General features: G+C 64.5%; 110 protein-coding genes, 1 tRNA gene, 2 pseudogenes and 1 riboswitch (1 of these 114 running past the window's edge). Of the genes and pseudogenes, 52 read left to right on the top strand and 61 right to left on the bottom strand.

Features of this window, described 5'->3' with window-relative positions:
- Both EN853_RS01675 and EN853_RS01670 read left to right on the top strand, forming a co-directional pair.
- On the top strand, window positions 1-1808 hold the 3' portion of the coding sequence (locus tag EN853_RS01675; protein ID WP_127857535.1) for a TIGR02302 family protein. Its footprint begins 784 nt before the window's first position; 1808 of the gene's 2592 nt are visible here — the last part of the coding sequence; its start codon lies off the left edge, out of view; the stop codon is at window positions 1806-1808.
- Between the two features lie 23 nt (window positions 1809-1831).
- Entirely contained in the window at window positions 1832-2203 is a 372-nt protein-coding gene (locus EN853_RS01670; protein ID WP_127857534.1) for a glyoxalase superfamily protein, read from the top strand.
- A gap of 37 nt (window positions 2204-2240) precedes the next feature.
- Here EN853_RS01670 and EN853_RS01665 read toward each other — a convergent pair whose 3' ends face one another.
- Window positions 2241-3125, bottom strand: coding sequence for a LysR substrate-binding domain-containing protein (locus tag EN853_RS01665; protein ID WP_127857533.1), 885 nt, complete (start codon window positions 3123-3125; stop codon window positions 2241-2243).
- Window positions 3126-3313: 188 nt separating this feature from the next.
- On the opposite strand from EN853_RS01665, the gene EN853_RS01660 reads away from it, so the two are divergent.
- Window positions 3314-4264, top strand: coding sequence for a DMT family transporter (locus tag EN853_RS01660; RefSeq protein WP_127857532.1), 951 nt, complete (start codon window positions 3314-3316; stop codon window positions 4262-4264).
- Window positions 4265-4268: 4 nt separating this feature from the next.
- Here EN853_RS01660 and EN853_RS01655 read toward each other — a convergent pair whose 3' ends face one another.
- The 3 genes from EN853_RS01655 to EN853_RS01645 all read right to left on the bottom strand — a co-directional run bounded on the left by EN853_RS01655 (window position 4269) and on the right by EN853_RS01645 (window position 5922).
- A complete protein-coding gene (locus EN853_RS01655) occupies window positions 4269-4640 on the bottom strand; it encodes a response regulator (RefSeq protein WP_127857531.1) in 372 nt (123 codons plus the stop codon).
- A gap of 67 nt (window positions 4641-4707) precedes the next feature.
- Entirely contained in the window at window positions 4708-5250 is a 543-nt protein-coding gene (gene hpt, locus EN853_RS01650; RefSeq protein ID WP_127857530.1) for a hypoxanthine phosphoribosyltransferase, read from the bottom strand.
- 24 nt (window positions 5251-5274) lie between these two features.
- A complete protein-coding gene (locus EN853_RS01645) occupies window positions 5275-5922 on the bottom strand; it encodes a hypothetical protein (protein ID WP_127857529.1) in 648 nt (215 codons plus the stop codon).
- 181 nt (window positions 5923-6103) lie between these two features.
- Here EN853_RS01645 and ftsE point away from each other — a divergent pair, with 181 nt between their 5' ends.
- The 3 genes from ftsE to EN853_RS01630 all read left to right on the top strand — a co-directional run bounded on the left by ftsE (window position 6104) and on the right by EN853_RS01630 (window position 8650).
- Window positions 6104-6763: a cell division ATP-binding protein FtsE gene (gene ftsE / locus EN853_RS01640; protein WP_127857528.1), complete on the top strand. Its 660-nt coding sequence runs from the start codon at window positions 6104-6106 to the stop codon at window positions 6761-6763.
- A complete protein-coding gene (locus EN853_RS01635; protein WP_127857527.1) occupies window positions 6756-7745 on the top strand; it encodes an ABC transporter permease in 990 nt (329 codons plus the stop codon). The genes ftsE and EN853_RS01635 overlap by 8 nt, the downstream gene beginning before the upstream one ends.
- Before the next feature lie 179 nt (window positions 7746-7924).
- Window positions 7925-8650: a YdcF family protein gene (locus EN853_RS01630; protein WP_127857526.1), complete on the top strand. Its 726-nt coding sequence runs from the start codon at window positions 7925-7927 to the stop codon at window positions 8648-8650.
- Window positions 8651-8755: 105 nt separating this feature from the next.
- Here EN853_RS01630 and EN853_RS01625 read toward each other — a convergent pair whose 3' ends face one another.
- Window positions 8756-9367: a pyridoxamine 5'-phosphate oxidase family protein gene (locus tag EN853_RS01625; RefSeq protein WP_127857525.1), complete on the bottom strand. Its 612-nt coding sequence runs from the start codon at window positions 9365-9367 to the stop codon at window positions 8756-8758.
- A 102-nt stretch (window positions 9368-9469) separates the two neighbouring features.
- On the opposite strand from EN853_RS01625, the gene EN853_RS01620 reads away from it, so the two are divergent.
- Both EN853_RS01620 and EN853_RS01615 read left to right on the top strand, forming a co-directional pair.
- A complete protein-coding gene (locus EN853_RS01620) occupies window positions 9470-10372 on the top strand; it encodes a LysR family transcriptional regulator (RefSeq protein WP_127857524.1) in 903 nt (300 codons plus the stop codon).
- Between the two features lie 82 nt (window positions 10373-10454).
- Complete coding sequence (locus tag EN853_RS01615; protein ID WP_127857523.1) at window positions 10455-11255, top strand: 1-acyl-sn-glycerol-3-phosphate acyltransferase; 801 nt, start codon at window positions 10455-10457, stop codon at window positions 11253-11255.
- A gap of 7 nt (window positions 11256-11262) precedes the next feature.
- Here EN853_RS01615 and EN853_RS01610 read toward each other — a convergent pair whose 3' ends face one another.
- The 3 genes from EN853_RS01610 to EN853_RS01600 form a co-directional block, all read right to left on the bottom strand.
- Window positions 11263-11883, bottom strand: a complete 621-nt coding sequence (locus EN853_RS01610; protein ID WP_127857522.1) for a LysE family transporter — start codon at window positions 11881-11883, stop codon at window positions 11263-11265.
- Window positions 11884-11979: 96 nt separating this feature from the next.
- Window positions 11980-12927, bottom strand: a complete 948-nt coding sequence (locus EN853_RS01605) for an aldo/keto reductase (RefSeq protein WP_127857521.1) — start codon at window positions 12925-12927, stop codon at window positions 11980-11982.
- Window positions 12928-13165: 238 nt separating this feature from the next.
- Complete coding sequence (locus EN853_RS01600) at window positions 13166-13702, bottom strand: gamma-glutamylcyclotransferase (protein ID WP_127857520.1); 537 nt, start codon at window positions 13700-13702, stop codon at window positions 13166-13168.
- Window positions 13703-13816: 114 nt separating this feature from the next.
- Here EN853_RS01600 and EN853_RS01595 point away from each other — a divergent pair, with 114 nt between their 5' ends.
- Together EN853_RS01595 and EN853_RS01590 are read left to right on the top strand one after the other, a co-directional pair.
- Window positions 13817-14815: a DUF2125 domain-containing protein gene (locus tag EN853_RS01595; RefSeq protein ID WP_127857519.1), complete on the top strand. Its 999-nt coding sequence runs from the start codon at window positions 13817-13819 to the stop codon at window positions 14813-14815.
- An 8-nt stretch (window positions 14816-14823) separates the two neighbouring features.
- A complete protein-coding gene (locus EN853_RS01590) occupies window positions 14824-15753 on the top strand; it encodes a sugar kinase (RefSeq protein ID WP_127857518.1) in 930 nt (309 codons plus the stop codon).
- Window positions 15754-15869: 116 nt separating this feature from the next.
- Here EN853_RS01590 and EN853_RS01585 read toward each other — a convergent pair whose 3' ends face one another.
- Both EN853_RS01585 and hisC read right to left on the bottom strand, forming a co-directional pair.
- On the bottom strand, window positions 15870-16808 hold the full coding sequence (locus tag EN853_RS01585; protein ID WP_189343848.1) for a prephenate/arogenate dehydrogenase family protein: 939 nt from the start codon (window positions 16806-16808) through the stop codon (window positions 15870-15872).
- Window positions 16809-16813: 5 nt separating this feature from the next.
- Entirely contained in the window at window positions 16814-17917 is a 1104-nt protein-coding gene (gene hisC / locus EN853_RS01580) for a histidinol-phosphate transaminase (protein WP_127857516.1), read from the bottom strand.
- A gap of 137 nt (window positions 17918-18054) precedes the next feature.
- Window positions 18055-18132: riboswitch (SAM riboswitch) on the top strand.
- Between the two features lie 93 nt (window positions 18133-18225).
- Between hisC and EN853_RS01575 the strand changes: the two genes are divergently transcribed.
- The 4 genes from EN853_RS01575 to EN853_RS01560 all read left to right on the top strand — a co-directional run bounded on the left by EN853_RS01575 (window position 18226) and on the right by EN853_RS01560 (window position 22288).
- Window positions 18226-19395 carry a homoserine O-acetyltransferase gene (locus EN853_RS01575; protein WP_127857515.1) on the top strand — a complete coding sequence of 390 codons (1170 nt, stop codon included), beginning with the start codon at window positions 18226-18228 and terminating at the stop codon, window positions 19393-19395.
- A gap of 91 nt (window positions 19396-19486) precedes the next feature.
- Window positions 19487-20101 (top strand): methionine biosynthesis protein MetW, encoded by a 615-nt coding sequence (metW, locus tag EN853_RS01570; protein ID WP_127857514.1) that lies wholly within the window; start codon window positions 19487-19489, stop codon window positions 20099-20101.
- A 55-nt stretch (window positions 20102-20156) separates the two neighbouring features.
- A complete protein-coding gene (locus tag EN853_RS01565) occupies window positions 20157-21149 on the top strand; it encodes a glycosyltransferase (RefSeq protein WP_127857513.1) in 993 nt (330 codons plus the stop codon).
- A gap of 203 nt (window positions 21150-21352) precedes the next feature.
- Window positions 21353-22288 (top strand): glycosyltransferase family 2 protein, encoded by a 936-nt coding sequence (locus EN853_RS01560; protein WP_127857512.1) that lies wholly within the window; start codon window positions 21353-21355, stop codon window positions 22286-22288.
- Between the two features lie 63 nt (window positions 22289-22351).
- Here the strand turns inward: EN853_RS01560 and EN853_RS01555 are convergent, their stop codons facing one another.
- From EN853_RS01555 to EN853_RS01545, 3 genes are all read right to left on the bottom strand, one after another.
- Complete coding sequence (locus EN853_RS01555) at window positions 22352-23152, bottom strand: DUF1194 domain-containing protein (protein WP_127857511.1); 801 nt, start codon at window positions 23150-23152, stop codon at window positions 22352-22354.
- A 52-nt stretch (window positions 23153-23204) separates the two neighbouring features.
- Window positions 23205-25028: an ABC transporter ATP-binding protein/permease gene (locus tag EN853_RS01550; RefSeq protein WP_127857510.1), complete on the bottom strand. Its 1824-nt coding sequence runs from the start codon at window positions 25026-25028 to the stop codon at window positions 23205-23207.
- 107 nt (window positions 25029-25135) lie between these two features.
- Window positions 25136-25918: a methyltransferase domain-containing protein gene (locus EN853_RS01545; RefSeq protein ID WP_127857509.1), complete on the bottom strand. Its 783-nt coding sequence runs from the start codon at window positions 25916-25918 to the stop codon at window positions 25136-25138.
- A 99-nt stretch (window positions 25919-26017) separates the two neighbouring features.
- Here EN853_RS01545 and gloB point away from each other — a divergent pair, with 99 nt between their 5' ends.
- Both gloB and EN853_RS01535 read left to right on the top strand, forming a co-directional pair.
- Window positions 26018-26785 (top strand): hydroxyacylglutathione hydrolase, encoded by a 768-nt coding sequence (gene gloB, locus EN853_RS01540; RefSeq protein WP_127857508.1) that lies wholly within the window; start codon window positions 26018-26020, stop codon window positions 26783-26785.
- A 64-nt stretch (window positions 26786-26849) separates the two neighbouring features.
- Window positions 26850-27278 carry a cupin domain-containing protein gene (locus EN853_RS01535; protein ID WP_127857627.1) on the top strand — a complete coding sequence of 143 codons (429 nt, stop codon included), beginning with the start codon at window positions 26850-26852 and terminating at the stop codon, window positions 27276-27278.
- Here the strand turns inward: EN853_RS01535 and EN853_RS01530 are convergent.
- From EN853_RS01530 to EN853_RS01520, 3 genes are all read right to left on the bottom strand, one after another.
- A complete protein-coding gene (locus EN853_RS01530) occupies window positions 27275-27946 on the bottom strand; it encodes a lysoplasmalogenase family protein (RefSeq protein ID WP_127857507.1) in 672 nt (223 codons plus the stop codon). The genes EN853_RS01535 and EN853_RS01530 overlap by 4 nt on opposite strands.
- Complete coding sequence (locus tag EN853_RS01525) at window positions 27943-28830, bottom strand: EamA family transporter (RefSeq protein WP_127857506.1); 888 nt, start codon at window positions 28828-28830, stop codon at window positions 27943-27945. Before EN853_RS01525 ends, EN853_RS01530 begins: the two co-directional genes overlap by 4 nt.
- A gap of 91 nt (window positions 28831-28921) precedes the next feature.
- A complete protein-coding gene (locus EN853_RS01520; RefSeq protein ID WP_127857505.1) occupies window positions 28922-29713 on the bottom strand; it encodes a DUF3108 domain-containing protein in 792 nt (263 codons plus the stop codon).
- Window positions 29714-29969: 256 nt separating this feature from the next.
- On the opposite strand from EN853_RS01520, the gene rpmB reads away from it, so the two are divergent.
- The 4 genes from rpmB to EN853_RS01500 all read left to right on the top strand — a co-directional run bounded on the left by rpmB (window position 29970) and on the right by EN853_RS01500 (window position 33692).
- A complete protein-coding gene (rpmB, locus tag EN853_RS01515; protein ID WP_059187982.1) occupies window positions 29970-30266 on the top strand; it encodes a 50S ribosomal protein L28 in 297 nt (98 codons plus the stop codon).
- Between the two features lie 94 nt (window positions 30267-30360).
- Entirely contained in the window at window positions 30361-31041 is a 681-nt protein-coding gene (locus EN853_RS01510) for a queuosine precursor transporter (protein ID WP_127857504.1), read from the top strand.
- A 65-nt stretch (window positions 31042-31106) separates the two neighbouring features.
- A complete protein-coding gene (locus EN853_RS01505; protein WP_127857503.1) occupies window positions 31107-31781 on the top strand; it encodes a hypothetical protein in 675 nt (224 codons plus the stop codon).
- A 132-nt stretch (window positions 31782-31913) separates the two neighbouring features.
- Window positions 31914-33692: a GtrA family protein gene (locus tag EN853_RS01500; RefSeq protein WP_127857502.1), complete on the top strand. Its 1779-nt coding sequence runs from the start codon at window positions 31914-31916 to the stop codon at window positions 33690-33692.
- 57 nt (window positions 33693-33749) lie between these two features.
- Here EN853_RS01500 and EN853_RS01495 read toward each other — a convergent pair whose 3' ends face one another.
- The 4 genes from EN853_RS01495 to EN853_RS01480 all read right to left on the bottom strand — a co-directional run bounded on the left by EN853_RS01495 (window position 33750) and on the right by EN853_RS01480 (window position 38457).
- Window positions 33750-34772: an esterase-like activity of phytase family protein gene (locus EN853_RS01495; protein WP_127857501.1), complete on the bottom strand. Its 1023-nt coding sequence runs from the start codon at window positions 34770-34772 to the stop codon at window positions 33750-33752.
- The gene (gene cobT / locus EN853_RS01490) at window positions 34769-36667 is read right to left on the bottom strand and encodes a cobaltochelatase subunit CobT (RefSeq protein WP_127857500.1); all 1899 of its coding nucleotides are present in this window, start codon (window positions 36665-36667) and stop codon (window positions 34769-34771) included. The genes EN853_RS01495 and cobT overlap by 4 nt, the downstream gene beginning before the upstream one ends.
- Before the next feature lie 56 nt (window positions 36668-36723).
- Window positions 36724-37710, bottom strand: a complete 987-nt coding sequence (gene cobS / locus EN853_RS01485) for a cobaltochelatase subunit CobS (RefSeq protein ID WP_127857499.1) — start codon at window positions 37708-37710, stop codon at window positions 36724-36726.
- A 123-nt stretch (window positions 37711-37833) separates the two neighbouring features.
- Complete coding sequence (locus EN853_RS01480; RefSeq protein ID WP_127857498.1) at window positions 37834-38457, bottom strand: J domain-containing protein; 624 nt, start codon at window positions 38455-38457, stop codon at window positions 37834-37836.
- A 157-nt stretch (window positions 38458-38614) separates the two neighbouring features.
- Here EN853_RS01480 and EN853_RS01475 point away from each other — a divergent pair, with 157 nt between their 5' ends.
- The gene (locus tag EN853_RS01475) at window positions 38615-38917 is read left to right on the top strand and encodes a BolA family protein (protein ID WP_127857497.1); all 303 of its coding nucleotides are present in this window, start codon (window positions 38615-38617) and stop codon (window positions 38915-38917) included.
- Between the two features lie 3 nt (window positions 38918-38920).
- Here EN853_RS01475 and EN853_RS01470 read toward each other — a convergent pair whose 3' ends face one another.
- Window positions 38921-39733, bottom strand: coding sequence for an alpha/beta hydrolase (locus tag EN853_RS01470; protein WP_127857496.1), 813 nt, complete (start codon window positions 39731-39733; stop codon window positions 38921-38923).
- A gap of 325 nt (window positions 39734-40058) precedes the next feature.
- On the opposite strand from EN853_RS01470, the gene EN853_RS01465 reads away from it, so the two are divergent.
- The 4 genes from EN853_RS01465 to EN853_RS01450 all read left to right on the top strand — a co-directional run bounded on the left by EN853_RS01465 (window position 40059) and on the right by EN853_RS01450 (window position 45492).
- The gene (locus EN853_RS01465; RefSeq protein WP_245516789.1) at window positions 40059-40424 is read left to right on the top strand and encodes a hypothetical protein; all 366 of its coding nucleotides are present in this window, start codon (window positions 40059-40061) and stop codon (window positions 40422-40424) included.
- Between the two features lie 217 nt (window positions 40425-40641).
- A complete protein-coding gene (locus tag EN853_RS01460; RefSeq protein WP_127857495.1) occupies window positions 40642-42591 on the top strand; it encodes a PrkA family serine protein kinase in 1950 nt (649 codons plus the stop codon).
- Between the two features lie 19 nt (window positions 42592-42610).
- Window positions 42611-43921: a YeaH/YhbH family protein gene (locus EN853_RS01455; RefSeq protein WP_127857494.1), complete on the top strand. Its 1311-nt coding sequence runs from the start codon at window positions 42611-42613 to the stop codon at window positions 43919-43921.
- A gap of 26 nt (window positions 43922-43947) precedes the next feature.
- Complete coding sequence (locus EN853_RS01450) at window positions 43948-45492, top strand: SpoVR family protein (protein ID WP_127857493.1); 1545 nt, start codon at window positions 43948-43950, stop codon at window positions 45490-45492.
- Between the two features lie 28 nt (window positions 45493-45520).
- On the opposite strand, the gene EN853_RS01445 is transcribed toward EN853_RS01450, so the two are convergent.
- Genes EN853_RS01445 through EN853_RS01435 form a run of 3 tightly spaced genes read right to left on the bottom strand, consistent with a single transcriptional unit; the run spans window position 45521 to window position 48161 of the window.
- A complete protein-coding gene (locus EN853_RS01445; RefSeq protein ID WP_127857492.1) occupies window positions 45521-46411 on the bottom strand; it encodes a transporter associated domain-containing protein in 891 nt (296 codons plus the stop codon).
- On the bottom strand, window positions 46408-47553 hold the full coding sequence (aroB, locus tag EN853_RS01440; protein WP_127857491.1) for a 3-dehydroquinate synthase: 1146 nt from the start codon (window positions 47551-47553) through the stop codon (window positions 46408-46410). Before aroB ends, EN853_RS01445 begins: the two co-directional genes overlap by 4 nt.
- The gene (locus EN853_RS01435; RefSeq protein WP_127857490.1) at window positions 47550-48161 is read right to left on the bottom strand and encodes a shikimate kinase; all 612 of its coding nucleotides are present in this window, start codon (window positions 48159-48161) and stop codon (window positions 47550-47552) included. Before EN853_RS01435 ends, aroB begins: the two co-directional genes overlap by 4 nt.
- Before the next feature lie 194 nt (window positions 48162-48355).
- Here EN853_RS01435 and EN853_RS01430 point away from each other — a divergent pair, with 194 nt between their 5' ends.
- From EN853_RS01430 to EN853_RS01410, 5 genes are all read left to right on the top strand, one after another.
- On the top strand, window positions 48356-48508 hold the full coding sequence (locus EN853_RS01430; protein ID WP_127857489.1) for a histidine kinase: 153 nt from the start codon (window positions 48356-48358) through the stop codon (window positions 48506-48508).
- Between the two features lie 10 nt (window positions 48509-48518).
- A complete protein-coding gene (locus EN853_RS01425; protein WP_127857488.1) occupies window positions 48519-49433 on the top strand; it encodes a site-specific tyrosine recombinase XerD in 915 nt (304 codons plus the stop codon).
- 99 nt (window positions 49434-49532) lie between these two features.
- Window positions 49533-50483 (top strand): acetyl-CoA carboxylase carboxyltransferase subunit alpha, encoded by a 951-nt coding sequence (locus tag EN853_RS01420; RefSeq protein ID WP_059187997.1) that lies wholly within the window; start codon window positions 49533-49535, stop codon window positions 50481-50483.
- Window positions 50484-50693: 210 nt separating this feature from the next.
- Window positions 50694-51989, top strand: coding sequence for a murein L,D-transpeptidase family protein (locus EN853_RS01415; protein WP_127857625.1), 1296 nt, complete (start codon window positions 50694-50696; stop codon window positions 51987-51989).
- A 10-nt stretch (window positions 51990-51999) separates the two neighbouring features.
- On the top strand, window positions 52000-52239 hold the full coding sequence (locus EN853_RS01410) for a sulfurtransferase TusA family protein (RefSeq protein ID WP_167524342.1): 240 nt from the start codon (window positions 52000-52002) through the stop codon (window positions 52237-52239).
- 17 nt (window positions 52240-52256) lie between these two features.
- On the opposite strand, the gene EN853_RS01405 is transcribed toward EN853_RS01410, so the two are convergent.
- Both EN853_RS01405 and EN853_RS01400 read right to left on the bottom strand, forming a co-directional pair.
- A complete protein-coding gene (locus EN853_RS01405; RefSeq protein WP_127857486.1) occupies window positions 52257-53363 on the bottom strand; it encodes a GTP-binding protein in 1107 nt (368 codons plus the stop codon).
- Between the two features lie 14 nt (window positions 53364-53377).
- Window positions 53378-54544 carry a D-alanyl-D-alanine carboxypeptidase family protein gene (locus EN853_RS01400; RefSeq protein WP_127857485.1) on the bottom strand — a complete coding sequence of 389 codons (1167 nt, stop codon included), beginning with the start codon at window positions 54542-54544 and terminating at the stop codon, window positions 53378-53380.
- A 206-nt stretch (window positions 54545-54750) separates the two neighbouring features.
- Here EN853_RS01400 and EN853_RS01395 point away from each other — a divergent pair, with 206 nt between their 5' ends.
- Together EN853_RS01395 and EN853_RS01390 are read left to right on the top strand one after the other, a co-directional pair.
- Window positions 54751-55914 (top strand): M20 aminoacylase family protein, encoded by a 1164-nt coding sequence (locus EN853_RS01395; RefSeq protein ID WP_127857484.1) that lies wholly within the window; start codon window positions 54751-54753, stop codon window positions 55912-55914.
- Between the two features lie 90 nt (window positions 55915-56004).
- Window positions 56005-56081, top strand: a tRNA-Arg gene (locus EN853_RS01390).
- Window positions 56082-56118: 37 nt separating this feature from the next.
- Here the strand turns inward: EN853_RS01390 and EN853_RS01385 are convergent.
- The 14 genes from EN853_RS01385 to EN853_RS01325 all read right to left on the bottom strand — a co-directional run bounded on the left by EN853_RS01385 (window position 56119) and on the right by EN853_RS01325 (window position 69635).
- On the bottom strand, window positions 56119-57039 hold the full coding sequence (locus tag EN853_RS01385; protein WP_127857483.1) for an anti-sigma factor: 921 nt from the start codon (window positions 57037-57039) through the stop codon (window positions 56119-56121).
- Window positions 57026-57568 carry a sigma-70 family RNA polymerase sigma factor gene (locus tag EN853_RS01380; protein ID WP_245516788.1) on the bottom strand — a complete coding sequence of 181 codons (543 nt, stop codon included), beginning with the start codon at window positions 57566-57568 and terminating at the stop codon, window positions 57026-57028. The genes EN853_RS01385 and EN853_RS01380 overlap by 14 nt, the downstream gene beginning before the upstream one ends.
- Window positions 57569-57614: 46 nt before the next feature.
- Complete coding sequence (locus EN853_RS33830) at window positions 57615-57812, bottom strand: hypothetical protein (protein ID WP_150852108.1); 198 nt, start codon at window positions 57810-57812, stop codon at window positions 57615-57617.
- A gap of 266 nt (window positions 57813-58078) precedes the next feature.
- Complete coding sequence (ugpC, locus tag EN853_RS01375) at window positions 58079-59137, bottom strand: sn-glycerol-3-phosphate ABC transporter ATP-binding protein UgpC (RefSeq protein ID WP_127857481.1); 1059 nt, start codon at window positions 59135-59137, stop codon at window positions 58079-58081.
- A gap of 35 nt (window positions 59138-59172) precedes the next feature.
- On the bottom strand, window positions 59173-59994 hold the full coding sequence (locus tag EN853_RS01370; protein ID WP_127857480.1) for a carbohydrate ABC transporter permease: 822 nt from the start codon (window positions 59992-59994) through the stop codon (window positions 59173-59175).
- Window positions 59995-60933, bottom strand: a complete 939-nt coding sequence (locus EN853_RS01365; RefSeq protein WP_127857479.1) for a sugar ABC transporter permease — start codon at window positions 60931-60933, stop codon at window positions 59995-59997.
- Window positions 60933-62270 (bottom strand): sugar ABC transporter substrate-binding protein, encoded by a 1338-nt coding sequence (locus tag EN853_RS01360; RefSeq protein ID WP_127857478.1) that lies wholly within the window; start codon window positions 62268-62270, stop codon window positions 60933-60935. The genes EN853_RS01365 and EN853_RS01360 overlap by 1 nt, the downstream gene beginning before the upstream one ends.
- A gap of 64 nt (window positions 62271-62334) precedes the next feature.
- Window positions 62335-62994, bottom strand: coding sequence for a GntR family transcriptional regulator (locus EN853_RS01355; protein WP_127857477.1), 660 nt, complete (start codon window positions 62992-62994; stop codon window positions 62335-62337).
- 22 nt (window positions 62995-63016) lie between these two features.
- A complete protein-coding gene (locus EN853_RS01350; RefSeq protein ID WP_127857476.1) occupies window positions 63017-63901 on the bottom strand; it encodes a dihydrodipicolinate synthase family protein in 885 nt (294 codons plus the stop codon).
- Window positions 63902-64002: 101 nt separating this feature from the next.
- Window positions 64003-65391, bottom strand: coding sequence for a chromate efflux transporter (gene chrA / locus EN853_RS01345; RefSeq protein ID WP_127857475.1), 1389 nt, complete (start codon window positions 65389-65391; stop codon window positions 64003-64005).
- Window positions 65388-66206: a sulfurtransferase/chromate resistance protein gene (locus EN853_RS01340; RefSeq protein ID WP_127857474.1), complete on the bottom strand. Its 819-nt coding sequence runs from the start codon at window positions 66204-66206 to the stop codon at window positions 65388-65390. The genes chrA and EN853_RS01340 overlap by 4 nt, the downstream gene beginning before the upstream one ends.
- 164 nt (window positions 66207-66370) lie before the next feature.
- The gene (locus EN853_RS01335; RefSeq protein WP_127857473.1) at window positions 66371-67159 is read right to left on the bottom strand and encodes a 3-hydroxybutyrate dehydrogenase; all 789 of its coding nucleotides are present in this window, start codon (window positions 67157-67159) and stop codon (window positions 66371-66373) included.
- A 266-nt stretch (window positions 67160-67425) separates the two neighbouring features.
- A complete protein-coding gene (locus EN853_RS01330) occupies window positions 67426-69027 on the bottom strand; it encodes an inorganic phosphate transporter (RefSeq protein ID WP_127857472.1) in 1602 nt (533 codons plus the stop codon).
- A 74-nt stretch (window positions 69028-69101) separates the two neighbouring features.
- Window positions 69102-69635: a TetR/AcrR family transcriptional regulator gene (locus EN853_RS01325; protein ID WP_127857471.1), complete on the bottom strand. Its 534-nt coding sequence runs from the start codon at window positions 69633-69635 to the stop codon at window positions 69102-69104.
- A gap of 147 nt (window positions 69636-69782) precedes the next feature.
- On the opposite strand from EN853_RS01325, the gene EN853_RS01320 reads away from it, so the two are divergent.
- Together EN853_RS01320 and EN853_RS01315 are read left to right on the top strand one after the other, a co-directional pair.
- Window positions 69783-71078 carry an efflux RND transporter periplasmic adaptor subunit gene (locus EN853_RS01320; RefSeq protein ID WP_245516787.1) on the top strand — a complete coding sequence of 432 codons (1296 nt, stop codon included), beginning with the start codon at window positions 69783-69785 and terminating at the stop codon, window positions 71076-71078.
- Window positions 71075-74158 carry an efflux RND transporter permease subunit gene (locus EN853_RS01315; RefSeq protein WP_127857470.1) on the top strand — a complete coding sequence of 1028 codons (3084 nt, stop codon included), beginning with the start codon at window positions 71075-71077 and terminating at the stop codon, window positions 74156-74158. The genes EN853_RS01320 and EN853_RS01315 overlap by 4 nt, the downstream gene beginning before the upstream one ends.
- Before the next feature lie 121 nt (window positions 74159-74279).
- Here EN853_RS01315 and EN853_RS01310 read toward each other — a convergent pair whose 3' ends face one another.
- Together EN853_RS01310 and EN853_RS33825 are read right to left on the bottom strand one after the other, a co-directional pair.
- Complete coding sequence (locus tag EN853_RS01310; RefSeq protein WP_127857469.1) at window positions 74280-74732, bottom strand: L,D-transpeptidase; 453 nt, start codon at window positions 74730-74732, stop codon at window positions 74280-74282.
- Window positions 74733-74999: 267 nt separating this feature from the next.
- Window positions 75000-75233 (bottom strand): hypothetical protein, encoded by a 234-nt coding sequence (locus EN853_RS33825; protein ID WP_168247741.1) that lies wholly within the window; start codon window positions 75231-75233, stop codon window positions 75000-75002.
- A 207-nt stretch (window positions 75234-75440) separates the two neighbouring features.
- On the opposite strand from EN853_RS33825, the gene EN853_RS33820 reads away from it, so the two are divergent.
- The gene (locus EN853_RS33820; protein WP_167524340.1) at window positions 75441-75605 is read left to right on the top strand and encodes a hypothetical protein; all 165 of its coding nucleotides are present in this window, start codon (window positions 75441-75443) and stop codon (window positions 75603-75605) included.
- Between the two features lie 83 nt (window positions 75606-75688).
- Here the strand turns inward: EN853_RS33820 and EN853_RS01300 are convergent, their stop codons facing one another.
- Window positions 75689-76375, bottom strand: coding sequence for a response regulator transcription factor (locus EN853_RS01300; protein WP_127857468.1), 687 nt, complete (start codon window positions 76373-76375; stop codon window positions 75689-75691).
- A gap of 45 nt (window positions 76376-76420) precedes the next feature.
- On the opposite strand from EN853_RS01300, the gene EN853_RS01295 reads away from it, so the two are divergent.
- Together EN853_RS01295 and EN853_RS01290 are read left to right on the top strand one after the other, a co-directional pair.
- Window positions 76421-77197, top strand: a complete 777-nt coding sequence (locus tag EN853_RS01295) for a response regulator transcription factor (RefSeq protein WP_189343847.1) — start codon at window positions 76421-76423, stop codon at window positions 77195-77197.
- A 137-nt stretch (window positions 77198-77334) separates the two neighbouring features.
- Window positions 77335-79422 (top strand): sensor histidine kinase, encoded by a 2088-nt coding sequence (locus EN853_RS01290; RefSeq protein WP_167524338.1) that lies wholly within the window; start codon window positions 77335-77337, stop codon window positions 79420-79422.
- Between the two features lie 230 nt (window positions 79423-79652).
- Here the strand turns inward: EN853_RS01290 and EN853_RS01285 are convergent, their stop codons facing one another.
- Window positions 79653-80063 (bottom strand): hypothetical protein, encoded by a 411-nt coding sequence (locus EN853_RS01285; protein ID WP_127857466.1) that lies wholly within the window; start codon window positions 80061-80063, stop codon window positions 79653-79655.
- Window positions 80064-80529: 466 nt separating this feature from the next.
- Here EN853_RS01285 and EN853_RS01280 point away from each other — a divergent pair, with 466 nt between their 5' ends.
- Window positions 80530-81732, top strand: coding sequence for an aromatic ring-hydroxylating dioxygenase subunit alpha (locus tag EN853_RS01280; RefSeq protein ID WP_127857465.1), 1203 nt, complete (start codon window positions 80530-80532; stop codon window positions 81730-81732).
- Window positions 81733-81738: 6 nt separating this feature from the next.
- Here EN853_RS01280 and EN853_RS01275 read toward each other — a convergent pair whose 3' ends face one another.
- Window positions 81739-83154, bottom strand: a complete 1416-nt coding sequence (locus EN853_RS01275) for an aminotransferase (protein ID WP_127857464.1) — start codon at window positions 83152-83154, stop codon at window positions 81739-81741.
- A 287-nt stretch (window positions 83155-83441) separates the two neighbouring features.
- Here EN853_RS01275 and EN853_RS01270 point away from each other — a divergent pair, with 287 nt between their 5' ends.
- The 3 genes and pseudogenes from EN853_RS01270 to EN853_RS01260 all read left to right on the top strand — a co-directional run bounded on the left by EN853_RS01270 (window position 83442) and on the right by EN853_RS01260 (window position 86289).
- Window positions 83442-84359: an ABC transporter permease gene (locus EN853_RS01270; RefSeq protein WP_127857463.1), complete on the top strand. Its 918-nt coding sequence runs from the start codon at window positions 83442-83444 to the stop codon at window positions 84357-84359.
- A pseudogene (locus EN853_RS01265) lies at window positions 84356-85178 on the top strand (ABC transporter permease). The gene EN853_RS01270 and the pseudogene EN853_RS01265 overlap by 4 nt, the downstream one beginning before the upstream one ends.
- 37 nt (window positions 85179-85215) lie before the next feature.
- On the top strand, window positions 85216-86289 hold the full coding sequence (locus EN853_RS01260; protein WP_127857622.1) for an ABC transporter ATP-binding protein: 1074 nt from the start codon (window positions 85216-85218) through the stop codon (window positions 86287-86289).
- On the opposite strand, the gene EN853_RS01255 is transcribed toward EN853_RS01260, so the two are convergent.
- The 5 genes and pseudogenes from EN853_RS01255 to EN853_RS01235 form a co-directional block, all read right to left on the bottom strand.
- Window positions 86253-87563 carry a flavin monoamine oxidase family protein gene (locus tag EN853_RS01255; protein ID WP_127857462.1) on the bottom strand — a complete coding sequence of 437 codons (1311 nt, stop codon included), beginning with the start codon at window positions 87561-87563 and terminating at the stop codon, window positions 86253-86255. The genes EN853_RS01260 and EN853_RS01255 overlap by 37 nt on opposite strands.
- Entirely contained in the window at window positions 87560-88636 is a 1077-nt protein-coding gene (locus EN853_RS01250; protein ID WP_127857461.1) for an extracellular solute-binding protein, read from the bottom strand. Before EN853_RS01250 ends, EN853_RS01255 begins: the two co-directional genes overlap by 4 nt.
- Window positions 88637-88752: 116 nt before the next feature.
- Window positions 88753-89179: pseudogene (locus tag EN853_RS35260) on the bottom strand (hypothetical protein).
- A gap of 50 nt (window positions 89180-89229) precedes the next feature.
- Window positions 89230-89916 carry a transcriptional regulator BetI gene (gene betI / locus EN853_RS01240; RefSeq protein ID WP_127857460.1) on the bottom strand — a complete coding sequence of 229 codons (687 nt, stop codon included), beginning with the start codon at window positions 89914-89916 and terminating at the stop codon, window positions 89230-89232.
- Between the two features lie 6 nt (window positions 89917-89922).
- Complete coding sequence (locus EN853_RS01235) at window positions 89923-90717, bottom strand: methyltransferase domain-containing protein (RefSeq protein ID WP_127857459.1); 795 nt, start codon at window positions 90715-90717, stop codon at window positions 89923-89925.
- Between the two features lie 270 nt (window positions 90718-90987).
- Between EN853_RS01235 and EN853_RS01230 the strand changes: the two genes are divergently transcribed.
- Genes EN853_RS01230 through EN853_RS01215 form a run of 4 tightly spaced genes read left to right on the top strand, consistent with a single transcriptional unit; the run spans window position 90988 to window position 95683 of the window.
- The gene (locus tag EN853_RS01230) at window positions 90988-92607 is read left to right on the top strand and encodes an NAD(P)/FAD-dependent oxidoreductase (RefSeq protein WP_127857458.1); all 1620 of its coding nucleotides are present in this window, start codon (window positions 90988-90990) and stop codon (window positions 92605-92607) included.
- On the top strand, window positions 92594-94168 hold the full coding sequence (locus EN853_RS01225) for an NAD(P)/FAD-dependent oxidoreductase (RefSeq protein ID WP_127857457.1): 1575 nt from the start codon (window positions 92594-92596) through the stop codon (window positions 94166-94168). The genes EN853_RS01230 and EN853_RS01225 overlap by 14 nt, the downstream gene beginning before the upstream one ends.
- A gap of 2 nt (window positions 94169-94170) precedes the next feature.
- Complete coding sequence (locus tag EN853_RS01220) at window positions 94171-95430, top strand: aminomethyltransferase family protein (protein ID WP_127857456.1); 1260 nt, start codon at window positions 94171-94173, stop codon at window positions 95428-95430.
- A gap of 1 nt (window position 95431) precedes the next feature.
- On the top strand, window positions 95432-95683 hold the full coding sequence (locus EN853_RS01215; RefSeq protein ID WP_127857455.1) for a hypothetical protein: 252 nt from the start codon (window positions 95432-95434) through the stop codon (window positions 95681-95683).
- Window positions 95684-95854: 171 nt separating this feature from the next.
- Here EN853_RS01215 and EN853_RS01210 read toward each other — a convergent pair whose 3' ends face one another.
- The 4 genes from EN853_RS01210 to EN853_RS01195 all read right to left on the bottom strand — a co-directional run bounded on the left by EN853_RS01210 (window position 95855) and on the right by EN853_RS01195 (window position 98955).
- Complete coding sequence (locus tag EN853_RS01210; protein ID WP_127857454.1) at window positions 95855-96913, bottom strand: dipeptidase; 1059 nt, start codon at window positions 96911-96913, stop codon at window positions 95855-95857.
- A 174-nt stretch (window positions 96914-97087) separates the two neighbouring features.
- Window positions 97088-97387 (bottom strand): GNAT family N-acetyltransferase, encoded by a 300-nt coding sequence (locus tag EN853_RS01205; protein WP_095767389.1) that lies wholly within the window; start codon window positions 97385-97387, stop codon window positions 97088-97090.
- Window positions 97380-98018 carry an alpha/beta hydrolase gene (locus tag EN853_RS01200; protein ID WP_127857453.1) on the bottom strand — a complete coding sequence of 213 codons (639 nt, stop codon included), beginning with the start codon at window positions 98016-98018 and terminating at the stop codon, window positions 97380-97382. The genes EN853_RS01205 and EN853_RS01200 overlap by 8 nt, the downstream gene beginning before the upstream one ends.
- 4 nt (window positions 98019-98022) lie before the next feature.
- Window positions 98023-98955 (bottom strand): VOC family protein, encoded by a 933-nt coding sequence (locus EN853_RS01195; protein ID WP_127857452.1) that lies wholly within the window; start codon window positions 98953-98955, stop codon window positions 98023-98025.
- A gap of 217 nt (window positions 98956-99172) precedes the next feature.
- On the opposite strand from EN853_RS01195, the gene EN853_RS01190 reads away from it, so the two are divergent.
- Window positions 99173-100741: an alkaline phosphatase family protein gene (locus tag EN853_RS01190; RefSeq protein WP_189343846.1), complete on the top strand. Its 1569-nt coding sequence runs from the start codon at window positions 99173-99175 to the stop codon at window positions 100739-100741.
- 73 nt (window positions 100742-100814) lie between these two features.
- Here EN853_RS01190 and EN853_RS01185 read toward each other — a convergent pair whose 3' ends face one another.
- On the bottom strand, window positions 100815-102182 hold the full coding sequence (locus tag EN853_RS01185; RefSeq protein ID WP_127857451.1) for a PRC-barrel domain-containing protein: 1368 nt from the start codon (window positions 102180-102182) through the stop codon (window positions 100815-100817).
- A gap of 222 nt (window positions 102183-102404) precedes the next feature.
- Here EN853_RS01185 and EN853_RS01180 point away from each other — a divergent pair, with 222 nt between their 5' ends.
- Window positions 102405-103325 (top strand): diacylglycerol kinase family protein, encoded by a 921-nt coding sequence (locus EN853_RS01180; RefSeq protein WP_127857450.1) that lies wholly within the window; start codon window positions 102405-102407, stop codon window positions 103323-103325.
- Window positions 103326-103331: 6 nt separating this feature from the next.
- Here the strand turns inward: EN853_RS01180 and EN853_RS01175 are convergent, their stop codons facing one another.
- The 4 genes from EN853_RS01175 to EN853_RS01160 all read right to left on the bottom strand — a co-directional run bounded on the left by EN853_RS01175 (window position 103332) and on the right by EN853_RS01160 (window position 105350).
- A complete protein-coding gene (locus EN853_RS01175; protein WP_127857449.1) occupies window positions 103332-103535 on the bottom strand; it encodes a hypothetical protein in 204 nt (67 codons plus the stop codon).
- 139 nt (window positions 103536-103674) lie between these two features.
- On the bottom strand, window positions 103675-104139 hold the full coding sequence (locus EN853_RS01170; protein WP_127857448.1) for a hypothetical protein: 465 nt from the start codon (window positions 104137-104139) through the stop codon (window positions 103675-103677).
- 7 nt (window positions 104140-104146) lie between these two features.
- Window positions 104147-104473, bottom strand: coding sequence for a DUF883 family protein (locus EN853_RS01165; RefSeq protein ID WP_127857447.1), 327 nt, complete (start codon window positions 104471-104473; stop codon window positions 104147-104149).
- Between the two features lie 115 nt (window positions 104474-104588).
- Window positions 104589-105350: a Crp/Fnr family transcriptional regulator gene (locus tag EN853_RS01160; protein ID WP_127857446.1), complete on the bottom strand. Its 762-nt coding sequence runs from the start codon at window positions 105348-105350 to the stop codon at window positions 104589-104591.
- 226 nt (window positions 105351-105576) lie between these two features.
- Here EN853_RS01160 and EN853_RS01155 point away from each other — a divergent pair, with 226 nt between their 5' ends.
- Window positions 105577-105897: a response regulator gene (locus EN853_RS01155; protein WP_167524348.1), complete on the top strand. Its 321-nt coding sequence runs from the start codon at window positions 105577-105579 to the stop codon at window positions 105895-105897.
- An 80-nt stretch (window positions 105898-105977) separates the two neighbouring features.
- Here EN853_RS01155 and EN853_RS01150 read toward each other — a convergent pair whose 3' ends face one another.
- Together EN853_RS01150 and EN853_RS01145 are read right to left on the bottom strand one after the other, a co-directional pair.
- Complete coding sequence (locus EN853_RS01150; protein ID WP_040973662.1) at window positions 105978-106529, bottom strand: RNA polymerase sigma factor; 552 nt, start codon at window positions 106527-106529, stop codon at window positions 105978-105980.
- A 2-nt stretch (window positions 106530-106531) separates the two neighbouring features.
- On the bottom strand, window positions 106532-106735 hold the full coding sequence (locus EN853_RS01145; RefSeq protein ID WP_127857444.1) for a NepR family anti-sigma factor: 204 nt from the start codon (window positions 106733-106735) through the stop codon (window positions 106532-106534).
- A 212-nt stretch (window positions 106736-106947) separates the two neighbouring features.
- Here EN853_RS01145 and EN853_RS01140 point away from each other — a divergent pair, with 212 nt between their 5' ends.
- From EN853_RS01140 to EN853_RS33815, 4 genes are all read left to right on the top strand, one after another.
- Window positions 106948-107742, top strand: a complete 795-nt coding sequence (locus EN853_RS01140; protein ID WP_127857443.1) for a response regulator — start codon at window positions 106948-106950, stop codon at window positions 107740-107742.
- A gap of 110 nt (window positions 107743-107852) precedes the next feature.
- Window positions 107853-108017, top strand: a complete 165-nt coding sequence (locus EN853_RS01135; protein ID WP_126091568.1) for a DUF1328 domain-containing protein — start codon at window positions 107853-107855, stop codon at window positions 108015-108017.
- A gap of 177 nt (window positions 108018-108194) precedes the next feature.
- Window positions 108195-109226 carry a sensor histidine kinase gene (locus EN853_RS01130; protein ID WP_127857442.1) on the top strand — a complete coding sequence of 344 codons (1032 nt, stop codon included), beginning with the start codon at window positions 108195-108197 and terminating at the stop codon, window positions 109224-109226.
- Between the two features lie 237 nt (window positions 109227-109463).
- Window positions 109464-109634 (top strand): hypothetical protein, encoded by a 171-nt coding sequence (locus tag EN853_RS33815; protein WP_167524337.1) that lies wholly within the window; start codon window positions 109464-109466, stop codon window positions 109632-109634.
- Window positions 109635-109663 lie beyond the last annotated feature (29 nt).

Genomic DNA, 109663 nt, shown 5'->3' with positions numbered 1-109663 from the left:
CGCCGAAGGGCCTCGCGCCGGCCGCCACCCAGCCGGGACCCAAGGTGCGCCAGTTCTCCGGCAAGCTGAACAGCAACGGCACGCTGACGCTCAAGTCCGGTGAGGACGATCTTGGCCACTGGGCGTTCGCCATCATCCCGGACAAGCCTCCGACGATCCGTTTCGTCGGCGAGCCGAAGCGCGCGGTCAACGGCGCCATCGAGCTCAATTACCAGATCGACGACGACTATGGCGCGGCCTCCGCCAAGGCCGTCTTCGAGCTGTCGGACCCGCCGCAGGCCAATGCGCATCCGCTCTATGGCCAGCCCGACATGCCGCTGACGCTGCCGCGCCGCGGTGGCAAGGCAAACGCAGCCAAGGCGACCAAGGACCTGACCGAGCATGTCTGGGCCGGCAGCACCATCAAGCTGACGCTCAGCGCCACCGACGATGCCGGCCATACCGCCACCAGCGAGACCAAGACGCTGGTGATGCCGGAGCGGCCCTTCTCCAATCCGCTGGCCCGCGCCGTGATCGAGCAGCGCCGGCTGCTGGCGCTCGACACCAACGCCAAGCCGCGGGTGCTCGACCTGATGGACGCCATCACACTCCGCCCCGAGGACACCTTCGACAACATGTCGCATTATCTCGCGATCATGAGCGCGAAGAGCCGGCTGAAGCTCTCAGAGACCGACGACCAGCTGCGCAACGAGGTGGGTTATCTGTGGGAGATCGCGCTCGGCATCGAGGAAGGCAATCTGTCGGCTGCCGAGCGGCGGCTGCGCCAGGCGCAGCAGGCGCTGCAGGATGCCCTCAAGAACGGCGCCAGCGACGAGGAAATCGAAAAGGCGATGAAGGAACTGCGCGAGGCGATGAACCAGTTCCTGCAGGAATTCGCCCAGCGCGCGCAGCAGAACCCGAACGCGCCGCAAATGCAGCAGAACGGCCGGGAATTGCGCCAGAGCGATATCAACCGGATGATGGACGAGATCGAGAACCTGGCCAAGTCCGGTGACCGCGACCGGGCGCAGCAGCTTTTGTCCGAGCTGCAGGACATGATGAACAACCTGCAGGCCGGCCGCCAGCAGCAGGCTGGCGAGCAGGATAGCGAGATGCGCCAGCAGATGGACAAGCTCGGTGAGATCATGCGGCGTCAGCAGGAGATGATGAACGACACCTTCCGTCTCGACCAGATGCAGCGCGGCCAACGGCAACGCGGAGCCAATCGCGACGAGCAGCTCGGCGAGGATGGCGAGCAAGGCCAGGCGGAGGACGGGCAGAAGCCCGGCCCCGGCGACGATCGCGACCCGCTGGGACGGCCGGGGATGTCGCCGAAGGACCTTGCCGACGCGCTCAAGCAGCTGCAGGAAGGCCAGGGCCAGTTGCAGAGCGAGCTCGACAAGTTGAAGAAGGGCCTCGAAGGCATGGGCATGGAGCCCAATGAGGGCTTCGGCGAGGCCGGCAAATCCATGGGCGATGCCGAGCGGGCGCTCGGCGAAGCCGACGGCGACCAGGCGGTCGGCCACCAGGGCCGTGCGCTGGAGGCGCTGCGCCGCGGCGCCAAGGAGATGATGAAACAGATGCAGGCCATGCAGGGCGACCAGGGAGGCAGCGAGCAGGGTGGGCGTCAGCAGGACGCCGACCGCGACCCGCTCGGCCGGCCGCGCGCCACGAAGGGCCCCGACGACGGCAACTCGGTCAAGGTGCCCGACGAGATCGATGTGCAACGCGCCCGACAGATCCTCGAAGCGATCCGCAAGCGGCTGGGCAACGCGCTGAGCCCCGATATCGAGCGCAGCTACCTCGAACGGCTGCTCGAGCTGAAATAGGTCAGCTTCCGAGGGACAACGCGATGCCGAAGCTCGGAACCGTCACCCCGATCCTGCGCATGTTCGACATCGCCAAGGCGCGGGAATTCTATCTCGACTTCCTCGGCTTCGAGGTCGGTTTCGAACATCGCTTCAACGACAATGCCCCGCTCTACATGGGCCTCGTGCGCGACGGCTGCGAACTGCATCTCAGCGAGCATCATGGCGATGGCTCGCCGGGCGCCAATGTCCGCATCGAAGTGACCGACATTATCGGGCTGCATCGCGACCTGATCGGCAAAGAATACCGCTTCAACAGGCCGGGCCTCGAGACTACGCCCTGGGAGACGAGAGAGGTCACGGTCATCGACCCGTTCGGCAACCGCCTGACCTTCTACGAAAAGATTGCCGAATAGGGCGATGGTGCTGCCCGGTTAGGCTGGCGGCGCCTGCTCAAAGATCGGGCGTCGATTGTACCTGCCTGGTCAGCATGAAAGCCTCGCGGATCGCGCTCTCCATGCCGTCGATCGCTTCACCGGTCGCCAGCGGGTTGCGGTGCAGCACCACATTGGAGGAATCGATGTCGCCGAAGCCGTCGGCGGCCGTCAGCTCGCGGCAGTCGGCCGGGATGTTGCTGCGCGAGATCGGCGCGATCGCGAGACCGGAAGTGACCGCAAGCGTCAGGCCGCCATTGGTATCGCTGGTGTAGGCGACGCGGTAGTCGAGTCCGCGCTGCTGCAGCGACTTGATCGCGAAGTCGCGGCACCAGCCGTCGCGGCTGTAGAGCGCGATCGGCACCGGCCGCTCCTCATGCATGTGATGCAGCACCGATGTCACCCACACCGTCGGATCGTGCATCAGCACCTCGCCGCCGGAAAAGCCTTCCCACTCGAACACCACGGCGAGGTCGAGCTCACCCGCCGCCAGCGCCCTCACCTGCGAGGCCGAATGGGCATAGCGCACCGTGACTTCGACGCGCGGGTGGCGTTTGGCGAATTCGCCGAGCGCCCGAGAAAGGATCGAACGGCCGTATTCCGCTGGTATCCCGATGCGCACCAGCCCGCCGAGCGGCGGTGCCACCAGCGAGGCCGCTGTCTCGTCGAGCAGCGAAACTATGCGGCGGGCGTTGGCGATGAGCTCGCCGCCGCGCCGCGTCAGTGCCACGCCGCGCGAGCCACGCTCGAACAGGCTGCAGCCGACCATGTCCTCCAGCTTCTTCATCTGCATGGAGACGGCGGACTGGGTGCGTCCGGCTTTTTCGGCGGCCTTGGTGAAATTGCCCGTCTCGGCCACCGCCACGAAGGTGCGCAGGAGGTCGCTGTCGAGGGTGGGCTTCATGCAAGTCGCCATAAGAAATTTTGATTGCTGGTATCATTCCAATTCGTTTGCAACATGTCAAACGCAGCAGGATAGTCATCGTACCCATTGGATATGCGGCTGCGAAACCGGCCGCGGACCAATTCGAAAAGTCCTCACTCGTGCCCGCTGCCCGAAACGGTGGCGGGCTCTTTTTCGCTGGAACGACGATGCGGAACCGGATGGTGCTTGGCATTCTGAGCCTCTGCCTGGGCGTTCTCGTGTTTTCGTTGCAGGATCCGCTGGTGAAGGCGGTTTCGGGCAGCTACCCGGTGACAGAAGTGATGGCGATCCGCGCCATCGTCGCGCTGCCGATCCTGATCGTCATCGTCCAGGCCGATGTCGGCCTGAAGGCGCTGCTGTCGAAGCGATCCGGCATGCTGACGCTGCGCGCCTTCATCCAGTTCAGCTCCTATACCGCCTACTACCTGGCGATCGCCGCCCTATCGCTGGCCGACGCGATAGCGCTTTATTTCATGGCGCCGCTCTTCATCATGGCGCTTGCCGGGCCCTATCTCGGCGAGCACGTCTCCTGGCGGACGCTGACGACGGTGCTGATCGGCCTGGCCGGGGTGATCGTGATGCTGCGGCCGGGCGCCGGGCTGTTCGACTGGGCAGCGCTGCTGTCGCTTGGCTCGGCATTCCTCTACGGTTTCTCGCAACTGATGGCGCGCCGCATAGGCGACACCGAATCCTCCACCGTCATGGCCTTCTACCAGAACGGCGCCTACCTGACCGGCGCCGTGGCGGTCGCCATCATGTTTCATCTTGCCGGCATCACCCACGCCGGCCATCCGAGCCTCGACTTCCTGGTGCGGCCATGGGTGTGGCCGACCATGCCGGACTTCCTAACGATGGCCGCCTGCGGCTTCGTCGCTTCCGCCGGCATGATCCTGTTGTCGCAGGCCTACCGGATGGCGCCCGCCAACCGCGTCGCCACCTTTGAATACACCGGCATCCTGTGGTCGCCGCTCTGGGGCTTCCTGTTCTTCGCCGAGGTGCCGCGGGCAACGACGGTGCTTGGCGCGGCGCTCATCATCGGCGCCGGCCTGCTGGCGCTCAACGGCGAACGCCGACGCGGTGCGGCGCCAGCAATCGCAGCGACCGGCGAAGCCGTTTAAACAGTCAAGCGAAGCAGCTTAATGCCCGACCGACGCGGGCGCGGATCTCGGCCAGCGTGAAGGGTTTCTGCACCACATCGAGGATGATGCCGTTCAGTTCCTCGGCGCGCTCGCGCTGGTCGGCATAGCCGGTCATCAGCATGATCTTCATCGCCGGGAACTGTCTTGCCGCGGCCATCGCCATCTCGATGCCATCCATCTCGGGCATGCGGATGTCGGACACAACGAGATCGTAGCCGCCGCGCTGCTGCTGGATCAGGGCGAGGCCCTGCGCGCCGTCGGCGGCGATGCTGACACTGTGCCCTTCGCGCTCCAGCGCGCGGGCAGCGAGGGTGCGGACGGACTCATCGTCCTCGACGATCAGAAGCTTTGCCATGCCGAGATAGATGCCGCCGAAATGTTGACGTTTTCTGAAAATTTGAAACGTCGATGCGGCCTGACCTTTACGCGTCGCCCTTCACGATCCCGACAAACGGCAGCTCGCGGAACGCATGGGCGACGTCCATGCCGTAGCCGACGACGAAATAGTCGGGGCAGTCGAAGCCGACATAGTCGGCGTTGAGCGTGGTCTGGCGGCGCATGCGCTTGTCGAGCAGCACGGCAATCGCGCAGCTCTTGGCGCCGCGCGACAGCATGAGGTCGCGGGTGAAGGACAGCGTCTTGCCGGATTCGAGGATGTCGTCGATCAAAAGGACGTCGCGCCCGGCGACCTCGTTGTCGATGTCACGCAGCACCTTGACCTCGCCGCTGGTGGTGCCGGCGCCGTAGCTGGAGATGAAGATGAACTCGACCTCGGGCGACAGGCCGACATCGTGCATGGCGCGGATGAGGTCGGCGGCGAAGACGAACGACCCCTTCAGGATCGAGATCACCAGGAGGTCATGGTAGTCGCGCCCGGCGATTTCCTTGGCGAGCTCGAGATTGCGGCGGGCGATCGCCGACGCCGAAAACAGGACCTCGATGTCCTTGCCACGCACTACTGGCATCGATTGCCTTTCTTGAGAATTCGCCTAGCCGGCGAAGATGACAGAGACGGTTTTCACGCCGTTTCTAGGCACATCGAGACGGCTGGAAAAGCCGAATCTTTCGCCTGGCGCCAGCGAGCGGTCGGATGTCCCCAGCCTGTAGCGGATGACGTTGCTGGCTTTGTCGGTGACGCGGATCTCGAGCGGCGGCAACGGCTCCGATGTTGCGCCGTCATTGGCGGCCTCCCCGTCGACAAACAGAACGGGCTTCAATCCCGAGGCATCGATTCGCGATGTCACGCCGGAAATGCTGAGCGCGCTTGCCGGCTCCGAAGCTGCCCAGAAGGGACTCTGACGCACCAGGGCGTGCCCGCCCGAGACCCAGAAAGCGACGAGCGCAGCGCCCACTCCAGCGGTCCAGAAGATCGGACCGCCGCGCGAGGCCGGCTGCAGGGGCGCGGCCTCCGGTTTGCGCAGCATGCCCATGCCTTCGATGGATGGCGTTGAGGGCATTTGCGGCGGCACCGATGCCGCGATCAGTTCCGAACGGGCAGCGAATCGCGGCAGCACCACATAGTCAGCATCGACGACATCGGCCGGCGCGTCGAACATGACGCGCTCCGGCGCGGCGGTCGCCGCCGTGCCGGTCATGATTTCGCCGGAAACGGGGCGCGCGGTTCTATCCTCAGCCATTACGGCACCAGTGCAATCGTCGTTGCTTTTGGGTAAACGCAAATGGTTAACGCTTCGCCACCGGAACCGCTGTGAAACGTCGAAAACGAGCCGAAATTAACCGACCGTTAACCATGCCGGCCGATGGTCTAGGCAGAGAACAGGCTGGCAGGATGCCGCCTAAGGTTTCAGGTCGCCGAACGTGATCCGCTTCGAAAATGTCGGCCTCCGCTATGGCATGGGTCCGGAGATTCTCCGCGACATTTCCCTGCACATTCCGGAGCGCTCCTTTCAGTTCCTGAGCGGTCCCTCGGGCGCCGGCAAGACGACCTTGCTGCGCCTGCTTTTCATGTCGCTGAAGCCGACGCGCGGGCTGATCACCATTTTCGGCAAGGACCGCTCGCGCATCTCGCGCGGCGAGCTGCCGCTGCTTAGGCGCCGCATCGGCGTGGTGTTCCAGGATTTCCGCCTGCTTGACCACATGACGACCTACGAGAATGTGGCGCTGCCTCTGCGCGTGCGCGGGCGCGAGGAGGCAAGCTATCGCACCGACGTCACCGAACTTCTGAAATGGGTCGGCCTAGGCGATCGCATGCACGTGCTGCCGCCGGTGCTGTCCGGCGGCGAGAAGCAGCGCGCCGCGATCGCCCGCGCCCTGATCGAGCAGCCGGAGATCCTGCTTGCCGACGAACCGACCGGCAATGTCGATCCGCCGCTGGCGCGCCGGCTGCTCAGGCTCTTCATCGAGCTCAACCGGCTTGGCACCGCGGTGGTGATCGCCACCCACGATCTCGGCCTCATGGAGCAGGTCGATGCGCGGCGCATGATCCTCGCCGGCGGAAGGCTGGATATCTATGACTGACCTTCCTGCCGATCACCTCAATGACGAGGCCGCCGAAACGACGGCAACCGTTCGGCGCGTCCAGCGCAGGACGGCGCCGATCGTGCCGGCGCAGAACATCGCGGGCCGCGCGCTGGTGCTGGTCATCGCCATCATGACCTTCCTGTCCTGTCTCACCTTCGGCGCCGTGACGCTGGTGCGTGACACCGCCTCGGTGTGGGAGAACCAGATCTCGCGCGAGGCGACGATCCAGATCAAGCCAGTCGAAGGCCTCGACATGGAAGCGGCCCTTGCGCAGGCCTCGCAGATCGCAAGCGAGTTCCCGGGTGTGAAAGGCACGAAGATCGTCGACCGCGATGCGACGGCGCGGCTTTTGGAGCCGTGGCTGGGCACCGGTCTCAACATCGACGAGTTGCCGGTGCCGCGCCTCATCGTCGTCACCATCGACGAGGCCAGCCCGCCCGACTTTGCCGCCATGCGCGCCGCGATCACGCCCAAGCTGCCGAGCGCGGCGCTCGACGACCATCGCACCTGGGTCGACCGGCTGGTCGCCATGGCCCATACGACGGTGACCATCGGCTTTGCCGTTCTGGCGCTGATATTGTCGGCTACGGTGCTGACCGTGGTGTTCGCCACGCGCGGCGCCATGGCCGGCAACGGCCACATCATCGAGGTGCTGCATTTCGTCGGCGCCGAGGCCCGCTTCATCGCGCGCGAATTCCGCTGGCATTTCCTCGTCACCGGCATGAAGGGCGCCGCCGCCGGCGGCGCGGCAGCCATTGCCGTCTTCATCATCTTTTCCTGGTGGTCGTCGCGCAACATGGCGACGCCTGAGGCGGACCAGGCGACCGCGCTGTTCGGCAATTTCGCCATCGGCTCCAGCGGCTATCTCGGCGTCGGCCTGATGGTGCTGGTGATCGGCGCGCTGACGGCGGCGACCTCGCATGCCACGGTCGTTGCCTATCTCAGCGATATCGACATCCGACAACCGGAGGCGAACTGATCATGATCCGAAACCAGGGGTCCGCGAATGCAAGACGCAGCGACTGGGTTGCCAATGCCATCAGGCTCCAAGTCCATGATCACGCAAGGGAAACTGCCGTAACGCAATGTGCGTCACCCTATCTATCAAAGGGCGCATTTCAGGGTTAACCATAGGATGTTTTCAGGATTAACCTGAGGATGATGGACGCGCGGGACTCGACCGGGACGGTTGGACGGATGCCAGTGGCGCTTGCGCGCGCCGCTGCACCCACCAGGCCCAGTCGTCTCAGATTTGCGCTTCGCATCTGCGGTTTCGTCGTGCTTGCCCTGCTGGCGCTTTTCGCCGGCGGCTTCGGGTGGTTTGCCGACAAGGTCAGCAACATGACGACGCCGGTCAATCCGGCCAAGGCCGATGCCATCATCGTGCTTACCGGGGGCCAGTCGCGGCTCGACGCCGCCATGGATCTCCTGGCGTCGGGCAAGGGCGAACGGCTCTTGATCAGCGGCGTTCACCCCTCGGCCAGCCGCCGCCAATTGCAGATGGCGATGGGCGGCGACAAGCAGTTGTTCTCCTGCTGCGTCGATATCGACCGCGCCGCCCTCGACACCATCGGCAATGCCGAGGAGAGCGCCAAATGGGTCGAAAGCCACGCCTATGGCAGCGTCATCCTCGTCACCAACAACTACCATATGCCGCGCAGCCTGCTGGAGATGAGCCGGCTGCTGCATGGCGCGCGCCTCGAGCCCTATCCAGTGGTCAACACCAAGCTCGGCAATGGCAACTGGCTGACCAAACCGGAAGCGCTGCGGGTGCTGCTCACCGAATACAGCAAATATGTGCTGGCGCTGGCGCGCGGTGTCGTCCCGCTTCGCCCGACCGCCGAGGGCGTCACCCTCGCTGAAGCCTCCACGGTGAAAAACTAGAGCAATTCCAGGAAAAGTGTGTAACGGTTTTCCGTACGGAATTGCGTAAAAACAAATACTTAGAGCGGTTCGGCGATTCCATGAATCGCTGAAGCGCTTTAGGCTTCACTCCGCATGGGCGCGCAACCGCGCGATCTCCTGCTCCAGGTTCTCGATGCGCCGGTCGCGTTCGGCAAGCGCCGCGGCTACGTCCGCCGCCTCGAAGCGCTGCGGAATGTGTTGCGGGCAATTGGCATCCCAGGCCGTGACGGTGAACAGGATCGCCTGCTCCGGCCGCGCCTTGTAGTTCGCCGGCATCAGCCTTGCCGTCAGTTCCGCATCGTCTTCGACCACGCGCGCCCTGCCCCAGATCTTGATGCGTTGCCGCAGCATGTAGTCGATCAGGAACAGGAAGGCCTGGGCATTGTCCGCAAGATTGCCCTGGGTGATGAACTGCCGGTTGCCGGAAAAATCGGCAAAGCCGATCGTGTGCTCGTCAAGCACCTTGAGGAACCCGGCCGGGCCGCCGCGATGCTGGATATAGGGCTGGCCTTCGGCATTGGCCGTCGCCAGGAACACGCTGGTCTGCGCCTCGACGAAGGCGGCAAGATCGGGCGTGACCGTCGCCCGCCAGCTGCCGCGCTGCTCGACGCGGGCATAGGACTCACGCGACCCCTTGCGGGACTGGATGGCCTTGACCGTAGGTGTGAAGGCGACATCGCTGGTGAAGGCGTTCATGGCGGCGTCCCTCGAACGAAGCAGCACGACATGTAGCCTCTTCCGAAATTCGAAGGTAGAAGGCATATTCGCAATCTATCCTTCCATTTTCTGGAAGAATGAATGGACCGCCTTGACGCCATGTCCCTGTTCGTCGCCACGGTGGAGGCCGGCAGCCTCTCTGCCGCCGCGCGGCGCGCCGGCATGCCGCTGGCGACGGTCAGCCGCAAGCTCTCCGAACTGGAGAAGCATTTGAAGACGCGGCTGCTCAACCGCTCGACCAGGCGCCTCACCCTGACAGACGCCGGCCAGTCCTACCTGGCCGCCTGCCGCCGCATCCTGGGCGAGGTGAGCGAAGCCGAACGCACCGCCGCGGGTGAATATTCGAGCCCAACCGGCGAGCTGGTCATCACCGCGCCGGTCGTCTTCGGCCGCCTGCATGTGCTGCCCGTGGTCACCGCCTTCCTCGCCGCCTATCCCGAAGTCGCCATCCGCCTGACGCTGTCCGACCGGATCACCCAGCTGGTCGAGGAGCACATCGATCTCGCCGTGCGCATCGGCGAGCTTCCGGATTCGGCCATGGTGGCGATGCGCGTCGGCGCGATCCGCCGCATCGTCTGCGCAAGCCCGGCCTATCTCGCCGAGCACGGCACGCCGGCGCAACCACAAGACCTCATCGACCACAGCTCCATCACCTTCGAGGGCCTTGCCTCTCCCGCGACATGGAGTTTCCTCACCGGCAGGAGCGACACTGCGGTTCCGGTCCGCTCGCGGTTGCAGGTCAACACCGCCGAGGCGGCGATCGATGCCGCGATCGCCGGTGTCGGCCTGACGAGAGTGCTATCCTACCAGGCAGACGCCGCGGTGCGCGCGGGCACGCTTCGTGTGGTGCTCGAGCCGTTCGAGCCGCCGCCCTGGCCGGTCAGCCTGGTGCATGCCGGCAGGGTCCTGTTGCCAGTTAAACTGCGCGCCTTCCTCGATTTCGCGGCGCCGCGCCTGAAGGAGCGGCTGGCGCGATCATTATGACCGGGCTCGGCCGCCGCGCCGTTTCCTTTTTGCCCGCGCTTGGTGTAACCAACGCACACTTCCACACCGGGCCCTTTCCCGCATGCTCTCTATCCGCTCGCTGGCGTTCAACCTCGCCTTCTATCTCAGCCTGATCGTCCAGATGATCTTCTGGACGCCCTTCTATTTCCTGTCGCCGCGCCACCGCGCCTGGTTCGTGCCGAAATTCTGGTCGCGCACCTCGATGTGGCTCTATGACAAGATCGCCGGCACCAGGAGCGAAATCTCGGGCGTCGAGAACCTCCCTGAAGGGTCCTTCATCCTGGCGCCGAAGCATCAGTCCTTCTGGGACGCGATCGCCTTTTTTCCTTATCTCGACGACGCGTTGTACATCCTGAAGCGGGAGCTGACCTGGATTCCCTTCTTCGGCTGGTACATCATGAAGATGCGCATGATCCCCGTCGACCGCGGCAACCGCTCGAGGGCGCTGAAGGCTGTCGTCGCCGCCACGAAGGCGGAGATGGCGCGCAATCCCCGGCAGCTCATCATCTATCCGGAAGGCACCCGCCGCCCGCCGGGCGCCGAGCCGTCCTACAAATACGGCATCGTCGAGCTTTATACCCAGCTCGGCGTCCCCGTGGTGCCGGTCGCCCATGTCGCCGGCCTCTACTGGCCGCGCCGCAAGTTCATGCGCTATCCCGGCACCATCAAGGCCCGCTTCCTGCCACCGATCCCACCCGGGCTCGACAAGGAGGAATTCATGCAGCGGCTGATCGGCGAGACCGAAACCGCCTGCGACGAGCTGCTGGTCGAGGCCTCGCGCACAGCGAACCCGCCGCCTATGCCGCCGACGGCGGTGAAGCGGTTGGCGGAGCTCGGCGCGACGAAAACGGCGAAGGACTGAGAGCCTCTTACGGCAGCGCTGCCAAAGCTGTCGTCAGCACCAGCGTCGCGGCGAAAGCGAGATTGATGATCCGCGCGGCCCGCGGATTGCGCAGGAGGCGCGCGAAGACAGTACCGGCGAGGAGCCACAGGATGTGGATGGCCACGATCATCCCCGCGAGCACCAGCAGCTTTGTCGAAATGCCGAGACTGTCGGCCTGCGTCGAAGCGCCGGCGAACACCGCGCCGATCGCCACATAGGCTTTCGGATTGGCGACGGCGAGCATGAAGCCGCCGAGAAAAGTGGGCCGCGCCGCCTCGTTTCCGCCTTCGGCAAGCGGCGGCGCCATCGCTATCCTGAAGGCGAGATAGAGGATGTAGGCGGCCGCAGCCGCCGTCAGCAGGGGCGCTAGCCCCGGCATCGAGGCGAGCATGCCGGCCAGGCCGGCGGCCACCACGAGGAGCACGGCGATCGTCCCGAGCACGACGCCCGACGTATAGCGCATTGAAGGACGCAGTCCGAAGGCGGCGCCGATGGCGGTCACGCTGATCGTCGCCGGACCGGGACTGCCCATGACGACGGTGGCCGCCAGCACCAGCGCCAGCAATTGCTGCCAGGGCTCTGCTCCAGACAGAATGTCTCCCATCATTCCGAACCCTAATTCCTGTTGCGATGCGGCAGGAATTATCGCGCGGTTCCGCCCGAGTCTTGGATGATCGTGCGCGACCTCGCGCGGCCGATCCTGTCAGGAGCTCGCCCTGTCGAGAGCGGCAACGTCGTCGGCGGAAAGCTTGAGCGACGCGGCGCGGATCAGGCTGTCCATCTGGGCGGGCGTCGTGGCGCTGGCGATCGGCGCGGTGACGCCCGGCCGCGCCATGATCCAGGCAAGCGCCACTTCCGCCTGCTTGGCCGAATGGCGCCCGGCCGCGGCATCGAGAGCGGAAAGAATGCGCATGCCGCGCTCGTTGAGATACTCTGCCACGTCCTCGCCGCGCTCGCTCTGGCCGAGATCGGCCCTGCCGCGGTATTTGCCGCTCAGGAATCCCTTGGCGAGGCTGAAATAGGTGATGACGCCAAGGCCCTCCGCCTTGCAGAGATCGAGCAGCGGGCCGTCCAGCGAAGCGCGGTCGTACAAATTGTATTCCGGCTGCAGAACCTCATAGCGCGGCAGGCTCCGCAGGCTGGCGACATCGAGGGCCGCGCGCAGTTGCCCGGCATCGAGATTGGAACAGCCCGGATAGCGAATCTTGCCCTTCTCGAGCAGGCGCTGATAGGCGCCGAGCGTTTCCTCGTAAGGCGTGGCCGGATCCGGCCAATGCGACAGATAAAGGTCGATGACGTCGGTCTGCAGCCGCTTCAGCGATTGATCGACCGCCGTTTCGATATAGGCCGCGGAAAGGTCGCGCCTGCCCTGTCCCATGTCGGAGCCGACCTTGGTGATGACGACTATTCTGTCGCGGTTGCCGCGGCTTTTCATCCAGTTGCCGATGATGGTCTCTGATTCGCCGCCCTTGTTGCCCGGAGCCCAGCGCGAATAGGCGTCGGCGGTGTCGATAGCGTTGAAGCCGGCCTCGGCAAACCGGTCGAGCAGATCGAAAGAGGTCTTCTCGTCGGCGGTCCAGCCGAAGACATTGCCCCCCAGAACCAGCGACGCGATGGAAAGGTCGGTGCGACCGAGACGGCGTTTCTGCAAGATTGATCTCCGTGATGCTGGGATGGATCCGGGAAGCCCCGGGCGTCGGGTTGCGCTTAAGCTAGGTCGTGCCTCGCAGAGGTCAAAGGCATGGTTTTGCTTTTTGATCGGGCCAGAGCAATTCCGGCAAGAAGCGCGCAGGCGTCAGGCTCGGCGGCTTCGCCGTTGCGTCCGGGATTGCGAAAAAAGCAGCGAGATAGGGCATTGGAGGCGATCTCGTTTCCGCCGGAAACGCCCTTCACGAAGGCGCGACCTGCCGCCCCACCTCTTCCAGCCAGTGGTCGCGGATGCCGAGCGCCTTCAGGTGCTCCACCGTGCTCAAGACATAGTCCTCGTTCCTGCCCGACTGGCCGACGGCGCCGCGAACAACCGCCGCGGCATGGCCGGCGTCAAGCCCGCCGGCATACTGCTCATGCGCCCGGTCGACGATGTAGGCGACCGCCTCGACCATTTCGCCGCCTGCTGCCCTGTTCCCGTCGAGCCGGACATCGAGCTTGCGTTCGAGATAGACGCTGGTCACCAGTTCGCGCTCGCGCAGATAGGAAAGAACCTCGTCGCGCAAATCTCCGGGAACGCGAAAGGCAAGGCCGATACAGGAACCGCCGCGGTCGAGACCCAGCACCAGTCCCGGCCTTTCGCGTGTGCCGCGATGCACGAAGGAATAGACGCAAAGCGACCGGCGATAGCCGAAGAGACGGGCGCGTCGCGTCTCGACATGTGCGAATCCGGGACGCCAGATCAGCGATCCATAGCCAAAAACCCAAAAATCGCCCATATCGCCAAGCCTGATCGCACTCGAGTCGAGACATCGCACCCGCAAGTTGCTTCTTCTGTCCCTGCTGTTGTGCGTAAGAACTACGCCGCACGAGGGGTTAACGAGAGCCGCAGCATGACGTCAAGTGACGGGCGATCGCCCAAACCGCGCCGCCGGCTGTTCTGGCTTGCCGCGTTCATCCTGGTCCTGTTCGCGCTCTACAGCGGGGGATGGTTCTATCTCGCCGGCAGGGTCAAGACCGAGGCGGAGCGAGCCGTGGTCGAGCTTGGAGGCAAAGGCATCAAGGCCGACTGCGCCAATCTCACCGTCAGCGGTTATCCGCTGAGCTTCGCTGTCTCCTGCGACAGCCTGGCCTATCAGGACGATGCCAAGAATGTCGCGGCATCGATCGGCGATTTCAACGCCGTTGCTCAGATCACCCAGCCTTTGTCGCCAGTGGCGGACCTGCGCGGGCCGTTGCGGACTGTTTCGCCAGGCATGCCGCCGCTGTGGCTCGACTGGGACAAACTGAACGCCACGGTCAAACTGTCATGGCCGCTTCCGCGGCGCGTTTCGCTGCAGGCAGAGGGCCTGTCCGGACAGACCGATCCGGTCGACGATACCGACCCTATGCAGCTGTTCAGCGCCGGCAAGGCGACTGGCCAGTTGCAGCCGAACGGCCAGGACGTCGTTTATGCCGGCAGCTTCGAGGATCTGAAGATCGACGCCGGCGCGATCGGCGGGCGCGAGCTGCCGGAGCTCGACGGCGAGGGCGAGGCGACCGTGAAGAACGGCGTCGCGCTGATCTCCGCGCCGCCTAAGAGCCTGCGCGGCCAGTCAGTCGACATCGCCAAGCTCGATCTGTCGTCGGGAACGGCGCGCGTGAGCCTGTCCGGACCGATCTCGATCGACGCGGACGGCCTGATCGACGCCAATTTGACGATCAAGCTCAAGGATCCGAAGGCCGTGGCGGCCATCCTTGCCGGCGCCATTCCCGAGCATAAAAGCGAGATCGAGCAGGGTTTTGCCGGCCTTGCCATGCTCGGCAACGAGCCGTCCATGCCGCTCAAGATCGTCAAGGGCAAGGCTTCGCTCGGCTTCATCCCGCTCGGCAAGATCAAGCCGGTGGATTGAGAACTGCGATGGCGGGGCCAGTCAGACTGCTCAGCGTCGGCGCATTCACCCTCGACACGATCCTGCGTGTCGAGACGCTTCCCACGCATCAGGGCAAATTCATCGCCACCGACGGTGTCCAGATCGCCTCAGGCATGGCGACGAGCGCCGCCTGCGCCGCGCATCGCCTCGGCGCCAGCGTGTCGCTCTGGGTGAGCGCGGGAGACGATGCGGTCGGCGACCGGCTGATCGCCGAGATCGAGGCGGAAGGCGTCGACTGCGGCCTGGTCCGCCGCGTCGCCGGCGCGCGCTCGGCGCTGGCCGCGATACTGGTGGATGCCCATGGCGAGCGCGTCATCGTGCCGTTCTACGACGGCAAGGCGCAAGCCGACCCCGACACGCTGCCGGTTGCCGATCTTTCCGGCTTCGACGCCGTGCTGGCGGATGTGCGCTGGCCGGGCGCCGCCGCGCTCGCCTTGACGGCGGCGCGGGACGCCGGCCGTCCGGCGATCCTCGACGCCGACACCGCACCGATCGAGGTGCTGGAGCGGTTGCTGCCGCTGGCTTCGCACATCGTCGCATCGGAGCCGGCGGCGCGCATCGTCTGCGGCCACGCGCTCGACCCGGAAAGCGCCTGCGCCGACCTTGCCTCGCGCACCGACGCCTTTGTCGCGGTGACCGGCGGCGCCGCCGGCACCTGGTGGCACGACCGGGCAGCCGGATGCGTGCGCCATGTCGAGGCGCCGAAGATCAAGGCGATTGATACGCTCGCCGCCGGCGACGTCTTCCACGGCGCCTTTGCCGTCGGCCTTGCCGAGGCCATGCCGCCCGAGCAGGCGCTGCGCTTTGCCAGCGCGGCCGCCGCGCTCAAATGCCTGCGCTTCGGCGGCCGGCTCGGCGCACCGGACCGCGCTGAGACGCTGGCGATGATGGCGGCCCACTGGCCGCCGTCACAGTAGCCGCGCGAGTATCCTAAAGCGCGTCGCGATCTTTCAGATCCGCTCCATGCGCTTTAGGTTTTTGATTTTACGCAGGTCTTTGTCCCGAAACCGGCTCCCACTTTCGGGAGACACGCTTAGGATTTGGCTTCTGGATGCTCGACCGCCTGGCGGCCGAAGTCCGGTACGTCGATGTCCTGGCCGGCCTCGATGATCGAGCGGCGGATGGCACGCGTGCGGGTGAAGAGGTCGAACAGCTTTTCGCCGTCGCCCCAGCGGATCGCCCGCTGCAGCGAGGCCAGATCCTCCGAGAAACGCGCCAGCATTTCCAGGATCGCGTCCTTGTTGTGCAGGCACACATCGCGCCACATCGTCGGGTCGGAGGCGGCGAGACGGGTGAAATCGCGAAAGCCGGAGGCGGAGTATTTGATGACTTCCGTCTTGGTCACCGATTCCAAATCGTCGGCGGTGCCGACGATGTTGTAGGCGATGATGTGCGGCAGATGCGAAACGATGGCCAGGGTCATGTCGTGATGCTGCGGGTCCATCGTGTCGATGTTGGAGCCGCAGCGCCGCCAGAATTCGGAAAGCTTCTCCAGCGCGTCCGGGTCCGTGCCCGGCAGCGGCGTGAAGATGCACCAGCGGTTGTCGAAGAGATCGGCGAAGCCTGCATCCGGGCCGGACTTTTCCGTGCCTGCCAGCGGGTGGCCGGGGATGAAATGGACGCCGTCGGGCACGTGCGGCTCGATCTGCGCGATGACCGAGGCCTTGGTCGAGCCGACATCAGTGAGGATCGCGCCTTTCTTCAGCGCCGGCGCGATCTCGGCGGCGACCTCGCCGGACGATCCGACCGGAACCGAGACGATGACCAGCTCCGCGTCGCGCACCGCTTCTTTTGCCTCGGTCGTGTAGGAATCGCCAAGGCCGAGTTCCTCGGTCCGCTTGAGCGTCGATTTGCTCCGCGTCGCGATGGCGATGTGGCGCGCCAGGCCTTCGCGGCGAATGACGCGGGCAAGCGACGAGCCGATCAGGCCGATGCCGACCAGCGCTACTCTTTCGAACATCGGTGCTGCCATGGTCTCTAGCTTTTCAGGAATGTCTTGAGCGCGTCGATGACGCCGCGATTGGCCTCTTCGGTGCCGACGCTCATGCGCAGCGCATTGGGGAAGCCGTAGCCGGTGACGCGGCGAAGAATGTAGCCCTGCGCGCTCAGATAGTCGTCCGCGGCCGCCGCCGAATGCTTCTTGTCGTCCGGGAAATGGATCAGCACGAAATTGCCGACGCTGGGCGTGACGCGCAGCCCGAGCTTCACCAGTTCCTCATTCAGCCAGGCCAGCCATTTCGCGTTATGCTCCACGCTGCGCTCGATATGGGCGCGATCGCGGATGGCCGCGATGCCGGCCTCGATCGCGGTCGCATTGACGTTGAAGGGGCCGCGCACGCGGTTGATCGCATCGACGATATGCGCCGGCCCGTACATCCAGCCGATGCGCGCGCCGCCAAGGCCGAGCTTGGAGAAGGTCCGGGTCATGACCACATTCTGGGAGCTGCCCGCCAGTTCGATGCCGGCTTCGTAGTCGTTGCGCCGCACATATTCGGCATAGGCCGCGTCGAGCACCAGGAGCACGTTCTTCGGGAGTCCGGCATGCAGCCGCCGCACCTCCTGGAAGGGCACGTAGGTGCCGGTCGGATTGTTGGGGTTGGCAAGGAACACGATCCGCGTCGCCGGCGTCACCGCGGCAAGGATTGCGTCGATGTCGGCGCGCTCGTCGGTTTCCTTGACCGCCACCGGCTTGGCGCCGGCGGCCTGGATGTAGATCTTGTAGACCATGAAGGCGTGTTCGGTGAACACGGCCTCGTCGCCGGGCGCAAGATAAGTCTGCGCCAACAGCCCAAGGATCTCGTCGGAGCCGTTGGAGCAGATGATGTTTGCCGGGTTGAGGCCATGCACTTCGGCGATCGCCTCGCGCAGCCGCCTCGCGGAGCCGTCGGGATAGACGTCGAGCTTCGCCGCCACCTCGCGCGCCGCCTCGATCGCCTTCGGCGACGGACCGAGCGGATTTTCGTTGGACGACAGCTTATGGACCTTCGTCACACCGGCGGGCGCGGTGCTCTTGCCCGGCACGTAGGCCTCTATGTCCATGATGCCCGCGCGGGGCGTCGGACGTGGCTGATCCTGCTTCATGTCACAAATCCGTCGAGAGGGCCTCCGTCCGGAGGCAGCAGCGGGAATACAGGCCATGGCCCGCAATGTCGAGTACCGACGCTTGCGCCGGCAGGCTGCCCGTTGACGAAGCGTGGCGCTGGTCCTAGAAGAGCAGCCGGACTTCCCGTGGTGATTTGGCCGGTCGGCTTGCAGCCACGTTAAACAATTCGCTAAAGGGCCGTTTGCAACCTGTAACCGGCTTTGCGAAGGCAAGCCGGTTTTTTGTTGTCCGCTGCCGGCCGGGACACCGTATCGGCGAGATCGATACGGACTGGATGGGGAATGCAATGGCCGTTCAGCGCGCTCTAAGGACCAACAACGAGGCCGACCGTCCGTCGAGCCCGGTTTTGCAGTTCGGTCCCGACAAGCCGCTGAAGCTCGACGCGGGCACGGTGCTGTCGCCGTTCCAGGTCGCATACCAGACCTACGGCACCCTCAACGACGCCCGCTCCAACGCCATCCTCGTCTGCCATGCGCTGACCGGCGACCAGCATGTCGCCAACACCAATCCGGTGACCGGCAAGCCGGGCTGGTGGGAGGTGCTGATCGGCCCCGGCAAGATCATCGACACCAACCGCTTTTTCGTGATCTGCGCGAACGTCATCGGCGGCTGCCTCGGCTCCACAGGCCCTGCCTCGACCAATCCGGCGACAGGCCGCCCCTATGGCCTCGACCTGCCGATCATCACCATCCGCGACATGGTGCGCGCGCAGCTGATGCTGGTCGACCATTTCGGCATCGAGAAGCTGTTTTGCGTGATCGGCGGCTCGATGGGCGGCATGCAGGTGCTGGAGTGGGCCGCCAGCTACTCGGAGCGCGTCTTCTCGGCGCTGCCGATCGCCACCGGCGCCCGCCATTCCTCGCAGAACATCGCCTTCCACGAGGTCGGGCGACAGGCTGTCATGGCCGATCCGGACTGGCATGGCGGCAAATATCTCGATTTCGGCAGGCGTCCGGAAAAGGGGCTCGCCGTGGCGCGCATGGCCGCCCATATCACCTATCTGTCGGAGGCGGCCCTTCACCGCAAGTTCGGCCGCAACCTGCAGGACCGCGAGGCGCTCACCTTCGGTTTCGACGCCGATTTCCAGATCGAGAGCTACCTGCGCCATCAGGGCATGACCTTCGTCGACCGCTTCGACGCCAACTCCTACCTCTATCTGACGCGTGCGATGGACTATTTCGACCTCGCCGCCGACCATGGCGGACGGCTGGCCGACGCCTTCGCCGGAACCAAGACGCGCTTCTGCCTGGTGTCCTTCACATCAGACTGGCTGTTCCCGACCGAGGAGAGTCGCTCGATCGTGCATGCGCTGAACGCCGCCGGCGCCTCCGTCTCCTTCGTCGAGATCGAGACCGATCGCGGCCACGACGCCTTCCTGCTCGACGAGCCGGAACTGTTCGCCGCCATCAACGGCTTTATCGCCTCGGCCGCCCGCGCCCGGGGGCTCAGCCTGTGAGCGGCTTGCGATCCCTTTGTTTCAGCCCGCATTTCTGCAACGCCAGGCGATTGCGCTTGGCCGCAGATGCTCCAAGGCCGGAGATGCGCCCATGAGCGTCAATCGCACCCAGCGTGTCGACCTCGAAGTCGTCACCGATCTCATCCCGGCCCATTCGCGCGTCCTCGATGTCGGCTCGGGCGACGGCCTGCTTTTGGAACTGCTGCAGGAGACCAGGCAGGTCGACGGCCGCGGGCTGGAGCTGTCGCAGCGCGGCGTCAACGAATGCGTGGCGCGCGGCCTTTCCGTCGTCCAGGGCGATGCCGACAAGGACCTCGAATTCTATCCCGACAAGGGCTTCGACTTCGTGGTCTTGTCGCAGACCTTGCAGGCGACCCGAAATCCCAAGCTGGTGCTCGACGAGCTGCTGCGGATCGGCAACCGCGCCATCGTGTCCTTCCCCAATTTCGGCCATTGGCGCGTGCGCTTCTCGCTGCTGATCAAGGGCAGGATGCCGGTCACCAAGGACCTGCCCTATTCCTGGTACGACACGCCGAACATCCACTTCTGCACCATCCGCGACTTCGTCAACCTGTGCGAGGAGCTCGGCGCGACCGTCGAGAAGGCCACCGCGCTCGACGCCAACGGCCAGAAGATCGGCCTGTCGATGCCTTGGTGGTTCTGGAACTTCTTCGGCCAGCAGGCGGTGTTCCTGCTGAAGCGCTGACGGTGGCTTTGGTGCAGGCTTTTACTATGCTTCGATTTGCGGGCGGGGGCAGACGGTGGCAGCGAAACATTCAACCTATTCGGTCGTCGTGGAGATGGACAATGCCAAGTCCATCGACTGGGACGAGATTGGCCTCGGACTGAAGACCCTGGCGCGCGAGATCGCCGCTGTTTCGGCGAAGGGCCATGCACGCCCAAAAGTAGTCATCTCGCATGGCGGGCCGGACGGGGACGCCGCGTCGCTGCGACGCCACATTGAGGCTGAGGCGCCGCAATTGGGCGACGTCGCCGAGATCGGCTTCGCCGCGTGTCCGGATGGCCGGTATTACCAACTCAAGAACAATGGCGTGCGTTTGAGCGAAGGAGACGTCGTCGTCTTCATGGATTCCGACACGGTTCCCGAGCGGAATTGGCTCTCAAGCCTGCTGGCGCCCTTCGAGGTCCCTGAAGCGATCTGCGTGAACGGGCACACCTATCTCTCTCACGATGATTTCTTCTCGAGGACCTTCGCCCTGATCTGGTTCTTCCCGATGGCCCGGGGAGACAGACGATTCGCCGCCAAGCGAGCGATCAATGCCAACAACGTCGCCTTCCGCCGCGACTGGATTTCTAGTCATCCCTTTCCGGAACACAATGGCTTCAAAGTGTCCTGCACGTTGCTGAGGCATCAGTTGCTGCGTGAGGGCCACGAAATCGTCAATGTCGACGCGCGCGCCTTCCACTACTCCCCGCGCGGCTGGCGGTTCTTCTACTGGCGCGCGCTGGTGACCGGCAGGGACGCCGACCGGAAATTCGTCGCGCTTCATGCTCCCAATCGCACCCGGCGGATCATCAAATCGTTCACGCGCTGGGGGACGATGTCGTGGCGCACGACACGCCGCGTGATAGGTCACGCGCCGCAGACAGGCATGCCGCTTTGGCAAATCCCCTTTTCGCTGATCGTCGGCCTGGCATTCTACAGCTTGGCTTTTCTCGGCCATTTCAGCCTCGCTGACGGCCTCGTTCGCGACGAGATCGAGATCGTGCCTGACTATGTCGGCCACAGTTGAGGATGAATCGCCCGCAAAGTGTTGCCTTCAAACCGCATGATTTTGAGTAATTACGCCCTGACCTTGGCCCTGAAGCGACGCTTCAGGTGACATGGGCGCGTCTTTTCTGTAGCGTTTTTGTCGAATCCATCGGGGGCGGTGGACATAAGGGCAGGTGCGGGATCGATCCGGTCGCTGCTTGTCCGCCCGACAACGAAGGTTAGATGCCGACTGCTTCCGACACAGCTCCGCTGATCACCGTGATCACACCGACACACAACCGGCGCAGCCAGGTCGTGCGCGCGGTGGAAAGCGTTCTTGCCCAGACACTTACCCACTTTGAGCACATCGTGGTCGACGATGGTTCGACCGACGGAACCGCTTTGGCCCTGGCCGAAATTCGCGACCCGCGGCTGATCTATGTCGGTGCGAAATGGCGAGGCGCCAATGCTGCGCGCAACGCCGGCATCGAGCGCGCGCGAGCTCCGATCGTGACCTTCCTTGATTCGGACGATGTCTATCTGCCGGACCGTCTGGACCGAACGCTGTCCCACTTCGAGAAGAACCCCTCACTCGAAGTGCTGATCAGCTCCTTCATCTCGGTGAAGGGCAGCCGCAGCACCAAATGCATCAATCGCCAGGCCTTGCTCGACAAGAGCACGCTGCAGCGCGCCCTGGTCTCGCAGACCATCTTCATCGCCGGCTCGGCGATCACCGCCCGGCATGAGTCGCTGCTTGCGATCGGTGGCTTCGACAGCGACATCACCCGCATGCAGGACCGCGAGCTGCTGCTGCGTTTTGCCAACCGCAGCGGCGCACTGCTGGTGGAGGATATCGACTGGAAGAAGTTCAACTCGGAGAACTCGATCTCCGGCCGCCGCGACGGCTATGTCGAGGCCTATGCCAACCTGATCGGCAAGCACCCTTACATCGCCGACCGTTATCCCGACGTTCCGCCCTATATGATCGCGCGCCAGATCATCGCCGACACCCTGAAGGGCAGGCTGCCGCAGGCTTTTTCCGGCTATCTCGCCAACCGGTCGTCCGCGGCGCTCGGCTATTCGCTGCCGCAGCTGCTGCGCGGCTATGTCGTCGGCCGCCGCTGGCGTCGCGACTGCTATGACGAGTTCCGCGCCAAGTATGGCGCCCGGGCGGCCTGAGGGCGTTTGGAGCAATTCCGGGAAGGTGTGCAACGGTTTTCCGCCCGGAATCGTTCGAACCATTCACCGGTCCAGCTCCGGAAAGTACGGATCGGAAAACCGGTGCCGCAGCCGCTCGCCAAGCAGGCAGTCGGTCGGCGCCTCCGCATCGACGCGGATCCGTCTGGCATCGCCGACGCCGCTCACCTCCTGGATCAGCTTGCGGCGGATCGCGGTCGAGAATTCGGACGCCGCATGGATCGGCAGCACGAAGGAGCCGGGGCCGCCGGTGACGCAATCGGCATAGTAGCGATCGAGACTGCTGACGCTCGGCGAGGGACTGATCAGGATCGGCAGGCCGTTGATGATTATGCCCTTGGCCAAAGCGGCATCGCGGGTCATGGCGACAGGCAGCCCGGCATTGTTGGGCCCGTCACCCGATATGTCGATGACCCGGCGCGGCGCCGAAAAGCCGCTTTTCTGCAAAAGCGCGGTGCCGAAGCCGAGCGCACCGGAAATCGAGGTACCGCGAAAGCTCCGGAACGGCCGCCCCGCGATCTTGTAGGCGAAGGCGTTGGCGCTGTCCGCGCCGTCGATGACCTGCCACGCGATCACGCCGTCGTCGCGCACGACGCCCGCCCATTCGAAATAGGCGATCGATATGCGGCCCCTCGAGCCCGAACGCACGGCATTGATGAAATCGGGATGGCGCAGCGCCTCGACATAGCCGGCGCGCTGCAGGGCGAACTCCTCCTCGTCCATCGATTGCGAGATGTCGACGGCCATCACGAGTTCGACGTCGACAAGGGTGCCGTCGCCGATTGCGGGCATTGGCGCTGCCTCGGCGCAGGCAAGGCATGCGAGCAGGCTGAGCAGCTTGAGCATGGCAGGCTCCGACCACGCCGCAATTCTCCCCGGCGATCGCGGCGAAATAAAGCTATTTCCTGGCGCGCGCGGCGATTGGTGGCGGCTCGATCGCCCCGGCGCGAAGGCGGGCTGGCTTGAGCGCCGATCCGCCGCAGTCCTTGATGATCGTCAGCGCGCGCGGGAAGAACTGCTTGTCGTGCAATCCGCGCCCGATATTGAGGATTGCGGCATCCGGCAGCCGGGCCTGCAGCATCGCCAGCACCCGCCGCAGCGTGGCGCCGTCGAACGTATCCAGCGCTTCGTCGATGATCACCCATTTCGGCTTCCTCAGCGCGAGCCGGGCAAAGGCGAGCAGCCGCTGTTCGTCGTCGGCCAGTTCATGCTCCCAGCGCGCCGAGCGATCGAGCCGGGAAGACAGGCGCTCGAGGCCGACTTCGCCGAGCACCGCGGAAATCTCGGCGTCGTCGATCTTGGCGCCTTCGGCATGGTTGAGCACGTCGCGCAGGGTGCCGAGCGGGAAATAGGGCGTGCGCGGCACGAAGAACGGCGTCTCCCCGGCCGGCATGCCGATGCGGCCGCCGCCCCATGGCCAGAGGCCGGCGATGGCACGGAAGAACAGCGTCTTGCCGGCGCGCGGATCGCCGGTGATCATGACGCGCTCGCCGGCCTGGATTTCGACATCCGTCTCGGCAAGCCTGGTGCAGCCGTCGGGCGACGCGACTTCGAGCTTGTCGAATGTCAGCGTGCCATTCGCGTTCTCGCCCAGCTCGATACGCCTTTCCTTGGCATGCAGTATGTCCGTTTCGCCGAGCGCGATGCGGAAGTCGGCGACGCGCATCAGCGTTGCCCGCCAGTCGGCGATGGCCCCGATGTTGTTGATGAACCAGCGCAGCGAGGAATTCACCTGGTTGAAGGCGCCCACCGCCATCATCAATCCGCCGAAGCTGATGTCACCGGCGAAATAGACCGGCGCCGCGACGAGGATGGGCGCTACCACGGTGATCCAGCCATAGGCATCGGTGACCCAGGACAGGTTGATCTGAGCGCTGTAGATGCGCCGCATGGCGCCGAGCACCCCGCCGAGGTCGAGCTCGAGCTGCCGCCGGGCGTCCGCCTCGCCATGGGCGAGCGCGATGGCATCGACATTCTCGTTGACGCGGACCATGGAGAAGCGCAGCTCCGCCTCGCGCGTGTAGCGTTCGCTGTTAAAGCGGATCAGCGGCCGGCCGACCAGCCAGCTCAGCCAGGAGGCGATGCCGGCGTAGAGAATCGCCGCCCAGACCATGTAGCCGGGTATTGCCAGCGAATAGCCGCCGACATGGAAGACGAAGCCGGAAGAGAGCTCCCACAGCACCCCGATGAAGGACACAAGCAGGATGAAGGATTGCAACAGGCCGACGCCGAGATCGGTCGAGAGATCGGAGAGATGCCCGGCGTCCTGCTGCATGCGCTGGTCGGGATTGACGCCGATGGCGCCCGCATGGGTGAGCCGGAAGGCGCGTGCCGGCCGCATCCATTCACCGATCAGGTCGAGCGTCAGCGCCTCGCGCAGTTTCAGCCGGATCATCTGGTTGAGCCAGGTCTGGCCGACATTGAGCACCAGGAGGCTGCCGGCGATTTCGGCAAAGACCATCAGCTGGTGCAGGAAACCTGGCAGGTCGCGCCGCGCCAGGGCATCGTAGAAAGGCTGGTTCCAGCGGTTGAGCAGGACCTGCCCGATCGAAGTGGCGACGATGACGCCGACAATGCCGACCGAGACCCACAGGAGTTGCCTGCGTACCGGCGATGTCTTCAGCGCCAGCCTGATTGTCGCCACCTGATCGGAGAGGCTGCTGGTCTCGACCGAGAACGTTGCCTGCCCGGTGCCGGGCTCGTCATCCGCTTGGTAGTCCATGTCTGGTATCCCTGTTTTCGGGAATGGTCATCGAGGACGGTGCCGCACCCCGAACCTGTCCCTGAGATCGGGTGATGATTGCCATGCAACGCAAGGGCCGGCCCCGATCACGAACGCGTCACCTGCCTTGTCCGGAGCGCCGGATTGGCGGCCCGGCGCCCGAGCCGTGTCGCGCCCTGCGGCGAGAACACAGGCACGAAGACGCGGCGCGAGGCGCGCTGCGCGACAGGCACGCCCTGATAGAGCCGCTTCTGCGCCTCGACGACGATGACGCCGGAAAAGATCGGCCAGAATCGCCGGCCGGCGCGCTCCAGCACGTTGTGGAACTGCATCATAAAGCGCCGCGGCGACGGCGGGAAGAACAACGCGTCCGACCATGCGGCGGGCGTGAAATTCGCCTCGCGCAGAAGTTCGGTTAGCTGGCCCCGCGAGAACGGCCGGCCACTGCCGAAAGGCGTATGCTCGAAACGCGCCCAGACGCCGCGCCGGTTGGGCACGACGATGACGACTCTGCCCGCCGGCGACAGCACGCGCCAGATCTCGTTCAGCGTCTCGCGCGGATTTTCGACATGCTCGAGCGAGTGGACGAGCAGCATGCGGTCGATGCAGGAATCGAGCAGCGGCAGTTCCTCGTCGAAGACCAGCGCCGTCGCGGTCGGTCCCGTCGCCGGCCAGACCACCGCCCCTTGCGTCGCCGGCATGAAGGCAAAGACGCGTTCAGCATCGGTGCCGAACCGCTCCAGCCATGGCAGCGTGTAGCCGAGGCCGACCAGGCGTTCGTTCGGCACGGTTGCCCAAATCGACGACAGCGCCATGGTGATCGCGCGCTCGGCCAGGCGCCCGAGCGTGGTCGAATAAAAGGAGCGGAGATCGACGATATCGGAATGCATGGCCGGGACGGTAGCCGCGATATCCGGCGAGTTCAACAAAGGCGGATGACATCGGCGGTCGGCCGCCCTATGTCTGCGGCGATAACGGAGAGCGACGAGATGCCGGTCGAAATCGAACAGTTCATGTGCCGCACCGACAATTTCGGCGTGCTGGTGCACGACCCCGAAAGCGGCCAGACGGCGATCATCGACGCTCCGGAGGAAGCCTCGATCCTGGCCGCGATCAAGCGCACCGGCTGGACACCGACAATGATCCTGACCACGCATCATCATGGCGACCATGTCGAGGCCAATCTGGCTCTGAAGGAGCGCTTCAAGCTCACCATCATCGGGCCGGAGGCGGAAAAGGCGAAGATCCCCGGCATCGACAAGACGGTCCGGCAAGGCTCCGTCATCCGCCTCGGCGAGGAAAGGATCGAGGTCATCGAAACACCCGGCCACACGGCCGGCCATGTCTCCTACCATCTGCCGGCCGCGAAAGTGGCTTTCACCGCCGACACGCTGTTTGCGCTGGGCTGCGGTCGGCTCTTCGAATGCAAGCCGCCGGTGATGCATGAATCGCTGAGGAAGCTCGCGGCACTTCCGGCCGAGACCGTGGTCTATTGCGGTCACGAATACACTTTGGCCAACGCTCGCTTCGCGCTGACCGTCGACCCCAGCAACTCAGCCCTGAAGGAACGCGCCGCCAGGATCGAGGCGCTGCGCGCCGACAACAAGCCGACACTGCCGACGACGATCGGCGAGGAACTGTCGACCAATCCGTTCCTGCGCTGGCACGACCCGACGATCCGCAAGCATCTCGGCATGGAGAAGGCAAGCGACGTCGAGGTGTTCGCGGAGATCCGCAAGCGCAAGGACAATTTCTGATGCATGCCGCCCAAAGGTGTGTGGCTGTTTTGGGATAACGACATTGCATGAAACAAAGACCGGCATGACCAGCGCCGAAATCATCGCAACGCTGGGCCTCGAGCCGCACCCCGAAGGCGGCTGGTATGCCGAGACCTTTCGCGATGGCGCGGGGGGCGCGCGCGGCCATTCGACCGCGATCTATTTCCTGCTTGAGGAAGGCCAGATTTCGGCCTGGCACCGGGTGAAGGATGCGGTGGAAGTCTGGCACTTCTACGCCGGCGCGCCGCTGGCGCTCGCCATGCATGACGAAGGTTCCGGCACGGTCATCGAACAGGTGCTGGGCACAGCACTTGCCGCCGGCGAGCGGCCGCAGATTGTGGTGCCGGCCGGCTGGTGGCAGTCAGCGCGCAGCCTCGGCGAATGGACGCTGGTCGGCTGCACGGTGGCGCCGGGCTTCGACTTCGCCGCTTACGAACTGGCCGAGCCCGGCTGGCAGCCGAAATGCGTTTAACCCAGCAGGAAACCGAGCGTGATCGCCAGCTGGGCCGCATAGTAGAGCACCCAGACCGCGTAGCGCATCCAGACCCTGTGCGGCGAGATCGCGGGCAGCAGGAAGCGCTCCGCCGCCAGCAGCCCGTCCGAGGCCATGAACAGCACGGCGCCGGCAATCACCCAGGGATAGAAGGTGGTAAGCGCCGAGATACCCATGGCGAGGATCGCCGCGACATAGACGGCGATCGGGATACGCAAGGGTGGACCGACGCGGCGCCACAGCGCGGCGAGCATCACGATAACGAACGCCGCCATCACCAGGGCGATCGCGCCGCGCCAGGATTCGGCCGTGAGCAGCCCGATCCCGCCGCCCGCCTCGAGGAACAGGGCGACATAGGCGACATGCGCGGCAAGAAAGCTCGCCAGCCCGCCAAGGAAGGCCTTTTCGCCGTCGCGCGAGAGGAACGCATCGCCGGCGGCGCTGAGCGCCAATGCCGCAACGAGCAGCAGCGGACCACCTTGCATGACGGCAAGCGCCGCCAGCAAGCCGACGGCCAGCGTCTTCGCGGCGGAGCGGGCGAGCCGCGGCGACAGCTCGAGCGCAAGGACGTAGATCGCGGCGGCGGCTATCGAGAACAGAAGCGTCGCATTGGGGTTGGCCTCGATGCCGCCTGCAAACGGCATCATGCGCGTGCTCCGCCGGTCGCCGGCTTGCGCAGCAAGAGCGACTTGGCCGCGAGCGCCGCGCCACCGGTGATGAGCACGCAGGCCGCGAGGATGCGCAGCGACGGTTCGGCAACGCCGGCCGCGATCAGCACCAGCGTCGAGAGCAGCGGCGCGGCATAGCTTGCTGCCCCCAGCACCTGGATGTTGCCGCGCTTGACGCCGATGTCCCAGGCATAGAAGGCCGCGCCCACCGGCATCAGGCCGAGCCCAACGACGGCCAGCCACTGGCCCGGACCGTCGGGCAGCACGGTCTTCTCGAGCAGCAGGTGGCAGGCCAACGAAAGCACCGATGTCGCCGCGCAGAACCAGGTGACGACGCTGGTCGGCACCGACGGGAAGCGCCGCGACAGCAGCGAATAGGACGACCACAACAGCGCGCAGACGCCCGCCATGGCATAGCCGAAGGTGTAGCGCGCATCGAAGGCCAGCTCGCCGCCCTTGGTGACGATAAGGAAGGTGCCGGCAAGACCGAGCAGCGCTCCGACGACATGATTCCAGGCGAGCCGCTCGCCCGGCATCAGCGCCGAGCCGAGCACGATGAGCAGCGGCCACAGATAGGCGATCAGGCTCGCCTCGACCGCCGGCGCGTTGCGCAGCGCCGTGAAGTAGAAGAAATGGTAGCCGAACAGGCCGGCAATCCCGATCAGCCAGACCTGCGGCGGGATCTTCTGGCTCTTGCCGGCGGAAGGCATCACCAGCCGCGCCGCGAGACCGACGCAGGTGCCGATGGCGAAGGTGATGGCCGACAGCAGGAAAGGCGGCACCTGCCCGGAGGCGTCGGTGAGCAGTGCAAGCAGCGCCCACATGGCGACCGCCGAGAAACCAATCAGTGTTGCGCGCCCCATACCTGCCCCCGGCGGCGCGCCGCGGCGCCTCTAGAGCAATTCCGGGAAAAGTGTGTGACGGTTTTCCGTCCGGAATTGCGCAAAAAACAATTTATTCGACTGCTTCGAACCGTCTCGCGCTGATTGTCAGCGGACCGATCTGGGTCCCCACCGTGGCGCGGATCGGCGCATATACGCCGGATTGGCCGAGCGGCGCAAATGTCACCGTCATGCGGCTCCTGTTCTTGAGGAACTCCAGCGCCTTGCGCCCTTTGCGATAGCCCGCCACCGGCTCGAAGCCCATCTTGCAGGTGACGGTGTCGCCCTTGTAGCCGGGCACCGAGATCGAGCCTTTCGAGGCATAGGTCAGCGACAGGTTGGCGCGCATCTCGCCGTCATAGAATTTGACGGTCCGCCCGCAGACCTTGTCCAGGCTGTCGGCATGGATGACGGTGGCGGCCATCGGATCGAGCACCGACTTCAGGTCGCTGTCGCCGACCGGCACCCAGCTCTTGGGATCGCGCTTGCCGGGCTCCGGAACGACTTTCGTCGAGGCGACCCCGCCATTGGCAAAGCGTATGTCGACCACCGAGGCCTTCTTGCCGGAGGTGTAATCGGCCCGGAAGGCCTGCGGCCGCATCTGCTGGCCCGAAATCGTGCCTTTTGACGAGATCGTGCCCTTCGTGTCGTCGAACAGCTTGGCAATGCCCGCAGCCGAGACAGTGCCGTTGATGGCGTAGTTGTCACCGTCGTAACGGCTCGAAAACGTCGCCCTTGCAACCGAAAGACCGAGGAACGACACCGTGTATTCACCCTTGAAAGCCTGCGGCGAGGCCGCGGCAAAACTTGCCGTCGGCACGGTGACGGCGAGAAGCGTTGCAAATGCATGGGATAAGCGAAGCATGGCGGGCGCAATGTCCTTGATACTGGCTGGAAGCGCAACGGTTCCAGCCTGGCAATCCCTTCGCGAAGGGCTTATAGGGCGAAATCCGGCCTTTATATGGAGTGCGCTTCGTCGCCGTGCACGTGCCGGAGCTTGACGTGGTGGCGAAATGCAACTATGGAACGCCAACTTTTTCCAAAGGCCGCCTGACCGAGACCGCGCGCCGCCTGGCGCGGGCAGAATGGTTTGGCAGGATTAGAACTGAAGGTTAGACAAGATGTCCCGCACCTGCGAGCTCACTGCCAAAGCAGTCCAGACCGGCAACAATGTGAGCCATGCCAACAACAAGACCAAGCGCCGCTTCCTGCCGAACCTGGTCAATGTGACGCTGATTTCCGAAGTGCTGAACCAGAACGTGCGCCTGCGCATTTCGGCCAACGCACTGCGTTCGGTCGAGCATCGCGGCGGTCTCGACGCGTTCCTGGCCAAGGCCGACGCCAAGGATCTGTCGCAGCGCGCACGCCTGCTGAAGAAACAGATCGCCAAGAAGCTGGCCGAGCAGCCGGCCGCCTAAAGCGGCCTTTTTCAGGCGGCGACGACCTCCTTCCAAGGAGTGCCGTGCAGATTCGGCATGACATTCCGCTGGTTCCATTACCCAGGATAAAAAAATGAACTTCCTCACACGATTCCTGCCCTTCGTGGCCGCCATGGCGCTCGTCGTCGTGGCGTCGAACATCCTCGTCCAGTTCCCGATGCAGGGCCAGATCGGCAGCCTGTCGCTGGCCGACCTGCTCACCTGGGGCGCCTTCACCTATCCCTTCTCCTTCCTGGTCACAGACCTTGCCAATCGCCGCTATGGCCCGGCCGTGGCGCGCAAGGTGGTGTTCGTCGGCTTCATGACGGCGGTGATCTGCTCGATCCTCGTTCCGCCCTTCCTGTTTCGCCATGGCCTGATCGAATTCGAGACCGCCGCCGACCGGCTGGTGCGCATCGCCGCCGCTTCAGGCACCGCTTTCCTCACCGCGCAACTGCTCGATGTCACCGTGTTCAACCGGTTGCGCCGGCAGAGCTGGTGGCGCGCGCCGATCGTCGGCACGCTGGTCGGCTCCATCTTCGACACGGTCGTGTTCTTCGGCGTCGCCTTCTCCGCCGCCTTCGCCTTTGTCGGGCCTAACGACAGCTTCGCGCTGGAGACGGCGCCGCCGATGGGCGTGCTGCCTGTCGAAACCATGCGCTGGGTCTCCTGGGCGCTGGGCGATCTCTCGGTCAAGCTGATCATCGCGGTGGTGGCGCTGATCCCCTACCGGCTGCTTGCCGCCCGCTGGAGCCAGCCGGCACTCGCGGTCTAGAACATGATCCCAAAAAGTGGGAACCGGTTTTTGGAAAAGATCATGCTCCAACAAAAAGAGAGAGCATGATCCCCTGGGTTCAGCTTGATTCAGCCCGCACGCCCGACGGTGCTCAGGAACTCCGTCTGAAGCGGCGCGGCGATGAATTCTCGATCATGCTGGGTACCAATGAGCTGATGAACAGCCGCCTCAGCGGCTCCGAGGAGGCACTCGCCAAGCTTTCCTGCGAGCGCGTCGCTGGCCGCAAGCAGCCAAGAATCCTCATCGGCGGGCTCGGCATGGGCTTCACCTTGCGCGCCGCTCTTGCCGCGCTTGACAGTGACGCCGCCGTCACCGTCGCCGAACTTGTCCCCGCGGTCGTAGCCTGGGCGCGCGGCCCGCTGGCCGGGATTTTCGACGGCTGCCTCGACGATCGCCGAGTCACTATCCGCGAGGCTGACGTCGGTCAACTGATAAGGCTGGGGGCCGCCGCTTGGGACGCCATCCTGCTCGACGTCGACAATGGCCCCGAAGGCATCGTCTACAAGGGAAATGACTCGCTCTATGGCGTGGCCGGCCTCGCGGCCGCGCGTGCCGCCTTGAAGCCTGGCGGCGTCCTGGCTGTTTGGTCGCAGGGACCGGACAGCGGCTTCACGCGGCGGCTAAAGCAGGCGGGCTTCATTGTCGAGGAGATCAACGTGCGCGCCCGCGTCAAGCGCGGTGCCCGGCACGTTATCTGGATCGCAGCCAACGGCCGGTGATCCCTGCCGGCCGCTCGCCGCCGATCGACCATCGGCTGGCGCATTCAACCGCCGGAATACCCACGCAGCTTTACGCTTTGTTACGGCCGTTGGTGCAGGATCGCGAAAACGATCCAGGACATCGCCGCCAGCATGACCATCCAGGGCACCGGTTGGAAACATGACCTCCTGCTCGCGCTTTGCGCGACGCTGCTCGTGCTGGCGATCAATGCGATCTCCGGCTTCCCGACGATCGCGGACCTTGGCGCAGACAACGACAGCATGCTGAGGCTGGTCGAGGTTCGCGACCTGCTGGCGGGACAGGGCTGGTTCGATCTTCACCAATACCGGATGGGCTTGACCGGCGGCTTCGTCATGCACTGGTCGCGGCTGGTCGACGTGCCGATCGCGCTGATCATCCTCGCCTTCCATGCGCTGGGCGCCAGCACGGCCGCCGCCGAGCGAGCGGCGCAGATCATCTGGCCGCTTTTCCTTTACGGGCTCACCATATTCGTCATCCTGCGCGCCTCGCGGCGTTTTGCCGGCACGGGCGTGGCGATGCCGTCGCTGGTGCTGGCGACCGCGGCGCTGTTCTTTCTTGGCATTTTCAACCCAGGCACGCTCGACCACCACAATGTCCAGCTCCTGCTGACGGCGGCGAGCCTCTGGCTTTTGATGGAAGCGCCCTTCTGGCGACCCGCCGCCTTTCTGTCCGGCCTGTGCGCGGGCCTGACGCTGGCCGTCGGCATGGAGACAGCGCCTTATGTGGCCGCGCTCGGCGCCTGTGCCGCAGTGCTCTTCATCCTCGACGAAAAGGAGCGCCTGACCGCGCGCGGCTTCGGCATCGGATTTGCCGCGGTGGCGATCGCGGTCTTTGTCGCCACCATACGGCCGGCGGATTGGGGCACGGCCCAGTGCGATGCCTTCTCGGCCTTCCAGTTCGTCATCGCCGCGCTGTCAGGCTTCGGCCTTGCGGCGATTGCCGGCCTGTCCGGGCAGTCGACGGCCAGGACGCGGTTCGTCTCAATGTCGGTATTGGCCCTGGCGGTCGCGGCAGTTGCGATCGTGTTCTTCCCGCAATGCCTGGCGTCGCCCTATGCCGGCATGGACGAGCGCGTTCGCACCTATTGGCTGAACGACGTCGTCGAGGCGCAGCCCTTCCTCAGCGTCGCCGTCAATCAGCCGAAGCTTATGGCGGCGCGCTATGTGACGCCCTTCATCGCAATCCTGCTGATCGGCCTTCAGCTTCGTAGCCGCCGCCTGCGCCGCGAGGAAGGCCTTGCCGCCGTGCTGCTGATCGTCGCTTTCGTCGTTAGCCTCTGGCAAGTGCGCGGCTCGACCTTCTCGATCGCCTTGGCGGTGCTGCCGCTCTCGGCCTGGATCGCCAGGATTCGCCTGCAGGCAAGCGCGGCGCATTCATGGCGCGTCTCCACCCGCATCGCGGCGGCATGGCTGGTGTCGCTCAACGCGACCTGGGCCGGCGTTGCCGTTGCCGCGCAGTCCGTGGTCCACAAGGCGCCCGGGCAGATCAACTCCGATGCCGATCATGCGCTGACCTGCGGCAAGGCGGGCGACTTCAGCGCGCTGGCCGCCATGCCGGCGACGACGGTGCTTGCGTCTTCCAATCTCGGCTCGGCAATAGTCATGTTTACCGGCCACAGGACGTTGGCGGGCCCCTATCATCGCAATGTCGGCGGCAACCTCGCCATGCTCGATGCCTTCATGGGAACGCCGGACGCCGCCCGCGCCATCGTCGAGCGCCAGCATGTCGGGCTGGTCGCGATATGCCGCGGCAATTCGGAAGAGATGTCGCTCGCCGCCGAGGCTCCCACCGGCTTGGCCGCGCGGTTGTTGAAGGCAGACGCGCCCGACTGGCTGGAACTGGACAGCGCGACAGCGAACAAGCCGGTCGAGATCTACAGAGTCCGCTGAACAACTCCGGATAAAGTGCGTAGCAGTTTTCCGTGGAACGGATCGCCGAAGCGCGGCTCAATCCTCGTGCAGGATAAACTCCAGATAGAGGTTGCGCTGCAGGATCGAGTGGTTGTCGTCGGACACCAGCGACACCATCAGCGCGCCGTCGTCGCGGGTCCAGACGTCGAGCCCTTCCATATTGTCGATCTGGTAGCCCATATCTGCTTCCATCAGCACGGGACCATCGGCGACCGCGCCCTTCTCGACGCTCTCGCCATAGATGCGCCGCAGCCGCATCTTCACCCCGCGCGCCATCGAGAAGCTGCGCTCGAGCAGAAGCAGGTCGCCATCCGGCAGGAACGCGCCGTCGGTGATGTCGAAATCGCCGTTGCGCTTGACGGTGAAGACGCCTTTCCTCGGGCCCTCGATGATTGCCGCATAGATGTTGCCGGCCTTGTCGAGGCTCTTTTCCGAAACCACGACAAGGCCGCCTTCGTGCTGGCCGTAGGGGTTGGCATGCGTGACCGTCTCGAAGCCGCGATTCTGGCGCAGCTCGCGGGCCGGGACCAGATAGTCGAGCGCCTTGAAGGGCGCCTTCATATTGTCCGGATCGATCCTGAACTGGACGACACGCTGGTCGCGCTCGAAGCCGACGGTGGCGATGCCGTCCTTTACCGCGAGGCCTTCCGCGTCCACCTCCCACTTCTCGTCGATCGGCTGGCCCGAAGCGTCGACCATCTGCTGCATGCGGAAATTCGACACGCCCGAGGGCCGCTTGTCGGCATCGTGCGTGATGCTGCCGAAGAACCAGAAGCCGGTGTCCGCAACACCAATGAAATCGCCGCCGGCTTTCAGAAAGCGAAAGGCCGACAGCGCGCCGAAGTCGCGCGACGGCGAGGTCATCTCCAGCCCGCCGACGAATTCAAGCGGTCCGAACAGTTTCTCGTCATGGCCGACATGGAACTCAGTGATCGGCCGCGCCGAAACCTCGATCGCCTCGACCGGAGCCCGCTGGGCCGCGATCGCCGCCGAAGCGGTCGCGCAGGCCGCCGCGAAAGCGAAAACCGTCCGCCGGAACCCGCCCCCGGACAAGATCATCCGGCGCGCCGCAGGCCGCCGCGCCGCGTGTCGCGCGCGCTTTCCTCGCCGAACAGCGAAGCGAGCTGCTCGGTCATGGCGCCGGCCAATTCCTCGGCATCGACGATGGTGACGGCGCGGCGGTAGTAGCGCGTGACGTCGTGGCCGATACCGATGGCCAAAAGCTCGACCGGCGAGCGCGTCTCGATGAGGTCGATCACCGCGCGCAGGTGCCGCTCCAGATAGTTGCCCGGATTGACCGAAAGCGTGGAATCATCGACCGGCGCGCCGTCCGAGATCATCATCAGGATCTTGCGCTGCTCCGGCCGGCCGATCAGCCGGTTGTGCGCCCAAAGCAGCGCCTCGCCGTCGATGTTTTCCTTGAGCAAGCCCTCGCGCATCATCAGGCCGAGATTGCGGCGCGCCCGCCGCCACGGATGGTCGGCGGACTTGTAGATGATGTGGCGCAGGTCGTTGAGCCGGCCGGGATTCGGCGGCTTGCCGTCCTTCAGCCATTTCTCGCGCGCCTGGCCGCCTTTCCAGGCGCGGGTGGTGAAGCCGAGGATTTCGACGGAAACGCCGCAGCGCTCCAGGGTGCGCGCCAGGATGTCGGCGCAGGTCGCGGCAACGGTGATCGGCCGCCCGCGCATCGAGCCCGAATTGTCGAGCACCAGCGACACCACAGTGTCGCGGAACTTGGTGTCGCGCTCCTGCTTGAAGGACAGCGGCTGCATTGGATCGATGACGACGCGCACCAGCCGCGCCGGATCGAGATAGCCTTCCTCCAGGTCGAAATCCCAGGAGCGGTTCTGCTGCGCCATCAGGCGGCGCTGCAGCCGGTTGGCCAGCCGGCCGACGACGCCGGAGAGATTGGCGAGCTGCTTGTCGAGGAAGGCGCGCAGCCGGTCGAGCTCCTCTTCCTCGCACAGGTCCTCGGCGCCGACCGTCTCGTCGAAGGCGGTGGTGAAGACCTTGTAGTCGATTTCCTTCGGCAGGTTGAGGAACGGATTGTCGTTGCGGCGCGCTTCGCCCGGCGTCTCTGCGTCGGAATCATCCTCGTCGGAAAGGTCGTCCGATGTGGCGTCTGTCGCCTCCGTCTCGGCCGAGTCCTCCTCGTCGGCGGACGCTTCCGCATCCTCGGACTGCGACTGCTCGGAGCCGGAATCGTCCTCGCCGCCCTCTTCGCTCTGTTCCTCGCCCTGCTGCTCGTTCTCTTCGTTGTCCTCGGTGTCCTCGGTCTCCTGGTCGTCACCGAGCTCCTCGGCCATTTCCATCGAGACCAGCATGTCGCGCACGATGCGGGCGAAAGCCTGCTGGTCGTCGAGCTTGGCCGACAGGCCGTCGAGGTCGGCGCTGGCCTTCTCCTCGACCCAAGGGCGCCACAGATCGACCAGCCGCTCGCCGCTCTTCGGCACAGGACGGCCGGTGAGCTTCTCGCGCACCATCAGCGCCACCGCCTCCTCGAGCGGGGCATCGGCCTTGTCCTTGACGTCGACGAGGTTTGCCTTGGCGTATTTGTCCTCGAGCATCGAGCCGATATTGTCGGCCACGCCCTGCATGGCGCGGCTGCCGATCGCCTCGACGCGTGCCTGCTCGACGGCGTCATAGATGGCGCGGGCGAGCTTGCCTTCCGGCGCCAGCCTTGTGTGGATGCGCTGGTCGTGGCAGGCGCGCTTCAGCGCCATGGAATCGCCGATGCCGCGGGTGATCGCGATGTCGTTGCGGGAAGCCTTCTTCGGCAGCTCAGGCAGGCGGGCGCGGTTTCCCGCCAGCGCCGGCCGGTCCTTGGCGAAGCCGACCTCGAGGTCCTTGTCGCCGGCGACGGCGCGCATGCAAACAGTTACGGCGCGCTTGAAGCTGTCTGCTTCAGACCCGTTCTTCGGCTTGTTGCGCGTGTTGTCGCCCGGACCCGCCATCGATCATTCCCTGCGCGATTTGACCTGAAAGGCGTAAGCGCCTTTCAGCATCGCGCCTAGCCCAGCACCACGTTGGCGGCGCTCTCCGGCAGATCCTCGCCAAAAGCGCGCTGGTAGAATTCGGCGACCACCGAGCGCTCCAGCTCGTCGCACTTGTTGAGGAAGGTCAGCCGGAACGCCATGCCGATATCGCCGAATATCTCGGCGTTCTCGGCCCAGGTAATGACGGTGCGCGGGCTCATCACGGTCGACAAGTCGCCATTGATGAAAGCCGAGCGCGTCATGTCGGCGACGCGCACCATCTTGTTGACGATCTCCTTGCCCTTGTTGTCGCGATAGTGCTTGGCCTTGGCCAGCACGATGTTCACCTCGTTGTCGTGCGGCAGGTAATTGAGCGTGGTGACGATCGACCAGCGGTCCATCTGCGCCTGGTTGATCTGCTGCGTACCGTGATAGAGGCCGGTGGTGTCGCCGAGGCCGACCGTGTTCGCGGTGGCGAACAGGCGGAAGGCGGGATGCGGACGGATGACGCGGCTCTGGTCGAGCAGCGTCAGCCGGCCCGACGATTCCAGCACGCGCTGGATGACGAACATCACGTCGGGGCGGCCGGCATCGTACTCGTCGAAGCAGAGCGCCACATTGTGCTGATAGGCCCAGGGCAGGATACCGTCGCGGAATTCGGTGATCTGCAGGCCTTCCTTGACGACGATGGCGTCCTTGCCGACGAGGTCGATGCGGCTGACATGGCTGTCGAGGTTGACGCGCACGCACGGCCAGTTGAGGCGCGCGGCGACCTGCTCGATATGCGTCGACTTGCCGGTGCCGTGGTAGCCAGACACCATGACGCGGCGGTTGTAGGCGAAGCCGGCAAGGATCGCCAATGTCGTCGCCTTGTCGAAGAGATAGTCCGGGTCGATGTCGGGCACATGCTCGGTCGCTGCCGAATAGGCGGGAACCACCATCTTGGAGTCGAAGCCGAATTTCTCCCTCACCGACACTGTCGTGTCGGGCAGGTTGGCGATGTCGCGATCGACCTTGTTCATCACTATCAACGTCTCCACGGGCGAAACGCCGCGTTTCGCCGGCAATCGATTTTGTTCGGGGGCGGTCTTAGAGCCTTTTCCAACCTTATGAAAGTTGGAAAACGACACCGACCGTAGGGTCGCTCAGCACAATCCTGCTTGCTTGAGCACGCGATAGGCCTGCAGCACATCGCGGAACCGGTCTTCCGAACCCCTGTCGCCGCCATTCGCATCAGGATGGTGACGCTTAACGAGTTCCTTATAGCGCGCCTTGATGTCCTTGCCAGTCGCCTTTGTGTCAAGGCCAAGCGTTTCCAGCGCCTTGGCCTCAAGCGGCTTTGCCTTGCGCTCGCGCACCTCCCGCGTGCCGCCGCCGAACAGGTTGAAGGGGTCGCGCATGCGGTTGTAGTAGCCGGCGCGTCCCGAACGCTGCTGCGCGAAATCGGGTGCTGAACGCATCCCGCCGCCATTGGCGCCCATGCGCCAGGTCGGTCGATGGCCGGTCAGCGCCTCCTTCTGGAAGCGGGCGATCTCGCTGTCCGACACGCCAGAGAAGTAGTTGAAACCCTTGTTGTATTCGCGCACATGCTCGAAGCAGAAGCGGAAGTACTCGCCCTCCTTCAGGCGCCCGACCGGCGCCCGATGCGTGCCGGCCTCCTTGCAACCGTCCCACTGGCAGACCGGCGCGCGCGACTTCAGTTCCGCATCTTTCTCCGGCCGGATGCGGATTTTTTCGAAATATTTGGGATACGGTTTCATCTCACCCATTTATGGGCTGTTCGCTAGTGCGAAACAAGAATTGACATTTCGCCGATGATCGCCCTAACCGCTGAATCGCGGCTTAAAGGCGGTCGAAACTCAAGATTTTGCGGCTGTGCCGTAGATAACATGCGGCTATGCCGTCATGTGGTGAAGGGAAGCTCCGATGTCCATACAGTCGACGATGGAAAGCAAGCTGAAGGCGGCATTTCTGCCGGAGAGGCTCACCGTCATCAACGAAAGCCACCTTCATGCCGGCCATCATCATGTCGAGTCGGGCCACCACGCCACCTTCGACGGCACCGGCGAGACGCATTTCCGCGTCCGCATCGTCTCACCGAATTTTGCCGGCATGAGCCGCATCGAGCGCCACCGCGCCGTCAACGAACTGCTTGCCGACGAACTGAAGGCCGGCGTGCACGCGCTGGCGATCGAGCCGGCCGCGCCCGGCGAAAAGACCCGCTGGTGAGGCTCAGGCGACCGTCGCCTTCAGGAAAGCCATGACCGCTGCGGTCAGCGCGTCGCCGTCCTCGCCGAAGCGGCGGTTGATCGCCATGTGCGAATAGGCGCTGCCGTCGAACAGCGTGACCTTGGTGCCCCCTGCCCGTAGCCGATCCGCCAGACCACGCGCGGCGGCCGCGCGGATCGGAGCGTTCGAATAGGCGACGAACACGGGCGGATGCCTGGCCGTCCCGATATAGGTCGCGGGCGACAGCGCCCGCCACTGGCTTGGATCCGAAAAGGCTTGCGCGTAGATCGGCCGCAGCTTGCCGCCCTGCGCCTTGGCCAGGGCCTCGAGATCATAGGCCTCGGTATCGTCGAGCACCAACGCGGCGACGCCGGGCAAGCCGCCGCGAAACCCGGTCAGCGCCGCGAGATGGCAACCGGCCGAGTGGCCCATCACCACGATGCGGTCGGGATCGCCGCCATATGTGGCGATATTGGCCCGCACATAGCCGTAAGCCTTCTCGACGTCGCTCGCCTGGGTGGCGACGTCGGCCTGGGGCAGCATGCGGTAGTCGATCGAGACGAACAGGAAGCCCCTGGCGAGCAGGAAACCTGGCTTGGCGTTGACGTTGTCGCGGCTGCCGAGCCGCCAGGCGCCGCCATGGATGAAGAAGACGACCGGATCGCCCTTGGCGCCGTCGCGTGCGTAGATGTCCAGCTTGGCCGGCCCGTAGTCGAGCGTCCGTGGCGCCGGCTGGCGCAGGCGCCAGGCTGCCGGCGCCGCGGTCGGCAGCATCGCGGCAGCGGACGCAAGGAGAAAATGTCGCCGATCGATCATTATAACCTCCTGACAGCTCCTCGGCCCAGTCAACTCTCGTCAAAGAGAATATGCGAGCGCGCCGGGCGTCCAGTTAAGGATTGTTCATCGACCGCGTTGGGGGCCAGTCAACGGTAGCCCGCGCACCCGCTCGCGCCAGCAAATGCGCCTGCAAAATGCCCCGGTACGCTAAGCAGCCGCTTGGAGAGGATCATGGAACATTTTCGCTGGTCTGGCAGTTTGATACGTGGCCGGTTCTGGAGAGAGCCCTCGTCCATCCCAGAACGGATTGCTTGTCAGACAGGAGAGCCGATGCCCTCGGCCGGCGCCTCCGACGGTGACCCCGATGACGAAGAGGTATGGAATTCCAGTCGCGCGCGCCAACGAGCGCTTAGCGGGTTTGCAGCCTCCGCGCTTGGTTTCGGCAATTGCCCTGGCCGTGTTCCTTTCGGCTCCGGCCGTCGCGCACCAGGCGCCCAAGGGCTGGCAGTACGATAGCTCATGTTGCTCGGGAATGGACTGCTACCAGGCGCCCACGACCGATGTGAAGGAAACGAAATATGGCTACCAGCTCTCCACCGGAGAGCTCATTCCCTACTCCGATAGTCGGATAAAGCGCTCGGGCGACGAGTTCTTTCACGAATGCAAGCCCGGCGGCGACGCGAACTCGCAGCATTCGTTCTGCCTCTATGTTCCCGATCACGACATGTAGATGGGGAAAAACCAAGATTCTCCTTGAAGCTCTCCCGGCTATCACCACCTAAATAGCATAGGTGAGCATTCCGTCTGAGTCGGGTGCTTTGAGACGTCGATGCCCGATTGCAGACGCTCTCCTTCTTGTGAGGGAACCACAATGCTTTCCGGCAGTTGAATACGAGACGAGCTGACTGGCCGACTGGAAGCCAGAGCGGCTCTGAGGGCAGAATATCATGCGAGAGAACCAATCCGACGTCTTCGATCTGTTTTCGGAGATTTACGCGAACGCGGCCCAGGAAGAGATCAGCCTCCAGCAATATCTTCTAGCCTGTCGCGAGGACAAATCCATGTATGCCTCGGCCCCTGAGCGCATGGTCGAGGCAATAGGCGAGCCGAACCTGATCGACACCAGCAAGGATGAGCGACTCGGGCGGATTTTCTCGAACCGCACTATCAAGGTGTACCCCTCCTTCTCCGACTTCTACGGGATGGAGGACACGATCGAGCGCATCGCCGGATATTTCCGCTACGCCTCGCAGGGGCTCGAGGAGCGCAAGCAGATTCTCTACCTGCTTGGCCCGGTCGGCGGCGGCAAGTCCTCGCTCGCCGAGCGTCTGAAGAAGCTGATGGAGCAGCGACCGATCTACACGCTCAAGGTCGGCAACCAGATCAGTCCGATTTTCGAATCGCCGCTCGGCCTTTTCCATCCCGATCGCATGAGCGATTTGCTGGAAGACAAATACGGAATAGCCCGTCGCCGGCTGAACGGCCTCATCTCGCCCTGGGCGGCCAAGCGCCTGGACGAACTGTCGGGCGACATTTCCAAGTTCAGCGTGGTCAAGCTGGCGCCGTCGCGGCTTCGCCAGATCGCCATCGCCAAGACCGAGCCTGGCGACGAGAACAATCAGGACGTCTCGGCCCTGGTTGGCAAGGTCGACATCAGGCAATTGGAAAACTTCAGCCAGTCGGATCCGGATGCCTACTCCTACAGCGGCGGCTTGAACCGGACCACGCAGGGCCTGCTCGAATTCGTCGAAATGTTCAAGGCGCCCATCAAGGTCCTGCACCCGTTGCTGACGGCAACCCAGGAAGGCAGCTACAACGGCACCGAGAATTTCGGCGCCTTCCCCTATCAGGGCATCGTCGTTGCCCATTCCAACGAGTCGGAATGGCAGCAGTTCAAGAACAACAAGAACAATGAGGCCTTCCTCGACCGCATCCTCGTGGTCAAGGTGCCCTATTGCCTTCGCGTCACCGAAGAGAGGCAGATTTACGAGAAGCTGCTGCGCGAAAGCGAACTGGCGAACAGCCCCTGCGCGCCCGAGGTGCTGGACATTCTCAGCCGGTTCACCGTCTCAACCCGCCTTGCGGAGCATGAAAATTCGCCGCTCTACACCAAGATGCGCGCCTATGACGGCGAGAACCTCAAGGAAGTCGACCCAAAGGCGAAGTCGGTCCAGGAATATCGCGATGCCGCCGGCGTCGACGAAGGCATGACCGGGGTCAGCACGCGCTTCGCCTTCAAGATCCTGTCCCAGACCTTCAACTACGACACCAAGGAGGTGGCCGCCGATCCGGTGCACCTGATGTACATTCTCGAGGAGGCGATCAAGCGCGAGCAATTCCCGAAGGAAACGGAAGCGGCCTATCTCGAATTCATCAAGTCGGAACTCGCGGCGCGCTATGCCGAGTTCATCGGCCACGAGATCCAGAAGGCTTATCTGGAATCCTACAGCGAGTACGGCCAGAACCTTTTCGACCGCTATATCGCCTACGCCGACGCCTGGATCGAGGATCAGGACTACAAGGACCCCGATACCGGCCAGATCCTCAATCGCGAGGTCCTGGACAAGGAATTGTCGCAGGTCGAAAAACCGGCCGGCATCGCCAATCCCAAGGACTTCCGCAACGAAGTGGTCAAATTCACCTTGCGCGCCCGGGCGCGCAATCACGGCCGCAACCCATCCTGGACGAGCTATGAAAAGCTCCGCGAGGTCATCGAGAAGCGCATGTTCGGCCAGGTCGAGGATCTGCTGCCGGTGATCAGTTTCGGCTCGAAGCAGGACAGCGTCACGGAGAGGCGGCACAACGAATTCGTGCAGCGGATGGTGGAGCGCGGCTATACTCAGCGGCAGGTGCGTCGGCTCGTCGACTGGTATATGCGCGTGAACAAGGCGGGTTGAGCAAAACCGGAACGGTTCCATGCCGATCTTCATCGACCGCCGACTGAATCCGAAGGACAAAAGCCTGGGCAATCGCCAGCGCTTCTTGAGGCGCGCGCGGGAAGAGCTAAAGCAGAGCATCCGCGACCACGTCCGCACGGGCCGCATCGCCGAGCTGGACAAGGAGCTCGCCGTGCCGATGCCGCGGAAGGGTACCAGCGAACCGGCCTTCAACGACGCCAAGGACAGCGGGCGGCGTCAGCACATCCTGCCCGGAAACAAGACGTTCAGCCCCGGTGATCTGATCCCCAAGCCCGGCGGCGGGGGCGCCGGCTCTTCGAGTCCAGGGACCACGGAATCCGAAGACGACTTCCGCTTTGTGCTGTCGCGCGAGGAAGTGCTCGACCTCTTCTTCGAGGATCTCGAGCTGCCCGATCTGGTCAAGCTCAATCTCAAGCAGATACTGAGCTTCAAGCCGAGACGGGCAGGCTTCAGGGCAAGCGGGTCGCCGACGAACATCAATGTCGGACGCACGATGCGGAACAGCCACGGCCGCCGCATCGCGCTCAGGCGTCCCAAGCAGGCGGAGGTGAACGCGATCGCCAGCCAGATTGCCGAGCTGACATCGAAGCCGGCAAGCCCAGCAGTGCGCGCACGCCTGGCGGCTCTGCGCGAGCAGCTTGACCGGCTCGAGCGCCGGCGCAAGCGAATTGCCTATGTCGATCCGGTCGACATCCGTTTCAATCGCTTCGACCCGCAGCCGGTGCCGAATGCAAGCGCGGTCATGTTCTGTCTGATGGACGTCTCGGGATCGATGGGAGAGCGCGAGAAGGATCTGGCCAAACGCTTCTTCGTGCTGCTGCACCTTTTCCTGACACGACGTTACGAGCGCATCGATGTCGTCTTCATTCGCCACACCCACGAGGCCAAGGAGGTGGACGAGCATACATTCTTCTACCACACGCAAAGCGGCGGCACCGTCGTCTCCACGGCGCTCGAGGAAATGCACCGCATCATCGAGCAGCGCTATCCGGTCTCCGAATGGAACATCTATGCCGCCCAGGCTTCCGACGGCGACAACTTCGCCACCGATTCCGAGCGCTGCATAGAACTGCTCGACCGCAAGCTCATGCGCCTTTGCCAGTATTTCGCCTATGTGGAGATCATCGACGAACGGGAAAGCCACATTTTCGGCTCGACCGAAAACGGGACATCGCTCTGGCGAGCCTACAACGCCGTCGACGGTAAATGGCCGAATTTCCAAATGAGACGCATCGCTGCCCCGGCCGATATCTATCCGGTCTTTCGCGAGCTTTTCGCCAGGCAGCCTGCCCTGCGCAAGAGTGCGTGAGGGCCTGAGTCGATGGGACAGGGCTGATGGTCGGTCACGCGCGCAAATCCGAGTTGCTGTTTTCCGGATCTGACTGGGATTTTGCGAAACTGTCGCGGGCCTACGAAGAGATCGAGGCGATCGGGACCGAAGAGCTTCGCCTCGATATCTATCCGGTGCAGATGGAGGTCATTTCCTCCGAGCAGATGCTCGACGCCTACTCGTCGGTCGGCATGCCGCTGATGTATCGGCATTGGTCGTTCGGCAAACGTTTCCTCTATGATGAACTTCTCTACCGCAAGGGCGCCCGCGGTCTGGCCTACGAACTGGTCATCAATTCCACCCCCTGCATCGTCTACCTGATGGAGGAGAACACCATGGCCTTGCAGGCCCTGGTGACCGCCCATGCAGCGCTGGGCCACAACCATTTCTTCAAGAACAATCACCTTTTCCGGCAATGGACGGACGCCGGGGGGATCCTGAGCTATCTCGATTTTGCCAAGAGCTACGTGGCCCGGTGCGAGGAACGGCACGGCCTGGCCGCCGTCGAGGCGATCCTCGATTCCGCCCACGCGCTGATGGAACAGGGCGTGTTCCGCTACCGCCGGCCGCCGAAGCTGTCCTCCGAGCAGCAGCGCGAAGGGCTGCGCGAGCGGCTCGAATATGAGGAGCGTTCCTTCAACGATCTCTGGCGGACGTTGCCGCCCTCGCCCGGAAAGAACAAGCCGGAGGCGGGGCACGAAATCCTTGCCGAGCGGAAGAGGTCGCTCAATCTGCCCGAGGAGAACCTGCTCTATTTCCTCGAGAAGAACAGCCTCGTCCTTGAGCCCTGGCAGCGCGAGATCGTCAGGATCGTGCGTGTCATCGCGCAGTATTTTTATCCGCAGCGGCAAACCCAGGTGATGAACGAGGGCTGCGCCACCTTCGTGCACTACACGATCATGAACACGCTTTTCGACCGCGGCCGCATCAGCGAAGGCGCCATGCTCGAGATCTTGCGCAACCATTCGAACGTTGTCTTCCAGCCAGGCTTCGACGACCCGCGCTTTTCCGGCATCAATCCCTACGCGCTGGGTCTCGACATGATGCAGGACATCCAGCGCATCTCGACTGAGCCGACCGCGGAGGACCGCGACTGGTTTCCGGACATCGCCGGCCGCGGCGACTGGCGCGACACCCTGCTCGATGCCTGGGCCAACCACCGTGACGAATCCTTCATTCGCCAGTATCTGAGCCCGGCCCTGATCCGGAAATGGCGGCTCTTCGTGCTGGCCGACGGTGCCGACGAGCCGCATTTCGAAGTCGCCTCGATCCACAACGAGCGCGGCTATGGCAAGATACGGTCCGCGCTGGCCCAACGCTACGACGTGGGGGCGAGCCGGCCCGACATCCAGGTGGTCGACGTGGACCTTCTGGGCGACCGGCAACTGCGGCTGCGGCACAATGTCAAGGACGGCATCCTGCTCGAGGACCAAAGCCGCGACGCGACCCTGCGCCATATCCGAAGCCTGTGGGGCTACGATGTCAGCCTGGCGGCAATGGATGCTGAAACGGGCGCGATGCTCAGCGAGCGCTCGACGAAGGAACTTTGAGAGCGCAGGCCCGCCTCTCCAACCTGAACTAGCCCTCGCCGGCGGGCCGGATCCTCAGCCTTGCAATGCGGTTTTTGTCGCGCTTCATCACGACAAAACGCTTGCCGTGGAAGGTGAATGCCTGCTTCTCCTCGGGGATCGTCTGCGTTTCATGGATGACCAGGCCGGCGATCGTCGTCGCCTCCTCGTCCGGCAGATCCCAGTCGAGCGCGCGGTTGAGATCGCGGATCGGCACTGTTCCCTCGACGACGACCGAGCCGTCCGCCTCCTGCTTGACGCCCTGCATGTCGACATCGTGCTCGTCGGCGATCTCGCCGACGATCTCCTCGATAATGTCTTCCAGTGTCACCAGCCCTTCGACCTCGCCATATTCGTCGACGACGATGGCGAAATGCGCCTTGCGGCGCAGGAAGGCGTTGAGCTGGTCCTGCAAGGTGGTCGTATCCGGCACGAACCACGGCTTCGACGCGATCTTCATCACATCGATCCGGGAAAAATCGTTGCCGACCTCGTTGAGGGCCCTCAAAAGGTCCTTGGCGTGCAGCACGCCGACTATGTTGTCGAGCGAGCCTTTCCAGAGCGGCATCCGGGTGTGCGGGCTCTGCAGGATCTCTCGCACCACTGCTTCCGGCGGATTGTCGGCATTGACCGAACGCATGTTGGTGCGGTGGACCATCACATCCGAAACCTCGAGCTCCTCGAGCTCGAACAGATCGCCCAGCCGGTTGCGGTCCTCTCGCGCCGGCCCTTCGCGGCGGGAATCCTCGTCCTGCTGGTCCGCGTCGCCGTCCTTGGGGCTTTGTGGCTCCATCGCCTCAAGCGTGTAGCCGAAAGCGGCAAGCAGGCGCGTGCGGAATAAGAGCGCCAAGACAACCACGGCGGCAAGGACGGCTGCGGCAATCCAGCCGGCGTCGCTCATCTGGAACGGCTCGTCTTGAGCGATTCGGGATGGCTCGCCTTGAGGAACGACAGCACTTCCGACGGCGGCACGTCCTTGGCGATGAAGGCCTGGCCGACGCCGCGCGTCAGGATGAAGGTGAGCGCGCCGCGCGACACCTTCTTGTCCTGGGTGATGAAGCCAAGCAGCGCCTCTGCGTCCGGCAATTCGCCCGGTATGTCGGCCATCCGCCAGGGCAGGCCGACGGCGCGCAGATGCGCTTCCACGCGCTCTGCATCGTCCGGGCTCGCCAGATTGAGGCGCGCGGAGAAACGGTGCGCCAGCGCCATGCCGATGGCGACGCCCTCGCCATGGACGAGGCGGACCCCGTCATAATTGGTGGCGGCCTCCAACGCGTGGCCGAACGTGTGGCCGAGATTGAGCAGCGCGCGGTCGCCGGTCTCGAACTCGTCGCGGGCCACAACATCGGCCTTGGCGCGGCAGGCTTCGGCGATGGCTTCGGTCCGCTCCTGGCCGCCGGCAAACACTTTTTGCCAGTTCTCCTCCAGCCAGGCGAAGAAGCCGGGGCGATCGATCAATCCGTATTTGGCGAGCTCGGCATAGCCGGCGCGGAACTCGCGGATCGGCAGCGTGTCGAGCACGCCGGTGTCGGCCAGCACCAGCTTAGGCTGGTTGAAGACCCCGACCAGGTTCTTGCCGCGCGCGCTGTTGATACCGGTCTTGCCACCGACGGAAGAATCGACCTGCGCCAGCAACGAGGTCGGCACCTGCACGAAATTCATCCCGCGCCGCACGATGCCGGCGGCGAAGCCGGCAAGGTCGCCGATGACGCCACCACCGAGTGCGATCACCACGTCGCGGCGTTCGAGCTTGGCGGCGAGCACGACGTCGACCACCTCCTCGAGATGGGCAAAACTCTTGGTCTTTTCACCGGCCGGGAGCGTGATGACGGCGGCCTGGATGCCGCCTTTTCCCAGGCCGGTCTTCAGCGTCTCGAGATGCGCGGCGGCGACGTTCTCGTCGGTGATGATGGCCGCGCGCGTGCCGGGAAGGCGGCTCGCAATTTCGGTCCCGGCGCCGGCGAGCAGGCCCGGCCCGATCAAAATGTCATAGGCACGGTCGCCAAGCCCGACCTCGACCTTCACCGCTTCGGTACGGCTCACTTGTCCACCTCGTCGCTGGTGGTGATCGCGGCGACGCCAAGATGGGCGCAAAGCGCGCACACCACCTCGCCGGCAATGACTTCCTTGCGGTCGTCGCGGGTCGGCACCGTGATGTCGGCCGCGGCATAGACCGGATAGCGCTCTCGCATCAGGCGCTCCAATACGCCGCGCGGATCGGGATTCTTCAACAGCGGCCGGTTCTGCTTCTTCGACACGCGCTCCATCAAGAGATCGAGATCGGCTTTCAGCCAGACCGAGACGGCGTGGCCGGCGATCGCTCCGCGCGTCTGCGCGTTCATGAAGGCGCCGCCGCCGGTCGACAGGACCTGCGGGCCGTTCTCGAGCAGACGCAGGATCACCCGCTGCTCCAGCGCCCGGAATTCAGGCTCACCATAGCGCTCGAACAATTCCGGCACGGTCATGCGCGACACGCTCTCGATCTCCTGGTCGCTGTCGATGAAGGGCAGCGACAGCATCGCCGCCACCTTGCGGCCGATCGCAGTCTTGCCGGCGCCCATCAGGCCGACAAAGACGATGGAGCGGCTGCCGAGCCGCTCGAGCAGCGCGACACGGCCTTCGTCCGGCGGATTTGCTGGCGGCGCGTTCATAAGGAACCCTCTTTGCGCCGTATCGACATCAAAAGCCTGTTTGCGTCAAGCGCGGCGCCGCAAGCGGACCGGATCGCGTAGCTTTCCACCCGGAACCTTCGCCGACAGATCCTTCGTCCTTGAATTGGCCGGATTGGCGTCCCATAAGGGCACAGGGTTTGGAATCGCAGATCAAGAAGACGGGCGAAGACTGAATGCCGACATTGTTTCGCTTTGTCGTGACGCTGGCGGTTCTTGCAGGGCTCGCTTATGGCGCGATGTTCGCGCTGGCGATGTTCGTTGAGCCGAAGAAGGCGGAAATGAGCGTGCGCATTCCCACCGAAAAGCTCAACCCGAAGAAGAACTGACCCCGGGCAGATGAACAGCGCGGCCCGCATCGAAGCCTTTCTGGAGATGATGAGCGCCGAGCGGGGCGCGGCCGAAAACACGCTTTCCTCCTACCGCCGCGACCTGGAGGACGCCGCGCAAGCCATCGGCGGCGGACTGGCGGGAGCGGGGGCCGCCGACATCCGCGCCTATCTCGACGACATCGCCGCGCGGGGCTTCGCGCCGACCTCGCAGGCGCGCAAATTGTCGGCGATCCGCCAGTTCTTCAAGTTCCTCTATGCCGAGGGCCTGCGCGGCGACGACCCGACGGGCACGCTGGACAGCCCGAGGAAGGGCCGGCCGCTGCCAAAGACCATGACGGAAGCCGAGACCGGCCGCCTGCTCGACCGCGCGGCCGAGGAGGCGGGCGGCGCCGCGCCGGACGGCGACCGGCTGGCGGCGCTGCGCCTGCATGCGCTGGTCGAGGTGCTCTACGCCACCGGCCTGCGCGTTTCCGAACTGGTCGGCCTGCCGGTGACGGTGGCGCAGCGCGACGACCGTTTCTTCATGGTGCGCGGCAAGGGCGACAAGGAGCGCATGGTGCCGCTGTCGGCCAAGGCGCGCGATGCGATGCGCGCATGGCTTGCGGAACGGGCAGCAAGGCCGGCCCATGCCGAGAGCCCGTTCCTGTTTCCGGCGTCATCCGACAGCGGCCATCTTTCCCGGCAAGTCTTTGCGCGCGACCTCAAGGGCTTGGCGGCAAGGGCCGGCATCGCCTCGGCCAAGATCTCGCCGCATGTGCTTCGCCATGCCTTTGCCAGCCATCTCCTGCAGAACGGCGCCGATCTCAGGGCCGTCCAGCAACTGCTTGGCCATGCCGATATCTCCACCACCCAGATCTACACCCATGTGCTGGAGGAGCGGCTGGTGCGGCTGGTCAACGATCATCATCCGCTTGCCGACTAGGCCTCATATCGCTATGTGAGGGCGACGTTCCACCGCCCGGAGCCAGCATTTCCAGGGTTCCGCCAGCCATTGCCTTCCGACGGATCGGTCCGCCCAAGCATGTACAATTACCTCGATTTCGAAAAGCCGGTGCAGGATCTGGAGCTCAAGATCCTCGAGCTGAAGAAGCTTGCGGAGAACGGCGAGGCGGTCGATGTCGCCGACGAGATCAACCGGCTGGAAAAGCGTTCGCGCGACGCGTTGCGCGACCTCTACAAGGCACTCACCCCTTGGCAGAAGGTGCAGGTCGCGCGCCATCCGGACCGCCCGCACTGTGTCGACTACATCAAGGGCCTGTTCAGCGATTTCACGCCTTTGGCCGGCGACCGCAATTTCGGCGACGACCAGGCGATCGTCGGCGGCTTCGCCCGTTTCCGCGGCGAGCCGGTGGCGGTGATCGGCCAGGAGAAGGGCTCGGACACGGCAAGCCGCATCAAGCACAACTTCGGCTCGGTGCGCCCTGAGGGTTACCGCAAGGCGGTGCGGCTGATGGAGCTTGCCGACCGCTTCAAGATCCCGCTTTTGACGCTGGTGGACACCGCCGGCGCCTATCCCGGCGTCGGTGCCGAGGAGCGCGGCCAGGCCGAGGCCATCGCGCGCTCGACCTCGGCCTGCCTGGCGCTCAAGGTGCCGTCGATCTCCGTCGTCATCGGCGAAGGCGGCTCGGGCGGCGCCATCGCGATCGCCACCGCCAACCGCGTCTACATGCTGGAGCATGCCATCTATTCGGTGATCTCGCCCGAGGGCGCGGCCTCGATCCTTTGGCGTGACACCACCCGCTCCAAGGACGCGGCGACCAACATGAAGATCACCGCCCAGGACCTTCTGGAGATGAAGATCATCGACGCCATCGTCCCCGAGCCGATGGGCGGCGCGCAACGCGCGCCGGAAACGGTGATTGCCGCCACCGGCGACCTGATCGCCAAGACGATGAAGGACTTTGCCGGCGCCAACACCGACTTCCGCGAGCAGCGCCGCGAGAAATACCTGGCGATGGGCCGCAGCCTTTGACCCCTGCCAGGCATTCAACTGTGGCCACGATGACGAATTTCGCCACAAAAATGCCGCCGGATTCGGCTCAATGGAAATCGCCGTGAGGGGTTGGCTGAGGCTTGCGGTAAGGAATTTTCAAGGTTAACGGGCTTACGGTCCATTGGTATACAGCCTGCGGACCTGGCCATGCCGAAGCCATTGGCCAAGAGAAAAGACGTAGCCGTACCGATGTTTGCCAAGCTTGCCCGTGCCGGAGTCCTGATCGCCTCGATAGGGGTTGCCGGCTGCAATGATTCGTCGATGAAGGATTTCGCGCCGGAGGCCAACAAGCCGCTGCCGGACAAGATCCTTGCCGACATGAAGGCCAAGGGCATGGTCCGCACCTCCTCGGTGATGGCGCGCATCTTCAAGGAAGAAGGCAAGCTGGAGATCTGGAAGGCCAAGACCAACGGCCGCTACGATCTCGTCGCCAGCTATGACATCTGCAAATGGTCGGGCAAGCTCGGCCCCAAATACACCGAGGGCGACCGCCAGGCGCCGGAAGGCTTCTACACGGTGCGCCCGTCGCAGATGAATCCGCGCTCGAACTACCATCTGTCCTTCAACATCGGCTATCCCAACGCCTATGACCGCGCCAACGGCCGCACCGGCACCAATCTGATGGTGCACGGCGCCTGCTCTTCGTCCGGCTGCTATTCGATGACCGACGCGCAGATCGAGCAGATCTATGCCTTCGGCCGCGATGCCTTCCAGGGCGGCCAGACCGAGTTCCAGATCCAGGCCTTCCCGTTCCGCATGACCGCCGCCAACATGGCGCGCTACCGCAACGACCCGAACTACGACTTCTGGAAGATGCTGAAGGTCGGCTACGACAATTTCGAGATCACCAAGGTGCCGCCGAAGGTCGACGTCTGCGAGAAGCGCTACGTCTTCAACCAGGTGGCGCCCGAGGGCACGACCTTCGACCCGACCGGCCCTTGCCCGGCAACCAACCAGCCTGACTCGCTGAAGACGGCCTTTGCCGATTACGAGAAGCGTTATGACTCGGCCTACAACGCGGCCGTGAATTCGAGCACCCCGGCGCCGAAGCCGACCATCGCCGGCATCAAGGAAGCCAGCATCGTTTCCGACTGGTCGAAGCGCCGCGCCCGCGGCGAGCGCGTGCCGATCGACCCGCCCTCGATGAACGCTGACGGCTCGGTGACGGAGACGGCGCGCATGGGCCGCATCGATTCGCCGCTCGGCCGCAAGATGGCCGCGCTCGACGCCGAGAAGGAAGCCAAGCGCAAGGCCGAGGAGCAGCGGCTGGCGGCGATCGAGGCGGCCAAGGCCGCCAAGGAAGCGGCCAGGGCGCAAGCTTTGGCCGAGAAGGAAGCCGCCAAGCAGGCAGCCCAGCAGCCGGTCGTCACCGCCGGCGTCGAGACGGCGCCCGCCCAGCCGACGGCTGAGACACAGGCAGCGAGCGCCGACGAAGGCACCGTGTCGAAGCTCAAGAAGAAGCTGCTGGGCATGTTCGGCGGCTGAGATCTTTAGCTTGGCAAACCGCGCCACCATCTACGATCTCAAGGGCCTGAACTGTCCGCTGCCGGTGCTGAAAGCCCGCAAGCGCCTGGCCGCGATGCGGCCCGGCAGCCGCCTGTGGCTGGAAACCACCGACCCGCTGGCCGTGATCGACATCCCGGCTTTCTGCGCCGATGCCGGCCATCAGCTGATCGAGACGGCGGCCGTCGACGGCGGCCATCGCTTCCTGGTCGAGCGCGGCGTCGTGGCCTGACCTGCCTGCTTTTCGGGTTACAGCCCGGCGATCGCCAGCGGATTGGCTTCGAGCGCCGTCCGGTCCGGGGTATCGATCGACGGCCTGTTGGTGAAGGCGGAAAACAGCCGCTGGACATAATCTTGCGGCATATCGAGCGTGATCAGCACCAGCCGGGTGCCGCGCTGGCCGTCCGGCCAGGCCGGCAGCCTTGCCGGCGGATGCAGGATCTTCTGCACGCCGTGGATGACCAGCGGCCTCGACGGATCTTCCGCCAGCTCGATAACGCCCTTCATGCGCAGCAGCTTCTCGCCATGGGTCGAGCGCAGCAGATCGAGGAACATCTCGATGGCCGAGAACGGCACCGGTCCGTCATGGACGAGCGAGTGGGCGTGTACGCGGGCATCGTGGCGGTGGTCGTGATGATGATCGCCGTGATCATCGTCGTGGTTATGATGGTCGCGGTCATGCGCCGCCTCTTCGCCGAGCCAGCGCCGCACATCGGCGCTCTTGGTTTCGGGATTGTAGAGGCCGCAATCGAACAATGACGCGGCGCCCGTGCCGGGATCGTTGACGTCTAGCAGCACGGCGCCCGGGTTTATCTGATGAAGTCGCGCCCGCAGGATCCCGACATCGCCCGCTTCGGCGAGATCGGTCTTGGTCAGCACTATGCGGTCGGCGACGGCCGCCTGCTTCAACGCCTCGACATGGCCATCGAGCGTCGCCCCGCCGTTGACGGCATCGACCAGCGTGATGACGCCGTCCAGCCGAAAGGCCTGCACCAGCGCCGGATGCGCCATGATCGACTGCAGCACCGGCGCGGGGTCGGCAAGTCCCGTGGTCTCGACCACGACACGAGAAAGCCGGGCGATGCGGCCGGTCTGCAGCCGGTCGACGAGGTCGGCCAGCGTATCGACGAGATCGCCGCGCACGGTGCAGCAAAGGCAGCCGTCGGAAAGCTGGATGATGCCGTCCGAGGCCTGCTCGACCAGGAGATGGTCGATCGCCACCTCGCCGAACTCGTTGATGATCACTGCCGTGTCGCTAAGCCGCGGATCCTTGAGCAGCCGGTTGAGCAGCGTCGTCTTGCCGGCGCCGAGAAAGCCGGTGAGCACCGAGACGGGTATGGGAAAAGTGCCGCTCATCTGCCGGGTCACCGCTAGTTCGCGGCCTTGGCCGGCTGATCCCCCTGCGCCGCAGCGGAAGCGGTGGCGGCAGGCGCGGCGCCGGCCGGCAGCGGCTTGTCGGGCCGCCAGGTCGGCAGCGGCACATCGGCATAGTTCTGATCGGCCTGGTCGACGAAGGCCTTGGGCGCCGGGCCGGTGGCGCCGCCGAGCCCGACCGCGATCAGCGTCGGGTGTTCGAGCTTCACCTGATAAGGCGATTTCGGCTTGTCCTTGGCAGCAACGGCGGGCGCTGCTTCGGACTGCTCTCCTTTCGTCTTCTTCTTGCAGATCTCGTCATGCAGGTCGTTGGGCGACAGCGTGTCGCCATAGGGCTTGAGCGCCGCGAGCGTCGTCGAGCCGGCGGCCGGCGTATCAAAACCCTGGTCGAGCAGCCTCGCCGCCGTTTCGGCGCGGCTGATGGCGGATTTTTCGCCAAGCACCACGGCGACCAGCGTGCGGCCATTGCGCGTCGCCGAGCCGATCATGTTGAAGCCCGACGAGCAGACGAAGCCGGTCTTCATGCCGTCGGCGCCCGGATAGCGGCCGATCAGCAGATTGTAGTTCGGCAGCGCCTTCTTGCCGACGGCAAGTCCCTCGATGGAGAACCACGGCGCATATTCCGGAAAGTCGTTGCGGAGCGCCGTCACCAGGACGGCCAGGTCGCGGGCGGTCGTGTACTGGTCCGGCGAATAGAGCCCGTTAGGATTGACGAAATGCGTTCCGACCATGCCGAGCCTGGCTGCCTCGGCATTCATGCGGTCGGCGAAGGCCGCCTGCGATCCGCCGATATTCTCGCCGACCGCCATGGCGATGTCGTTGGCCGACTTGACCAGCATCATCTTCAGCGCATTGTCGAGCCGCATCACCGAACCCGGCTTGAAGCCCATCTTGCTCGGCGGCTCGCCGGCCGAATGTTTCGTCACCGTGATCGGCGAATCGAGCGCCACCTCGCCTGCGGCGATCGCCCGGAACGCGACATAGGCCGTCATCAGCTTGCTGAGCGAGGCCGGATACCAGCGCTTGAAGGCGTCCTGATGCTCCAGCACCTTGCCGCTCTTGAGGTCGAAAAGCACCACCGGATTGGCGCGCGCGGCGCCGGAAAGCACCGGCAGCGCCAGCGCGCCCGCAAGCAATAGGTTGAGGAAATGCCCTTGCCGCATGATCAATTCCGAAATCGCCTCTTGCCGTAATTGCCGCTGGCTCCGTAAGATTTCGTTACGCGACGGCCAGCATGATGCGGACCGTCCCTCGACCCGGCCGCGTTATGCGGTGCTATTTACCCTATGTGACGCCAAAATGGCAAAGCGCCACAATCACAATTGAGCAGCGGCCTCAACCGTCTGCCTAACAAAGAAATGGACCGATTATGCCGATTCTCAACCGTGCTGCGGAAATGCAGGAAGAAGTTGCCGGCTGGCGACGCCATCTGCACCAGATGCCGGAATTGAATTTCGACGTCTTCCAGACCGCCGCCTTCGTCACCGACAAGCTGAAGGCTTTCGGCTGCGACGAGGTTGTGACCGGGCTCGGCAAGACCGGTGTCGTCGGCATCATTCGCGGCCGCAAGGGCGAGGGTTCGACCATCGGGCTGCGCGCCGACATGGACGCGCTGCCCATCAACGAGGTCACCGGCAAGCCCTATGCCTCGACCGTTCCCGGCAAGATGCATGCCTGCGGCCATGACGGCCACACCGCCATGCTGCTCGGCGCCGCGAAATATCTCGCCGAGACGCGCAATTTCGCCGGTTCGGTGGCGGTGATCTTCCAGCCGGCCGAGGAAGGCGGCGGCGGCGGCAACGAAATGGTCAAGGAGGGGATGATGGAGCGCTTCGGCATCTCGAAGGTGTTCGGCATGCACAACATGCCGGGCCTTCCCGTCGGTGAGTTCGCCATCAAGCCCGGCCCGATCATGGCGGCGACCGCCGAGTTCACCATCACCGTCAAGGGACGTGGCGGTCATGCGGCGATGCCGCACGGCACCATCGACCCGATCGTCATCACCAGCCAGTTGGTCGGCGCGCTGCAGACCATCGCCTCCCGCAGCACCGATCCGGTCGAGGCCGTCGTGGTGTCGGTGACGAAGTTCCATGCCGGCGACGCCTATAACGTCATTCCGGAACAGGCCGAGATCGCCGGCACGGTGCGCACGCTGAAGAAGGAAGTGGCCAGGAGAGCGGAAGAGCGCATGCGCGCCATCTGCGCCGGCCTGGCGTCGGCCTTCGGCGCGACGATCGAGGTCGACTACGACGCCAACTACCCCGTCACCTTCAACCATGCGCAAGAGACGGTCTTCGCCAGCGATGTCGCCGCCGGCGTCGCCGGCGACGCCCATGTCCACCGCGCCATCCAGCCGGTGATGGGCGGCGAGGATTTTTCCTATATGCTGGAAGCGCGCCCCGGCGCCTTCATCTTCATCGGCAATGGCGACTCGGCCGGCCTCCACCATCCGGCCTACGACTTCAACGACGAAGTCATCCCGCACGGCATGAGCTACTGGGTGCGGCTGGCCGAGACGGCGCTGGCCGCCTGACGCTTTTGCGGAGAGGCGGCGAGTGCTGCTCGGCAGGCCAGCAACGCCTCTTGGCGAACCGGCCCGAAGCGGTTATGTGTCGGGCCGCGTGGTCCCGTAGCTCAGTAGGATAGAGCGGCAGATTCCTAATCTGTAGGTCACAGGTTCGATTCCTGTCGGGATCACCACTTTCAAGGTGTCAGCACGCTCCCGCAGGCTCCGGGCTCAGCCCGGGCTGCCCGCCGCCGGATTGGCGACGATGGCCGCCCGGAAGCGGGCGACGAAATCATCGAGCGCGGGGCGTTCGGCGTCCGAGACCGCCCAGTAGGAGAAGGCGCCGTCGGTCCAGTGGACCAAGAGGAAGCCGCCCGCAGAGAGATCGTCCGTCGCCGGCATCGATTTGACGTCGTTCTGCCGCGGCGCCGCCACCAGGGTGATGAGATGCTCGTGGTGGCGGTAGACCAGCGCCGGCATCGGCTTGTCGCCGATCACCTCGACGCGTCCGCCAAGCAGCGCGTAGCCGTCCTTGGCCATGTCGGGCGCCGGCGGCGACACGCCGATCCGGCCGTCGAGCCACGGCTTCACCGTGTGGCGGTCGGACGACACGATGTCGACAGGGGTCGCCGCGAGCAGGCTGCGGCGATGGCCGTTGGCGACGGCGATCGCGAAACTGTCGGGCGCATTTTGCACCATCAGCCATTGCGTCGCGCCGCTGGCGAGAAACGCCGTCAGCACGATCGAGGCCGCCATCTGGCGCCAGTCGAAGGAGGCGAAGCGACGCGCCGAAGCGCGCGGCCGCATCTCGACAATTTTGTCCTGCTGCTGTTGCGGCTGGGGCGCCGCCGTCGTGGTCGCGGCCTGCCCGGCCTCGGCTTCGTCGGCGCCTTTCGCCTCGGCGATTGCCGCGATGCGCGCCAGGAAATCGTCGCTGACAGTGGGACGCGGCATGCCGGCGACAGCCTTGCGTAGTGCAAGGATGCGCGCATGTTCGGCGGCAAGCTCCGGATCGGCGGCGATGCGTCGCTCGACGGCAAGGGCGGCCGCGGCATCGAGTTCGCCATCGACAAGGGCGTGGATCATCAGCTTCATATCCTGCGGGTCTTGCGGCAATCCGTCCTCACGCGGGCGATTTTCATGCGGGCTCATGGTGGCGCCCTCCAATGTCTGTCATCAGCAGGCTGCGGGCCCGCGCCAGCCGCGACATCACCGTGCCTTGCGGCACGCCGAGCATCGCCGCGATCTCGCGGTAGCTGAGCCCGTTTATGTCGCGCAGCACCAGCGTTTCACGAAACGCGTCCGGCAGCCTGGCGATCGCCGCTTCCACCGCCGCCGAGTTCGCCTTGGCGATCAAAGCCGCCTCCGGGCTGTCTGCGTCGTTGTCGGGCGGCGGCGACACGTCGTCGAGATCGGCGAGGCCGCCGACGGCCACGACGCTGCGCGGACGGTTGCGCGCCATCCATGTATAGGAGGCGTTGCGCACGATGGTGAGCAGCCAGGCGCGCGGATTGCCGCCGGCAAAGCCGGCAATACCGGCATGCGCCTTGAGGCAGGCCTCCTGCACGACATCCTCGGCGTCCGCCGCGTTGCCGGTCAACCAGCGGGCGAGCGACAGCGCGTCGCCGAGATGCGGCAGCACCACCTCGGCAAAACGCGCAGCCAGCACCTTTTCGCTCAACACCGTTCCACCGTCAGGCGCTCCCGCCAGGGCTTTGCGGCCGCCTTCAGCGGACGGCGGCGGTCCGTCCCTGCTCGTGCGGGTGAAGATCGCGATTGCAGGCGAAGGCGCCTGCTTTGCTGGAGGTGAAGGCATAGGTGTCACCGGAGTCAAGCGGCCCGGAAGGAAACGGCGCATCGCAGGCCGCGACGAGAAGCGGGATGTCGCCGTCATTGTCGTCGATCTCGATGGTCGGCGCCGTCATGGCTGGAGATGAAGCGGCAGTGCCCAAAGCACGCTTGCCCTGCCAATGCGCTCCTGGCGCCGCCAACGCCTTGTGCCGCCGCCCTCTCCGGTCCCCGCGCTCTTGTCTTCATGCCTCTTCATGCCGGTCTCCTGCCGTGCCGCGCATCTGGCCCATGCACGGAAGACCAGCGGATCCGACCGTTTATTCCCGGCGGTCAGCTATTTTTGTTCACGCTAATGTGATCGATTGTCGCCAAGGCCGCCGCAGGCGCCGGACAGCCGCGATCAGATGCGCTGGCCGGTCCTGGCGTCGAACAGATGCGCCGAGGCACGGTCGATCTCGATCCGCACGGCTTCGCCTTGCTTCAACGCAAGCCGCTCGCGGAACAGGCAGGAGATCACCTCCCCGCCGCAGTCGACCGTGGCGAAGATCTCCGAACCGGTCGCCTCCATCAGCGTGACGGTGCCCGACAGACCCTGGCCGGTCGCCCGGATGTGTTCGGGACGAATGCCGTAAACCAGTTCCCTTCCCGCAGCCTCGGCCGGCTGGATGCCCTCCGGCAGCGGCAGCGTCAACCCGCCGGCGCTTCGGAAGATGCCCTCCTCGACGTGGCCGTGGATGAAGTTCATGGCGGGCGAGCCGATGAAGCCGGCGACGAACAGATTGGCCGGGCGGTCGTAGAGATCGAGCGGCGCGCCGATCTGCTCGACAAGCCCGTCATGCAGCACGACGATCTTGTCGGCCATGGTCATGGCCTCGATCTGGTCGTGCGTGACATAGATGGTGGTGGTGCCGAGCCGCTGGTGCAGCGCCTTGATCTCGCCGCGCATCTGGACGCGCAGCTTGGCGTCGAGATTGGAGAGCGGCTCGTCGAACAGGAAGACCTGCGGGTCGCGCACGATGGCGCGACCCATGGCGACGCGCTGGCGCTGGCCGCCGGAGAGCTGGCGCGGATAGCGGTCGAGCAGCTTTTCGAGGCCGAGTATGCTCGCCGCCCGCTTGACCCGGCTCGCGGTGTCGGCCGGATCAGCTTTCTTGATCCTCAGCGCGAAGCCCATATTGTCGGCCACCGTCATATGCGGATAGAGTGCGTAGTTCTGGAACACCATGGCGATGTTGCGGTCGCGCGCCCTGAGATTGTTCACGGTGTGCTCGCCGATCGCGATCTTGCCGGCCGAGATCGTTTCGAGACCGGCGATCATGCGCAGCAGCGTCGACTTCCCGCAGCCCGATGGCCCCACAAGGATGACGAACTCGCCATCGGCGATATCGACGCTGACGTCGTGGATGATCTTGGCGTTGCCAAAGGCCTTCTGCACGTTGTTGATGGTTACCGATGCCATTGCGTGTCTCCAAAAAGTGACGGCGGATCGGGCGCTCAGCCGCCCTTGACCGCGCCGGCGGTCAGCCCAGCGACGATCTGCCGTTGCGCGAACATGGTTAGGACCAGAACCGGCAGCGTCACCACGAGCGCCGCGGCGGCGAGCGGCCCCCAGCTTACCTGCTCGTAGGAAAGCATGTTGTAGACCGCGACCGGCAGCGTCCTGGTCTCGCGGCTGGCGAGCACCACGCCGAACACGAAGTTGTTCCACGAGAAGATGATGGACAGGATGAAGGCGACCACGATGCCGGGTTTCGCGATCGGCAGCGCCACCAGCCGGAACACCTGCCAGGACGAGGCGCCGTCGATATTGGCCGCCTCCTCCAGTTCCATCGGCGTCGTCTCGAAATAGCCGATCATCACCCAGACCACGATCGGCACCGTCACCACGAGATGGATGATGATCTGCGGCCACAGCGTTCCGAGGATGCCCAGCCACTGGAACAACAAGAAGAGCGGGATGAGATAGGAGAGCCCCGGCGTCATGCGGGCGATCATGATGACGATCGCCGAGCGCTCCGCCTTGAGCCGGGCGATGCCGTAGCCGGCCGGCACGCCGATCAAGAGCGCCAGCAGCGTCGCCGTGCCGGTCACCAGAACCGAATTCCACATATAGAGCAGGAAATTGTTCTCCTCGAACACCTTCGCATAATTCGACCAGGCGAAGCGCTCGGGGATGAGGATCGGCGGGTAGGCGCCGTTGTCGATCTCGAACTTCAGCGACAGCGAGATCATCCAAAGGAAGAACAGGATCGCCGGCGAGACCAGGACCAGCGCCCCGAAGAACAGGCCTATCTTGTTGAGCAGGCGCGAGCCCATCTATTTGCCCTCCGCGTCGATCCATTGCGAGCGCTGGCGCAGCATCAACAGGATGAAGGACAGCGCGACGATGACGATGAAGAAGACGACGGCCATGGCCGAGCCATAGCCCATGTCGTAATAGGAGAAGGCGGTATTGTAGAGATAAATGTTGATCGTCTCCGAGGCCGTGCCTGGCCCGCCCTGGGTCATCGCGTAGATGATGTCGAAGCTCTTCAGCGCATCGATGGTGCGGATGATGACCGCGATCATCAGGAACGGCGCGATCATCGGCAAGGTCAGATAGCGGAACTGCTGCCAGGCATTGGCGCCGTCGATCTCGGCGCTCTCGAACGGCTCGCGCGGCACGGATGCCAGCCCGCCCAGCACGATCAGCATCACCAGCGGCGTCCACTGCCAGGTCTCGACCGCGACCAGCGAAGGAATGACCGTGTTGGGGTTGAATATCCACTCCTGCGCCGGAATGCCGACCAGCGACAAAAGGTAATTCAGCACGCCGAGCTGTGGATGGAACATCATCGTCCAGACCAAGGCCACGGCAACCGGTGTGGCCATCATCGGCATCACGAAAAGTCCGCGCAGCAGGCCGCGCAACGGAAACCTGGCGTCGAAGATCAAGGCGGCGACGGTGCCGAAGAACATCGGCGCGACCACCGACAGGAAGGTGTAGGTCAAGGTATGCCAGAGCGATTCCCAGAAGCGCGGGTCGCTCGCCAGCCGCAGATAATTCTCCATGCCGGCAAAGCTGCGCGACTGGCCGAGCGTCCAGCTGTTGACGCTCATCCACAGCGTGAAGGCCCATGGAAAGACGATCACGGCGCCGACGACGACAAGCGCCGGGACGACGAAAGGCCAGTAGTTGGGAGCCAGCCGCACCGGCTGGCTCCCTTCGATGGCTTGCGTCGTCACCCCAGCGCGTTCCGGGGCGATGGCGGACATCAGCCTTGCTCGCTCCTGTCGAGGACCGGCTGGAACTGCTCGGTCGCCTTCTTCAGCTCGTCGGCGGGATCGGCGCCGGCAATCATGTTGGTCAGCGCGACGCCATAGATGTCGCGGAACTCGGTGACCGGGATGATGACCGGCAGCGCCAGCCGGCTCATGTTGCCGGAACCGACAACGGCGTCCAGCCAGCTCGGCGGCATGGTGACGCCCTGGCGCACCTTGGGATCCTCCAGCACCGACTTGCGGAACGGCACGCCGGCGCCGGCCTGCAGCAGGCGTGCGCCCATGGCCGGAGACACCGCCCACTGGCAGAACAGATAGGCCGCTTCCTTCTTCGTGCTGGCGGCGGTCACGCCGATGCCGTCGCCGAACGTGCCCGCGGCATGCGCCTTGGGCCCTTTCGGCATGACGCCGTAGCCGACCTTGCCGACCACCCGCGACTTTTCCGGATTTTCCATCGGCGGCGCGAAACCCACGCCGTCGAACCACATGCCGATCTTGCCCTGCAGGAAAGCGGACTGCGCCTCGGCCCAGTTGAAGCCGGTGACGCCGGGAGGCGCGGCCTTCGTCATCAGCCGCTGGTAGAGGCTGGCGGCCTCGATTGCTTCCGGCGAAGTGGTGCGCAGCTTGCCGTCGCTGCCGAGCGGCGTCATGTCATAGCCGAGCATCAGCGACGTCCAGACCGGCGTATTGGCGTTCTTCAGGCCGCGGGCGACGAAACCGAATGTGTTGCTCGACGGGTCCGTCAGCGCTTCGGCGGCGGCCACGAGCTGTTCGAAGCTCTCGGGATATTTCAACCCCTTGGCGTCGAACAGCTCCTTGTTCCAGTAGAGGATCCAATAATCGACCGAGAACGGCAGCGAGCGCAGCACGCCCTGGCCGTCCTTGGCGAACTGCATGCCGGCCTCGGCAAAGTCGCTTTCGACGAGCCCCGGATCGGTAAGGCCCGGATCGGCAAGGTAGCCGGAAATGTCGGCCAGCCAGCCGCCCTTCTCGAACTGCCGCTTCTGCACGTGGTAGCTCAGATGCACGACGTCGAAGCTCGGCTTGCCGGAGCTGAGCTCGATCACCGTCTTCTGGCGCTGCTGCTGCTCGGGGGTCGCCTCCGCATTGACCTTGATGCCGGTCAGTTCCTCGAATTCGGCGAGATTCTTCAGGATGGTGTCGCTGCGCGGGCTCTTGACCAGATTGACGTCGAGCGTCGTGCCAGCAAAGCGCTTCCAGTCGACGCCCGCGGCGAAGCTCGGCCGAAGACCGGCAAGGCCGGCGGCGGCAAGCGCGGCGGTGCCCTGGAGCAGTTGCCGCCTGGTTGGGCTGAACGGATTGGACGACATTTCTTCCTCCCGGTTGCTGTCGTTGTCGATTGCGCCGCCACGATTGCGGCGCGGTCCTGCTTCCTCAGATTTGGAGCGCCAGCCGGCGCGCATTGTCGATATGCTGGCTGATCGCCTCGACCGCCTTCTGCGGATCGCGTTTCTCCAGCGCATCGATCACCGCGAGATGCTCGCGCATGACCGGCACGACGCGTCCGTCGATGCGGAACCGCTCCTGGTGGATGAGCCGGATCTTTACCGAATTCACCAGATAGGCCTTGGCGATGATCTCGTTGCCCAGCGCACTGATAAAGGTGTCATGCATGGCCCAGTCGATGCTCTGGGCCTGGGCTTCCATTTCCGGCGTCGGCGTCTGCGCCAGCGCCTGGGCGAGCATGTCCTCGTGCTCGCGCCGCAGGCGGGCGATCTCGGCGTCGGAGGCGTTGACGGCAAACAGCGCGACCGCCTCGCGCTCCATGAACAGGCGGAACTGAAAGGCCTCCCGGATCAGGCTGATGTCGATATGCGCGATCTGCATGCCGCGCTGCGGAATCGTGGTCAGCAGCCCTTCCGCCTCGAGCCGCGGCACGATCTCGCGGATCGCGCCAAGCGGCAGCCCGGTGAAGGCGACCAGCTCGCGCTGCGACACGAACTGGCCCGGCCTCAGGTCGCGAGCCAAGAGATGCCGCGTGAAGCTGGCATAGGCCTTTTCCCTCAGGGTTGCCGGTTCGCTCGTGTCGTCCATGCCGATCAGCGCCCTCCGCCGTTCATGCCGCTTGTGTCGAAAACAGCCTGTCGTAAGCGGCGCCAAGCTGCTGCCGCTCCTGAGGGGCCACCGGCTCGAGCGGCGGCCGAACCGTGAGCCAGCGTTCGTCCCCGGTCTGCCGCGCCACCATGGCCTTCACTGCCGGAATGACCGGATGCCCGAGTAATTCGAGGACGAAGCTCTCCACACGGGAATCGTCGCGCCCGTTCTCGATGATGGCGCGAAGCTCGCCGGCCGCGAAATTGGCCATGCCGGAAATCGCGCCCTGGCCGCCGATCCTCACCGCCGGCGCCAGATGCCGTTCGTCACCGATCAGGATGATCAGGTCGCCATGCGCCTTGAGCAGCGCTTCGCTGTAGGCCCAGTCGCCGCCGGAATCCTTGACCCCGGCGATCACGTCCGGATACGCCTTGCGCAGGCGGCCGATCAGGTCGAGCGACAGCTGCACTGTCGTGACCGATGGGATGTTGTAGAGCAGCATGCCGCGAGCGAGCGGACCGAGCGCCGTGAACACGGCGGCAAACCAGCCAAACAGCCCGTCGTCGCCGACATTCTTGAAATAGCTCGGCGGCGCGAGAAGGATGTTGCGGGCACCCCGCTGCAGGGCCTGGCGACACTGCTCTGCGGCGTCCTGCGCCGCATCGACCAGCACGCCGGCGACGAGCTGATCGGCCTGGATGCCTGCAGCAAGCATGGCATCGATGACCGCCTGCCGCTCCGCAGTGCCGACCGAAGCGCCTTCACCAGTGGTGCCGAACAGCGTCACGCTGCTGCAACCGGCTTCGAGACAAGCCTTGGCATGGGCTGTCATCAGCGGGACGGCAATCCGTCCGGCGGCGTCGAAAGGGGTTGTAAGGGCAACCGACAGACCAAAGCGCGACGCCACTGCAAAGTCTCCAATTCATCAATCTGAGCGCAGCCGTATCATACTAACATGTTAGCTGTAAACAGAGCTGCCGATCACGCTTGGATGCGGCCGGAAAGATTTCACAATGCTTGCAGAGCCAGTCCCGCCAAAGCCGATCCCGCGAGCGTCGGCAGCATGCCGGCTTTCAGCCGCAGCATGGCCACCATCGCCGCCGCCGACAGCAGCGCTGCGCGCCAGTCGAGCGAGGAGAAGACCGGAACCTCCACGCCCCAGCCGACGCTCTGGACCTTGCCGAAGACGACATGCAGCGCAAACCACAGCGCAAGGTTCATCACCACTCCAACGATCGCCCCTGTGATCGCGCCAAGCGCCGCCGACAACGCCTTGTTCTGCCGCAACTGCTCGATGTAGGGCGCCCCGAGGAATATCCAGAAGAAGCAGGGCACGAAGGTGGCCCAGAGCGTCAGCGCCGACCCGAGCGAGCCGGCAAGCAATGGGCTGATCGCACCGGCGTGGCGATAGGCGGCGGCGAAGCCGACGAACTGCAGCACCAGGATCAGCGGTCCGGGTGTGGTCTCGGCGAGCCCGAGCCCGTCGACCATTTCACCGGGCGAAAGCCAGCCGAACGAGGTCACTGCCGCCTGCGCGACATAGGCCAGAACCGCATAGGCGCCACCGAAGGTGACGACCGCCATCAGGCTGAAGAAGCCGCCTATCTGCGTCCACACGCTCCCCGGCCCTGCCAGCGCGGCGATCAGCGCCACCGGTCCGAGCCAGAGCGGCAGCCAGATCGCGATGGTGCGGGCCGCATGCCACCTGGTCGGCACGGTGTGACCGAGCTCGCCACGCTCGAACATCAAATCGACGACGCCGCTTCTGTCGGCGGTGGCGCTGCCCTTGCCGTGGGCGGAGCCCGAAAACAGTCCGGGTGCAAAGCGGTTTCCGATCCAGCCGACCAGGCCTGCTGCAAGCACGATCAGGGGGAACGGCAGCCTGGCGACATAGATGGCAAGGAAGGCCGCCACCGCGATCGCCACCATGGCCTGGTTCTTCAGCGCCCGCTTGCCGATGCGGATCACCGCCTCGACGACGACGGCAAGCACCGCCGCCTTGACGCCGAAGAACAGCGCCTCGATAACCGGCGCGTCATTGTAGAGCATGTAGAAGCTGCTCAACCCCAGCATGACCAGCGCGCCCGGCAGCACGAACAATGTTCCGGCGACGAGGCCGCCCGCGGTCCGGTGCAGCAGCCAGCCGACATAGACGGCAAGCTGCTGCGCCTCCGGACCCGGCAGAAGCATGCAGTAGTTGAGCGCGTGGAGAAAACGCTCCTCACCGATCCAGCGGCGCTCCTCGACCAGTTCCTTATGCATCAGCGCGATCTGCCCGGCCGGCCCGCCGAAGGAGAGCAGGCCGATTTTTGCCCAGAGCCGCGTCGCTTCACCGAAACTCGGCGCAGCCGGAACCTCGGCCGGCCGCGCGGCGCCATCTTTGGCAACGACAGTCATTGCACCTTGCCTCCGACCGGCCAGTTGTGAGTCTCGTCGGTGGCGTCGCGGCACCAGCGGAAGAAGGCGTCATAGAGGAGCATGCCGGCCTCGAGCTGCTCGAGGTCATCGCGGAACATGCGCGACAGGCCGAGCGAAGCGGCGAGGAACCCGGCCGCCTGCGGAACGAGGTCGAGGCGCGCCGTGTCCGCCCCGCGCACGATCAGCGCCAGGCGATCGAGCGCTTCGATACGCAGGCCGAATTCCTCGATCATCGTGTCGAAGGTGCAGCGATCGCCGCGGTGGCTCCAGAACACGCCTTCGATGTCGAAGGGTATTGCTGCGAAGCGATCGGCCACCAGAGGCACCTCGGCCGGGTCCACGAACAGGAACACCGCCCTGGGATCGACGAAGCGGCGGATCAGCCAGGGGCAGGCGATGCGGTCGACTTTCGGCCGGGAACGGGTGACCCAGACGGTGCGACCGTTCTCGTCGCGCGGCGGGATCGCGCTGGCCGCGACCAATGGCGCCTTGGCGGCGGCCCAGGCCTCGAAGCCGCCTTCGAGCGACTCCGCCGGAATGCCTTCGTGGCGAAGCCATGCGGCGACGCCTTGCGAAAGCTTCTGCCCTCTCTGGCAGATGACGACGACCTTTGCCCCGGAGAACTCGGTCGCCCAGGTCGAGACGGTTCTGAAATCGCGCCTGTGAGAAGCCGGCAGCAGGCGCGGATCGGCTTGATAGTCGTCGTCGATGCGAACATCGATGAGAACAGGCGCGTCCGGCAGACCGACGAGACGGGAAAGCTGTGGAACGGTGATTGCGGTCGTTGATGGCATGGCGTCCACCTCCTGAACGAAGAGAGTTTGGACGCGATCGTTGGGCTGACGCCTCACGGGGTCGTCGCGGGGAACCCCTTGCCAGGATGCTGGAACGGCCTCAGCCAATTGTCAAGGAAGACGAGGACTCCGCCACGCCTTCCCTTTGAGAACAGCTTTGCGCCTTACTGCGCCGTCCAGCCGCCGTCCATCGGCAGGGTCGTGCCGGTCATCTGCTTGGCGGCGTCCGAGCACAGGAACAGTGTCAGTGCCGCGAGCCCCTCGACGGTGACGAACTCCTTGGTCGGCTGCGCGGCCAAAAGCACGTCGTGCTTGACCTGATCCTCGGTCATGCCGCGCGCCTTCATCGTGTCGGGGATCTGCTTCTCGACCAGCGGCGTCCAGACATAGCCGGGCGCGATCGCGTTGACGGTGATGCCCTCCTGCGCGACTTCCAGCGCCACTGTCTTGGTCAGGCCGGCGATACCGTGCTTGGCCGAGACATAGGCCGACTTGAACGGCGAGGCGACCAGCGCATGTGCCGAGGCCGTGTTGATGATCCGGCCCCATTTGCGGCTCTTCATGCCGGGCAGCGCCGCCTTGATGGCATAGAAGGCGGCAAGCAGGTTGATGCGGATGATCGCCTCCCACTTGTCGTCGGGAAACTCGTCGATCGGCGCGACATGCTGGATGCCGGCATTGTTGACCAGGATGTCGAGGCTGCCGAACGCTTCTTCGGCCTCGCGCACCATGGCGGCGACCACGGCGCCGTCCATCATGTTGGCGCCCGAGTAGCGGCATTTGACGCCGAAATCCTTCTCGATGCCGGCACGTTCCCGTTCGATCGCCGCGGCATCGCCCAGGCCGTTGATGGTGACGTTGGCGCCTTCGGCGGCAAAGGCGCGGGCGATTGCCAGGCCAATGCCGCTGGTCGAGCCGGTGACAAGCGCATTCTTCGAAGACAAGGAACCCATGGGAAATCTCGCGACAGGTGAGAGGAACTGCGAAGGCACATAGTTTGTGCGCCGCAGCATGACAATGCCACGGCCGTACGTCGTCATCCTTGGGCGGGGCGACGCGAAGCGGAGCGAAGACCCAAGGATGACGATGCGATCGGCGTTTCGGCCAATCTCCTAAGCATGCCCCCCGAACATACCCTCTTGAGACTTGCCCCTTGCTCAAGGAAAAAGGGCAGCGCCGGCGACCGGCGCTGCCCTGTTTGGAGGTCTCTGCGCTCCGCTCAGAACACCTGGCGGAAGATCACGAACAGCACGAAAGACAGCGCGATCGAGCAGGGCAGCGTCAGCACCCAGGCGAGCAAAAGGTTGCGCACGGTCGCCCACTGCAGGCCGGAGCCGTTCGCCGCCATCGTGCCGGCAACGCCGGACGACAGGACGTGGGTGGTCGACACCGGCAGGCCGAGACGGTCGGCCATGCCGATGGTGACCATCGCCACCAGCTCGGCGGCGGCGCCCTGGCCATAGGTCAGGTGGCTCTTGCCGATCTTCTCGCCGACGGTCACGACGATGCGCTTCCAGCCGACCATGGTGCCGAGGCCGAGCGCCAGCGCCACGGCGATCTTCACCCATAGCGGGATGAACTTGGTCGCGTTGTCGACCGCCTTGTGGTAGTCCGTCACCGCCTTAAGGTCGGCCTCCTGCATCGGCAGCAGCTTCTTCTTGTCGATCAGCTTCAGCGCTTCGCCGATCAGGTAGATGTCGTTGCGGGCGTTGCTGACCAGGTCGGTCGGAACCTTGTCGACAGTAGCGTAGGGTTGCAAGCCGGCGGTCGTGTTGTGGATGTAGGTCTGCAGCGCCACGGTCGTCTGGTCGTTCCAGGTCTTTCTGCGCACAGCCTCCTGAACCGCGGCCTTGGCGTCGGCGACGGTGACGCCCGGCTTGGCGTAGTTGCCCAGCGCCTGCTCGACGGCGACCGAAGCCGACTTGTAGGCGTCGAGATAGTTGATGTCGGGCGTCCGGTTGAGCGCGTAGGCGGTCGGCACCACGCCGATCAGGATCAGCATGATCAGGCCCATGCCCTTCTGGCCGTCATTGGAGCCATGCGCGAAGCTGACGCCCGTGCAGGTGAAGATGAGCAGCGCGCGGATCCACCATGGCGGCGGCGTGTTGCCCTTCGGCGCCTCGTAGAGCGCCGGATTGCGCACCAGAAACTTCATCGCATAGAGCAGGATGGCGGCGGCGAAGAAGCCGACGAGCGGCGAGATAAGCAGCGACAAGCCTACATTGCTCGCCTGCCCCCATTCGACGCCGCTGGTGGCGCTTCCGGCCGGGGCCATGAACTGGTTGGCAAGGCCGACGCCGATGATCGAGCCGACCATCGTGTGCGAGCTGGACGCCGGCAGGCCGAGGAACCAGGTGCCCAGGTTCCACAGGATCGCCGCCACCAGCAGCGCGAACACCATGGCGAAGCCCGACGACGAGCCGACCTGCAGGATGAGCTCGACCGGCAGCAGCGACAGGATGCCGAACGCCACCGCGCCGCTAGAGGTGAGCACGCCGAGGAAGTTGAAGACGCCAGACCACATGACGGCGAACTCGGCCGGCAGGGAACGGGTGTAGATGACGGTGGCGACCGCATTTGCGGTGTCGTGGAAGCCGTTGACGAACTCGAAGCCCAGCGCGATCAGCAGCGCGATGCCGAGCAGGATCCACGGCACCGTCCTGGCGATCGCCAGATCCTGGCTCAGCGCGTAGCCGACATAGATCAGGCCGGCCAGCACCAGCACGCCGAAGGCCGGCAGGAACCACTTCGCGCCGCTCGATTGTTCTAGCGGGTGGTCCGGTCTCGGAATCCCCGCTTCGCTGGATACAACGTCCACCAATGTCCCACTCCATTTGCATTGCAGCAAGGAACCGGGAAGGACGCTATGTCCGTAGGATGAAGCTGGTGTGACGCCTATCCGGCTATCTTGAGGAGCGAGGAAACCAGGAGCTTGCGCTCCTCCGGAGAGAGAACGTCGGAATCGAAGAGATTCATGCTGCGCAGGCCCTCGATGGCGAGGAAGCAGACCAGCAGCGAGCCGAGATCGTCCGTTTCCCCTTTCAGCCGCTCGAAGAGCTGCCGCTTGAACGCCTTTATCGGCGTCAGGAACTCCGGATCCTCGGCAATCGCGGAGAACATCCAGGTGGCCGAAGGTTTCGGCTTCTCGCAATCGTCGGCCGAAAGCCGGATGTAGGCCGCGAGCACGCTTTCGTCGCCGGCCTCGGCCGTGCGTTCCTCGAGCGCCTGCTCGAAGGCAGTGAGGTAATTTTCGACCAGCCCCTGCATCAGCTTGGCCTTGGTCGGGAAATTGTAAAGCAGGCCACCCTTGGAGACGCCGGCGCGGCTGGCAACGGCGTCGAGCGACAGGCTTCCCGGCCCCGTCTCGCGCGCCACGTCGGCGGCTGCCGCCAATATCCTGTCGCGCGAATTTGCCCTGCGAGCCTTCATCACGCCTCCCCTTACATTAGCTTATGCGGAATTGACAAGACCGTCCAGACGGTACAGTAAAGCGCCCGAAATTTGAAATCGGGACCCATCGTCGGTATGTGTCCCGGCATCGATGTTTTGCCGGTAGCCGGCTCGAGGGATCTGTCCGTGAAGCGCTTCTTCATCATCACCGGAATTCTGCTGCTGCTCGCTGTGGTGTGCGCTGGCCTTGTCGGTTTCAACCTGTTTCGCGACAGTGCGATCAAGCAGTTCTTCGCCACCATGAAGCCGCCGGCCGCGACGGTGTCGACCGTCGTCGCGAAACCGGCGAACTGGACGCCCGGCGTCGAGGCGATCGGCACAGTCAACGCCGTGCGCGGCGTCGACCTGACCGTCGAGACAGCCGGCATCGTCAAGGACATCCTCTTCCACGCCAACCAGAAGGTTGCGGCCGACGCCGTGCTCCTGCAGCTCGACGATGCCGTCGAGAAGGCCGATCTGGTGGCGCAGAAGGCGCAGGCCGCGTCCGACCAGGCGGCGCTGACCCGCGCGCTCGAATTGCAGCGGCGCGGCGTCGGCACCGACGCGACGCTCGACGCGGCGCGCGCCGCGGCAACCGCTTCGGCCGCGCAGGTCAACAAGCTGCAGGCCGTGCTCGATCAGAAGCAGCTCGCGGCGCCCTTCACCGGTACGGTCGGCATTCCGAAGATCGACATCGGCCAATATCTGGCGCCCGGCAATTCGGTTGTGACGATCCAGGATCTGGACACGATGCGGGTCGACTTCACCGTTCCCGAACAGCAGCTGCCGTCGCTCAAGATCGGCCAGACGGTGCGGATCGGCACGAGCGGCGTGGACATGCCCTTTGCCGGCTCAATCCGCGGCATCGACCCCAAGATCGACCCGGCAAGCCGGCTGGTGTCGATCCGCGGCGAGGTCGCCAACCCGGAGGGCAAGCTCACTCCCGGCCAGTTCGTGCAGATCCGCGTCGAGCTGCCGGAAGAAAGCAACGTCATCTCCGTGCCGCAGACGGCGGTGACGTCAAGCCTCTACGGCGACTTTGTCTTCGTGGTCGTGCCGGCCAAGCCCGCCGATGCCGACACTGCCGCGCCGGCCAAACCGGAAGACCAGAAAGCCGGCGCCGAGAAGCCTGCCGGCGATGCCGCCAAGCCGCAGGCCGATGCAGCCAAGCCGGCGTCCGAGACGGCAAAACCTGCCGACGCAAAGCCTGCTGACAACACCCAGAAGCCGGCCGAGGCTGGGCAGCAGCCTGCGCTCGTTCTGTCTCAGGTGTTCGTCAAGCTCGGCCGCCGCAACAACGGCATGGTCGAGATCGTCGAAGGCCTGAAGTCCGGCGACCAGGTGGTCACGGCCGGCCAGAACCGGCTCTTCAACGGCATGTCGGTGGCCGTCGACAACACGATCGATCCGAGCAAATCGGCGAACAAGCAGGTTCAGCAATGAGCTTTTCCGATATCTTCATTCGCCGGCCCGTGCTCTCGACGGTGCTGGCCTGCATGATCCTGCTCCTGGGTTTCCAGGCCATCTTCAACCTGTCGATCCGCCAGTATCCGAAGGTTGACGAGACGGCGATCACCATCACCACGGCTTATCCCGGCGCCAGCGCCGACCTGATCCAGGGCTTCATCTCCGCGCCGATCGCGCGCGCCGTCGCCTCGACCGAGAACATCGACTATGTGACCTCGTCGAGCCGCCCCTCTTCGAGCACCGTGACCGTGCAGATGAAGCTCGGCTCCAATCCCGATGTTGCGCTGACCGAGGTGCTGTCCAAGGTTCAGGGCGTGCGCGGCACGCTGCCGGACGCCTCCAAGGACCCGGTGATCATCAAGGGCACCGGCCAGCAGTTCGCGATGATGTACATCTCGATGCAGAATCCGAACATGACCAAGGAGCAGCTCACCGAGTACATCGAGCGCGTCGTTCGGCCCCGCATTTCGACGGTGGAAGGCGTCGCCGACGTGCAGATCTTCGGCGCCGAGGAATATTCGATGCGCGTCTGGATCGACCCGATCAGGCTTGCCGCCCGCGGCGCCACGGCCGCCGACGTGCTGACCGCGATCAACAACTCCAACTTCCTGTCCGCGCCCGGCAACACCCAGAACGAGTATGTCGTCTCGTCCATCACCGTTCACTCGACCTTGCAGACGCCGGAGGCCTTCTCCCAGCTGCCGATCCGCTCGACGGATGGGCAGGTGGTGCGCCTGCGCGACGTGGCGCGCGTCGAGCTCGGCGCCGCGAGCACCGACACCAGGGTGAGTTTCAACGGCAAGCCTGGCACCTTCCTCGCCATCTTCCCGACGCCGGCGGCCAACCCGCTGACGACGGCGGCGGCAGTCACCAAGCTCGTGCCGGTGATTCAGGAGACGCTGCCGAAAGGCATGACGATCGAGGTCGTCTACGATTCCACCGAGCAGATCAGCGCCTCGATCGAAGAAGTGTTCAAGACCATCGGCGAGGCGGTTGCCATCGTCATCGTGGTCATCCTTCTGTTCCTTGGTTCGTTCCGCTCGGTGATGATGCCGATCGTCACCATCCCGCTGTCGCTGATCGGCGTCTGCTTCATCCTGTTTTCGGTCGGCTACTCGATCAATCTCCTGTCGCTGCTCGCCATGGTGCTGGCCATCGGCCTCGTCGTCGACGACGCCATCGTGGTGGTGGAGAACATCCACCGCCACATGGAAGAGGACCACATGTCGCCGATGCAGGCGGCCTTCAACGGCATGCGCGAGATCTTCTCGGCCATCGTCGCCATGACCATCACGCTGGCCGCCGTGTTCGCCCCGCTTGCCTTCACCGGCGGCCTCACCGGCGCGCTGTTCCGCGAATTCGCGGTGACCTTGGCGGGCTCTGTGGTGCTGTCCGGCCTGATCGCGGTGACCATCACGCCGATGATGTCTGCGCGGTTGCTGAAGCCCGGCGCGCACGGCCGCTTCCAGCGCATCGTCGACGGAACCTTCAGCCGCGTCGAGCGCGTATACGAGCGGGCGGTCACCGCTTCGCTCAGGAACCGGCCGGTGACGCTGATCATCGTCGCCGCGCTGGTCGCGCTTACCGGCTTCATGTTCACCAAGACCTCCAGCGAGCTGGCGCCGGAAGAAGACCAGGGCTTCCTGCTCTCGATCGTCACCGCGCCGCGCTACGCCACCTCGGACTATACCGAGACCTACGTCAACCAGATCCTCGGTCTCGTCAGGGACATCCCGGAAACGCGGGCGCAGTTCTCGGCGGTCGCCTTCGGCGGCGCCACCAACAGCGCTTTTGTCGGCTTCGCCTTCAAGGACTGGGCCGAACGCCAGCGCAGCTCGAAGGAGCTCCAAGCCGACATCCAGGGCCGCCTCTCCAAGGTGGCGGGCGTCGACGCGTTCATCTTCGCGCCGCCCACGCTGCCCGGCTCCGGTGGCGGGTTGCCGATCTCCATGGTGGTGCGCTCGACCGGTGATCCGTCCGAGGTCTTCGACCAGGCCGAGAAGATCAAGAACAAGGCGCAGGCTTCCGGCCGCTTCATCGTCGTGCAGAACTCGATGTCCTACGACGCTCCGCAGGTGACCGTCACCATCGACCGCGAGCGGGCGGCGGCGCTGAACCTGCCGATTGCCGATATTGGCAACACGCTGACACTGCTGGTGGGCGGCGCCGAAGTGGCGCAGTTCGACCGCGACTCCAACAGCTATGACATCATCCCTCAGGTGCCGCAGGAATTCCGCGACAATCCGGCCAAGCTCGGTGAGTATTTCGTACGCAGCGTCGACGGCAAGATGGTGCCGCTGTCGGCGGTGGTGAACATCTCGACCAACGCCTCGCCGGCGGCGATCGAGCAGTTCAACCAGCTGAACTCGGCCACGATCTCGGCCCTGCCCCTGCCCGGCGTGACTACCGGCGACGGACTGAAAGTGCTGGAAGACCTCGCCAAGGAAACGCTGCCCGACACCTTCTTCGTCGATTATTCCGGCCAGTCGCGGCAGGAAAAGGAGCAGGGCAACACCATCCTGATCGCCTTCGCGGCCGCCGTGATCGTCATCTACCTGGTGCTGGCCGCGCAGTTCGAGAGCTTCCGCGACCCGCTGATCATCATGATGGCGGTGCCGCTCTCGATCTTCGGCGCCATCGTGCCGCTCAACATCGGCCTCGGCACGCTCAACATCTACACACAGGTCGGACTGATCACGCTGATCGGCCTCATCACCAAGCACGGTATCCTGCTGGTTGAGTTCGCCAACCAGCAGCGCGAGATCCATGGCATGCGGCGGCGCGACGCGATCATCGCCTCGGCCAAGGTGCGCTTGCGGCCGATCCTGATGACGACGGCGGCGATGGCGCTCGGCGTCGTGCCGCTGATCATTTCCAGCGGCGCCGGCGCCGCGGCCCGTTACTCGATGGGTCTGGTGATCTTCACCGGCATCCTCGTCGGCACCATGTTCACGCTGTTCGTCGTGCCCATGTTCTACACCTTCATCGCCAGCAAGGACCTGCCGCATCTCGCCGAGAAGCCCGATCCGAAGTTGATGCCGGCGCTGCCGACCTGAGAAAGCGAAAAGAGGCCGGAAAACTCCGGCCTCTTTTTTTGGCTGTGCTCGGTACCGCGGGAGGTTTTCCGGCGGGAGTCTTGAACGGGACACGGCAGTCCGCCAGCCCGTTCACAGCCTGCTACTTGACGATGACGATGCTGGTATTGGCGGGGCCAAAAACCTCGACAAGCTGGTAGAAGTCGGCCGCGGCATCGGGGTGCAAGCGCACGCAGCCATGCGAGGCAGGCCGGCCGAGGCGGTTGATGGCGTAGGTCGCATGCACCGCATAGCCGCCGCTGAAGAACACCGAATGCGGCATCGGCGCATTGTCGTACTTCTTCGAATACCACATCTCATGCATGCGGGTCGGCTTGAACGATCCCGTCGGCGTGATGTGCCTCCTGTCACCTGTCGACACCTTCCAGACATAGGTCGGACGGCCATCGACCGTGACTTCCATGACCTGCTGTGACAGCGAAACCCGGGCGACGATCTGGTTGGCGTGGGCAGCATTGCTGCCGAAAAACAGCGCCGCGCCGGTGAGCGCGGCGGCGGTGACGTTGATGAGCTTGGCTGAAATGGCGGTATGCATGACGATCCCTCTCTTTGTCCGGTCCGGCCGGCTTCAATTTCGATGGCCCGTCTTATCGTAGGCACCTGTTTCAAGCCTATTTCGCTTGATACTCGTTATTGTTTCGAATCTGTTTCCCAAAGTTAACGGCACAGGCCGCGGAAATCCCGACCTTGGACCGGGCGTGGTTAACGAAAACCGGGAAAGAACCGGCAAGCGAAAGCGCATATGACTTTGATACGAAAATGATTTCGCCAATGTCGAAACCGAATTGCAACAAAGCGCGGCTCACGCGGCATGATGCGGATACAGGCCGTCGGCAATGTTGACGCAAACGGGAACAGACACCAGCAAACGAAAATGGGCAGGAAATCGAAACCACGCACCTGGCTTCTCGGGATTAAGCGTCCCGGCAGTCATCGTCGGCGGCGCCGGCCCTCTTGCCGGCAACCCCGTGACGACGCTTGGCGCCATGAATTCCAGCGAGGTTTCGACACTGCACGCTGCACTGTTCATCGCCACGGTCTGGATTGTCTCCAGCCTGCGCGTCCACCGGCTGAAAGGCCCTCTGGCGGGTCGGCCTTCGGTTGATGAGGACGCGCGGCCCCTCCGGCTACTTGCTGCCGAGAGGACCGAAGGCCCGCGCCGCAGCGGGGGGCTCCGTCAGCGGCGCGGGCGCTTCGGGAGTTTCCTGAAGCACTAATGCTTATCGATTTTGGGGGTAATGACATGAACACCAGATTCGCAGCTTCCGTGCTTTCCGCACTGCTCTACGCGCAAGGGCTGCTCGGCTTTGTCGCGCTCGCAACGGTGCTGCTCAAGGAGCGCGCCCATGTCGAAATCACCGCCAGCGCGGACCTGCCTTCGGGTCCCTCGGTGCTGGTGGTGCGATAGGCGCGAGCATCCGACCCGAAAGTGCGAAGCGGTTTTGGCGGAAGCCGATGCAGGATCAAGGACGAACCCTGGCCACCCTCGGTTCAGTCGGTGCGCGGCGTCGGCGGATCGAAGCGGTAGCCGGCACCCCTGATGGTGATGATGGTCTCCGTATCGAGCTTGCGGCGCAGCCTGACGATGCGCGAATCGATCGAGCGGTCGAAGGCGTCGGCATTCTCGGCGGGCGCGGCGGCGATGATGTCGTCGCGCGTCAGCACCTTTCGCGGGCTCGCCAGAAACAGCCTGAGCAGCGCCACCTGCCCCGGCGAGAGCTGATCCTCGGCGCCGGAGCGATGCATGACCATGGCTGACCTCAAGTCGACGGTGGCGTTCTCCAGCACGATCAGTTCCTGGGTGTTGCGGCCGCGCCGCGTCAGCAGGCCGCCGATACGCGCCGCCAGCTCGCGCACGTTGAGCGGGCTTTCGATCACGTCGGCAGCGCCGAGCTCCAGCGCCAGCACCTTGTCGACGAGATCGGCGGGCCGGCAGATCAGGATGAAGTCGCAGCCACCCTCGCCGCCGAAGCGCCTCAGCAACTCGCGCCCCTCGGCCTGGGTCACGTCGTCACCGACGACCACGACATCGATGCCCCCTGCCGAAAGCAGCGACTCGGCCTCCCACGGCTGTCGCGCCTGGCGAACGTCGTGCCCACGCCGCTCGAGATGGTCGGCAAGGTCGCCGGCCACCACTTCGGCAACGGACACAAGCGCGATGACGGATCGTGCTGCCATTTTCTTCACCCCGCCACAGACAACTCGAGATGAGCGCTGGACATCATGTTTATACCCAATCTACTTTCCGCTGAAAGCGGGAGCGAGAGCATTGTGAAGGCACGCATCATCGTCGTCGAGGACGAGCCGGATCTGAGGGAAGCGGTTGCCGAGTATCTCGGCGCCAATGGCTATGACGTCGCCACGGCCGAGAATGCCGCGGCGGCGCGCAACCTTCTCGAGGCGCAGCCCTTCCACCTTGCCATCCTCGACATCGCCATGCCCGGCGAGGACGGGTTGTCACTCGGCCGCTGGCTGCGCTCCAAAACCCAGATCGGCATCATCTATGCCACCGCCGCCGGCACCGCGCTCGACCGCATCGTTGGGCTGGAGCTCGGCGCCGACGACTACATCGTCAAGCCCTATGAATTGCGCGAGGTGCTGGCGCGGGTCCGCAGCGTGCTGCGCCGCGTGCCGCAGCCGGTCGCTCCGCAGGCCGCGAAGGCGGAGGCCGGCACGCGGCGCTTCATGAATTTCGGCGGCTTCCAGGCCGATTTCGACGGCAGGCTCGTGACCGGCGCCAACGGTGCGGTCATCGAGATGGCCAAGAGCGAGTTCGACGTGCTTGAGGTTTTCCTCACCCGCGCCAACCGGCTTTTGACGCGGGCTGCGATCTCGGAGGCGATCGGCTTTGTCGAGGATCCTGAGTCCTCCCGCGCGGTCGACATCCGCATCATGCGCCTACGGAAAAAGATCGAAGCCGATCCGGCCAATCCGAAATTCCTGCGAACGGTGCGCGGCGAAGGCTACATCTTCTCGCTCCCGACAAGCGACAGCAACTGACTCCGGCATCGCGCATCCTTCCGGATACGCGGTGGACGCTGTAGCATTCCGATCCAGCGCGTGTCCCCGTTCGATTTTCGAGGCTTGTGTGCTGGATTTCATGGTTTACCGATATGGCCTGGGGATGACCTTCGACGATGACAGCTGAGGCCGCACGGATGGACATGCAGGGCTCCCGCCAGGGCGCCGCCATGGCGGCTGTCCATGTCGTGCGCCGGCTTCGCGAGGCCGGCGACTGGCAGCGCGAGATGGACAGCATATTGGAGACGCTGTGCCGCTCGATGGAATGTCAGCGCGGCATCCTCTTTCGTCTGCGCGAATTGCCGGGGCAGGGCTTTGCCCAGTCCGTTTCGGCCTACTGGATCGACCCGAACTTCGGCGGCGAGCTGGCTTCGCCCACGGTGATTGTGCAATCGATCATCAACTCCGATCCGTTGCTGGAACGACTGCAGGAAGACGAACGGCAGGGGAAGGTCTTTGCCGGCCACACGCGCGATCTGGACGGCTTTTTGAGGACCGATTTCGAGAAGCAGAACATCAAATCGTTCCTGTCGGTGTCGGTCTTCGCGCACGGCCATCTCTGGGGCACGCTGGCCGTCAACGACTGCGTCGCCGAACGCGAATGGACGGACGAGGAAGAGGCGACGCTCCACATCATCGCTTTAGCCATCGGCGACGCCATCGAGCACTCCCCTTCCGAGGCGCATGCCAGCGAGGTCATCCGCCGCACCATGCTGCAGGCTTCGCTCGACGCCATCATCGTCATCGACGAGGCGGGCTCGATCATCGAATTCAATCCCGCTGCCGAGAAGATGTTCGGCTTTCCGCGCAGCGACATCCTCGGCAAGGACCTGCTCGACACCATCGTGCCGATCTACTACCGCAAGGGCTATGCCTCGGGCGCCGAATACATGTCGGGCCGCGGCGCGCCGATGGTCGGCCAGCGGATGGAGACCGTCACCCAGAATGCCGCCGGCGAGGTGTTCCCGATCGAACTGACGGCGACCGAGATGCGCGTTGCCGACCGCCGCCTGATCTTCGGCTCGATTCGCGACCTGCGCGAGAAGCTGCACGCCGAAGAAGAGATCAACCGCCAGCGCGAGAAGCTGCACCAGAACGAAAAGATGGCGGCGATGGGATCGCTGCTCGCCGGCGTCTCGCACGAGCTCAACAACCCGCTGGCGGTGGTGGTGGCGCAATCGACGCTGCTGCATGAATTCGCGAGCGACCCGCAGACCAAGGTGCGCGCCGAGAAGGTGCGCGCGGCCGCCGAACGCTGCGGCCGTATCGTCAAGAGCTTCCTGTCGATGGTGCGCCTGCATCCAACCGAGCAGGCCGAAACCGACCTCAACCATGTGATGCGCTCGGCGCTCGAAGTGACCGCCTATGGCGCGCGCTCCAGCGGCATCATCATCGACACCGACTTCGCCAATGGCCCGCTGCTCGCCATGGCCGACGCCGACCACGTCACCCAGGTCGCGGCCAACTTCCTCATCAACAGCCAGCATGCGCTGGCAGGCATCACCGGCGAGCGGCACATCAAGGTGCGGACCTTTCGCAGCGAACGCGGCAATCCCGGATTCTCCGTCGAGGACAACGGGCCGGGCATTCCCCAGGCGATCCGCTCGCGCATCTTCGAATCCTATTTCACCACCAAGCCGGTTGGCGTCGGCACCGGCATCGGTCTGTCGATCTCGAAATCGATCGTCGAGCGCCACAACGGCAACATCTGGTTCGAGGAGGTCGAGCCGCACGGCGCGCGCTTCGTCGTCCAGTTGCCGGCGATTGCCGGCGACGCGGCAAAGGCCGGCGAAAGTCCGGCCCGCTCGAGCGGGCTGCGCCACGCGCTGATCATCGACGACGAACCCGACGTCGCCGCGTCGCTCTCCGACATACTGGAACTGATGGGGGTCAAGTCGCGTCTCGTGCCGAGCTGGACGTCCGCCGGCGAGGTGCTGAGCGGGCAGATGCCGCCGGACATCGTCTTTTCCGACCTGCGCATGCCGGGCACCAGCGGCATGTCGATCTACCGCGAGTTGCTGACGGAACGGCCCGGGCTGGCGCAGCGCTTCGTGCTGGTCACCGGCGACCTTATCGGCGCCAAGGCGGAGATCGAGGCGCTGCCGCCGCAGCAGCGGCCGCAGATCCTGGAAAAGCCTTTCTCGACGCTCGACGTCCGCGGCGTGCTGGCGGTGATTGCCGAGCAGGCGGCGGTCGAAAACTGAAGTTCGCCCTCCTCCGGATTTGTCGAGATTCAAGTCAAGCCGAGCCGAGAGTGGTGGTTTCCGAGAACCGGAGCGGAGCGTACTTAAAAGTTACGTAAGACCGGAAGCACAGGAAACCGCCATTCGCAGGCCGGCTTCACCTGAATATCGGCAGATCCAAAAAAAGAGGCTCCCGACCGACATTGCGGCGGGAGCCTGACTGGAGCGCGGAGGGTGCGCTCAGGGGAGCCTTAAAAGATGTTCGGCGTGTTGGTCAGCGGCGCGGCGTTGGCGATCATGCGCACCGCGCGGGCCCGGTGCTGGCCGGACTGTTCGGCGATGGCGCGCAGGCATTCGGCGTTCTCGGCGCCCCAGTTCTGGCCCTTGCAGGCGAACTCGACCTGCGGCTGCGGCAGGCGCGCCGTCTTGAGCGCGGTCGGCGCTCCCTCCACGACATTGGCCGGGGGATTGATCGAAGCGAAAGCGGGACCCGCCGCCGGGGCGGCCACCATGATGAGGAAGGCGCAGGCGCCGATCAGCATGAACATCGCCATCGGGTGATCGCTGGCGCGCTGGCGCAGCGCCAGCTTCGGCCGGCGGTCATTGCGCTCCGGGCCGTGTGCGCGGCGGCTTGGATCGGCGATGTGGACTTTCGCAAGCATCGGTTGTTCCCTTCGTTATTTTTCTATTTCCCTATGAAACGAACTTAATCGCGCCGCGTAACCGCCGAATGGTTGGGCGCGGTTGCCCGTGTAACAGGATTGAAACAGGGATCGCCTCCGCCCTTGCTTGCCGTCAGCGAACGTTTGGCCGCTTCCGGTTTGCCAAACACATGCGCCTGCCGGATGCGGCGGACTGTGAGCGATCTCACACAGGTGCCTGATCGGCGCGATCATCGCGATCGCCCGACGCGCGGACGTGCCGAAATGGACCTCTCGCGACGCTCGCCTCCGCGGCCGGAACCGCTCTTTTGCATCCTTGGTTAAGGCTCGGATTTTCCCGGATTTTCCCGGTCCGGGCGACTTCAGTCCCGCCGCCACAATTTGTGCATGATTCCACAAACCATTGCATTTCAATGAAAAATAAGCTTTTATTGAATGAGTATTCAACAAAAAGAAGACCATTTTTATGAACCCTCACCTCCGTGACGTGGCGATCCCCAACGATTGGGACCGGCGGGGCTTGCCGGGGTGGAGCTATCACTCCAACGCGCTTCTCGAGCTCGAGAAGGAACATGTCTTCCGCAATCACTGGCAGATCGCCGGCCACGTTTCCGACGTGCCGAACGCGGGCGACTATCTGACCATGGACGTCATCGGCGAGCGGGCGCTGATCGTGCGCGGCAAGGACGGCGTCGTGCGCGCCTTCAACAACATGTGCCGTCATCGCGGCAGCCGCGTCGTCGCCGACGGCCAGGGCACCTGCAAGAACGCGCTGGTCTGCCCGTTTCATGGCTGGGTCTACAATCTCGACGGCACGCTGCGGGGTGCGGCCCGTCCGCGTTCCTTCCCCGAACTCGACAAGACCGAGTTCGGGCTGATGCCGCTCGACCTCGAAATCTGGATGGGCTTCATCTTCATCCGCTTCCGCAACGGTGGGCCGCAGCCTTCCGTGGCCGAGCTGTTGAAGCCTATCGAGGCCGAGATCGCCCACTACCGCGTTGCCGACATGGTGCCCTCCTGGGGCATCTGGACGCAGAAATCGCCGGTCAACTGGAAGTCGGTGCGCGACGTCGACAATGAGGGCTATCACGTCGCCATGGCGCATCCGGCGCTGCAGGACCTCTATGGCGCGACCTATTTCGACGAACCGTTCGTCAACGGCGTGTCGCGCTCCTTCGCCACCTACAACCCGCATGCCGGGCGGCGCTGGAGCGTCGGCCAGTACATCAGGATCGCGCCCGAGCCGACGCATCTGCCGGAGCATCTGCGCAAGGCCTGGATCTACTACGGCATCTTCCCCAACAACGCGCTGTCGATCATGCCGGAATCGGTGCAGTTCTATCAGGAGTTCCCGCTGTCGACCGGCGAGACGCTGCTGCGCGGCGCGGTCTATCGCTATCCAAACGAGACGCGGCAGCAGGCGGCGGCGCGCTATCTCGCCTACCGCATCGACCGCGACACCATGAACGAGGACGTCCAGCTCTCCGTCTGGTCGAACGAATCAATGCTGTCGGAAGCCTTCGAAGGCTTCTACCTCTCGGACCTCGAATACGGCGTGCGCACCCACCACGACCATCTGCGCAGGCAGGTTCCGGTGCTCAATCTGGAGACGGCGCCCGAGGAAAAGGACATGTGGTCGCTGAACGACGCGCTGCGGTCCAGGGGGTGAGCGTCCTCACCCGCGCCAGACCCCTTCCTCCCTGAGGTCATCCATCGTGCGCGAAATCCCCTCGCGCAGGATCGCTACCATGTCGTCGACTTGCCCGCGGCTGATGATCAGCGGCGGCGACATCACGCACATGTTGATCAGCGGCCGCACCAGAAGCCCGAGCTCGTGGCAATGCGCGTCGATGCGCTTTCCGACATCCTTGTCGAGCTGCAGCGGGTTCTTGCTCTCGCGGTCGGCGACGCATTCGACGCAGGCCATCAGGCCGGCGCCGCGCACCTCGCCGACCAGCGGCAGCTCCTCCAGCGTCTTCAGCCGCGCCTGGAAATAGGGCGCGATCTCGCGTGCATGCTGAAGCACGCCCCCTTCCAGCAGGTCGAGGTTCTTCAGCGCCACGGCGCAGCCGATTGGATGACTGGTGTAGGTGAGCCCATGGCCGAAGAGAGCGTCCGGATGATTGGAGCGGCGCAGCTGTTCCAGCAACCGTTCCGAGATGATCACGCCGCCGAGCGGGAAATAGCCCGAAGTGATCCCCTTGGCGAAGGTGATCATGTCCGGATCGATGTCGAACACGTCGCCCGAGGCGAAGACATGGCCGAGCCGCCCGAAGCCGGTCACCACCTCGTCGGAAATGTAGAGGATGTCGTTCTCGCGGCAGATTTCGCGGATGCGCCTGAGATATCCGTCCGGCGGCACGATGACGCCACCCGAAGCCTGCACAGGCTCGCCGACAAAGGCGCCGATACGATCCGCGCCGATGCGCGCGACGGCGTCGCGGAACTGAACGACGAGGAAATCGGTGAAGGCGGCGACGCTCATCTCCTTGGGCCGCCGGAACGGGTCGGGCGAAGCGAGCTTCACCACCAGTTCGTCGGCGCCGTCCATCCAGTCGCGGTCGCGCGGACGCCCGTTGAGCGAGGCCGACAGGTAGGTCGAGCCGTGATATGCGCCGCCGCGGCTCAGGATCAGCTTCTTCTCCGGCCGGCCGCGCACATTGTTGTAGAACTGCATGAAGCGCAGCGCCGTCTCCACCGCCGACGAGCCGCCGGTGGTGAAGAAGCTGTGGCTGAGGTCGCCCGGAGCGGCATCTGCGATGCGCCGGGCAAGCTCGGCCGAGGGCGCATTCATCGTGTACCAGGGCGTGTTGTAGGAGAGCGCCATCGCCTGGTCGTACATCACCCTCGCCAATTCCTCGCGGCGATGGCCGACATTGATGCACCACATGCCGGCCGGGCCGTCGATCAGCCGCTTGCCGGAAGCGTCGGTGATGTAGATGCCGTCGCCCTCGCCGATGAGCGCGCGTGCCTCGGCGCCGACCGAGCCGGCATAGGGCCAGGGCTGGACAAGATGGCGCTTGGCGAGCTCGACCGCGTCGTCGCCGCCCTGTTCGACCTCCCTGGTCTTGATCTCCCTTGCAGCCGCCATCCTAGCCTCGCATCGTCCGGTTGCGGAATTTCCCCTGGACACCGAATGAAGCGGAAAGCCATGGAAAATAGGCTTTTCTTCACTTCATTTTGAATGTCTGTTCAATCAATATTGCAGAAATAGCGCTTGATTTCAATCGGCGGATGCGCGCATGATGAAAGAAAGCCGGCAAGCCAGGAGCGGTCGCCTCCAGGCATCAAGAATCGGGAACACGGCGTCGGTTAAGGGGAAGGCCGCATGGCGGGACAGTCCGAGCCAGCAACTGAGATCACGCCTGGAGCTCTGCAATGACGGCAGCCGCGGAAGGGTCGCCCCCGCTGCGCATCGCGGGAGCCAGACGAAGTTCCCTTCTGCAATCGGAAGCCGTACAGGGCTTCGCGCTTATCAGCCCGACCTTCGCTTATGCCCTCATCCTTCTCGTCCTGCCGATCCTGGTCGTCATCGCGCATTCCTTCTGGACCCAGGACTATCTCACCATCGACCACACGTTCACGCTGGAGAACTACCGGATCGCGCTCACCGAGCCGATCTACCGCGACCTGCTCTGGCGCTCGCTCTGCATCTCGCTGTCGGTCAGCCTGCTCACCGTGCTGCTGGCCTATCCGATCGCCTATTTCATTTCCTTCCATGGCGGCCGTCACAAGAGCCTCTGGCTCTTCCTCATCACCATTCCGTTCTGGACCAGCTACCTGCTGCGCGTGATGTCGTGGAAGGTGATCCTCGGCTATAACGGCGTGCTCAATTCCGGACTGATGGGCCTCGGCATCATCGACGAGCCGTCGACGGCGCTGCTCTACAACTCTACCGCCGTCATCATCACGCTGACCCACGCCTGGGCGACCTTCGCCATCCTGCCGATCTTTGTTTCACTGGAGAAGGTCGACCGCACGCTGGTCGAGGCGGCGACCGACCTTGGCGACGGACCACTGCGCTCGTTCCTGCGCGTGACCTTGCCGCTGTCGGCGCCCGGCGTCATCTCGGCGGCGCTGATCGTCATGATCCCGACCGTCGGCGACTACGTCACGCCAAAACTGGTCGGCGGCAAGGACGGCGTCATGATCGCCAACGCCATCCAGGCGCAATTCGGCAAGGCATCGAACTGGCCGCTCGGCGCTGCGCTCTCGGTCACCACCATGGTCATCGTCTCGCTGATGGCCGGCGCCACGGTGCTTATCATCCGCGCGCTGCAGAGGCTGGCGCGATGACGGCGATCAGACGTTTCCTGCCAGGCTGGCTGTCGAGCTATGCCGCGCTCTACATCCTTTTCCTTTACCTGCCGGTGATCTTCCTGCCGATCTTCTCGAATCAACACGGCGGCGACGCCGAAATTCCCGCTCTCCGGCGTCACGCTTCACTGGTATGAGGACCTGCCGCGGACGCCGGCGCTGATCGACGCCACCTGGAACAGCTTGGCTGTCGGCATCTCGGCCTCGATCCTGTCGACTGTGCTCGGCATCCTCGCCGCCCGCTCGATCACCCGCTACCGCTATCCCGGCCGCCGCACCATCAACGGCCTGATCATGGCGCCGCTGGTGCTGCCGGAGGTGATCGTCGCCATCTCGATGCTCCTGGTGATGCTGCAGCTCGGCCTCAGCCTGTCGCTGTTCACCGTCGTGCTGGGCCATGTGCTGGTCTGCATTCCCTATTCGATGACGGTACTGACTTCGGGCTTCGAGGGTTTCGACCGCAGCCTCGAGGAGGCCTCCGCCGACCTCGGCGAAAGCGCGTTCGGCACCTTCCGGCGGGTGACGCTGCCGATGGTGGCGCCGGCAATCATCTCCAGCCTGCTGGTCTGCTTCACCATCTCGCTCGACGAGTTCATCATCGCCTTTTTCCTCACTGGCACCGAGGCGACGCTGCCGATCTACATCTGGGGCCAGCTGCGTTTCGCGGCCAAGCTCCCAGGCGTGCTGGCGCTCGGCACCTTGCTGCTGGCGGCCTCCTTCGTGCTGATGACGGTTGCCGAAATCCTGCGCCGCCGCGCGGCGAGACGCACCCAGAGCGAGGGAGGCCTCTATGCTTGAGCGGAGCCAGTCCGATCGCCCCCAATCGGATCGCACGATGATCGAGATCCGCGACGTGACCCGCAGCTACGGCTCGTTCAAGGCGCTGGACAACGCATCGCTCAGCATTCGGGAAGGCGAGTTCTTCTCGCTGCTCGGACCATCCGGCTGCGGCAAGACCACGCTGCTGCGCATGATCGCTGGCTTCGATACGCCGACCAGCGGCTCCATCGCCGTCGACGGCCAGCCGATGGACGGCATTCCCGCCAACCGGCGGCCGACCAACATGGTCTTCCAGAGCTACGCGATCTTCCCGCACCTCAATGTCGAGCAGAATGTCGCCTATGGCCTGAAGCGGCTGAAACTAGCGGCCGACGAGGAAAAGCGCCGCGTCGAGGAGGCACTGGCGCAAGTGTCGCTGACCGGGCTCGGCAAGCGGCGCGCCACCGAGCTCTCCGGCGGCCAACGCCAGCGCGTGGCTTTAGCCCGCGCGCTGGTCATGCGGCCAAAAGTGCTGCTCCTCGACGAGCCGCTCTCGGCGCTGGACAAGAAGCTGCGCGAGCAGATGCAGGTCGAGCTGCGCCGGCTGCAGCAGGCTGTCGGCATCACCTTCGTGCTGGTCACCCACGACCAGTACGAGGCCTTGGCCATGTCGGATCGCATCGCCGTCATGTTCGGTGGCCGCATCGCCCAGGTCGCTTCGCCCAAGGAAATCTATCAGCGCCCCGTCAACCGCCAGGTCGCCGACTTCCTCGGCGGCATGAATTTCGTGAAAGCTGAGATCGTCGAGGAGAACGGCGCTTCGCTGGTTGTCGACACGCTGGGCTTCGGGCGTGTGAAGACCGACAAGCCAAAAGCTTTCACGCGCAATGGCGGCGCGGCCACGCTCGGCATCCGGCCCGAGCGGCTGCGTGTGCTGTGGGACAATGCGACGGCGAAGTTCGAGGTCGCCGGCAAGGTGGTCGAGCGCCACTATTTCGGCGAGATCACGCACCTGATCGTCGAGATACCCGGGCTGGAAAGGCCGCTCTCGGTGACCGAGACCAACGATTTCGGCGCCGACGACATTCCGGTCGGCGCTCCGATCCGCCTCGCCTACGACCCCGAGGCCTTGGTGGCGATGGCGGACTGAAGGCTGGCCAATATCTTCCCGGCGGCGATGCGCCCGGCCACGATCGCGCCCTCGACATAGGCGGGAAACGACGGCGACACTTCCGACGACGCGAAATGGACCGGCGGCGCGCCGGCAAGGATGGTGCGCTCGGCGTGCCTTGCCGTTACGTCGACGATGAGGTCGCTATAGGCACCGCCGCTCCAGCGGTCATCCGTCCAGTCGCGCTGGTTGAAATCGAGGATATCGGCCGCGTCCGGACCGAGCGCATCCACGAGCTTCGCCGTGACTTCGGCGCGCAGCGCCGCGGCAGCCAGCTTGCGGCAGCGCTGCGCCAGCGGTCCGCCGATGAAGACGACGAGCGCTGCATGTTCGGCATCCCTGCTGGCGTCGCAGGCGAACAGGCCCGGCATGTCGCGCCACATCACCATGCCGCTCAGCTCCCGCACGCGCCAGAACGGCCTGGCATAGCGCACCAGGATCTTGATCACCGCGCCGCTCTCCCAGACGCTGAGCGCCTTTGCAAGTTCCGCCGGCAGGGCTGGCGTGAAATCCAGCTTCGCCGCCGTTGCCGGCGGCAACGCGACCAGCACCGCCCGCGCCTGGACGACGCCGCCGGCGGTGGTTAGCCGAACGCCGTCCGCCCCGTGCTCGATGCGCGTGACCGGCTCGCTCAGCCGCAGCCGATCGGCGAGGTCACCTGCCAGGTCGTCGGCCAGCGACTGCATGGTCTCGCGCAAGAAATACTGCAGCTCGAACGTCTCGTTGGTGATGCGGCGATCGTTGTCGATCAGGTACCACAACGGCACCTTCTCCAGCGCCAGGCACCACAGGCCCTCGATCATCGAACGGAAGGCCGCCTTGGCATCGACCAGGTCCGTCTGGCGTTCGAGCCACGCCGCGACGGTCAGCCCGGCGATCGAGGGATCGTCGGGCTCGATCCTGTTCATGCGCTCGCGGATCGCCATCGCCATCCGGTAGGTTCGCTCGGCGTCCTCGGCGGACATGGACGGGTGGGTAATGAATTCGCCATCGACATAGGTCTCGACGAATGTCTTGCCGCGCGCCTTGGCCAGCGCCATCAGCTCCGGCATGTCCTGGCACAGGAACTGGCCGCCGCTGTCGATCAGTTCGCCGAGCCCGTTTCGCATGCCTTCCACGCGGCCGCCGACGCGGTCGCGTGCTTCTAGGACAAGGAAGTCGACGCCGGCTTGCTTCAATTCGAGCGCGGCCGACAGGCCGGTGAAGCCGGCGCCGACGATGGCAACGTCGGTTCTTTCGGTTCTGCTGCTCAATAGCCGGCCTTGATCTTCTCGAACTCGGCAACCATCCGCTGCTTGAGCTCTGGTGCCACCGGCTGCTGGAACAGCGTCTTGTCGAGGAACTTGTCGAGATTGTCGAAGCCGCGTTCGGTGAGCAGCTTCTGGTCCATGGCCGCCATGCCGGCGCTGTTGCCGTGGCCGTAGCCGAAGGTTTTCACCATATACTCCGAAACGTCGGGCGCGTTGACGGCATTCAGGAAGTCATAGGCCTGGTCGAGCTTGCCCGGTGCGTCCTTCATCAACACATAACCGCACACCCAGGTCGACAGGCCCTCCTTGGTGTTGCGGTTCATCTCGATCGGCAGTCCCTGCCCTTTCAGCGTCACATAGGTCTCGTTCCAGCCCCAGACCAGATCGACCTCGTTGCCGGTGAAGGCCTGGTTGAGGTCGGTGTCGTCAGTCCAGTAGAAGCGGACGTTCTTGTGCACGTCGCGCAGGAAGGCGGAGGCCTGGCTGAACTGCTCGTCGGTCATCTTGGTCCAGTCTTTCAGCCCGATGACCAGGCTTGCCAGCGCATACGCATCGTCGACATTGTCGCCGATGGTGACCCGGCCCTTGAACTTGGGATCGGCGAAAATTTTCAGCGACTGCGCCTCGTCGGCCGTCACCTTGTCGGTGCGGTAGAGCAGCGAGGTGTTGCCCCGGTCGAAGGGCATGAACCAGGCCTTGCCGTCGGCGGTGGTGGCCAGATCCTTCATCACCATGATGCCCGGATTGAGGTCCTTCCAGCCGGCGATCTTCGAGGTGTCCAGAGGCTGCAGCAGCCCGGCCTCGCGCCACTTCACCACGCTCTGCGAGCAGGGATGCGCGATATCGGCCTTGAAGCCGGCGCGCATCTTCTCGAACGCTTCGTCCTCGTCGCCGAAGAAGGAGAAGCTCGGCTCGGCGCCGTATTTGGCGGTGTAGGCCGGATGCAGCAGCGGGTCCTCATAGCCCGACCAGTCGAAGACGACGAGATCGCCGCCGCCCTCGGCAAGCGCATAAGCTGTGCCCGCGCCGATGATGACGACGGCCGCAAGCGAAAAGCGGCGAAACACGGACTTCATGGCGCGAGAACTCCCCCATCGCGAACACATCGGCGGACGTTAGGAGAATTCAGTGGCTTTGGCGAGCCCGCCCCGTTCCGCTTGGATGCGGAGCGGGCGAGGCCCCAAGACAGCGCTCAATAGCCGGCTTTGATCTTCTCGAACTCGGCGATCATCTTGAGCTTGAGCTCGGAAGGCAGCGGCTGCTGGAACAGCGTCTTGTCGACCCACTTTTCCACGTTGTCGTAGCCCTTTTCCTTCAAGATTGCCTGGTCGACGCCGGCCATGCCCTTGGCATTCGCCTGGCCGTAGCCCCAGTCCTTGACCAGCACCTTGGCGACTTCCGGATATTTCGAACGCCTCGTCCTCGTCGCCGAAGAAGGCGAAGGTCGGCGAGTCACCGTTCTTCTCGGCATACTTGCCGTGGAAGCTCGGATCCTCATAGCCGGACCAGTCGAACACGATAAGGTCCTTGTCGGCGGCAACGGCAAACGCCGCCGCCGAAGCTGCAAGCGCGCCGGCGAGCGCCAATGTCAGTGTCAGGCGTCGGCTGAGTTCCTTCATGCTCGTCCCATCCTCTTTGGTTCATGCCGGTCTTGCTGGCCGGCTGTTTGCTAACCGTAGTGCTTGGGAAAGGCGGCGGCCAAAAACGCGTTGGCCGCCTGCAGCGCGGTCTCGCGGGTGGTGTCCTCCGTTCCCATCATCAGCCGCAGCCACAGGCCCTCGAGCATGGCGGACAGCGCCAGCGCCATCACCTGCGGTTCATAGGCGTAGCCGCCGCTTTGCTTGAGCGTCGTGCACAGATCGATGAAGACCTGCTGGTAATAGGCGTCGCGCGAGCTGCTCAGCGCCTGGTAGGTCGGCCGCGACTTGGCTTCGCCCCAGAAGGCGCACCAGGCAGCAAGCTTGCGCTTGTTGCAGATCGAGCGGTCGAAGTCGGCCCACACCAACGCTTGCAGTTGTCTCGCAGGATCGTCGCCTGCCTTCTGCAAGGCGGCACGCCAATGCGCCGAATACTCGTCATACATGTACTGCAGGGTGGCGACGAGCAGCTTCTCCTTGCTCTCGAAATGGAAGTTGACGATGCCGCGCGACAGACCTGCGCCGTCGGCGACATCGGCCATCGTGGTTTCCGCATAGCCACGCTTGGCGAGTGAATCGATTGTCGCCTCGATCAGTTGGAACTGCCTGACCTCTTTCGAGGCCTTGCGGCCGCGCTTCTCGGCGTCGTCTTTTCGTGCCGATTCGGATAAGGCTTCCCTGGCCTCTGCGTTCTTCATGAGCGTGACGGTCTCCAGCATCGCCGGCTATCCAACCGGCTTCCAACCGAGCAGATGAGTGGGGCGGTGCTCACCACTGTCAAGCACCTTCTGCATCGCCTCCCAGGTCCTGATATTCTTGTCGACATAGGCCACGCCGACTGCGGCGACGGCGGGTTGATAAAGCGGTCCCTTCAGGCGCGCCAGCTCCTCACGCGCGACCTCGCGGTACCACGGATTGCGGTCGCGGACGGTGACATCGGCAAAGCCGGCCCGGCGCATCGCCGCCGCGTATCGCACCGGCGAAGCCATGGCGAAGGACAGGCCTTCCGCCGCGACATAGGCCTTCATCTCCGCAGACGGCTCGCCGTCATGCGAGATCATCCAGTTCGACGCGGCGAAGACGCCGCCGGGCTTCAGCACACGGAAGATCTCGGCGAACAGCGCATCCTTGTCCGGGACATGCAGCAGCGCGTCCTTTGAGAAGACGACGTCGAAGGCGGCATCGGTGAACGGCAGCGGCCCAGGCGGCGCCTGGACGAAACGGACGCGGTCCTGGAGGCCCCGCATGACCGCCCTTTGCCTCGCCGCCTCGATCACCGGCCTTTCGACATCGAAACCAGTCGCCAGCGCCGCGCCATGATGGGCAACCAGATGCAACGTAATGCCGCCGGCGCCGCAGCCGATATCGAGGATCGTCTTGCCTTCGAGCGGCAGGCCTTCGACGACGCGGTCGACTTCTTCGGGACCGCCGGGCGACAGGTAGCCATCGCCCCAGAGCGCCTCGAGGAAGCGGATGGCGGTGTCGTCATATTCCGGCTCGGCGTCAGCCGTTTCGATCATCAGACCTTGAGCCCCGAATGCCTAGGTGTCCCGTTCAGCAATGCAGTGTCCAGAAATGCAGGCAAAGCCTAGCGCATCAACGGGAAAACGCAACACCATTTGTTGAACATTCATTCAATATGGCTGGACAGAAAACCGTTGTCCGTGGCAAATTCCGCGCATAGGGAACAAACAGCCCCGAGCAATTCCAGGTAAAAGTGTGAAGCGGTTTTCCGTCCGGAATTGCGTAAAAACAAGAGGATAGGCCAGCCGGATGGAGGTCGAGCGCACATGAAGGCGTGGGACGCGATCGTCATCGGCGGCGGCCATAACGGGCTGGTCAACGCCTGCTATCTGCAACGTGCCGGGCTCAACGTGCTGGTGGTCGAGAAGAACGACTGGGTCGGCGGCGCGGCCACCAGCCGCGAACTGACGCCGGGTTTCCTCTATTCCAACTGTTCCTATGTCTGCTCGCTGTTCCGGCCCGAGATCATGCGCGACCTGGAACTGCCGCGCTTCGGCCTGCAGGTGATTTCCTACGAGGGCGGCGCGGTGTTCACGCGCGACGGCGACTACCTCGCCAACTACCGCGACCACGACGCGCACCGCCGCGAGTTCGCCCGCTTCTCCAGGCGCGACGCGGAGGCCTATGACCGCTATTCGCGCGATGTCACCCGGCAGTGCCGCTTCATCCAGCCGCTTCTGATGCGCACCGCGCCGGATCCGACCAGCTTCAAGCCGCGCGATCTTGGCGAGTTGCTCTATCTCGGCAGGAAATTCGCCGGCCTCTCGGCCGAGGAGATGGCGCTGACCCTGCGCTTCTGGACGATGTCGATCTCCGACTTCCTCGACGAATATTTCGAGACCGATGTGATCAAGGCGAACTTCGCGCTTTCCGGCATCATCGGCACCGCACTTGGGCCGATGTCGCCAGGCACGGCCTATGTGCTGCTCCACCATTATATGGGCGAGGTCGACGGTTCGGTCGGCGCCTGGGGCTATGCGCGCGGTGGCATGGGCGCCGTCACCAAGGCGCTGGCAGCCTCATTCAAGGCCTCCGGCGGCACCATCCGGACCGGCGCCGAGGTCGACCGTGTGCTGATCAGGAACGGTAAGGCCAAGGGAGTGGTGCTTGCCGGCGGCGAGGAGGTCTACGGCAAGCTCGTCGTCTCCAACGCCGACGTCAAGCGCACCTTCCTGAAGCTGGTCGAGGAAAAGGAACTGCCCGACACCTACCTGCGCCGGGTCAGGAACTTCAAGATCCGCGGCTCGTCCGGCAAGGTCAACATCGCGCTCGATTCGCTGCCCGAATTCCCGGCTCTGCCCAAGGATTCGCCGGTCTATCGCGCCGACATGCATTTCACCGATTCCATCGAGCGCATGGAGCGCGCCTATGACGACTGGAAGGCCGGGCGCTGGTCGGCCGATCCCTTCCTCGACATGGTGATCCCGACCACGCTCGACCCGACCATGGCGCCGCCGGGAAAGCACTTCATGAGCTGCTTCGTGCAATACGCGCCGCCGAAGATCGACGGACGCGACTGGACGGACGCCGACCGCGACGGCTTCACCGAGAGCGTGATTGCGCAGATCGCCGAGTATTCGCCCGGCTTCCGTGACCGCATCGTCCATATGGAGGTGCGCACGCCGCGCGAGATCGAGGCCGAGGTCGGCCTCACCGAAGGCAACATCTTCCAGGGCGAGCTCACCTTCGACCAGTTGCTCTTCAACCGCCCGGTGCCGGGCTACGCGCAATACCGCTCCCCGATTGGCGGGCTCTACATGTGCGGCTCCTCGACCCATCCGGGCGGCGGCGTCATGGGCGCGCCCGGACGCAATGCCGCCGCCGAGATCCTGCGCGACCTCGCCAAGCCAACCCTGCATATGAGCCAGGCCCATGACGTCATCTGAAACGAACTGGGACGCCATCGTCATCGGCGGCGGCCACAACGGCCTTGTCGCCGCCGCGACGCTGGCGAAGTCCGGCCGCAAGGTGCTGCTGCTCGAGGCCGGTAGCGACGTCGGCGGCGCGGCGCGCACCGAGGAATTCGCGCCGGGCTTCCGCGTCTCCGCGGTCGCCCATCTGCTCAATCGCCTGCATCCCGACGTGCTGAAGACACTGGAGCTAGGGCGCCATGGCCTCAACGTCGAGCGCAGCGATTTCGTGCCATCGGTCGCTTTGTCCAAGGGTGGCCCGCTGGTGCTGCACGGTGCCTATGGCGAGGTGCTGACCGGCGCGAGCCCCTCGGAGCAATCCGCCTGGAAGGCGCTCCGGGCGCAATTGCTGCGCTACGCCGCTGTGCTGAAGCCCTTCCTGTCGCGCCGCCCGCCGGAGCTTGCCGGCCTATCGCTCGCCGAAATGACCGGACTCGGCCAGACCGCTCTGGCCCTGAAGCGGCTCGGCAAGGAGGACATGCGCGACTTCCTGCGCGTGCTCTTGATGAACGTCAACGATCTGCTCGACGAGCAGCTTTCGGACGACAGGTTGAAGGGGTTGCTCGCCTTCGACGCCACGCTCGGCTCGCACCTCGGGCCGCGCTCGCCGACCTCGCTGCTTGGCCTCTACTACCGCCTGGCCGGCGAGATCGGTGGCCTCGCCGGCGCGCAGATACAGCCCAAAGGCGGCATGGGCGCCGTCATTGCCGCCATCCGCGCCGCGGCAGAGAAGGCAGGCGTTTCGATCCGCCCGGCAACGCCGGTCGCCAAGGTCATCATCGAGAAGGGCCGCGCCGTCGGCGTGGTCACGCAGGGCGGCGAGACGATGCGGGCCAGGACGGTCGTCTCCGCCATAAACCCGGCAACGACGATCCTCGATCTCGTCGGCCCGCGCGAGGTCGACACTGGTTTCGTGCGCAAGGTGAAGAACATCCGCATGAAGGGCGATGCGGCGAAGCTCCATCTGGCGCTCGACCGGCCGCCGCAATTCACTGGCGTCGATGCCGCCGGCCACAAAGGGCGTCTCGTCATCGCCCCCTCCCCCGACCATGTCGAGCGCGCCTTCAACCCGTCGAAATATGGCGAATTCTCGCGCGAGCCGGTGATGGAGATCACGCTGCCCAGCCTTGTCGACCCCGCGCTCGCGCCCGCGGGCGCCTGCGTGCTTTCGGCCGTGGTGCAATACGCCCCCTATGCGCTGAGGGAGGGCTGGACCGCCGGCAAGCCGCAATTCCTCGAGGCGATCCTGGCGCAGCTCGAAACCTACGCGCCGGGCATCGGCGCGACAGTGCGCCATGCCGAGCTTTTGACGCCGATCGATATCGAGGCGCGCTACCGCATGCCAGGCGGCCACTGGCACCATGGCGAGCTGCAGGCCGACCAGATGCTGATCTCACGGCCAGTCTCCGGCTGGTCAGGCTACGACACGCCGCTCGAAGGACTGTTCCTTGCCGGCGCCGGCTCGCATCCTGGCGGCGGCATTTCCGGCGCGCCCGGCCTCAACGCCGCGCGCCGCATCATCGCGATGAGGGGGTGAGCATGGCGCAGGCAACCAGGAAGAAGCCTTTTGTCACCGAGGCTGACACGGCCGTCGAAGCCCGCACCATCGCGCAATCGCACTTTCGCACGTTGCGGCTGGGCACCCCTTTCCAGCCGCGTATCGACGCGCTGGGACTGAAGCAGGACTGGTACAACTGGGCCGGCTACCGCGCGCCGCATTCGCTGTGGGACGAGGAGCTCGAATATTTCGCCATCCGCAGCCAGGCGGCGCTGTTCGACATCTCGCCGATGACGAAGTACCGGATCGAAGGACCGGACGCCGAAGCCTATCTCGACCGCATCACGCTGCGCGACGTCACTAGGCTGGAACCCGGCCGCGTTCACTACACCGCATGGTGCGACGACGAAGGTTTCGTGCTCGATGACGGCACGCTGTTCCGGCTGTCGCCGACACGCTTCCGCCTCTGCTCGCAGGAGCGGCACCTGCCCTGGCTGCTCGACAGTGGGATCGGCTACGAGGTGAGCGTCGAGGAAGAGACTGAAGCCGTCGCCGGCCTTGCGCTGCAAGGCCCGACTTCCTTCGCCGTCCTGCGCGACGCGGGCTTCGCCGGCGTCGAGCGGTTGAAAGTCTTCGACCTCGCCGAATTCGCGCATGACGACGCAACCGTCACCATCTCGCGCACCGGCTTCACCGGCGATCTCGGCTATGAGCTCTTCGTGCCGGCGGACAAGGCGCTGAGCCTCTGGGACCGGCTGATGGCGGCCGGCGAGCTGCGCGGCATCCGCGCCATCGGCTACACGGCGCTCAACCGCGCCCGGCTGGAAGCCGGGCTGATCATCGCCAATGCCGACTTCGCCACTGCCGAGCACGCCATCCGCACCGACCGCTTGCGCATGCCGGATGAGATCGGCCTCGGCTTCATGGTCGATCCGCAGAAAGGCCACTTCAACGGCCGCCGCGCCATCCTCGAAGCCCGGGCAAAGAAGAAGCTGCGCCACGTTCTGGTCGGGCTGGAGATCGAAGGCAATATTCCGGCCGAGCATGCCATCGTCTATTATCGCCGGAGCCAGGAGGTCGGGCTGGTGAGCGCGGCGATGTGGTCGCCCATGGCCAAGCGCAACATTGCGATCGCCTCATTGCAGCGCCCCTATGGCGACACGATCGTCGATGACTTCTGGGTCGAGATTTACGCCATGCGCGAGCTGCAGTACCAGAAGCTGATGAAGCGGGCGAAGGTGGTGCAGCGGCCCTTCATCAAGCTCGACCGCCGCACCGCCAATCCGCCGGCCGATTTCTGACATGGCAAGCGAAGCGGACGACCTGGAGGCTGAAGCCGCCGAGCAGTGGCAGCTGGTCAACACGCCGCTCGGCGGGATGTGGTCCGGCCGCACGCGCTATGCGGCGGCGATGTATTTCTTCAAGCGCGGCGAGATGAACGCCGAGACGCTGGAGGTCTACCGAATCTGCGCCCGGCTCGATCATGAGGACCCCTTGCCGATCATCCGCGACCGCGGCGTCGGCAAGGACTGGCTGAAGCGGATGGGTGCTTAGCTGCTCGAACAAATTCCTCGACAAAAGCACCCTGACTGATCGTCAGTGGGTCCGGTTTCGTCTCGGCGAGCTAACGGGATTGGCTGGAACCTCTCCAACTGGAGAGGCTTGAGCCATTCCACGCAGCAAGTTCACGGCTCAGACCAGCATCACCTGAATGTCGATAGGGTCTCAGCCGATGGTGCGTTCGAGAACACTCAGCCAATTGCGATAGGCGATCTTCTCGATCAGCGCGCGCCCGAAGCCGCGCGCGGCAAGCGCATCGATGAGCTTGGGCAGGCCAGCGACGTCGCCGATGACGGCCGGGATCATCGCGCCGTCGAAATCCGAGCCAAGACCGATGCCGTCCTCGCCCAGCGCCTGCAAGAGCGAATCGATATGGCGCACCATGATGTCGAGGCCGGTGTCGGCGTTCATCTTGCCGTCCTCGCGCAGGAAGCCGGTGGCGAAGTTCAGGCCCACCATGCCGCCCGTTTCGCGGATCGCGCCGAGTTGCCAGTCGGTCAGGTTGCGCGAGTGACCACAGATCGCATGCACGTTGGAATGAGTGGCGACCAGCGGCGCATCGCTGATCGCGGCGACGTCGCGAAAACCCTTCTCGTTGAGATGCGATAGGTCGATCATGATCCTGAGCTGGTTGCAGGCCTTGACCAGCGCCTTGCCGGCATCGGTGAGGCCTGGCCCGGTGTCGGGCGACGAAGGAAAGCGGAACGGCACGCCGTTGCCGAAGGCGTTGGGGCGGCTCCAGACGATGCCGAGCGAACGCAGTCCGGCGGCGTGCAGCACGTCGAGCATGGCAAGCTCCGGATCGATCGCCTCGACGCCCTCGATGTGGAAGACCGCCGCGATCGAGCCCTTGGCCATCGCCTTGCGCACGTCGCCGGCGCTGCGGCATACGGTCAGCGCGCCGGCGCGCTCCAGCCGGAACAGGATTGAGGCCATGGCGATGGTGGAGGTGATCGCCTCCGCGCGCGGCAGTTCCGGCGGCAGGGGTTCGTTGTCGCTCGGCGCCGGCGGCACGGCGCTGCGCTTGGTCTTCTCGATCGGCGGCGGGAAGATCGCGAACATGCCGCCGGCAAAGCCGCCCTTTTTGGCGCGCGGCAGGTCGATATGGCCGCCCGGCGTGCCCTCGATGAACAGCTTTTCGACATCTGCCTCCTTCGACTGGTAGAGTCTCAGAAGCGTGTCGTTGTGGCCGTCGAAAACGGGGATCAGATCGGTTTCGGTCATCAGGGAAGCCATTCGATTCAGGTGACAGAGCAAGGCGGGACGAACGGTTCCGTCCGTGAGCGATCTGTCTACTTAGGCAAGATGGCCGAACTGCGCAAATGCTAGCGGCGTGTTCGCGTTGTGGCTGGGCGGCCGGAACGCCCCTTCTCCGCTTGCGGGAGAAGGGGAATATCCTCACCGCTTGAGCACGTCCGCCCATTCCGGATGGCGGCGGAACTGCGCGTTGGCGAAGGGGCAGAGCGGGATGATCTTCTTGCCGGCGGCACGCGCATCCTCGACCGCGCGGGTGACGAGCCGAAGCCCGGCGCCCTGGCCGCGGAAGACATCCGGCACCTCGGTGTGATCGATGATGAGCTGGTGCTCGCCGATCTTGGTGAAGGTCATCTCGGCCTCCGCGCCGCCGGGGCCGCGCAGCACGTAGCGCCCCTTCGACCCGCGGTCTTCCAGTTCGATCTCGGGCAGTTGGTCAGCCATTGTTCTTTTCTCCTTCGGCGGCGGACGCGAGGGCGAAGAGCCGCCGCGCCGCTTCGATTTCATTCGGCCGCACCTCGTGCCCGCCGTCGTGCCATTCCACTGTGACATCGGCCCCGTCGGCGCGCAAATAGGCCTCCAGCCGCGTGGTCAGGTTCGGCGGACAGATCGGATCGCGCCTGCCGGCCGTGATCAGGATGCGGCGGCCGGCAAGGCTTCCCTCCGCTTCCGGCTCGAACGGGATCAGCGGATGCATAAGCGCCGTGGCATCGAACAGGGTCGGCTCGGCGAACACCAGCGAGGCCAGGATGTTGGCGCCGTTGGAATAGCCGAGCCCGAACACCGCCGAAGGCTTTGCCACCTCGACATGTCCCTTGACGAAGCCCGCCATCTTCGCCGTCGCACGTGCGAGATCGTCCATGTCGTAGACGCCCTCGCCGGTGCGGCGAAAGAAGCGGGCGGCGCCGTGCTCCGACACGTCGCCGCGCGGCGACACGATCGTCGCGGAAGGCAGAAGCTCGCGGCCGAAGGACAGAAGCTGGTTCTCGTCGCCTCCGGTGCCGTGGAAGACGAAGAGCAGCGGGCTGCCCGGCGAACCGGGCAGCATCTTGTGGATGTAAGCGTCCTTGCTCATGGTCTTAGTCTTCCAGCTTCTGCAGGTGCTCTTCGAGATAGGGCCTCAGATGCTGATGCTGCGTCGGCAGCTTCAGCGCCTCGCCGAGATGCGCGGTGTCCTCGTCGCGGTTGAAGCCCGGCTCGTTGGTGGCGACCTCGAACAGCACGCCGCCCGGCGTGCGGAAATAGATCGCCCAGAAATAGTCGCGATCGATGACCGGCGTCACGCCGTAACCCGTGTCGACAAGCGCCTTGCGCACCTCGAGCTGCCTGGCGCGATCCTCGACCGCGAAGGCGACGTGGTGCACCGACCCGGCGCCGAGATTGGCAAAGCCCGCACCGGGCAGCGATTCGATGTCGACGACGTCGGCGCCGTTGCCGTTCCTGATCGCCAGCCGGCGGATGTTGCCGGACTTGTCGACCTCCTCATAACCCATGAACTTCAACAGCTCCTCGGTGGCGCCGCCGTCCTTCAGCCGAAGCGCGACCGAGTGGAAGCCGCGGATCGCTTCGTCGGCCGGAACCCCGCCCTTCACCCAGGGCGCCCTGCTGTCGGCCTTGTCCTCGAGGAGTGCAAAGCTGTCGCCGTCCGGACCGGTGAAGGCGAGCCGCTTCTCGCCGAAGCTTTCCGTGCGGGCGACGTTGCCCACGCCGTCGTCGGCGAAGCGCTTTTCCCAATAGGCGAGCGTACCTTCCGGCACCGAGAAGACCGTGGTGCCGACCTCGCCGACCCCGTGCCGGCCCTTGCCGATATCGGGGAATGGGAAATAGGTCATCACCGAACCCGGCGTGCCGACTTCGTCGGCATAGTACAGGTGGTAGACGTCTGGCGCGTCGAAATTGACGGTTTTCTTGACCCGGCGCAGGCCGAGCTTCTTCGTGAAGAATTCGTTGTTGCGGCGCGCATCGCTGGCCATCGACGTGACGTGATGCAGGCCCTTGATCTGATTGAGCATGATCGTGCTCCTTCCTTGTCCTTGCTGCGGCCCTCGCCGCTGTCGACGCCAATATGAGGATCGCCTCGCCAACGGCAAAGCGGCCAAACACCGAATGGACTGTATCATTAAAATGAACGATCGCAGGATTATGTTCACCGATTGATGAACTGACTTGCCTTGCAACGCCAGCGAATTTCGGCTCCATGAGCGGCGCGCCTTCTTGAGGAGAAGATCTTTGGACAACCGAAACAGCCGCCCGAATGTTCTCGTTGTCACCTGCGACCAGTGGCGCGGCGATTGCCTGTCTGCCGCCGGCCATCCGGTGGTGAAAACGCCGAACGCCGACATGCTTGCCGCCGAGGGCGTGCTGTTCCGGCGCCACTATGGCGGGGCGGCGCCCTGCTCGCCGGCGCGCGCCTGCCTCTATACCGGCCTCTACCAGATGAACAACCGCGTCTGCCGCAACGGCACGCCGCTCGACGCCCGTCACGCCAACATCGCGCTCTCGGCACGCGCCGCGGGCTACGACCCGACATTGTTCGGCTACACCGATATGGCGCCTGATCCACGCCAGCTCTCGGCAGGCGATCCGCGGCTGAGAAGCTACGAAGGCGTGCTGCCCGGCTTTACCGTGCGGCAGTTCCTGCCCGAGCACCAGAAGCAGTGGCTGTCCTGGCTGCGGGCGCAAGGCATCGACACCAACGCCGGCAGCCCTGGCATCCATCGTCCGGCGGGCGAGGAAGGCAACACCCGGAGCGATGTGACCAATGCGCCGCCGGTCTATTCGAAAGACCAGACGCCGACGGCTTTCCTCGCTGGCGAATTCATCCGCTGGCTTGGCGAGCAGGAGCAGGGCGCGCCCTGGTTCGCGCACATCTCCTTCATCAGCCCGCACCCGCCCTTCATCGTGCCGGAACCCTTTAACGCCATGTACGATCCGACCGACGGGCCCGCTTTCCGGCGCGCAGCGAGCTGGCAGGCCGAAGCGGAAAGCCACCCCTATCTCGCCTACGATCTGGGCCTACAGAAGCGGACAAAGTTCGTTCCGGGCATCAAGGGCAAGGTGCCGGATTGGAGCGAGGAAAATCTCCGCCGCATCCGCGCGATCTATTACGGCATGATCTCCGAGCTCGACGCGCAGCTCGGCCGCGTCTGGGATGCGCTGAAGTCGGCCGGCAGGTGGGACGACACCGTTATCGTGCTGACCTCCGACCATGCCGAGATGATGGGCGATCATTTCATGCTCGGCAAAGGCGGCTTCTTCGACGCCAGCTACCACATCCCGCTGATCATCCGCGATCCGAGCCGCAGCGCGGCAGCCGGCACATCCATCGACCGCTTCAGCGAAGCCGTCGATATCTTTCCGACCTTGCTCGACCTGATCGGCGCAGCACCCGAACCGCACCTCGACGGCATGTCGCTGGCGCCCTGGCTCGATGGGGATCAACCAGGCAACTGGCGTGACGCCGCGCATTGGGAATTCGATTTCCGCTCGGTCGCCGAAGGCGAAGCGGAGCGCCACTTCGGTATCGGCTCGCGCGACTGCAACCTGGCCGTCCTGCGCACGATCGACTTCAAATATGTCCATTTCGGCGGCGGCCTGCCGCCGCTGCTGTTCGATCTCATGAAGGATCCCGGCGAGCTGAGCAACGTCGCGAACGACCCCGCCTATCTGCCGGTACGACTGGATTTCGCCGAAAAGACGCTGACCTGGCGCGCCAGGCATCTCGACCAGTCGCTGGCGCTGGCGGAGCTGACGGAGGGCGGCGTGATCGGCCACGTGGCCAAGGCAATAGGGCAGTAAGGCAATAGGGCAGTACGTTGGGAAACCCTTCTCCTACTGCCCTACTGCCCTACTGCCCTATTGCCCTATTCCCTTACTTCAAGATCAGCCGCTGCTGGTCGCGCTTCTGCGCATAGGTGCCCTTGTCATAGGCCGCCTGCGCCTGCAGCTGCTCCTTGGTGAAGTTGGTGTAGAGATATTTCTTGCCGTCCTTGTCGGTCATGAATTTCAGCTTGTCCATGCCGACAGCGACCTCCTTGGCGCCGATGCCGAGGAAGCCGCCGACATCGACGATCACCGCGTCCGGCTTGCTGTCCGGCGTCAGCACGACATCGCCGATGGTGCCGATCTTGGCGTCGTTGGCGCCATAGACGGTCGCGCCCTTCAGGTCGTCGCCGCGGATATTGTCCATCGGCATTTCGGTCAGCGTCGACTTGTCGATCGAGGCTGTCTGCGTGGTGTCGGTTGCGGCCGTGCCGGAGTCCGCCGGCTTGTTTTCCGCAGTGCTCGCTGCCGGCGCAGGCGCCTTGTTCTCGGCGGTTGTCTGTGCGGGCTTGCTCTCCTTGCCGGCCGTGGTTTCAGACGATGTCACGGCAGGTGTGGTGGTCGCGGGAGCATTATTCGACGCCGCCGCGGCTGGCGCAGGTGCCGGATCATAAGCCTTGCGGTTGAAGTCGGGCTGCGCCTGAAGTTCTTCCTTCGTCGTCTCGGCAACCAGCCAGCGGTCCCCATTCTTCTCAGCCCACTTTGCCTTGGCGAAGTCGAAGGTGACGTTCTTGGTGCCTATGCCGAGGAAGCCGCCGACACCGATGACAAGCGACTCGGCCTTGCCATCCTTGGCGAGCACGATGTCCTTCACGTCGCCGATCTTCTGAGCGTCGTCGGCAGTACCGTTGTAGACGGATTCACCCATGATATTGGAGGCAAGATTGCCGTCCGCCTTCTTCACCGGTTCCGCCGGCTTGGCGTTGAGGTCCACCGGCTTCTGCGCGCCGCTCGTGTCGGTGGTTGAAGGCTGTGTGGCGTCCGCCGACTGCGCAGGCGTCGGATCATAAGGTTTGCGGTCGAACGCCGGTTGGGCATTGAGCTCATCCTTGGTCGTTTTAGCCACCAGCCAGCGGTCACCGTTCTTCTCGGCCCACTCCAGCTTGCCGTAGTCGAAGGCCACATCCTTTGTGCCAACACCGAGGAAGCCGCCGACACCGATGATCGCGGACTTGGTCTTGCCGCTTGCATCGAAAACGACGTCATCGACCTTGCCGATCATCTGGGCGTCGTCGCCGGTGCCGTTGTAGACGGATTCACCGATGATATTGGTCATCAAGGCGCCATCCGAGCGGATCACGGGAGCGGGATTGTCGGCGGCCGGCGGCTGTGCCGGGGCCGGCGTTGCCGTTTGTGCAAAAGCACCGGTCGCAATCAGCGTTGCAAGCGCGGTCGTTGCAAAAAGAGTGCGGATCATGATCGTCTCTCCTCGTGCCTGATTTCGTGCACGCCGCATCCGCGACCGGCCTCTGCCAAAGCACGGCGGACGCGGCATGTTCCACAGTTTCACAACGTCGTGAGCGGTGCCTTGTTCCAAAGCGGGCCCGTGCTCAGCCGCCGGTTCCGGGCCTGCGCGGAACCTTTCGGCTGCCCTTTCCGTTTTCAGCCTGCGGCTGGGAGCGGGAGAGACGGAGTAGGCATGCGGTTTGCTGCGGTGCTGAACCAGGACGGCGGCACATTGCGCACGGTCGACATTTTCGCCTTTGCCGACCGTCTCCGCCAGACGTTGGAAGCCGCTGGTCATTCGGTTCAGATCGACATTGTCGCCGGTCGCGAGATTGCCGCGGCATTGGAAACGGCCATAGCGAAGCCGGACATCGATGTCGTGATCGCAGGAGGCGGCGACGGCACGATTTCGACGGCGGCATCCCTGCTTATGAACAAAAAGAAGGCCTTGGCCATACTGCCGGCCGGTACGATGAATCTCTTCGCGCGCGGCCTCGGCATCCCGCAGGCGCTTGATGCGGCACTGAACTCTTTCGCCACAGGCGAAGTGATGGCCGTCGACATGGCCAGCGCCAATGGCCAGCCCTTCGTGCACCAGTTTTCGATCGGCATGCATGCCAGGATGGTGCAGCTTCGGGAGAACATGGATTTCGGCTCGCGGCTGGGAAAGATGCAGGCAAGCGTTCGCGCAGCATGGGCAACGATCAAGAACCCGCGCACTCTCAAGGTCACCTTGAGCATCGGCAACGCCGAGATCGTCACTCGCACGACCGGCATCAGCATCAGCAACAATCTGTTCGGTGAGGGCCATCTGCCTTATGCGGACAATCCGGCAGGCGGTCTGCTTGGCATCTATGTCAGCGTGGCGCGCAAACGTCACCACCTGGCGAAACTGCTGCTCGACATGCTGCGTGGCCGATGGCGCGACAGCGAACATATCGAAATCCACCAGGCCGATAAGGCTATCCTCAAGATCCATTCGCCGATGAAGAAGTTCAGCGCGGTCATGGATGGCGAACTGGTCAGGCTGGAACGCGAGACGGTGGTCGAGATTCATCCCGGCGCCTTGAACGTGTTGGTTCCGGCAAGAAACGCGCAGGCAAGGGCGGCATGAGAGCGGTCAGCCGCCTTGCGTGGGTCTCTGCCCGGTCGCCGGCGCTTGCGGCGCGCTCTGCCCGCTCGTCGGCGCCTTGATCATTTCGCCATAAATCTCGACCGCGCCCCAGGCGATGAAGGCCAGCAGCAGCCCGGCGACAAGGATCCTGAGCGCATGCCAGCCCCAATGGCCCTGGCGGGCTTTGTCTTTAGGAACGATCTTGGTCATTGCTGGCCTCCGTGTCGCTGGCGGCGGGCGCTTCGGTCACGGCTGTTGGGTAACGGGCCCTTTGCGTGAAGGTTCCGAACCAAGGCTTAGGGAGGTAGGCGGCAGCGCGGTCAAATGCCGGACAGCGTCTTCCTGGCGCCTACGACGTTTCGCCGGAATCCGGGTTTCGCGGCCTGGATCCCATATTCTCGCGATAGACGGCATAGGCGACGAGCGCGATGACGGGCGCAAGGGCTGCGCCCATGCCGCCCTTGCTCTTGGCAAGCGCCGGCAGCAGCGCAAGCGCCGCGGTAACGCCGAGCGCCGTCATGTCGGCCTTGCGTCGGCGCGCCCGGCGCCGCGCACGCATGCCCGTCGTCAGGCGATCAATAAGCACGATGAGTGCCGCCAAAACCAGGAACCCCAGGCCAAATCCCAGCGACGTCGCCAATGGCCCGTAGCGGGCGGCAAGCCAGATGTAAGCGGCGCCGATGAGGAAGCCGATACCGCTCAAGGCAAGGATGGCGGCAAGCCCATAGAGGATTGCCGTCATTCGCGCCCTTCGCAAAACGGCCATCGCCTCGCCGGAGGCAAGGGCCGAAATCAACGAGGCGAGCGTCCCCATCTGCAAGCTAGCGGCGGGAGAGCAGCGCGAACAGGAAGCCGACGCCGGCGGCAATCGCCAGCGATGTCACCGGTTTTTCGCGAACGCTGGCCACGAGCTGCGCCTCGATATCGTGGGCGCTGCCGCGCATGCTTTCGAACGCCGCTTCACCCTGCGTCCGCAGCTGTTCGACCCCTTCGGCGGCGGCGCGCCGCGCCGCGCCATAACCATGCTCCCCGGTCTTGGCCAATTGCTTGGTGAGTTCCTCGATATCGGCCCGCAATTGCTGGATATCGGCTTCGAGGTCGGAGTTGGAGGGAGCATCTTTTGCGGTTCTGCCTGCGGCGGTCGCCATTGCTTAACTCCTTGTGTTTTCTACCTTTAAACGCTCGATCCACGTCAAGGTTCCGAAGCTGGATCGCTCCATTACCAGGCGCGGGGGCGGGCGCATTGACGGCGGTCAAGTTCCCTCAGATCAGAGGCCTCCGTTCCTCGCCCAGGCCTTCCCAACCGGCGAGGGTCTTCAGTCCTTCATGGTCGACGATCTCACAGCCGCCCTCCCGCCAAAGGATCAGCTTGCGATCCATCAGCTTGCGTATCGTCTTGTTGGTGTGGACCAGCGACAGGCCAAGCGTATCGGCGATATGCTGCTGCGTGATCGGTATTCGCACCGCCGCGTTGCCATTCAGGCCGACGCTGCGGGCACGACTGGAGATGAAGGCGATGAGATAGGCGACGCGTTCGAGCGCGGATCGCCGGCCTATGCTGAGCAGGTTCTCGTCCAGCATGCGCTCTTCGCGCGATGCTATCCAGGTGATGTCGTAAGCGAGGCCCGGGTGGTTGCGGTAAAGCTCGTGCAACTGGTCGCGCTCGAAGACGCACAGCAGCATCGGCGACAAGGCCTCGACGGAATGCTGCATTTCACCCATCAGGCTGCCTTGCAGGCCAATGAGATCGCCGGGCATGGAATAGTTGAGGATTTGCCGCCGCCCGTCGGGCAAGAGCTTGTAGCGGAATGCCCAGCCTGAAAGCACGGTGTAGAGATGCGCGCTATGGCTGCCTTCGACCAGCACGGTCGCACCCTTTTCGACGGCAAGCTCCCCTTTCTTGAAGCCGCTGACGAACGACAGTTCCTGGCTTTCGAACGCGCGAAAGACCGGCAGCGGCCGCAGCGGGCATTTTTCGCAAGGATACTGCCGGCTAGGTACGGAACGTGCGCTCTGGCTGGACATTTCGACCCCTCTCGAAATTCCCTGCCCCGATCGGGCAGATGGAAACGCTCCACGCCAACCGAGGTTCCGCCGATCACGAAGCTGCATACCCCGTGATGTCTTTTTTAAATGACATAGAGCCAAATACCGCGCATGACTGCGGGCAATCGTTAGGAGTCGCTCGCACGTGCCCTTATTGCTAGACGGATTGCGTATCCTGGTCCTGGAGGACGAGTTCCTGATCGCGATGGATGTCGAGCAACTATGCCGTGATCAGGGCGCAGCCGACGTCACGATTGTCCGCGATCTGGCCGAAATCGACCAACGCGACGGGCTGTCGTGGTTCGATGCCGCTATCGTCGACCTGATGCTTGGCGGGGCCTCGACGCTGGACTTCGCGGGGCGGCTGCGCAGCGCAGGCGTTCCATTCGTCTTTGCCTCCGGTTATTCCGACGCGGAAGAGATCGAGAGCTCTTTTCCGGAAGTCCGGCTGGTTGCCAAACCCTACTCGGGAGAAGATCTGATTGGGGCCGTGGCAGTCGCCTGCGGACGCGCGAAAGCGGCCTGACGACGCAGCCGGATGGAACCACGAAGAGTGTGTAGCGGCTTCCGTTCAGAATTGCGCGCAAGCTGAACGGCTCGGGGCTGTCAGGCCGCGTTCGAGCCGGTCACCTGCGCCGAGATCGCATCGGGGCCGTATTCGTCCTCGCCGGAAATCTTGAGGATATCCTGCAGCCGGGCGCGCGCCCGGCTGACCCGGCTCTTGATCGTGCCGACCGCGCAGCCGCAGATCTCGGCCGCCTCTTCGTAGGAGAAGCCGGACGCGCCGATCAGGATGATGGCCTCGCGCTGATCCTCCGGCAACTGCTCCAGCGCGCCGCGAAAATCCTTGAGGTCGAGTTGGCCATGCTGGGCCGGGTGAACGGCAAGCCTTGCTGTCATGATGCCGTCGCTGTCCTGCACCTCGCGGCCGCGCTTGCGCATCTGCGAGTAGAATTCGTTGCGCAGGATGGTGAACAGCCAGGCCTTGAGATTGGTGCCCGGCTGGAAGCTCTCATGCTTGTCCCACGCCTTGACCAGGGTTTCCTGGACGAGGTCATCTGCCTTGTCGGCATTCTGCGTCAGCGACACCGCAAAAGCACGCAGGCTCGGTATCGCACCGAGCAACTCGGTCTTGAAGCTCTGGGAGACCGCCGCCATGCTCAATCCTTTTTCTCGGCGGGTTCGGCCTTTTCCAGTTGGCTGAGCAACTGTGCGAATCGATCCGGCACCTGGTCGGAAACCAGCTCGTCGTAATATTGTTTGAGTTTGCGGGCGATCTCGGAGTTAGGCCCGAGCGGATTGCCGCCTCCGTTCCGGTGCCTGTTCGCGGCGCCAGTTGTCGAATTCTTTGACATTTCTTTCATATTCGCCCTAATTCCAGCACCTGAACCGCCTTAGAACACAGACCGTAACGCAAGCGGCACATTCGTCTGGTTGCCCATCCCGAACCCCCGAAACGCCCGCTTCCTAATTTAGTTCCAGGCCCAACGGAACTTTTTCAGAAAGCCGGCGTTGGTTTTGCCGGGGCAGGCACAGCCTGTGACTACAACAACGTCATCTGAGGGAGACGTCAGATATGAGCCTATCCGCAACCATCGCTCCTCACCTGCCGTTCCTGCGCCGCTTTTCGCGCGCAGTCTCGGGATCGCAGGAAAGCGGCGATGCGCTGGTCGCGGCGATGCTGGAGGCTATCATCGCCGACACCGAAGTCTTCCCCAAGGCTTCGAGCGACCGGATCGCGCTGTACAAGGTTTTCGCCAGGCTCTTCACCTCGATTGCCATCCGCGTGCCGCAAGAGCATGCGCAGACCGCCTGGGAGCAGCGGGCGGCCGCCAATCTGAACGCGATCGCGCCGCGGCCGCGGCAGGCCTTCCTACTGGTTGCCGTGGAGGGTTTCAGCGAGGACGAAGCGGCCGAAATCCTCGACGCCGACGAGCAGGAATTCTCCGAATTGCTTGCCCAGGCCAGCAGCGAGATTTCCCGCCAGGTCGCGACCGACGTGCTGATCATCGAGGACGAGCCGCTGATCGCCATGGATATCGAGGAGATGGTCGAAAGCCTCGGGCACCGTGTGGTCGGCACGGCGCGCACGCACGCCGAGGCGGTTGCCGTGTTCGGCAAGACGCGTCCGAAAATGGTTCTGGCCGACATCCAGCTCGCCGACGGCAGCTCAGGCATCGAGGCCGTGAACGAGATCCTGTCCTCGACGCCGGTGCCGGTGATCTTCATCACCGCTTTCCCCGAGCGCCTTTTGACCGGCGAACGCCCCGAACCGGCGTTTCTGGTGACCAAGCCGTTCAATCCCGACATGGTCAAGGCTCTGATCAGCCAGGCGCTCTTCTTTGACCGGCAGGCAAGGGCTGCGGCCTGACCGCATCGGTTTGATTCCAAAAGCCTTTATTGGGGGATCGTCTTTTTCCGCGAATGGTGGAACAAACGGCACCCAGCCACGTTTTTCAGATCATCGGAAGGAGACGTATCATGCTGTACTGGGCGCTCGTTTTTCTTGTGGTTGCGATCATCGCCGGCGCGCTTGGGTTTGGCGGCATTGCCGGCACATCGGCTGGCATCGCGCAGATATTGTTCTTCATCTTCCTTGCCTTCCTAGTGATTTCGCTCATTGCCGGCCTCGTCAGGAGAACCTGACGCTGGGAACGTCGAACACTGGAAGCCGCACCCCTCAAACGGTTTCCAGCCACCGCCGGGCGGAGTCCCCCAAAGGACATCGTCCGGCGGACCGTTTTTGAGGCCGCGTGCGGCCGCGGCATGTCAAGGCGAGGCAGCTTGCCGTAAGCCGTTCAGCCCGGATGCGGGAAACACCGAATGCGTTCCAAGGCCTCACAGCAGGACGATGCCGGCAAGCGCAGCGACGAGGTGATCGCGTTGCATCCGTCGGAAAGCGGAATGCAGATTGGACGCGCCCTGCTTCACGCGCTTCACAATGCTGGAATCTCGGTCCTCTATCAGGATCGGGAGATGAAGACCGTCTGGGCCCGCAACATGCGCGCGCCTTGGGCTTCCGAGACGGCCGACGGGAAGGATTTGCTTTCCCCCGCGCAGGCCGAGCGCATAAGCGCCACCAAACGCAAGGTGGTTGAAACCGGCAATGCCGACCGCCTCGAGGTTGGCGTCCCTGACACTGACGGCGTGCGCTGGTTCCATATCTGGATCGACGCCGATCGCGGCGATTCCGGCGAGGTCCAGGGCGTCGTCACCACCATGGTCGAGACGACGGAGCAGAAACGCCGCGAACAGACGCTGAAGACGCTGCTGCGCGAGGTCAGCCATCGCTCGAAGAACCTTCTCGCCATCATCCAGAGCATCGCCACTCAGACGGGGCGCTACTCCGAGTCGCTTGGCGATTTCCTGACTCGCTTCCGCGGTCGCCTCCAGTCGCTCGCCTCGTCTCAAGACCTGGTGACGTCCTCCAACTGGCGGGGAGCGGCGCTTCGCGAGCTCGTATCCGGCCAGGTCGGCCGCTATAGCGCCGACCCAAGCCACAGCTTGCGTTTCGACGGCGAAAATCCCTACCTCAACCCGAATGCCGCCCTGCATATCGGGCTGGCAATGCATGAACTGGCCGTGAATTCGGTAAGTTATGGCGCCCTGTCGCGACCGGATGGCCAGGTCAAGGTAAGTGCCAGTATCGCGACGGGCCAGGAGGCATCGCCCGGGCTGCTGCTGGTCTGGACCGAAAGGATCGATGCCGGGCCGCGCAACAAAAAGCGCTTTGGCAGCGTCGCCCTGGAACGCGTGGTACCAACCTCGCTGAACGGCTCCGCCACGCTCGGTATCGAAGAGGGCCGCCTCGAATATCGCCTAACTGTCCCCCGCGGGAACTTCGAGATAGAGTGACTGCTGCCTTCGCCGGCAAATGCCTTAACCGACTGTTCACCATAAAGTCCGATTCTGTTCCCGGCTAAAGCAGTTCCAGGAAAGCGCGAGACGGGCTTCCGTCAGGAGTCGCGCAAGACCAACACTTGGGCAAGACAAATACTTGGAGCGGATCGGCGGTTCCGCTCCGACGCTGAACCGCACGGATGCCCTGCAAAGACCCAGCCGCGCTCCGCGACGCGATTTGGGAGGATTGGAATGATGGTTGCCGATATGAACAGGCTGGAGCAGGCCGCCCGCGTCTCGATGAGCGGCTTTCAAGACGCCGATCCGCCGGCATCGCCTCGTTCCTCCCATCTTTCGCTTCGCCTCGGCGCCGTCGCGCTCCTTGCGGCCCTGGTACTGACGGCAGCGTGGCAGCTGACCTGACTCGGGCGTAGGCCAATTCGCTGAAGCAT

This window comes from Mesorhizobium sp. M1C.F.Ca.ET.210.01.1.1 (assembly GCF_004791585.1).
GTDB lineage: Bacteria > Pseudomonadota > Alphaproteobacteria > Rhizobiales > Rhizobiaceae > Mesorhizobium.
This window is presented reverse-complemented; position numbering and strand designations above follow the sequence as displayed.

What these genes read in the sequence shown, in the direction of transcription:
- EN853_RS01670 (WP_127857534.1), top strand. Translation starts at nt 1,832, where the DNA reads ATGCCGAAGCTCGGAACCGTCACCCCGATCCTGCGCATGTTCGACATC.
- EN853_RS01665 (WP_127857533.1), bottom strand. Translation starts at nt 3,125, where the DNA reads ATGAAGCCCACCCTCGACAGCGACCTCCTGCGCACCTTCGTGGCGGTG.
- EN853_RS01660 (WP_127857532.1), top strand. Translation starts at nt 3,314, where the DNA reads ATGCGGAACCGGATGGTGCTTGGCATTCTGAGCCTCTGCCTGGGCGTT.
- EN853_RS01655 (WP_127857531.1), bottom strand. Translation starts at nt 4,640, where the DNA reads ATGGCAAAGCTTCTGATCGTCGAGGACGATGAGTCCGTCCGCACCCTC.
- hpt (WP_127857530.1), bottom strand. Translation starts at nt 5,250, where the DNA reads ATGCCAGTAGTGCGTGGCAAGGACATCGAGGTCCTGTTTTCGGCGTCG.
- EN853_RS01645 (WP_127857529.1), bottom strand. Translation starts at nt 5,922, where the DNA reads ATGGCTGAGGATAGAACCGCGCGCCCCGTTTCCGGCGAAATCATGACC.
- EN853_RS01635 (WP_127857527.1), top strand. Translation starts at nt 6,756, where the DNA reads ATGACTGACCTTCCTGCCGATCACCTCAATGACGAGGCCGCCGAAACG.
- EN853_RS01630 (WP_127857526.1), top strand. Translation starts at nt 7,925, where the DNA reads ATGATGGACGCGCGGGACTCGACCGGGACGGTTGGACGGATGCCAGTG.
- EN853_RS01625 (WP_127857525.1), bottom strand. Translation starts at nt 9,367, where the DNA reads ATGAACGCCTTCACCAGCGATGTCGCCTTCACACCTACGGTCAAGGCC.
- EN853_RS01620 (WP_127857524.1), top strand. Translation starts at nt 9,470, where the DNA reads ATGGACCGCCTTGACGCCATGTCCCTGTTCGTCGCCACGGTGGAGGCC.
- EN853_RS01615 (WP_127857523.1), top strand. Translation starts at nt 10,455, where the DNA reads ATGCTCTCTATCCGCTCGCTGGCGTTCAACCTCGCCTTCTATCTCAGC.
- EN853_RS01610 (WP_127857522.1), bottom strand. Translation starts at nt 11,883, where the DNA reads ATGATGGGAGACATTCTGTCTGGAGCAGAGCCCTGGCAGCAATTGCTG.
- EN853_RS01600 (WP_127857520.1), bottom strand. Translation starts at nt 13,702, where the DNA reads ATGGGCGATTTTTGGGTTTTTGGCTATGGATCGCTGATCTGGCGTCCC.
- EN853_RS01595 (WP_127857519.1), top strand. Translation starts at nt 13,817, where the DNA reads ATGACGTCAAGTGACGGGCGATCGCCCAAACCGCGCCGCCGGCTGTTC.
- EN853_RS01590 (WP_127857518.1), top strand. Translation starts at nt 14,824, where the DNA reads ATGGCGGGGCCAGTCAGACTGCTCAGCGTCGGCGCATTCACCCTCGAC.
- EN853_RS01585 (WP_189343848.1), bottom strand. Translation starts at nt 16,808, where the DNA reads ATGGCAGCACCGATGTTCGAAAGAGTAGCGCTGGTCGGCATCGGCCTG.
- hisC (WP_127857516.1), bottom strand. Translation starts at nt 17,917, where the DNA reads ATGAAGCAGGATCAGCCACGTCCGACGCCCCGCGCGGGCATCATGGAC.
- EN853_RS01575 (WP_127857515.1), top strand. Translation starts at nt 18,226, where the DNA reads ATGGCCGTTCAGCGCGCTCTAAGGACCAACAACGAGGCCGACCGTCCG.
- metW (WP_127857514.1), top strand. Translation starts at nt 19,487, where the DNA reads ATGAGCGTCAATCGCACCCAGCGTGTCGACCTCGAAGTCGTCACCGAT.
- EN853_RS01560 (WP_127857512.1), top strand. Translation starts at nt 21,353, where the DNA reads ATGCCGACTGCTTCCGACACAGCTCCGCTGATCACCGTGATCACACCG.
- EN853_RS01555 (WP_127857511.1), bottom strand. Translation starts at nt 23,152, where the DNA reads ATGCTCAAGCTGCTCAGCCTGCTCGCATGCCTTGCCTGCGCCGAGGCA.
- EN853_RS01550 (WP_127857510.1), bottom strand. Translation starts at nt 25,028, where the DNA reads ATGGACTACCAAGCGGATGACGAGCCCGGCACCGGGCAGGCAACGTTC.
- EN853_RS01545 (WP_127857509.1), bottom strand. Translation starts at nt 25,918, where the DNA reads ATGCATTCCGATATCGTCGATCTCCGCTCCTTTTATTCGACCACGCTC.
- gloB (WP_127857508.1), top strand. Translation starts at nt 26,018, where the DNA reads ATGCCGGTCGAAATCGAACAGTTCATGTGCCGCACCGACAATTTCGGC.
- EN853_RS01535 (WP_127857627.1), top strand. Translation starts at nt 26,850, where the DNA reads ATGACCAGCGCCGAAATCATCGCAACGCTGGGCCTCGAGCCGCACCCC.
- EN853_RS01530 (WP_127857507.1), bottom strand. Translation starts at nt 27,946, where the DNA reads ATGATGCCGTTTGCAGGCGGCATCGAGGCCAACCCCAATGCGACGCTT.
- EN853_RS01525 (WP_127857506.1), bottom strand. Translation starts at nt 28,830, where the DNA reads ATGGGGCGCGCAACACTGATTGGTTTCTCGGCGGTCGCCATGTGGGCG.
- EN853_RS01520 (WP_127857505.1), bottom strand. Translation starts at nt 29,713, where the DNA reads ATGCTTCGCTTATCCCATGCATTTGCAACGCTTCTCGCCGTCACCGTG.
- rpmB (WP_059187982.1), top strand. Translation starts at nt 29,970, where the DNA reads ATGTCCCGCACCTGCGAGCTCACTGCCAAAGCAGTCCAGACCGGCAAC.
- EN853_RS01510 (WP_127857504.1), top strand. Translation starts at nt 30,361, where the DNA reads ATGAACTTCCTCACACGATTCCTGCCCTTCGTGGCCGCCATGGCGCTC.
- EN853_RS01505 (WP_127857503.1), top strand. Translation starts at nt 31,107, where the DNA reads ATGATCCCCTGGGTTCAGCTTGATTCAGCCCGCACGCCCGACGGTGCT.
- EN853_RS01500 (WP_127857502.1), top strand. Translation starts at nt 31,914, where the DNA reads ATGACCATCCAGGGCACCGGTTGGAAACATGACCTCCTGCTCGCGCTT.
- EN853_RS01495 (WP_127857501.1), bottom strand. Translation starts at nt 34,772, where the DNA reads ATGATCTTGTCCGGGGGCGGGTTCCGGCGGACGGTTTTCGCTTTCGCG.
- cobT (WP_127857500.1), bottom strand. Translation starts at nt 36,667, where the DNA reads ATGGCGGGTCCGGGCGACAACACGCGCAACAAGCCGAAGAACGGGTCT.
- cobS (WP_127857499.1), bottom strand. Translation starts at nt 37,710, where the DNA reads ATGAACAAGGTCGATCGCGACATCGCCAACCTGCCCGACACGACAGTG.
- EN853_RS01480 (WP_127857498.1), bottom strand. Translation starts at nt 38,457, where the DNA reads ATGGGTGAGATGAAACCGTATCCCAAATATTTCGAAAAAATCCGCATC.
- EN853_RS01475 (WP_127857497.1), top strand. Translation starts at nt 38,615, where the DNA reads ATGTCCATACAGTCGACGATGGAAAGCAAGCTGAAGGCGGCATTTCTG.
- EN853_RS01470 (WP_127857496.1), bottom strand. Translation starts at nt 39,733, where the DNA reads ATGATCGATCGGCGACATTTTCTCCTTGCGTCCGCTGCCGCGATGCTG.
- EN853_RS01465 (WP_245516789.1), top strand. Translation starts at nt 40,059, where the DNA reads ATGACGAAGAGGTATGGAATTCCAGTCGCGCGCGCCAACGAGCGCTTA.
- EN853_RS01460 (WP_127857495.1), top strand. Translation starts at nt 40,642, where the DNA reads ATGCGAGAGAACCAATCCGACGTCTTCGATCTGTTTTCGGAGATTTAC.
- EN853_RS01455 (WP_127857494.1), top strand. Translation starts at nt 42,611, where the DNA reads ATGCCGATCTTCATCGACCGCCGACTGAATCCGAAGGACAAAAGCCTG.
- EN853_RS01450 (WP_127857493.1), top strand. Translation starts at nt 43,948, where the DNA reads ATGGTCGGTCACGCGCGCAAATCCGAGTTGCTGTTTTCCGGATCTGAC.
- EN853_RS01445 (WP_127857492.1), bottom strand. Translation starts at nt 46,411, where the DNA reads ATGAGCGACGCCGGCTGGATTGCCGCAGCCGTCCTTGCCGCCGTGGTT.
- EN853_RS01435 (WP_127857490.1), bottom strand. Translation starts at nt 48,161, where the DNA reads ATGAACGCGCCGCCAGCAAATCCGCCGGACGAAGGCCGTGTCGCGCTG.
- EN853_RS01430 (WP_127857489.1), top strand. Translation starts at nt 48,356, where the DNA reads ATGCCGACATTGTTTCGCTTTGTCGTGACGCTGGCGGTTCTTGCAGGG.
- EN853_RS01425 (WP_127857488.1), top strand. Translation starts at nt 48,519, where the DNA reads ATGAACAGCGCGGCCCGCATCGAAGCCTTTCTGGAGATGATGAGCGCC.
- EN853_RS01420 (WP_059187997.1), top strand. Translation starts at nt 49,533, where the DNA reads ATGTACAATTACCTCGATTTCGAAAAGCCGGTGCAGGATCTGGAGCTC.
- EN853_RS01415 (WP_127857625.1), top strand. Translation starts at nt 50,694, where the DNA reads ATGTTTGCCAAGCTTGCCCGTGCCGGAGTCCTGATCGCCTCGATAGGG.
- EN853_RS01405 (WP_127857486.1), bottom strand. Translation starts at nt 53,363, where the DNA reads ATGAGCGGCACTTTTCCCATACCCGTCTCGGTGCTCACCGGCTTTCTC.
- EN853_RS01400 (WP_127857485.1), bottom strand. Translation starts at nt 54,544, where the DNA reads ATGCGGCAAGGGCATTTCCTCAACCTATTGCTTGCGGGCGCGCTGGCG.
- EN853_RS01395 (WP_127857484.1), top strand. Translation starts at nt 54,751, where the DNA reads ATGCCGATTCTCAACCGTGCTGCGGAAATGCAGGAAGAAGTTGCCGGC.
- EN853_RS01385 (WP_127857483.1), bottom strand. Translation starts at nt 57,039, where the DNA reads ATGAGCCCGCATGAAAATCGCCCGCGTGAGGACGGATTGCCGCAAGAC.
- EN853_RS33830 (WP_150852108.1), bottom strand. Translation starts at nt 57,812, where the DNA reads ATGACGGCGCCGACCATCGAGATCGACGACAATGACGGCGACATCCCG.
- ugpC (WP_127857481.1), bottom strand. Translation starts at nt 59,137, where the DNA reads ATGGCATCGGTAACCATCAACAACGTGCAGAAGGCCTTTGGCAACGCC.
- EN853_RS01370 (WP_127857480.1), bottom strand. Translation starts at nt 59,994, where the DNA reads ATGGGCTCGCGCCTGCTCAACAAGATAGGCCTGTTCTTCGGGGCGCTG.
- EN853_RS01365 (WP_127857479.1), bottom strand. Translation starts at nt 60,933, where the DNA reads ATGTCCGCCATCGCCCCGGAACGCGCTGGGGTGACGACGCAAGCCATC.
- EN853_RS01360 (WP_127857478.1), bottom strand. Translation starts at nt 62,270, where the DNA reads ATGTCGTCCAATCCGTTCAGCCCAACCAGGCGGCAACTGCTCCAGGGC.
- EN853_RS01355 (WP_127857477.1), bottom strand. Translation starts at nt 62,994, where the DNA reads ATGGACGACACGAGCGAACCGGCAACCCTGAGGGAAAAGGCCTATGCC.
- chrA (WP_127857475.1), bottom strand. Translation starts at nt 65,391, where the DNA reads ATGACTGTCGTTGCCAAAGATGGCGCCGCGCGGCCGGCCGAGGTTCCG.
- EN853_RS01340 (WP_127857474.1), bottom strand. Translation starts at nt 66,206, where the DNA reads ATGCCATCAACGACCGCAATCACCGTTCCACAGCTTTCCCGTCTCGTC.
- EN853_RS01335 (WP_127857473.1), bottom strand. Translation starts at nt 67,159, where the DNA reads ATGGGTTCCTTGTCTTCGAAGAATGCGCTTGTCACCGGCTCGACCAGC.
- EN853_RS01325 (WP_127857471.1), bottom strand. Translation starts at nt 69,635, where the DNA reads ATGAAGGCTCGCAGGGCAAATTCGCGCGACAGGATATTGGCGGCAGCC.
- EN853_RS01315 (WP_127857470.1), top strand. Translation starts at nt 71,075, where the DNA reads ATGAGCTTTTCCGATATCTTCATTCGCCGGCCCGTGCTCTCGACGGTG.
- EN853_RS01310 (WP_127857469.1), bottom strand. Translation starts at nt 74,732, where the DNA reads ATGCATACCGCCATTTCAGCCAAGCTCATCAACGTCACCGCCGCCGCG.
- EN853_RS33820 (WP_167524340.1), top strand. Translation starts at nt 75,441, where the DNA reads ATGAACACCAGATTCGCAGCTTCCGTGCTTTCCGCACTGCTCTACGCG.
- EN853_RS01300 (WP_127857468.1), bottom strand. Translation starts at nt 76,375, where the DNA reads ATGGCAGCACGATCCGTCATCGCGCTTGTGTCCGTTGCCGAAGTGGTG.
- EN853_RS01295 (WP_189343847.1), top strand. Translation starts at nt 76,421, where the DNA reads ATGTTTATACCCAATCTACTTTCCGCTGAAAGCGGGAGCGAGAGCATT.
- EN853_RS01290 (WP_167524338.1), top strand. Translation starts at nt 77,335, where the DNA reads ATGACAGCTGAGGCCGCACGGATGGACATGCAGGGCTCCCGCCAGGGC.
- EN853_RS01285 (WP_127857466.1), bottom strand. Translation starts at nt 80,063, where the DNA reads ATGCTTGCGAAAGTCCACATCGCCGATCCAAGCCGCCGCGCACACGGC.
- EN853_RS01280 (WP_127857465.1), top strand. Translation starts at nt 80,530, where the DNA reads ATGAACCCTCACCTCCGTGACGTGGCGATCCCCAACGATTGGGACCGG.
- EN853_RS01275 (WP_127857464.1), bottom strand. Translation starts at nt 83,154, where the DNA reads ATGGCGGCTGCAAGGGAGATCAAGACCAGGGAGGTCGAACAGGGCGGC.
- EN853_RS01270 (WP_127857463.1), top strand. Translation starts at nt 83,442, where the DNA reads ATGACGGCAGCCGCGGAAGGGTCGCCCCCGCTGCGCATCGCGGGAGCC.
- EN853_RS01260 (WP_127857622.1), top strand. Translation starts at nt 85,216, where the DNA reads ATGATCGAGATCCGCGACGTGACCCGCAGCTACGGCTCGTTCAAGGCG.
- EN853_RS01250 (WP_127857461.1), bottom strand. Translation starts at nt 88,636, where the DNA reads ATGAAGTCCGTGTTTCGCCGCTTTTCGCTTGCGGCCGTCGTCATCATC.
- betI (WP_127857460.1), bottom strand. Translation starts at nt 89,916, where the DNA reads ATGCTGGAGACCGTCACGCTCATGAAGAACGCAGAGGCCAGGGAAGCC.
- EN853_RS01235 (WP_127857459.1), bottom strand. Translation starts at nt 90,717, where the DNA reads ATGATCGAAACGGCTGACGCCGAGCCGGAATATGACGACACCGCCATC.
- EN853_RS01230 (WP_127857458.1), top strand. Translation starts at nt 90,988, where the DNA reads ATGAAGGCGTGGGACGCGATCGTCATCGGCGGCGGCCATAACGGGCTG.
- EN853_RS01225 (WP_127857457.1), top strand. Translation starts at nt 92,594, where the DNA reads ATGACGTCATCTGAAACGAACTGGGACGCCATCGTCATCGGCGGCGGC.
- EN853_RS01220 (WP_127857456.1), top strand. Translation starts at nt 94,171, where the DNA reads ATGGCGCAGGCAACCAGGAAGAAGCCTTTTGTCACCGAGGCTGACACG.
- EN853_RS01215 (WP_127857455.1), top strand. Translation starts at nt 95,432, where the DNA reads ATGGCAAGCGAAGCGGACGACCTGGAGGCTGAAGCCGCCGAGCAGTGG.
- EN853_RS01210 (WP_127857454.1), bottom strand. Translation starts at nt 96,913, where the DNA reads ATGACCGAAACCGATCTGATCCCCGTTTTCGACGGCCACAACGACACG.
- EN853_RS01205 (WP_095767389.1), bottom strand. Translation starts at nt 97,387, where the DNA reads ATGGCTGACCAACTGCCCGAGATCGAACTGGAAGACCGCGGGTCGAAG.
- EN853_RS01200 (WP_127857453.1), bottom strand. Translation starts at nt 98,018, where the DNA reads ATGAGCAAGGACGCTTACATCCACAAGATGCTGCCCGGTTCGCCGGGC.
- EN853_RS01195 (WP_127857452.1), bottom strand. Translation starts at nt 98,955, where the DNA reads ATGCTCAATCAGATCAAGGGCCTGCATCACGTCACGTCGATGGCCAGC.
- EN853_RS01185 (WP_127857451.1), bottom strand. Translation starts at nt 102,182, where the DNA reads ATGATCCGCACTCTTTTTGCAACGACCGCGCTTGCAACGCTGATTGCG.
- EN853_RS01180 (WP_127857450.1), top strand. Translation starts at nt 102,405, where the DNA reads ATGCGGTTTGCTGCGGTGCTGAACCAGGACGGCGGCACATTGCGCACG.
- EN853_RS01175 (WP_127857449.1), bottom strand. Translation starts at nt 103,535, where the DNA reads ATGACCAAGATCGTTCCTAAAGACAAAGCCCGCCAGGGCCATTGGGGC.
- EN853_RS01170 (WP_127857448.1), bottom strand. Translation starts at nt 104,139, where the DNA reads ATGGGGACGCTCGCCTCGTTGATTTCGGCCCTTGCCTCCGGCGAGGCG.
- EN853_RS01165 (WP_127857447.1), bottom strand. Translation starts at nt 104,473, where the DNA reads ATGGCGACCGCCGCAGGCAGAACCGCAAAAGATGCTCCCTCCAACTCC.
- EN853_RS01160 (WP_127857446.1), bottom strand. Translation starts at nt 105,350, where the DNA reads ATGTCCAGCCAGAGCGCACGTTCCGTACCTAGCCGGCAGTATCCTTGC.
- EN853_RS01155 (WP_167524348.1), top strand. Translation starts at nt 105,577, where the DNA reads ATGGATGTCGAGCAACTATGCCGTGATCAGGGCGCAGCCGACGTCACG.
- EN853_RS01150 (WP_040973662.1), bottom strand. Translation starts at nt 106,529, where the DNA reads ATGGCGGCGGTCTCCCAGAGCTTCAAGACCGAGTTGCTCGGTGCGATA.
- EN853_RS01145 (WP_127857444.1), bottom strand. Translation starts at nt 106,735, where the DNA reads ATGAAAGAAATGTCAAAGAATTCGACAACTGGCGCCGCGAACAGGCAC.
- EN853_RS01140 (WP_127857443.1), top strand. Translation starts at nt 106,948, where the DNA reads ATGAGCCTATCCGCAACCATCGCTCCTCACCTGCCGTTCCTGCGCCGC.
- EN853_RS01135 (WP_126091568.1), top strand. Translation starts at nt 107,853, where the DNA reads ATGCTGTACTGGGCGCTCGTTTTTCTTGTGGTTGCGATCATCGCCGGC.
- EN853_RS01130 (WP_127857442.1), top strand. Translation starts at nt 108,195, where the DNA reads ATGCGTTCCAAGGCCTCACAGCAGGACGATGCCGGCAAGCGCAGCGAC.
- EN853_RS33815 (WP_167524337.1), top strand. Translation starts at nt 109,464, where the DNA reads ATGATGGTTGCCGATATGAACAGGCTGGAGCAGGCCGCCCGCGTCTCG.